Below are 115,343 nucleotides of genomic sequence, written 5' to 3' on the forward strand. Positions count from 1 at the left end.
GAGACAGGTCGTGGCTTACGGCGCTCAGGGGGTGTTCAAGCGCGTGCGTGAAGTGCAGCAGGCCATTGTCAAAGGCGACGCCAGCCTCAAGGGCAGCGAAGCAGAGAGCGTAACGGGCTTTGAGATCAGTGGGGTTTTCCAGGGCAACGGGCAGCCACTTGTGCACAAGGCGGATGGTGTCCCTGGCCAGATTGACGGCAAGAGGGTTTGAAACCGTTGTTGTGGCCGCCTCCACCACATGGTTGACGGCGTCGATGGAGACGTATCTGGTCTGTTCCATGGACAATCCGGTCATCAGGGCGGGATCGTCAATGGCAAAGCGGGGATAGATGCAGTCGTAGGCAATGGCAGGCTTGTAGTTGAGCCTGGTGACCGTGGCGACGGCAAAGCGGTTCACCTCGCTGCCAGTGCCGTGGGTCAGGTTGATGGCGATGATGGGCAGGGCCTTTTCGGGCGTGAAGCGGAAGCAATAGAGATCCTCGCCGCTTTTGCCAGGGTTGGCCAGCAGTATGGCCGCGCTCTTGCCACAGTCGATGGGACTGCCGCCGCCAATGCAGATAACGGCTCCAGCGTTGATGGCGCGTCCCATTTCCGCGGCTTCGTCCACGCTGTCTGTGCTGGGATTGGGGGTGACGCGATTGTACAGGGCAAGGGTGATGCCGTGTTTTTTGGCCGCAGCCTCCACCTTGTCCCAGGCTCCCGTAACCTTGTAGGAATGCCCGCCGCTGACGCAAAGAATGGACGCAATCCCTTCCTGCTTCATCTGGGCCAGAATGTCGTCAATCTTGTTGATGGCACCAACGCCAATATAGGCTGTCGTCTTGACGCGAATTTCCCGAACAACATCATAATCGCAACTTTCGTCCCACATGATGGCCTCCTGCTGGCCCAGGGGTATCCTGTGCCATGTTGTATGTTCTGAACGATTGTTATTTTTTTCACGTGACTTTTTTATATGCCCTATCGGAATAGTAGTAAAGCTCATTGGTCGTACAAACAATATTATTGGGCACGGGCATGCGAGGCCATGACAAAAGAAGCCGCTATTGGGGTATGCCGCAGCTCTGTTTGCCGTCATTAAAGGAAGGCTCTGTAACGAAAAGAGGGGACGTAACGCGAAAGTAAGACTCTGTACGCGAAGAGGCATGGGCATCGACAACTCTCCGCGTCCGGGCCTCTTTCAGTCGGGGGCAAGGGCAAGCTGTGCCATGTCACAGCAAATGGCTGCGGGCAAGGCTCGCGTCACTGTTTTGTCTGGGGAGGGGACCCTAGGTGAACCCCAAAAAATGCGGGGCACCGAAAGGGTGCGCGCAGGGGCATGCGCGCGAGCTAGGGGCATGGCTCTTTTGCAGCAGGAAGGATTACGGGACTGGAGCAGTTAACCCACTTGATTCGTTAACTGCTCCAGCTGTCTCCCCCCTGCGCTTGGGGTAAGCGGCACTAAATCCACTGAATTGTTTTACCGTTCAGCATTTTTTCATCTTCATCCAGCAGGGCGGCTATTTTTGCCAATTCATATTGCGCCATCTCCGGATCAGAAAGCATGGCAGGGCAGGCTGCCAATGAGAACGCAAAGGTGAATTCCTTGTAAGGCGTAAAGCAAAAGGATTTATATCGCCATGGGAAAAGGCGCGCGCGAATCATGTTGTATGTTAAATACAAAAAACTTTTGGGCGTGAAGACAGAATGATGCCCGTCTAGATCAGATCCATCAAGAACGCTCTGATATCTTGTGACAACGGCATTCCATTGGCGGTCATTGGAGAGCAGGTGTGCTACAGCCAGGTTGTCATCTTTCCAAAATTCAACGGGGTTGTTGCATCTTGCTGTATCCAGAATGTGATCCATGACTCTCCAGGGGGCGTAGGGCATCTTTGTGGTGTGGATATACCATGCTTCGGCGAATGATGTGGGCTGTCTGAAATGGTCAAAGCAGTAACGATGGTCGGGGAGCAAGGCCCAAAATATGCCGCCATCTGTCATGATCTTCTGAATATCAAGAAGAAACTCAATAAGTCTGGGCATGTGTTCTAAAACATGGCAGCTAACAACATAATCGAATTTGGGGACATCTTTTAGTGCTGCGGCGTAGCTCTCTTTGATGACAAAATCTATTGGTACAGCGTTTAATACTCGAGGTTCATTTTTATAAATCTCTAGTAGTTCGGCATCACTGCGCACATCTGCATAATATACGTCAGCTTCAGATTTCTTGAAGATGGGCGTATCCAAAGGGCCTATTTCCAGAATGCGTTTTTTGGTGTCAACACCTTTGATAAACTTGGAAATATCGCTGCGCATTTGCGTTGCCTCATGTTGGGTAATTGAAGGTTCTATCTAAAATTCTTGCAGGCGTGCCGCGAGCCTCGTTTCGCAAGCTTTTTTGCCATGACCTCGTTGACGACAGATGGTTCACGGAGAAGACGGTCTTTTATGGCTCTATATATAAACCAATGTGCAATGTGCTGTATGCAACAGTTTTATGCAGAGCTTCAGCCTATACTGCGCCGCATGCTCTCTCAATGTTTTTTATTGGCGCGTATAAAGAACACCATGCCCTGTATCTGTTAAAGAATGTTTTGGCGACAGAAAACACAGCCTAATCTATAGTCATTCGAGAAGCAACCTTGCATCACCAGAACACCTGCAATCGTTGGAGCATTTTCACATTGGAATGCAGGGGAGGCAGTGCGGTCAGGCCTCCGTCAGTGATGGGCTGATACAGCCTGAATCGTTATGGGGCCCTGCAATTCCGTGTTGTGCGCAGGCATGTAAGGGTGTTCCAGCTGCCGCGTCGTGCATCTGTTCGTAGGTGTCAGTTGCCTGCTCCCACGGGCGTTTTGCCTTGCCGGGCATATGCAAAAACGGTATGCACTCCCGTGAGCGCCCGCCGCCGCCCGTCGCCCTTGCGGCCCTGTTTTTTCACCGAACCAAAGGATCCCCTGTGCAGTTTTTCGAGCAGATCGCAAAAGAGTTGAGCATTGCCCCCGGTCAGGCCAAGGCCGTGGCGGAACTTCTGGACGAAGGGGCCACCATTCCCTTTATTGCCCGCTACCGCAAAGAGGCGCACGGCTCGCTGGACGAGGTGGCCGTCACTGCCGTGCGCGACAGGCTCACACAGTTGCGCGAACTGGAAGCGCGGCGGCAGGCCGTTCTTGCGTCACTCACCGAGCGGGAACTGCTTACCGACGAACTGCGCGCCAGCGTCATGGCCGCCGAAACCATGACGGCTCTGGAAGACGTGTACCTTCCCTACCGCCCCAAGCGGCGCACCCGCGCCACCATGGCCAGGGAAAAAGGCCTTGAGCCTCTGGCCCTGACCCTGCTGGAGCAGACCGCGAGCCTCTTGCCCGAAGAAGCCGCCACGCCCTTTGTGAATGTTGAAAAAGGCGTGGAATCCACCGAGGCTGCCCTGGCCGGAGCACGGGACATCATTGCTGAAATTGCCAGCGAGCACGCTGCGGCCCGCGCGGCCATGCGCGAGTATTTCGCCCGCAAGGCCGTGGCGGCGTCCAGCGTGGCCAAGGGCAAGGAAGAGGAGGGGGCCAAGTTCCGCGACTACTTTGACTGGCAGGAAAGCGCCGCCAAGGCCGCCGGGCACCGTCTGCTCGCCATGCTGCGCGGTGAGGCCGAAGGCTTTTTGACCCTGCGCTTTCTGCCGGAAGCCGAACCGACCCAGGCGCTTTTTCGGGGCATGTTTGTCAAAAATTCTTCGCCCGCAGGGCAGCAGGTATGCGAAGCCGTGGACGACGGCTACAAACGCCTGCTTGCGCCCTCGCTGGAAACGGAACTGCGCGCGACCCTGCGCAAAAAGGCCGAAAGCGAAGCCATTGCCGTGTTTGCGAAGAACCTGCGCCAGCTTTTGCTGGCCTCGCCGCTGGGGCAAAAGCGCGTTCTCGCCATTGACCCCGGCTTTCGCACGGGCTGCAAGATTGTGTGCCTGGATGCGCAGGGCGCGCTGCTGCACCACGACCTCATCCATATTTTGAGCGAGGGCCAGCGCAAGGACGCCGGGGAAAAGGTACGCAAGCTCGCTGCCGACTACGGCGCCGAGGCCATAGCCATTGGCAACGGCACGGCGGGGCGCGAGACGGAAGCTCTCGTGCGCTCCCTGCAGCTTTCGCTTCCGGTGCTTGTGGTCAGCGAGAGCGGGGCCAGCGTGTATTCGGCCTCCGAAACGGCGCGGCGTGAATTTCCCGACCTCGACCTCACGGTGCGCGGCGCTGTTTCCATCGGCCGCAGGCTCATGGATCCGCTGGCCGAACTGGTGAAGATCGACCCCAAGGCCATTGGCGTTGGCCAGTATCAGCACGATGTGGATCAGGCTGACCTGAAACAAAGCCTGGACGATGTGGTTGAAAGCTGCGTGAACGCGGTGGGAGTGGAGGTGAACACGGCCAGCATGGAGCTTCTGACGCACGTTTCCGGCCTTGGCCCGGCCCTGGCCAAGTCTGTGGTGACCTACCGCGAAGCCAACGGCCCCTTTGCCCTTCGCAAGGATCTGAAAAAAGTGCCGCGCCTTGGGCCAAAAGCCTTTGAGCAGGCAGCGGGCTTTTTGCGCATCCACGGCGGGGCGAACCCGCTGGACGCTTCAGCCGTTCACCCTGAATCCTATGGAATCGTCAAGGCCATGGCCGCTGATCTCGGCTGCTCCGTGCCAGATCTGCTTGCCAACGCCGAAATGCGGCGGCGCATCAGGCCCGAGGCCTATGTGACGGAAACCGTGGGGCTGCCCACGCTTCGCGACATCCTCGCCGAACTGGAAAAGCCGGGCCGAGACCCGCGCGAAGCCTTTGAGGCCTTTGCCTTTGCCGAGGGCGTGACGCGCATTGAAGACCTTGAGGCGGGCATGCGCCTGCCTGGCATCGTCACCAATGTGACCAACTTCGGCGCTTTTGTGGACATAGGCGTGCATCAGGACGGGCTGGTGCACATCAGCCAGCTGGCGGACAGCTTTGTCAGCGACCCGCACACGGTGGTGACCGTGCAGCAGCAGGTGAGCGTCACCGTGCTGGAGGTGGACGCGGCCCGCAAGCGCATATCCCTGTCCATGCGTAAAAATCCGGAGGCGGCACCCGTACGGGAACAGGCGCGCGACCATGCTCGAGATCAGGCACGCGACCAGGGCCGCAGGCCCGAAGCCGAAAGGCGGCAACCCGCGCGTGAAAACAGGCCGCAGCCCCGGACTGAAAATCGCCCCCGGACTGAGAATCGCCAGGAACGCCAGAAGCCGGAGCAGGGGCGCAGGCCGTTTCAGGACATGCTCGCCAAATTTGGCAAGCGGTAATGGGTAGGGCGAATAGTAAAGGGTGAATGCTTTGTGGGGGAGGGACCCTTTTGCAAAAGGGTCTCCTCCCCCACGCCCCCACCCCCTAAAACCTTTATCTGGGGCAGTGCGCTACTTGTGTTTTTTTCGGCAGCACGGCAAGCGGCCCTTTTCATGACGGAAGCACACACGCGATGTGCGCTTCCGTCATGAAAAGGGCCGCTTTTTTATTTTCACGGTGCATGCGCGTTCGGGGCATGCCTTTGCGATGCGCGGTTCCCAATGGTTGCAGGCGTCCGCTGCGGCGCGAGCCAGCGGGCCTGCCCGCGCGGCAAGGAAGCTAAGAAAACACTGATTAAAGAGCCTCATGGAAACGCGCAGTTGTTTCGTTTGGCAAGGCGCGAGCTTTTTTTGAAGCAGGAGTGGACTCTTCCGTCCTCGACTGTTTCAAAAAAAGTGAAGCAACGCCGCCAAACGTAATAGACCAGCGTTTCCCCAGACAGTGTGGTCATGAGATGAATTTTCAGTCATACCCGTCATATCATGGAGAACGAGCCTTTTATGCAGGGAGTGTACTCTGTTGGTACTCGACCGGAATAAAAGGCGAAGTTCGACGCAGAGATGCCTGTAAAGGCGCTCGTGACCACACTGTCTAGCCGAGTTCTTCCAACCTTTGCTCAACAGCTTCCCAGCGCAACAGCAGTTCCGTCTGTTCTTCTTCCAGCGCCGCGAGGCGCTCGGTTGTGCGGGTAAAGGCCGCCGGGTCCCTGCTGAAAAGCTCCGGGTCGGTCAGGGCCGTTTCAAGGCGCGCCTGCTCCTGTTCCAGCGCGTCCATGCGCTCCGGCAGGGCTTCCAGTTCCTTGGTCAGCAGGTCGAATTCCCGTTGTTCCTTGAAATTGCGTCGGCGGGGCCTGTCGGGCGGCTGTTGCTGCCCCGGTTGCTGGCCCGGCTGTTGGCCCGTTTGTTGGCCTGCCTGCTGGTATGTCTGCTGTCCTGTCCTGCCGTTTTTTTCATCGGATTTTCTGTCCTGCGCCGGGGTAGCGCGCTGGCGCAGCCAATCCGTATACGCGCCAACGTATTCGTGAGCCTTGCCGTCGCCTTCAAGGGCGATGACGCTGGTGACGAGATTGTCCAGAAAGCTGCGGTCATGGCTGACGATAAGCACCGTACCCGAATACTCCGACAGCAGTTCTTCAAGAAGTTCCAGCGTTTCCACATCCAGATCGTTGGTGGGTTCGTCCAGCACCAGCAGATTGGAGGGCCGGGTAAAAAGCTTTGCCAGCAGCAGGCGGTTGCGCTCGCCGCCGGAAAGCGCCTTGACCGGGAGGCGGAGGCGATCCGGGGTAAAGAGAAAGTCCTGCAGATATCCGGCCACATGGCGCGTGTTGCCGCCCACAGTGACCACGTCGTTGCCTTCCGCCACGCTGTCCATGACGCTTTCTTCCGGATCCAGACTTTCGCGCAGCTGGTCAAAGTAACTGATCTGCAAATTGGTGCCAAGGCGCACCGTGCCTTCCGTGGGGGCCAGTTCACCAAGCAGCACGCGCAGCAGGGTGGTTTTGCCTGTTCCGTTGTCGCCGATGAGGCCCACGCGGTCGCCGCGCTGGATGATGGTGGAAAATCCGCTGAACAGCGGCGGCCTGCCGGGGTAGGCAAAGGCGATGGTGTCCGCCTCGATGACAAGCTTGCCCGAACGTCCGGCCTCCTGCGCGGCCATACTCACGTTGCCCTGTTTGTCGCGCCGCTCGGCGCGTTCGACCCGCAGAGCCTCAAGGGCGCGCACCCGGCCCATGTTGCGCGTGCGGCGGGCCTTGATGCCCTGACGTATCCACGCCTCTTCCTGGGCGAGTTTTTTGTCAAAAAGCGCAAAGGCGCGTTCTTCGGCGGCCAGGCGCTCTTCACGGCGTTCGGGGTAGCGGTCGAAGCCGCAGGAATAGCTGTGCAGCTTGCCCCTGTCGATCTCCACCACCCGGGTGGCGAGCCGCCGGGAAAAAGCCCGGTCATGGCTGACGAAAATCAGGGTGCGGGCCTTGCGCAGCAGAAAGTTTTCCAGCCAGGTTATGGTGGCCAGATCAAGGTGGTTGGTGGGTTCGTCCAGAATAAGGTCTTCAGAGCACACAAGCGCCCGCGCCAGCGCCACACGCCGCTTTGTTCCGCCTGAGAGCGAGGCGAACTCGGCATCCGGGTCCAGCTCCAGATGGTTGATGACGGCCAGAACCTCGCCGTAGCGCTCCCAGTCTGAGCCAGAATGAAGGTTGGCGTCCTGCCCGGTATCGGCGCTGCCGTCAAAAGACGCGGGATTGGCCGCCTCCGCGCTGTCGGCCACGGCCGCGTCAGGCCCCGTCCCGGCATGGGCGGCGGCAAGGGCCTTGCCTTCGTCGCCAAGGGCTGCGGCCACCAGGGAAAACACGGAGCCTTGCCAGTCTTCGGGCACGTCCTGGGGCATTTGCCCGATCTGGGTTCCGGGGCGGATGATGATGCCCGAATCCGGCTGCATCTGCCCGCCAAGAAGCGCCAGCAGCGAGGATTTGCCCGCGCCGTTGCGTCCGATGAGGCAAAGCCTTTCGCCCGTTTCAACGGAAAAATCCGCCGCGTCCAGCAGCGGCTTGCCGCCGAGGTTCAGGGTCACGCCCTGCATGCTCAGAAATGCCAAGAGGTTCTCCAGCGCTGTGTGCTTTGTATTTGTATGCTCAGGGGGGGTCACGTACCGCCCTGTCCGGCTCGCGAGCGTATGAATACCCCAGCGGGCGCACCGACGCAACGGCCTCACAGTCGGCTGCCCGGAGCGCAACAGGTCACGCGGATGTCAGGCCCCAACCGCTTCGCAGGCGACCACCCGGGGCGCAATCGGCTGCCCGGAGCGCAGGCAACCACCCGGAGCGCAATCGGCTGCCCGGAGCGCAATCGGCTGCCCGGAGCGCAATCGGCTGCCCGGAGCGCAATCGGCGGGCGGTTGCCTGGCGGCGCGCATTCGAACGACGGGCGCTCGAATGCCGTGCGGTTGGGGCGGGTGTCAGGCGGCGGGGTGGCTTGCACAGGGGAATGCTGCCAGCAGAGCCGGTATGCGCCGCATGACCGTGATGGCGTAGCCATTTTCATATATGATATGTCATTATATTACTTGTGGTTCTCTTTTTTTGCTTGCAGCAGACTGTATGGTGTTCGTTACAAAAATGTAACGAAGGACGTGAAAAAAGGCTGCAAGAGGTTGCTTGAACTGTGGGCACTGCTGCTTTAACAGTAAAACTGCCATATCTTTAATGTGTAATTCTATATTTTTTTATCCTTATCCGATAATAGGGCTGCTGCAGGTGTGAAAACCCTGTGCTGATATGTGCAGCAATGTCTCATGAAAAAGCAGGCTAGCGCAGTTGCCGCAGCAGAGCGCCTGCCTGGGCTTGCCTGCGGCAGCATGCGCGAATCCCGACACAAGAAGTTGTATTTCCGTAGGGGAATATGGGGCGGATAGGACTGCATGGATGCCCGGGGGCAATGGCATCGGAGTTGTCATACTTGCCAGCCAGGCACACACCGTGAGGTGTGGCGCGGCCAAAGCATGCAGGTCGTGGGCAAGTAAAAATACATTATCAGAATTATAATTCTTGACACGTATATAGAAATGGCGTTAAATTCAACCTGCCAAGAATAAGAACTGTTGTTTACATTGTCTGAAGCATGCTTTGCTGTCAGCTCTCTTCGTTCGCGTTCTTGTAGCGGAAATTGCCCCTGAATTTCCCCACCTGTCTTAACGCATCATCGTCTTTGCCGCATGGTCGATGACTATGATGTCCAAAAAAAGCTTCGCGCAGTGCATTTTTTTGCACTGCGCGGCGGCTCTTTTGCGTGGAAGGATTCTCTTCCTCTTCTCTCTACTATATTGGTGCCTTTTTTGCATTGTTTGTACCGCGCCGTCTGGTTTACGGCGCGGGCCAGCCCTTTTTATTTTTTGTACGTATTTTACTAAACGCAGCCCTTCTGTACCAAGAAGCCTGCAGGAAAGGTGCACTCACATGGCAGACGTCAAGCTTTCACGCCCGGCCCAAGGACAGCACATTGTTGTGCCCAGTACTCCTGATGCCCGCATGATTCTGGATTTTTCAGCGGATCAGGTAAACATTGACCGGCCCGAAGGTTCCAACAGCTTATTCTTTCAGTTTGGCGACGGCGCATCAATAGAATTGCAGAATTTTTATACGGCATACAATAAAGAAGAAATGCCGGAGTTTCAGATCGACGGGCAGATAATCGCAGGCACGGACTTTTTTCAGGCATTCGGGCCTGATCTGCTCCCCGCTGCCGGCCCTGCGGCCAGTGCCGAGCGCGGCGCGCGCTACAGCGAGTATGCCAATATGAGCCTTGCTGAAGGCACGTGGCATCTCAACGAGCTTGATTACCGCCTGGGTTTTGACGGTCAGCAGTCAACCGACGAGTGGCAGAGTGGCTTTATTGACAACCTCGCCCCCACGCTCAGCACCGCCGGCGCGCCCATCACGCTCGGACTGACAGAAACCGGCTGGAACGGCGAAAGCCCCGCCAGCCCCGCTCCAAGCGTCACGGGCAGCTTTAGTGTGCAAGACCCCGATGGCGACAGCCTCACCGCGACCGTCAGCATTGGCGGCAAGACGGTGGTTGTCAACCTCACCGGCCCCACCACGGTGGAGAGCGACTACGGCTCTCTGGTCATCACGCCCAAGGGCGGCGGCTCCAACATCACTTTTGATTTCGCGTACACCCTCAAGGAGGAGCCGTACAGCAAGACAGACCAGCTTGCAGAAGGCGAGCAGGTCACTGACGGCATCGTCATATCTGTCAACGACGGCATGGGGCATACGGTCACTCAGCCCATCAACGTGGTCATCACGGGCAGCAATGACGCGCCGGATATCACGGGCGTGACCGACCTGACGCTGAAAGACCAGGGCGTGTTTGCTGGCGAATACGGGGCGGACGACCGCACGGAAAAGCTGCTGACCGATGAAAATAAATCCACCACGGATGGCGGCACGGACGCGGGGCAGCACCAGTTGACCGCCGACGGCAAAATTGTGGCCGTTGACCCCGACCACGGCGACAAGCTGACCTATGGCTTTGAAGCCATCACAATTGCTGGCGAGTCCTACAGCGCAGTTGATGCCACAAATTCTGCACCCGAATTTGCGTCTTATGACAAGGTTATTGTTACGCCTTACGGCACGCTGCACTTCAGCAGCACAACCGGCGACTACCGTTTTGTCCTCGACAGCACGGACAACAGCACCGTAGACAAGCTGGCCGAGGGCGAGTCTGTAAAAATTTCTTTTACGCCCACCGTGCAAGACGAACATGGCGGAAAGGACTACGCGACCAACGTGCTGCGCAGCGGTTCCGACGTGTCCGGTGATTCCGGTTCGGACAACACGGTTGACATCACCATCATCGGCAGCAATGAACGGCCGTATTTTGCAAAAATTCCTGTCACCTGGACGAACAACGACAACACTGTCACGGAAGATGGCTCTCTGAAAAACAGGACGGTTTCCGGCCAGGTTCACGGGGAGGATGTGGATACCAGCGACAACCTGGTTTACGGCTTTAAGCTGGTGGGCACGGGTGAGAACAGCGTGGACACTCGGGTAGAAGCGCTGTTTGTGCTGCCTGTGTACTCTGAGGGCAAGCTCCAGTACGGTGCTGACGGCCAACCAATATACACGTTCAGCACTGACGAGCCCACTAACGGTAATTATTATGGCAAAATTACCATGAACCCCGACACGGGCGCATTTACCTTTATTCTTGAGAAGAATGCCGCCTGCGTGCAGGCCCTGGACGATAACGATGGCAGAGGCCAGTCTGCAGACCTGAATGAAGGCCTGACCATCTCCGTCCCCGCCGTGGTGCAGGACAATCACGGCGCGTGGGATACGAAAGACATTAGCATCCGTATTGATGGCACCAATGACATGCCCAAGATTACGGTTCAAAATCGGACTGTTAAGGAATCTGGCGTGTATAGCCAAGAGGGAGACACCCCCACGGAAGCGGCTATCCTGAATGGCACCTACATACTCAAGAGCAAAGAGAACACCACGGCCACCAAAAAGGGCGGCACTGGAGCCAGCGGGCATCTTCTTGAGGTGGAGGGCAAGGTGTCGGTAACCGATGTGGACAAGGACGATAATACACATCTTGAATGGGGCATCACGGGCACTAATAGCGAAGGGGTCGAAACGGCACTAAAGGTCAGCGGCGCAAGCACAGTCCTGGGCAAGGGCAGCCAAACCGTCACCGTCTATGTGCTTGGCGACGGAACGATCATTTCAGAGGTGGATTTTCTGGCCAAGGGTGACAGCTACAACGACTACTACGGCTCGCTGAAAATCAACGACAAGGGCGAGTATACCTTTACGCTCAACGATGCGAAAAATAGCCCCGCGGACAGGCTTGGCGAAGGTGACAGCACAAAAATTACAATTCCCCTCTACGCCAACGACAGCGGCACGGGCGAGAATCATGCCGACGTAGTGAAAGATATTACCATCACCATCAAGGGCAGCAACGACGCGCCTACCATCACGAATACGCCCGCAGGCCTTGTTGTTACTGAGGCCGGCTTTGACGTTGCCGGCAAAGACCATTCGGGGCAGATCACTGCTCAGGACGTTGATACGGTCGACACGCCCACCTATGGCCTGGCCCTCGGTGGCGATCCCGACAAGGGTTTGAACGGCGCAACCTTGCACCGCACGCTTTTTGTGGTGGGCGTGTACGATAAGGATGATAAGCCTGTTCTTGATAATGGTCAGCTCAAGATTGAGCTTTCCGCCGATCCGGTCAACGGCAAAACCTACGGTACGCTGACCATGGACAGCGAAGGTAACTATGCGTTTACGCTGAATAATGATGTCGAAATCGTGCAGAAAATGACAGATGCCAGCCAGCTGTCTCTGAATTTCAACGTGGCTGTGGTGGACAACCACGGCGCTTACGCCTACACGACGGTCACGCTGACCATCAACGGTTCCAACGATGCGCCCTATGAGATCACAGGCGGCACGGGCACCGTCAAGGACGACGGCGTGTACAGCGGCGAAGCCATAGCGGGCAACAGCCTCAACGACAAAGAACTCACGCCGGTGGAGGCAACCAATGCCGACGACCCCGGCCTCGGTAACTTCAAGCAAAGCGTGAGCGGTTCTGTGAAAGCCGAGGACTACGAACACGACACGCTTACCTATAAACTGGAAGGAGCCACGCCTTTTCCTGAATCCAGTGTGCCTGGCGGCGTGCCTGACGGCTATAAGGCCACCAACAGCACGACCATCACGAACGAATACGGCACACTCTATCTCAGGGAAGACGGTTCGTATATCTTCGTGCTCGATATGGGCAGCCCCACGGTCGATGCCTTGGGTGAAAACGATTCTGCGCCCTTCACGTTCACGGTGATCGCCAATGACGGCCATAGCAGCACATCGTTCGCCAACGCCATCACCATTACGGTCAAGGGCACCAACGACGCGCCCGTGCTGGAAGAACCGAAGTGGATCTCGGCCAACGAAATAACGGAAGGCAGCGGGATAGGGAGCATTTCCGGCACGGTCAAAGCCACTGACGCGGATTCAGGCGATCAGGGCAAGCTCGAGTACTTCATAGTAGACGACGACGGTTCCACAATTGCGCAGCAGTTCTATGTGAAGCTTGACGGCAGCCTCACCACCGAGAAACCCGGTGACTATCTCGGCAAACTGAGCATAAACAACAGTGGAAACTATACCTTCACGCTGAACAACGATTCACCCACCGTCAAGGCTATGGGGGAAAAGGACAGCAAGGATATTACCTTTGATATTGCGGTGCGCGACCCTCAGGGAGCCTATGATGTCACAGACAGCGAGGTTTCTCTGACCATCAAGGGCGGCGACGACCCCACCGTTATCAGCAGGGACCTGCTGCATCAGGACCTGCGCCTCGTGGAGGCGGGCGTGAAGCCCCAGAGCACAGTGACCAACGACAAAGCCAGGCAGTACGAGGACGCCAGCGATGGTGTTTGCACTGCCACGGGCCGCCTGTATGCCACGGATGTGGATACCGCGGACCGAAAGGGGCTGGACTCTGCCACGGTTGACGCCAGGCTGCACTATGTCATTAAGGTCGAGGGGGTCGACACGCCGTATGACCTCAATACTCTCATGGCTGCCGCTGAAAAGGATGAAAAAACCTCCATCACCATTCAAACCAAGTACGGCGAACTGCTCATCACGCGCCATTACGATAGCGAGGGCAAGAGCAAGGGTTTCGACTACGAGTACTCGGTGCACAATGACAATCTCGATGTGCAGAAGATGAACCTCGGCGACGAGAAGAAGGACGGCTTCGAGCTGCAAATCAAGGACACGGCGCACGGGGACAAAATTATATCCGAGGCTCCTGTCAGCATCACCATTTCCGGCGCCAACGACAGGCCCACCATTGATTCCGGCAGCCTTAACGGCGGCAAGCTCGAAATTACGGAAAGCGATCTGGACAAGAGCCAGATCGTGGGCCAGGTCAAGATTGCCGATTGGGAGCAGGAGGTTGGCCACGGTGTTGACGGCAAGACTTATGACGCCGTGGGCGAGGGCTTTACCTTCTCGCTGGTCAAGCCCACTAGCACGCTTGCACAAGAGCGGATTGACGGCCTGAAAACGGACGGCACCACCCTCTCGAAAGACGGTCCTGCCGACGAAACGCTGTTTGACCTCAAGAGCGATTGCCCCGCCCTGCAAGGCACGTACGGCCGTCTGATCATTGACCAGGCCACCGGCGAATACAGGTACGAACTGACGGAAAACGTGAGCTCTCTTGCCGAGGGCAGCCATGTTGAGGACGTGTTTTATGTGCGCGTCAAGGACGCCAACGGCGCGTATTCCGAAATCAAGCCCATCACGATCACCATCAAGGGTGAAGACAACGCGGGCCATTTGACCGGCAACAGCCTGACCATCACGGAAGACGGCGTTACGGGCGTGGAATCCAAGGGCGTTCTGCACTGGCCAGATGATAGCAAGCTTGGAGCCAACAACGAACAGAAGTTTGAAGTCGCCGGCGGAAAAATCGAGGGCGGCGTCATCAAGGGCACTCTCGGCGTCGATGACCCCGATACCAACTTGGTCGCCGGAGCGAAAGGCACGGCCGACAGCTACGATACGTATGACTACGCCAAAAGCCTCACATACACCGTCCCCGGAACAGAGAACAAGATTACCGTCTTTGGAACAGAGAACAAGAACAGTAACGGCATCATCGAAAGCGTTGACTACAAGATCGGCGATTATGGCACCCTGCATGTGAATACTGATGGTTCCTATACCTATACCCCCAAATCCGATGGGGTGGCCTTCGACAAGCTGGCCGAGGGAGATCAGGTTAACATCAATCTTGTCGTAACCGCGCACCCCACCGTCGGCACCGATGGCACTCCCCATGGTGCGGACGTTGTTTCGTCCCTCAATATCACCCTCAAGGGCACCAACGACGCCCCGGTTGTTGTTGATCTGCCCAAGTCGGTGACGGACGGCGATGTTGCGGCAATTGCCACAGGCAGCATCTCTCACGATGCAGCTCTCCAGCAGTTTATCACTTTTGTTCTGCAGGGCGGGGCTAGACCGGCTTGGCTCGTCAGCAACATGAATGGTGAGAACTGGGCGTTGAACAATTATCAATATGGCAATTTCAACAATGCCCAGGGGACATATTGGGATAAGCTCGTCCAAAACGCTCTCAAGACGGCAGAAGGTCAGGCTGCCCTGAAGGACTACATGGCCGCCCACAATATGGGCACGGGCGATAACGTTATTACAGACACCGCCACGGCCTACACCCCGGCCACGGGCACCGTGGCCCCGTATGCCTCTGACGTGGACGACAAGCCCGGAGACCTGAAGTTCTTCTTCGTAAAAGACGGCAACGTGGTGCAGAGCTGCAAGGGTGACTACGGCACGCTGGTCCTTCAGCCCGGCGGAAGCTACACCTATGTGCTGGATTACGACGTCGCTCCCTCGGTTGCGGGCTACACAGACCGCTTTGAAATCTATGTGCGCGATTCGCACAACGCCGTGGCCGACAAAACCATACCTGTGGTCATAACGGCGCATTCTGGCGGAGGCACGGGTGGCGGCGATGGCGGCGGCGACGGCAGCGGCACGCCTCCAGAATTCAAGGTCACAATGCCACTTGAAGTGGCGGAAGACGGTAAGCTTACGGCCAGTGGCGACATCCTTGAAGGCTCCAGCTCCACCCTTCGCCTTACGGGCTATAATGGTGACTCCGTGGCCGATACCAGATCCATCATTACCCAATACGGCACCATCACCCTGCTGCCTGACGGAACCTACACCTATACCCTCAACAACGACAGCCCGGCGGTGCAGGGCTTGAAGGGTAGCGATATAATCACCGAAAAATTCACGGTGAAGATGGATAACCAAGAGAGCACCATTGAGGTTAAGATCACCGGCAGTAATGACGCTCCCTATGAAGTGGGTGCAGGAACAGGCGTCAGCGTCAAACAGGTAGACGACGGCAACGGCAATTGGGAATGGACCAGCGGCGTTGAAGGCAAGTTTACTGTAGCTGACCGGGACCATGACGAAACGAACGCCCTCAGGCCGCTTGACGCCAATGGTGCACAGATCATTACCGACACATTCACCGTTGCGGGTGAAAAGGGCGGTACCTTCACCGTCACTATGTGCAAGGACAACAGCGGTAAGCCCAACGGCGAATATACCTATACCTACAAGGCCCCTGCCACGGCCACCGACGGCAGTAACAACTACAGCGGCAAGGTAGAAGACACGGCGAAGCTGACTCTCGGCAACAATACCCTGGGGGAAGGCAACACGGTAGAGGTCGATCTGAAGGCCAGCCTTGACTATGCCAACGACGCGCCCACGTTCGTTGTGGATGATGCCACAGGCAAACCGATTCTGTCCGGCGATGCGCAGCATGTCGTCACCGAAGACGGCGCCAACATGACCAACATGGTGGCCAAGGGCCAGGTGACAGCTAAAGACCCGGACGTCAACGCTGACGGCTCGCCCAAGGACAAGCTTACCTTCGGCATTGTCGGTGACGATAGCGCCACCTTCGGCACTGAAAGCCCTGTCGCCACTGACAGCGGCACGACCACGGGCATGCAAGATTATATTACAAAGGATGGAGAAAAGCTCGGCACCCTTATTATGGACAAGAAGGGCAACTACGAGTTCCACCTCAACACCAGCAGCAAGGCCGTGCAGGAGCTTGGCGAAGGCGAATCAAGGTACGTTACCTTCAAGATTCAGGTGGCCGACGGGCAGGGCGGCAAAACCACGGCTGACCTCACGGTCACCATCAACGGCGCCAACGACGCTCCTGTCATCAGCCTGCACAAAAGTGAAGGCGCTGCCGCAGGCTCTGGTGAGCACTTTGAACTCACCAATACCACCGCAGGCTACAGCGTGGGTGGTGTTCTCCACTTCAGTGATGTGGACGCCAGTGACAAGGTCACGCTTTCGCTCGAAGCCAAGGGCAAGACAGGCACGGACACCCTGGATGTCTATGCGGTGAAGGGCGCCGACGGCAAGTGGGTGCAGTGCGCCTCAGACGAGTCCGGCGCGGTGAAGATGGGCACGATGGTGCTGGACAATACGGGCGGTACCAATACGGGCGAGGCCACCTATACGTTCAAGGGCGTCACGGACGGCCTTGGTCAACTGGCCAGAGGAGAGACGCTGGATATTACAGCCACCGTCAATGCTGCAGACGGACACGTTGGCGGTAATGATTCCTCCCACTTCACGGTATCCATCACGGGCACCAACAACATACCCGTTATCACGTCAAGTTCTGCAACGGCTAACATAAAGGATGACGGCGCAGGGAACCATATTGCCAGTGGGCAGCTCATTGCCACCGATGCCGACGGCGATGACCTGACCTACTCCATTGAGGGGGGAACCCCCGATGCTGGCGGCAAGACTACCGTGGAAGTGCCCGGCTACGGCACCCTGACCATTGACAGTACTGGAACGTACACCTTCGAGCTGAACGAGGCAGAAAAGCAGAAACTGACCGAACTGGGCGTGGGTGAAAAGCTCTCCATAGGCACGTACACCCTTGTGGTGAAAGACGAACACGGCGGCACGGCCAGGCAGAACCTTGATCTGCAACTTACCGGCGCTAACGACGCGCCTGTGGCGGCGGGAGCCGCCGGCATCGGCCTGGCCCTGACCTTGGACAGCCCCATCCCCGGCTCTGGCTGGGCCACTGACCTCAAGAATATGTCCGTCCTCGCCAGCGATGAGGACAAGAACGACCACCTCAGCTACTCTGTAAGCGGTGTTGACGGCATGGCTCACGACATTACGGACGGCGGCAGCGTGCATGGCCTGTTCGGCACGCTGAACTTCGACAAGGCTACGGGCGAGTTCCATTACCAGTTGAGCACGGATCACGCCGATCTGGTCAAACTGGCGGAGGCCCACGCCAACGACACGTTGGCAGACGGCACGCTGAAAGAAACCTTCGCCTACACGGCAAGTGACAACCACGGCGGCGTTTCGGACAGCAGCCACATTGATGTCAACTTCACCTTTCTCACCGGGTCCGGTAACGCAGGTGAGGCGCAGAATCAACTGATCTTCGGCGGCACTGGCAACGACACCCTGCACGGCGGAACCGGCAACGATATTCTCTCCGGCGGCGGCGGCGACGACCACCTGTACGGCGACGCTGGCGACGACTATCTCTTTGGCGGCGCTGGCAATGATTTTCTGGACGGCGGGGCTGGCGTTAATCACCTGTACGGCGGCGACGGCAACGATGTATTTGTCTTCCACCCCAACGACGTTATCGTTGGCGGTTCGATCGCCAGCGACGGGACTTTGGTGGACAACAACATCGACGTTCTGTTGGTCAGCAACAATGATCGCGGAGGCCTGTCTATTGACGACCTCTTTACGCAAACAAAAGGCATTGAAGTTGTTGTTACCGGTGCTGGTGTGGGCAGTCTGACGGATATGCATGAGCTCATAAATGCGGGCATCAAGATGGGTACGGATAACTCCATGTCTCTGGACGGCTCGCAGTGGGAGAAGACAGACGACCATACCTTCACCAATGCAACCCATGACCTTACCATAACCACCACCCATGTGACGGTGACCGACCCGACAGCCGAGCATAATGAATTCATTTTGAAGAATTCATAAAAGAAAGGATGTGCCGACTGGCGGCGCATCTTAAGCGCAAACAAAACCGCCCGCACTCTCGTATGAAAGTGCGGGCGGTTTATGTTGCATCAAAGGAGAGAGCAAAATTCGGGCGTAGCCGCTGTCTACAGCCCCAGATCCCGCAAAAGGTTGTCCACGGCCATATGGCCCATGCTTTCCGTGGCTCCGGCAGTGGAGGAGGAGCAGTGCGAGCCCATCACAAGGTTGTCCAGCGCATACCAGGCCGGGTCAGCCGGGGGTTCCTGCTCGAACACGTCCAGCCCCGCGCCGTAGATGCTGCCAGCCTGAAGGGCCGCCAGCAGGGCGGCTTCGTCAATAAGCCCGCCGCGAGCGGTATTGATGATGACCGCCGTTTTCTTCATGGTGGCGATGCGCCCGGCGCTGATGCAGTTGCGGGTTTCGTCCGTCAGCACCGTGTGCAGGGTGATAAAGTCCGCCTCGCGGCAGATGCGATCCACATCCGCGCGTTCAACGCCTTCGGCCTTGGCCCAGGCTTCGTCCCAGGATATGTCGTGGGCCAGAATTTTCATGCCAAAACCCTGGGCGCGTTTGACCACGCAGCGGCCAATGGCTCCGAGGCCGATGATGCCCAGGGTTTTGCCGTAAAGGTCGATGCTGGTGATCTTGCCCCAGTCTTTCTCGCGGCAGCGGCGGTCAATAAGCCCGGCCTTGCGCGCCACCATCAGCATGAGGGTCAGGGCGTAGTCGGCCACGGCGTTGCTGTTGGCCCCAACCGTGCGCGACACCGCGATGCCGCGCTGCTTGCAGGCTTCAAGGTCAATGTTGTCCAGCCCGACGCCGTATTTGGCGATGGCCTTGAGTTCCGGCGCGGCGGCCAGCACAGAGGCGTCCATAGGGTCAACGCCCAAGATGACGCCCTGGCACGAGGCCAGTTTTTCACGCATCTGGTCGGCGGAAAGGATGCCGCCCGTGTCGTTGCGCACGACCTCAAGCCCGGCCTGCGCCAGACGGTCGAACAGTTCGGGATTGGTTTTGCCAAAAGAGCGGGGAGTAACAAGAATTTTCACTGTGATACCTCTTGGGGGCGGAGTGGGCCGCGCAAATGGGCTGAACCCGTAAAAACATCAGGGCGGCTGGCGTACAGGCTTACCCCAAGAGCAAAAATTGTCAACGAGCCCCCGCGCCGCCAGAACAAATGCGGGCCACGGGCACGGGGCACAAAAATCCTCCCCGTGGCTCCGTGGCCCGCATGCTGGCGCGTCAGCGGCGATCAGACTTCAATATTGATCTTGCCGCCAATGCCCTGAGCCGCCAAACCGGCATCCTTGCTCATGCGCATCTGCATTTCCTGCCCCTTGTTGATGCTGCCGTTGATCACAGCGGCAGACATGCTGGCCTGAAAATCCAGAGCTTCACGACTGATGGCAACACTCATGCCCATCTGTACGTCATTCATGGCATGCTCCTTTGCGGCGGGAACAAGCCCTGCCGCAACAGTCTTATCGGCGGGCTGGCGAAAAAATTTAGCCCGCCGCCCGCCGCGCCGCCTGCCGGGCAGCACAACGCCACCCGCCGCGCCGCCCGCCGGGCCGTGCGGTACCGCCACCGGCCGCTGAGCAGTTGAACGCCGCGCCGCCCGCCGGGCAGCACAACGCCACCCACCGCGCAGTATGGCAACGGTGTTGCTTGAGCATGCCGTTCAGTATACAAGGAAAGAAAAACACAGGATACTGCTATGAGTGAAATGCGTGACCTCAAGGCTACGACCATGCCTCTGCTGGATAGCGTGGTTGAGCGCCTTTGCCACCCCTCCTCACTGGACGCGGTGTGGCATCGTCCGGCTCAGGGCGCGGCCATGCCTTCGCTGAAGGACCTTACCGAAATTATGGAACGCCTGCGGGCGGCCATTTTTCCGGGGTATTTCGGTTCCGCGAGGGTATGGCGCGAGTCCATGCGCTACCACCTTTCGGCCAATCTCGATACCATTTACCGCATGTTGTGCGAACAGATAGTGCGCGGGTTCTGCTTTGGCTGTGCGGGGGAGAATAATCCCTGTACGTCCTGCGAGTCGGATGGCGAAAAAGCCGCCGGAGCCTTTATGGATCGCCTGCCGGAGATTCGCCGCCTGCTGGCCAGTGACGCCAAGGCCGCCTATGAGGGCGACCCTGCCGCCACAAGCCCCGGCGAGACCATTTTTTGCTATCCGTCCATGCAGGCCATGCTGCACCACCGCATCGCCCACGAGTTGTATAACCTCAAGGTTCCGGTGATTCCGCGCATCATTTCAGAAATGTCGCACTCGGCAACGGGCATTGATCTGCACCCCGGCGCGAGCATTGGCGAGGAATTCTTCATCGACCACGGCACGGGCGTGGTCATTGGCGAAACCTGCATTATCGGGCGCAACTGCCGTCTGTATCAGGGCGTTACCCTGGGGGCTTTGTCCTTTCCCAAAAATGCGGACGGCACCCTGACCAAGGGCATACCGAGGCACCCCATACTCTGCGATAACGTCACAGTGTATGCCGGGGCCACCATTCTTGGACGCGTGACCATAGGCAAGGGCGCTGTCATTGGCGGCAATGTGTGGATCACCCAGGATGTGCCCGAAGGCGCGCGCATTCTGCAGGAACGGCCGCGTGCCTGATACGGATTTGCGGCGGCCTGCCCGCCGGTTTTTGCTGCGCCTTTTGCCGGTGCCCCTGCTGCTGGCCCTGCTGGCATCCCTGCTGCTTTGCGGCTGCGGACAGGGCGTGCGCGTGCAGCCCAAGGGGCAGGTGCAGACGAGCATAGGCGTGGGCCGTTAGGGAAATACTGATTTATTCGCGTTTGGCGTTGTTGCTTCGCCTTTTTTGAGCGGGGGCAGGACGGAAGAGTCCAGCCCCCACTCAAAAAGGCTCGCGCCTGGCCAAACACGAAAACTCAGCATTTCCAGGTATTGCTTGCAAGATTATAAGAGCCATTTAATCAGTTTTTTCCAAAATACTTCCACAACTCCCCGGCAGCTTAGGGCAGCCGGGGAGTCTTCGTTTTTTCAGGCAAGGCGCGATCTTTTTTCAAGCAGGAGCGGACTCTTCCGTCCTCGACTGTTTCAAAAAAGGTGAAGCAAGTCCGCCAAACGGAATGACTGCGCGTTTCCAAAAGTCTGTGGACATGACGGGCCGTCTGTGGCATGCTGCCGCCTTCATTACGCAGGCGGAAACATGCCTGCACATTCGTTTCATATCCATACAGTTTGTTGTATTCCTTTGCTCCTGCCCCGTCTCTTGTGCTTGCTGCCTGAATCGCAAAGGCAGCGCCACGCCATTGAAGACGGCGCATCCTGCGGGCGGCATTTGGTTTTTTGGGTTTTTTTCTGGGGCGGGCAGTAAAGCGTTTACGTGGTGAATGCTCTCATGTCCGAGCCCCGTCTGGCGTCGCACAGCAAGGAGGAAACGCCATGAGTGTGCTGGAAAAACTGTTCAATCCCGCCGCGCGAGGCAGTACGGTCAAAAGGGAAATGCTGGCCGGTCTCACCAGCTTCATGGCCATGTGCTACCTCATATTTGTGGTGCCCGGCATGCTGGCCGACGCGGGCATGCCCAAGGACTCCGCCGTGGCGTCCACCATCTGGGTGACCATTCTCGCGACCCTTGTCATGGGCGTTTGGGCCAAGTTTCCCGTGGGCGTCGCTCCGGGGCTGGGCATCACGGCCTTTTTCGCCTACTACGTTTGCGGCCCTGCGGGTTATTCCTGGCAGACGGGCCTCGGAGCCGTGTTCATATCGGGCATAGTTTTTCTGCTGCTCACCGTCACGCGCATCCGCCAGCTCATCATCAATGCCGTGCCTATGGATCTCAAGTTCGCCATCGTGGTGGGCATTGGGGCCTTCATTGCCTTTATCGGCATGAAAAGCTGCGGCATCATCGCGGCAGACCCGGCCACCTTCGTGACCCTGGGCAACCTTGGCAATCCCAAGACCCTGCTTTCCGTGATGGGCATTTTTCTTATCGGCGGCCTGATGTCGCTGCGCGTGCGCGGGGCCATGATCATCGGCATTCTGGCCATCACCGTGGCGGGCATCGTCCTTGGCGTGTCGCCCCTGCCGCAGGGGCAGATTTTTTCCGCCAGCCTGCCCATGCCCACCGAGACCTTCCTGCAGATGGATATCAAGGGCGCGCTGCACCACGGGCTTGTTTCCATCATCTTTACCCTGACCATGGTGGATCTTTTCGACAACATGGGCGTGCTTATCGGCCTCTCGCAGAAGGCGGGCTTCATTCGTGAAGATGGCCACATCGAGAACCTGGACAAAGCCCTTATCACCGACTCTATGGCTACCATGGCCAGCGCCGTCATGGGCGCGACCACCGCCACCAGCTACCTTGAAAGCGCGGCGGGCGTGGCCGAGGGTGGACGCACTGGCCTCACGGCCGTCACCATTGCCGCTCTGTTCTTTCTGGCGCTCTTTTTCTCCCCCCTGGTGGGCATGGTGCCCGCCTACGCCACAGCGCCCGTGCTCATCATCGTGGGCGCCATGATGATGCAGGAAGTGGGGCGCATCAGCTTCAAGGACTTTACCGTGGCCCTGCCCGCCTTTTTGACCATCATCAGCATGCCCCTGACCTTCAACATCGCCACGGGCTTCGGCTTCGGCTTTGTGAGCTGGGTGGGCATCAAGGCCCTGGCCGGGCGCTTCAAGGATCTCAACTTTGTCATGGTCTGCATCGCTGTGTGCTTTGTGATCAACTTTGCCCTGCGCCTGCCGTAGACAGTGTCGTCACGAGCGCCTTTTCAGGCATCTCTTCGTCGAACTTCGCCTTTTATTCCGGTCGAGTACCATCAGAGTACACTCCCTGCATAAAAAGCTGGTTCTCCTTGATATGACTGAAAATTCATCTCGTGACTACACTGTCTAGAGCATTTAACACTTGAAATGCTCGCGTACGGCAGGCAAAAGCCCGCCTGCTCGCATTTCGTGGCAAGGATTTTTCAGAAAAATCCTTGCAGAGCATTTAACTCATTTCATTCGTAAACTGCTCCAGGCTTGAGCGACCAGCGCATATATCAGGGAAACGCTGATGTATTCCGTTTGGCGGACTTGCTTCACTTATTTTGAAACAGTCGAGGACGGAAGAGTCCACTCCTGCTTGAAAAAAGATCGCGCCTTGCCAAAGGAAATACCAGCGCGTTTCCCGGAGGCTCTTTAATAGGTGCTTCCTTGGCGTCCAGCCCATATGTTCAAGACCCCGGATACTCCGGGGTCTTGTTTTTTGAGCGGGTGGGCGTAATGAATATATATTCCAGAGTAAGTTCAGTTTGACCCCGCCTTGCCTTTGGGCGCGCATAAGTGCATACTTTGCAGCCTGCATATAATTGGGCCTAAGAGCCAAAAAGAATAAGGAACAGCACCCTATGACCACGCTTTTGAGATCTGCGCCTCCCAAAAAGCCCCTGTGGCGCGAATATGGCGAAGCCCTTTTAGTGGCCTTGCTGCTTGCTCTCGTAATCCGTACATTTGTCGTGCAAGCATTTAAAATACCTTCAGAATCCATGCTACAAACCCTGCTTGTGGGCGATCATCTGCTGGCCAGCAAATTTTCCTATGGCGTCAAGGTGCCCTTTACCAATTACTACGTCTACAAGGGCAGTGATCCACAGCGTGGCGAGATCATCATTTTTGAATACCCCAACGACCCCAGCGTGGACTACATCAAGCGCATTGTGGGCGTTCCCGGCGATATTATCGAGGTGCGCAACAAGCAGCTGTATCGCAACGGCGAGGCCGTCAAGGAAAGCTATATCCGCTTTACCCAGCCCGACCGCATAGAGCCGGTGCGCGACAATTTCGGCCCGGTGACGGTGCCCGAAGGCAAGTATTTCGTCATGGGCGACAACCGCGACAATTCGCTGGATTCGCGCTTCTGGGGTTTTGTGGGCCGCAGCGCCATCCGCGCCAAGGCCTGGCGCATCTACTGGTCGTGGGGCGGGCTTGGCGACATGCGCTGGGACCGTATGGGCAAAAAGGTGGAATAGATTTTTCAAGGTGTAGCCCCGGCGTTCGCGCGAGCGGACGCCCACCGCTACGGCGGTTGAAGCCTTGCAAGGAGGCCCGGTGGTAGTCCGGCTGAACAGCGGCGGCGTGGAAGGCGTGGACGCCTATCCCGTGGAACTGGAAGTGGACTTCGTGCGCCAGGGCCTGCCGGGTTTCACCATGGTGGGCCTGGCCGAAACGGCCGTGCGCGAGGCCAAGGACAGGGTGTTCGCGGCTCTGAGGGCTGCCGATTTCAAGTTGCCGCCAGCGCGAATCACCGTCAATCTGGCTCCGGCCTGGCGCCGCAAGAGCGGGGCCAGCTATGACCTTCCTCTTGCCATTGGCCTGCTGGCCGCCTCTGGCGCCATTCCCGCCGAAAATCTGCAACAGTTTTTCATGGCCGGGGAGCTTTCCCTGAGCGGCGAACTGCGCCCGGTGAGCGGCGTTCTGCCGCTGGCCCTGCTGGCCCGCCAGCGCGGGGCTGCGGGCATTATCGTGCCGCCGGGCAATGGGGCAGAAGCCGCCGTTGTACGCGGCCTTTGCGTCTATACTCCCCGTAATATCGCGCAGTGCGCGGCCTTTCTGGCCGGAAGGGAGCCTCTTGAGCCCCTGTCGGAGCCGGAAATGGACGATCTGCCGCCCTTGGGCCACAGCCTTGATTTTGCCGAAGTCAAAGGGCAGGAGGCCGCCAAGCGCGCGCTGGAAATAGCTGCGGCTGGCGGGCACAACGTCTTGCTGCTCGGCCCTCCCGGCAGCGGCAAGACCATGCTTGCGCAGCGCCTGCCCACCATTCTGCCGCCCCTGGACTTCGAGGAGTCGCTCGAAGTCACCAAGATCTACAGCGTGGCCGGCAAGCTGACCGACCATCAGGGGCTGGTGCGCCAGAGGCCGTTTCGCGCGCCGCACCATACCATTTCGGACGTGGCCCTGGTGGGCGGGGGAACCTACCCGCGCCCCGGCGAGGTCAGCCTTGCCCACAGGGGCGTGCTTTTTCTTGATGAACTGCCGGAATTTCAGAAGAGCGCGCTGGAATCGCTGCGCCAGCCGCTGGAAGGCGGCGTTGTTCACATTGCCAGATCCGCGCACAGCGTGATTTTTCCCGCTGCCTGCATGCTGGTGGCGGCCATGAATCCCTGTCCCTGCGGGTATCACGGCGATCCCACGCATGAGTGCAGTTGCCGCCCCGACCAGCGTGCCCGCTATCAGGCGCGCGTGTCCGGCCCCATGCTGGATCGCATTGACGTGCATGTGGAAGTTCCCGCCGTGCCTTATGCGGATCTGCGTCAGGGCCGCGCCGGAGAAGGCTCGGCCGCCATGCGTGAAAGGGTGCTCGCGGCCCGCTCGGTGCAGCGGCAGCGCTATGGCGCTGACGGCCCGCACTGCAACGCTGAGCTTTCAGGCGCGTTGCTGGACGAGCATTGCGCGCTCGACGCCGCTGGTCATGATTTGATGGAAGCGGCCGTGAACCGCCTTGCCCTGTCGGCCCGCGCCTGCGCGCGGGTGCTGCGCATGGCCCGCACCATTGCGGATATGGAGGGACGGCAGCGCATAGACACCACCCATCTGGCCGAGGCTGTTTCCCTGCGGGTTCTGGACAGGGGCTAGCCTGCTCCTTGAATGTCACGCCAAACGGCCCTTTGCATCCTGGCAGAATGATTTCTGCTCTGCCGGATTGCAAAGGGCCGTTTTTCTGTTTTTACACAAAATTCGTAGTCGCGACAGCCGTCAGCACACTAACGAACAATAAAGATTTTAGGGGGTGGGGGCGTGGGGGGGCCCTTTTGCAAAAGGGTCTCTCCCCCACAAAATAGTTAAGGAAACGCTGATTTATTCCGTTTGGCGGACTTGCTTCACTTTTTTTGAAACAGTCGAGGACGGAAGAGTCCACTCCTGCTTCAAAAAAAGATCGCGCCTTGCCAAACAAAATAACTGCGCGTTTCCAGAAGGCTCTTTAATGCGTGCTTTCTTAAATATGACCAGGCCGTGCGCTAGCTTGCCCTGTCCGCCGCACGCCTTGCGGCCTGATCTGGCGCGCTCTTCTGTTTGACGCCAGCCTTGGCGGCTTCTTTCTTTTTGGGCGGGGTTTTGCTCTTGGCCGTCTGTTTGGGCTTGCTGGCCTGCGCTTTGCCCTTGCTGAGCTTTTTGACGGGCGCATCTTCGGCACTGGCGTAGGTGAGTCGGGCTTCACGGGCGGTTTTGCGCATGTCCGGCCTGTACTGATCGGCGGGCAGGCAATCAAGGGCCGCCACTACCGAGGCTGCACGATTGTCGCAAACCTGGAACCCGGCGTCCAGCAGGCGAAAGGCTTCCACACCGCGCGTGCGGGAATCCGGCGCGCCCATAATAACAGCCAGCAGGCGTTTGGAGCCGTGGCTGGCAGTGAAAATGAGGTTGTAGCCCGAAGCATTGACCCATCCGGTTTTAAGACCGTCCGCGCCGGGGTACTGGCCGAGCAGGGGGTTTTTGTTCCAGGTGACCCGGCCCTTGTGGTTTATGACGTGGGTATTGTGAAAGCGCAGGGCGTCGGGGTAGGTCTGCAGGTAGGCGCGGGCCAGTGTCAGCATATCGCGGGCTGTGGTGTACTGCCCGGCGGCGGGCAGCCCGTGGGGATTACGGAACTGGCTGTCGCGCATGCCGAGGGCCTGGGCCTTGGCGTTCATCATGTTGACGAATGCCGGGGTGGAGCCTCCCACAAATTCCGCCACGGCCGCGCTGGCGTCGTTGCCGGAGGACACGGCCATGCCCATGAGCAACTGCTCTAGGGTCACGTTGTCCTTTTCACTGAGGCCCATGCGCGAACCGCCCGTACGTGCGGCAGCCCGGCTGACGATGACGGGGCTGTCAAGACTGACCGTCCCCTGGCGGATCTGATCCATGGCCAGGAACATCGAGAGCACCTTTGTCAGCGAAGCCGGGGCAATGTGCTGATCGGCGTTCTGCTCAAAAAGTATGGCGTCGTGATCCAGGTCGTACAGAATGGCCGAGCAGGTTCCGAGGGAAACGTGCTGGGGGATGGCCGGGGCGCTGAGGGCCGTGCCGGGGCGCAGCAGCGCCATGCACAGGACAATGAAAAAAAGTGGCAGGCTGGACAAAAGCGCGCTGTACTTCAGGCGAGGGAAGAAGCGGGTCATGGGCAATCCTTGGGCTGTGGCGCAGGAAACGGACTTTCAAGTAAGCGGGCAGACGAAACCGGCCTTGCTCGCTGGCTAGAGCAATGTAACTTTTACATTGCTCTGACGGCTGCGTGAGCAGACGTTCGCTACGGAGGCGTAAGCGCAGCTTGTCTGCGCGGTTAAACGCCAAAGTGAGCGTGCCTTAACCTTTGAGAATGTACATTCTCAAAGGTTACTCTGCTCCAGTACGCAAAGAACGTGTCTGAAGCTTTGGGAATACCTCAGTCGTTGGGCACTGAAAAGCACTTTTTTGCAAGGGCGGGGAGAGCCAGGTAGTGGCCCAGCTTTTTTCCGTTTTTGCCCATTCGGTAGATACGGCTTTTCGCGGATGTATTCGAAGGGGCAGATTCTGGATTTTGTATAGATAATTACTAAACAGTGTCTTTCCTGCAGGTGTACTAAAGTTGGGCGTACATGGCAATAGGCCGGAGCGTATGGATAAATCCACATTTTGCGCAGGGCGGTTTTGCGTTGCCATGCCGTGGCGGCCAGCTTGGCGGCTGACCTGGCGGTAGTGGAGGCAAGGCGCGGATCGCGCTGGCGGGGGCGTGAGATGCCCGCGCAGTTGCTTTGCCGGACTTGTTTATGCTGTGGTTTTAGAGCCGGTTACGAATAAAAAGAGGTAGCTGATCCAGGTTGTTGCGCATCATAATGAGCTGCCATGCCCCTTGAAAACAGGGGTTGCCAAAGGCTGTGCAGCAAAAACACAAAGAGCGCGCCGATTGGGCGCGCTCTTCGCGTATGGGCCAAAAGAAAAAAATTTCGCGGCTCTAAAGTATGTAACCTTTTTCAAAGTTACGCAGTAAATTCAGTAAAGGTTTTAGGGGGTGGGGGCGTGGGGGAGGAGACCCTTTTGCAAAAGGGTCCCTCCCCCACAAAGCTTTTCTCCCCACAAAAGCATTTCAACGCAATGCGACCGAACGTTAGTCGCCGCCGTCCATGCGAAAGTCCACGCGGATTTTGAACAATTTGGTGGCGGGCAGGTTGAGAATGGGTATGCCCGTGCATTGGGTTATGCCATCCAGGGTGGCCTGCGCTTCTTCGCGTGAGGGGCTGATAAGCGTGAACCAGATGTTGTAGTCGTGTTCGCGCAGGTAGTTGTGGGTCACGCCGGGCTTGGCGTTGACGTCGGCCACAAAGGCTTCCATCTTGTCTTGCGGCACTTTGGCGGCGCACAGGGTGGACACGAAGCCGAGCTTGGCCGACTGAAAGTTGGCCCCGAGCCGCCGGATGATCTTGCTGGCCTTGAGGGCGCGTACCCTGTCGAAGGCCTCCTGCTCAGCGATGCCCAGGCGCTGGCCCAGTTCGGCGTAGGGCCGGGGGCACAGGGGAAAGTCCGTCTGGATGATGTCGAGCAGTTGTCTGTCCAGGCTGTCCATCTGTGCAGAATCCTTCAGGGCCGAATTCTTCAGGGCCGAATCTTTGTGCTTGGCCGAGGGTTCTGCGGTGTGGGCTTGGGTGGTCATGACTTTTCCTTTTTGCGCGTCTTGGCCGGAATATAGGTACACAGCGGTTCCTCGCCCATGTGGTCGCCGTCCATGCTGTGCGCCCGCGCGCGGCAGCCGCCGCAGACCTTGTGGAACTCGCATTCGCCGCATTTGCCCGTGTAACAGGACTGGTCGCGGAACTGCAAAAAGTACTTGCTCTCGCGCCATATCTGGGGAAAGGGCGTTTCGCGCACATTGCCGCAGTTGAGTTCAAGATAGCCGCAGGGCTGCACCTGGCCCACATGGCTGATGAAACAGAAGCCGATGCCGCCAAGACAGCCGCGTGTGACGGCGTCCATGCCGAAGTTGTCGGGCGTGACGCTGATGCCCTCTTCCTTGGCGCGCTGGCGCATGATGCGGTAGTAGTGCGGCGCGCAGGTGGCCTTGAGGTGCATCGTGGTGGTCTTGCGGAAGTCGTACAGCCAGTGCAGCACTTCTTCATATTCTTCGGCGGTGATGACCTGATCGGCAAGGCCGGCCGCACGGCCCATGGGCACCAGCAAAAAGATATGCCAGGCCGCCGCGCCGATGCGCTCGCACAGTTCGAATATCTTTTTGAAACTGGTAAGGTTGTTGCGCGTGACCGTGGTGTTGATCTGAAAAGGCACGCCTGCGGCCTTGAGGTACTCGATGCCGCGCATGGAGGCCTCGAACGCGCCGGGCACGCCACGGAACAGATCGTGACTGGCCGCGTCCGCGCCGTCAATGGAGATGGAGCAGCGGTTGACGCCTGCATCCTTGATCTTTTGCGCGGTCTCGGGGGTGATCAGGGTGCCATTGGGCGAAAAGGCGCAGGGCAGGCCCTTGCTGTGGGCATAGGCCACAAGCTCGTACACGTCGGGCCGCATCATGGGATCGCCGCCCGTAAAGATGATGATGGGATTGCCCACCTGCGGGAAGGTGTCGATAAGCGCCTTGGCTTCCACCGTGGAAAGCTCGCCGGGATAGGGTTCCGGGTGGGCTTCGGCACGGCAGTGCTGACAGGCGAGATTACAGGAGCGCGTGACTTCCCAGGCGATGAGGCGGCAGGCAGGGCTGCCGTCTTCAAGGGTGCGCAGGGGGGCGCTCATGCCCGCCTGACCGGGATGCCCGCCGGGATGCCCGCCGGGATGTCCCCCAGGATGTCCGCCGGGGTGTCCCGGATGTCCGCCGGGATGGGCTGGATGCCCGCCAGCGTGTTCGCCAGCCTGACCGGGGTGTCCGCTGATGGGGTTGCCCGCGCTGCCGGGCATGCCGCCGGGATGGCCCCCGGCGTGGTGCGAATGGTTGCTCATTATTTTTCAGCCTTACCGTGCCAGCTTTTGCGCCAGCAGGGTTTCGGTAAAGTAGGTGATGATGGTGTCTGCGCCCGCGCGCTTGAGGCCTGTGAGGGATTCAAGCATGACGGCGCGCTCGTCCACCCAGCCGTTGATGCCTGCGGCGCGTATCATCGAGTATTCGCCGCTGACCTGATAGGCGCAGAGCGGCACGTCCACATGGTCGCGCACAAGGCGTATGATGTCGGCGTAGGGCCCGGCGGGCTTGACGATGAGGGCGTCCGCGCCTTCATCAAGGTCGGCGTAGGCTTCACGCAGCGCTTCGCGGGCGTTGGCCGGGTCCATCTGGTAGGACTTGCGGTCCCCGCTTGAGGGCGCGCTTTCGGCGGCCTCGCGGAAAGGCCCGTAATAGGCGGAAGCGTATTTGACCGCATAGGACATGAGGGGCGTGCCCGTGAAACCAGCGTCGTCCAGCGCTTGGCGGATGGCGGCCACGCGGCCGTCCATCATGTCGGAGGGGGCCACCATGTCGGCTCCGGCGCGCACATGGCTCACCGCCGTCTGCGCCAGCAGGGGCAGGGTGGCGTCATTGCGCACCACGCCTTCGGGCGTCAGGATGCCGCAGTGCCCGTGGCTCATGTATTCGCACAGGCACACGTCGGTAATGACAAAAAGTTTGGGCCAGCGGCTTTTGAGCAGGCGCACGGCCTCCTGCACAATGCCGTCGTCGGCGTAGGCCCCGCAGGCTTTTGCGTCCTTGACGGCGGGAATGCCGAAAAGAATGACGGAATGCAGGCCCGTATCCACGGCCCGCTCCACCTGTTTTTCCAGCTCGCCGAGGCTCAACTGGAACTGGCCTGGCATGGAGCCTATCTCTTTGCGGAAGTCGCGGTCTTCGGTCTCAACCACAAAATAGGGCTGGATAAGGTCTTCCACAAGCAGGGGCGCGGTTTCGCGCACCAGGGTGCGGAGTTCGGGGGTGGAACGCAAACGGCGGCCGCGATGGAATGCTGTCATGACTGTTGTCCTTTGTGCTGGCCTTTGTTGTGCCAGCCTGTAGGGATTGCTGCGGCGCGGCTTTGACGGGGCGCGTCGTATTTTCAGTGGCGTATCGTGGTTTGCGCAGCGGGCTGGCGGATATTTCAGGCAAAAAGGGATCCTGTCGCAGTCCACCTTGCCATTGCCGCTACGCTGCCGCCGCACGCCACAACTTGTACGGCGTGGAGTTCACGCCTGAACAGTTCACGCCTGAAATGCTCGCAGGGATGTGTCCTTGCTGTCAAATAAACAGGCGGCGCGCCTGCACGGAGCGTAGGCGTCTACGTACCCGGGGCGCGCCGCCAAGTTCACTACGGTCAGCAAAATGCTTGGCGCAGGCTACTTGATGCCGATTTCTTCGTCAGTCAGGTAACAGGCCGGGTCCGGAGCCCAGATGTCGTCATAATAGGCTTCGGCGCGGGCGCGGAAGTTGCCGCCACAGATGTTCAGGAACTGGCACTTGGCGCAGCGCCCCGTGACGTGGGCCTTCTTGTCCTTGAGCTTGTGCAAGAGTTCGATGGAGGGGTCGTCCCATATCTGCGAGAAGGGACGCTCCAGCACGTTGCCGAGCACATGGTTGCGCCAGAACTGGTCGGCGTGGACCTTGCCGTCCCAGGAAATACAGCCTATGCCCCGGCCGGAGCTGTTGCCCTCGTTGTACTGAAGCAGTTCAAACACTTCTTCGGCGCGCTTGGGGTTCTCGCGCTTGAGGCGCATCCACACGTAGGGGCCGTCGGCATGGTTGTCCACGGTGAGGATTTCCTTGCCCTTGCCCGCGTCGAACAGGGCGCGGGTCTCGTCCATGATGAGATCCAGCACCTGGCGGGTTTCCGCATGATCCAGGTCTTCCTTGATCAGCTCCGAGCCACGGCCGGAGTAGACAAGGTGGTAAAAACAGGCGCGGGGGATTTCCATATCCTTGAGCAGGCGGAAGATGCCGGGGATTTCACTGGCATTGCGCTTGTTGATGGTCAGGCGCAGCCCCACCTTGAGGCCCTCGGCCTGACAGTTGGTGATGCCTTCCAGCGCCTTGCGAAAAGCGCCGGGCACGGCGCGGAATTTGTCGTGTATTTCTTCCATGCCGTCCAGGGAGATGCCCACGTACGAAAGGCCCACGGCCTTGAGTTCGCGTGCCTTTTCCTTGGTGATGAGAGTGCCGTTGGTGGAAATGACCGCGCGCATGCCACGTGAGGTGGCGTGGCTGGCCAGTTCAACGAGATCCTTGCGCACCAGGGGTTCGCCGCCGGAAAAAAGCATGACGGGCGCGCCGTAGGCGGCCAGATCATCGATCATGGTCTTGGCCTGATCGGTACTGATGTCGTCCGATCCGTCAACCTCGATGGCGTGGGCATAGCAGTGCACACACTTGAGGTTGCAACGCTGGGTCATGTTCCAGACCACCACGGGTTTTTTATCCTTGGAAAACTGCAGCAGGTGCGAAGGCAGCTTGCCGGATTCACGGCCATAACGCAGCGCGTCCGAAGGCTCCACCTGGTCGCAGTACAACTTGGAAATGCCAATCATCACACGATCCTTATTGTTCGATGCATTTTTTCAGTATGGCAAAGGCCTCGTCCAGACCTTCGGGCTGAGTGCCGCCCGCCTGGGCCAGATCCGGCCTGCCGCCGCCAGCGCCGCCGCAGGGTGCGGCCACAGGCTTGATAAGGGCGGGCGCCGTAAATCTGCCATGCAGATCCTTGGAGACATAAATAAGCATGCCCACCTTGCCTTCTTCCACCGTGGCGAGGCAGGCCACCGCATTTTCAGAAAGGCGCGAGCGTACGTCGTCCATAACTTCACGCAGGGCCTTGACGGGCACATTGTCCAGCCGGGCGGCCAACAGGCGCACGCCGTTGACATCCTGGGCTCGGGCAGCCAGCTCCGCGCCGGAAGTCGGAGCGGCCGAGGCTTTTTCCGAGGCTTTGCGCAGCTTTTTTACCTCGGCGTACAGGGCCTGCACGCGTTCGGCAAGCTGGCCGGGCCTGGCCTTGAGCAGGGCGGAAAGACCGTCCAGTTCAGCGCGCTGCTCCACGGCATGTCCGTATGCGTTCCAGCCTGTGACGGCCTCAATGCGGCGGGTACCGGCGGCAACGCCGCTTTCGCTCACAATGAGAAAGCCCCCGGCTTCACCCGTGCGGGACAGATGCGTCCCGCCGCACAGTTCTACGGACTCAGGGTCGCACGTTTCAGCGCCCGAAACTGTGAGCACGCGCACAATGTAGCCATATTTTTCATTAAAGAGCGCCATGGCCCCTGAGGCCACCGCGTCGTTCATGTTCATTTCTTTGGCGGAAACCTCAAGGTCGGCCATGATGGCGGCATTGACCTGACGTTCAACAGCGGCAAGTTCTTCTGGCGTCATGGCCGCGATGTGTGAAAAGTCAAAGCGCAGGCGGCTGCCGTCCACCAGGGAACCGGCCTGCTTGACGTGCGTGCCCAGCACCCGGCGCAGGGCCGCGTGCAGCAGATGGGTGCAAGTGTGATTGCGGGCAGTGGCCTTGCGTTCATCGGGGTCCACCGCCAGGCGCACTTCCTTGCCTTGCAGCAGTTCGCCCCTGGTGATCTCGACTTCATGCACCAGCAACTGGGGCGCGGGCTTGTGGGTGGTGATGACCCTGGCCTCGCCGGAGGTGGCGCTCATGAGGCCCGTGTCGCCTGCCTGACCGCCGCCCTCGCCGTAGAAAGGCGTGGCCTCGGTAACGGCGTAGCCGCTCTCGCCCTCGCCAAGCACGTCCACGGGCTGGCCGGAGGCATTGAGCAGCACGGTGACGGCGCTTTGGGCCGTCAGGCCGTCATAGCCCACAAAGCGGCTTTGCGCGCCGCCGTCAGCAAGGGCTTTAAAGGGATTGTCCCCATTGTCGCCCTGGCCGAGCAGCCCGCCCTTTTTCTGGTGTTCGCGGGCGCGCTGGCGCTGCTCCTGCATGTATTTTTCAAAGCCCTGGGCGTCGGCGCTGAAGCCGCGCTTTTCGGCCACGTCGGTCACGATGTCCAGGGGGAAGCCGTAGGTGTCGTACAGCTTGAAGCAGAAATCGCCGGGAATGAGCGTCACGCCCTGCGCCTTGAGGGAGGCCAGTTCTTCGTCAAGCAGATCCAGGCCTTTCTTGAGCGTCAGGGAGAAGCGCTGTTCTTCCTCGAACACGGCGCGGTCGATGAAGTCGGCGCTTTCCACCAGTTCGGGATAGGCGTCGCCCATAACCTCGGTGACCTTGCGGGCCACCTTGTGCATGAAGGGTTCGTTGACGCCCATGAGGGTGGCGAAGCGCAGGGCGCGGCGGATGAGGCGGCGCAGCACGTAGCCCCGGTTTTCATTGGAGGGCAGCACGCCGCCCGCAATGAGGAAGGCGGCTGAGCGGCTGTGGTCGGCAATGACGCGCAGGGCCGTGTCCACATCATTGGTGTCAGGGGCGCTGAAGCTGTACTTCACGCCCGCAAGGCCCGCCGCGAACTGGATAATGTCCTGGAACAGGTCGCAGTCAAAGTTGGAGCGTTTGCCCTGGGCAACGGCGGCCATGCGCTCAAGACCCATGCCCGTGTCGATGTTGGGATTGGCCAGAAGGGTGCGGGTGCCGTCGGCGCTCTGGTCGAACTGGGTGAACACGAGGTTCCAGATTTCAAGAAAGCGGTCGCAGTCGCACACGCCGATGCCGCAGTCCGGGCCGCAGGACATGTCTTCGCCCTGGTCCACGTAAATTTCGGAACAGGGGCCGCAGGGGCCGGTATCACCCATGGTCCAGAAGTTGTCCTTTTCGCCCATGCGCACGATGCGCTCGGCGGGCAACTGGGCGATTTCGGCCCAGAGATCCGCGGCCTCATCGTCTTCACGAAAGACAGTGACCCACAGTTTGTCCTTGGAGAGTTCCAGTTCCTTGGTCACGAAATCCCATGCCCAGGTGATGGCCTCGCGCTTGAAATAGTCGCCAAAGGAAAAGTTGCCGAGCATCTCGAAGAACGTGTGGTGGCGCGCGGTGCGGCCCACGTTTTCAAGGTCGTTATGCTTGCCCGAAACGCGCAGGCATTTCTGGCAGGTGGTTGCGCGTGAGTAGGAGCGCTTTTCTTCGCCAAGAAAGAGTTTTTTGAACTGCACCATGCCGGAGTTGGCAAAAAGCAGCGAAGGATCGTTGGGCGGAATAATGGGTCCGGAAGCGACGATTTCGTGCTGGTGACGGTGAAAAAACTCAAGATAGCGGCGGCGTATTTCTTTAGCGGTGAGCATAGGGGCTCCTGATGAAGGCTGCTCGGTGTGACCCCCGCCCTTGCAAGGCGGGGGCCGAACTGGTCATTGCCGTAAGTGATCACGGTCACGGGCGGGCAGGCCACAATTGTGCGGGCTGTCCTGCCGGACAGTGTTAAGGAAGCACTGTTTAAGAGCTTCCTGTAAACGCGCAGGTATTTCCTTTGGCAAGGCGCGCTCTTTTTTTGCAGCAGGAGTGGACTTTTTCGTCCTCGACTGTTTCAAAAAAAGTGAAGCAACACCGCCAAACGAAATACATCAGCGTTTGCTTAATCGTCAGCGGAGACGGGGTCCAGCCCCTCATCCTGATCTTCGGCTGTGGGTGTGAATTCCTTGGGGTGCAGGCCCAGAAATTCCACAACCTTGGCTTCTATCTGGTTGCGCAGGTCGATGTTTTCGTCCAGCAGGGCGCGCACTTTTTCACGGCCCTGGCCCAGCTTTTCGGAGCCAAAGGCAAACCATGACCCACTCTGGTCGATGATTTTGGCCTCAATGCCAAGATCGAGCAGTTCGCCGGAACGCGAGATGCCCTGGCCGTAAAGAATGTCGAAAATCGCGCTGCGGAAGGGCGGCGCAACCTTGTTTTTGACCACCTTGACCCTGGTGCGGGAGCCGAAGGATTCTTCCTTGTCCTTGAGGGTCTGTATGCGGCGGATGTCCAGGCGCACGGACGAGTAGAACTTCAGCGCGTTGCCGCCTGTGGTGGTCTCGGGGCTGCCGTAGCCCGTGACGCCGATCTTCATGCGTATCTGGTTGATGAAGATGACCGAGGTGCGGGACTTGTGGATGGTGCCCGTGAGGCGGCGCATGGCGTGCGACATGAGCCGGGCATGCCCGCCCACCTGGGTTTCGCCCATATCGCCTTCAAGTTCGGCCTGCGGGATGAGGGCCGCCACGGAGTCGACCACCACAAGGTCTACAGCGCCGGAGCGCACCAGCATGTCGGCAATGTCCAGGGCCTGTTCGCCGTAGTCTGGCTGCGAGATGAGCAGTTCGTCAGTATTGACGCCAAGGCGCTTGGCGTAAGCCACGTCCAGCGCGTGTTCGGCGTCAACAAAGGCGCAGGTGCCGCCCATGCGCTGGCACTCGGCAATGATATGCAGGGTAAGGGTGGTTTTGCCCGAAGATTCGGGGCCGAAAATTTCCGATATGCGGCCACGCGGTATGCCGCCCACGCCCAGGGCCAGGTCAAGGCCGATGGAACCTGTAGGGATAACAGGTATATTCACGTGAGCGTCGTCAGAAAGCTTCATGACAGCGCCCTTGCCGTATTTGCGTTCAATGGTGGCAAGGGCGGTGCCCAGGGCTTCCGCGCGCGCGTCTTCAGGGCTCAGGGCCGGTTTTTTGGCCATAGCTTTTATGCTCCGTGTAAAGATATCTTCAAGCGCATCATTATAGCAAAGGCCCGGTCGCAAGGCAAATGCCCTTGCGCCAGCGGCTCGGTAAGTCGTCACGCTGCGGCGGGACATAGAGCCTTTAGAGCATTTTGCTTTTGAAACACTCCATGTTTCAACGCATCATTCTGGCGAAAAGCGCGGTTTTCGCCAGAATCCACGCCACTTCGTGGCGGCTGCCGCCTTCGCGTCAGCAGAGCAATTTCAAAGCGAAATTGCTCTAACACGTGAAATGCTCATGTACGGCAGGCAAAAGCCTGCCTGCTCGCATTTCGTGGCAAGGATTTTAGAAAAATCCTTGCAGGCCAGTTAACGTATTTCGTCCGTAAACTGGCCTGGCGGGCGCGCCGTACGCGTGGAGAAATGTATCCGCAACCGTGGTGTACTTTGGTGGGTGCGTATTGTTAACTATAATTCTTGATAATGCGTCTGGCAAGAAATTTCCCCTGTCCGCCTCTTGCGCAGTGCGGCTTGTCTGGCATACAAGCGCGGTCATGAGCAATCAGCCAGACATCATCGTGCTTTTTTCCGGCGGCCTGGACAGCATCCTGGCAGCCAAGGTACTGGAACAGCAGGGACTTACCGTCCGCTGCATCCATTTTATCACGCCCTTTTTCGGCTCTGCCAAGGCCGTGCCCTACTGGCGCAAGGTCTATGGACTGGACATCGTGAGTCAGGACGTGGGCGAAGAATTTGCGCAAATGCTGCGCCAGCGGCCGGAACACGGCTTCGGCAAGGTCATGAACCCCTGCGTGGACTGCAAGATACTGCTCTTGCGCAAGGCGCGCCTGTATATGGAATCCGTCGGGGCCAAGGGGCTCGCCACGGGCGAGGTGCTGGGGCAGCGGCCCATGTCGCAGCGACGCGACACGCTGCACCTTATCATGCGTGATGCGGGCGTCAGCGGTATTTTGCTGCGGCCCCTCTGCGCCACGCATTTGCCGGTGACGCAGATGGAAGAAAGCGGCCTTGTGGATCGCACGCGCCTGCTGGGCATTTCTGGCCGGGGCCGCCGTGATCAGCTCGATCTGGCGGCGGAACTGGGCGTTACGGACATTCCCACCCCAGGCGGCGGCTGCCGCCTGACGGAAAAAGAAAACGCGCGCCGGTACTGGACTGTCCTCACCTTGCTGCCTGAGGCTGGCGACAGGGATTTTACCCTGGCCAATCTTGGCCGCCAGTTCTGGCATCACGACGGCGACAATCATTACTGGCTCTGCATAGGCCGCAACAGCGCGGACAACGACAAGCTGGCCGCAGCCATGCAGCCTGACGACATGCTGCTGCGCCTGCGTGACCTGGCCGGGCCCATGGCTCTGGCCCGCAGCGGCGCGGACTGGCCCCGTCACGTGCTTGAGAGCGCGGCGGCCCATGCGGCCTCCTATGCGCCCAAGGCCGTGGCAGCGGGCGGCCCTGTGGCTGTGCGTGCGCGGCAGGGGCAGGCCGAGGGCGACGCGGCCTTTGAGATGGACGTGACGCCGCAACGCCTTGGAGAAGCCTGGGGCGAAGCGCTCTGGGACGATGTGAAGGCTGTTATCAGGGCCGAAGCGAAGGATCGCCTTGCCGCGACACTGCATGGCAAACACAAGCCCGGCCCGGAAGATGCGGAATAAGCTGCCGCCATACTGCGAAAGGCGTCAATAAAGGTATTGGGTCTGCTTTACAAAGATAGGGCTTGAAGATATATGTATCCATTGCGTTAATAGTTTGTGTTTACGCCCCCAGCGGCGTCCGCCGGAGGATTACATGGATCATAAGGACTTGGAATATTTTCGCAAACTTCTTTCAGAGATGCTTGAAGAAGCCCAGCAAAAGGGCGACAGCACCATTGAAGAACTTACCGACAGCAATGAAGTTTTTGCTGACCCTGCCGACAGGGCCACAGCAGAGTCTGATCGCGCCTTTACCCTGCGCATCCGTGACCGGGAGCGCCGCCTTATACGCAAAATCCAGGCAGCGCTGACACGTATCGATGACGGAACGTATGGCATCTGCGAAGATTGCGGTGACGACATCAGTATTCCGCGGCTCAAGGCCCGTCCTGTGACGCGGCTGTGCATCAACTGCAAAGCCAAACAGGAAGAGGACGAACACCTGAGAGGCGACTGAGGCTCTGCCCGCAGCGGCCCGTGGTCGCCAGCGGCTCATGGTGCAGCCCGTTTTGTATCGGACGGTTCCCACCCGGCGTCACAGCCGGGGCCGTGGTTCTGCCGGGGTAGCCGGGGCCAGAGATCCTGCCGGGATTCCCGGATGACCTTTGGAACGACCGCCGGGGTTCTTCAAAAAAACCTGGCGGTGCGCGCGGCTGCACGTTTGGAAAAACCGGTTTTACATGTACGGTCACAGAAGCAGGGGCGATTTTTGCGCCTCCCTGATTCCGCCATGCCGTTTTCGCCCGGAGGGCCGCGTCTGTTATGAGGGCGCGGCCCGGGCTTATTATGGGGCACTGCGCTGTTCTTGACGCCCCGCTCTTGCACCGCGCCCCGGCGACGGGATGCGCGCAAATTGGTCTTCAGCACTGAAGGCATAAGCTTTCCCGCCCTCAGGCGGGTTTTTTCATACCTATGGACGCACACCTTTTCCGCCGCCTTTGTGAAGACCTGACGCCCCAGCTTGCCGGGGCGCGCATTGAAAAATTGCAGGAACCAGCCCCCGGGCTTCTGGTGCTCACCTGGTATGGCGGCGGCCGCAAGCGCCAGCTGTGCCTGCGGCACGCCCGCAAGGAACCCTTCTGCTTTTTGAGCGCCAGCCGCATCACGGCGGGCAAAGCGCCTTCGGCCCAGATCATGCGCCTGCGCAAATATGCGTCCGGCCGCCGCATCGCGTCCTGCGTGGTGAGGTTTTGCGATCGCCAGCTCTGGCTGCTGCTGGCCGGGGGCGACAGCGGGCTCATGGCGGATCAGGGCGGCAAAGGTTCTGATGCTGACGCGCCCCGGCTCGCCTGGCTTTTGCTGGACTTGCGGGAAGGGCCGTCCCTGCATTTTCTGACAGAGGGCGAAGCGCCGGAAGAGGAAGCCCCCGACTGGCCCGGCCCGGACACTCTGGCCCAGGCCCTGCAAGACTGGCGCGCGTGGCCCGTGCTCACTCCGGCCCTGCGGCGCACCCTGACCTGCCTGGAAGAGCCGGAGCAATGGGCCCTGATGGAAGATTTGCGGGCTGGCGGCGGCGACGTGTTCTGCTACGGCCCGGCATTGCCGGAAGCGGCAAAGATCTCGGTGGATGGCGCAGGCGGCCAGTTCACGGACGGGCAGTTTCCGGACGACCAGTTCACGGACGGGCAGTTTCCGGGCGGCCTGGCCCCTGCCGGGGATGCGGCGGCCCCCGCCAATTGCGCCAGTCCCACCAGTTCCGGCAGTTCCGACTCTTCCCTGGCTTTCACTTCCGCCACTACGGCGGCCCCGGCCGATTCCGGGCTTTTCCCCGGTCGCTCCCCCCGCTCCATCCGTTCCATTCGGGCCGTCAGCGCATGGCCCTTGCCGCCGCAGCAGTGCGCGGCCCTGCTCACAGAGGATGAGCGGGCGTCCGGCCTTGTGCTGCGTGAAGAGTGCAGCGCGGATGTGCTGGGCCTCACGGAAAAAGCCGGGCAGGACATGGTGCTGGCCCGGCTTGCCGGTGAACAGGCAAAGGAGGCGGCCCTGCCCCTGGACAGACGCGGGCGCAAGCTCACAAAGCTGTTGGACAAGTTGCGTGAAGAAGAGCGCCGCCTCACGGCCATGACCGAGGCGCAGGCCGATGCGCTGGCGCTTCAGGAAAACCTGTGGCAATGGCCTGCGGAATACCGGGCGCTCAGCGTTACGGTGGCTGCTGGCGCGCACGGCCCTGCCCGCGAGATACGCCTGGACCCACGGCGCAACGTGCGCGAGGAAATGGCGCGGCTCTTTCATACGGCCCGGCGCGGCTGGCGCGGTCTGGAGCATCTGGCGCAGCGCCGTGGAGCGCTGGAGCAGGAAATGACTGCCATAGCCCGCGCACGGCGCGACAGCCTGCTGGGCGCAGGCGGCGGCCAAGCAGGCTGTACCCAGACAGGCGGCGGCCAGACCCGCTCTGGCCAACCAATCTCTGGCCAAACAATCTCTGGCAAGCCGGGCAGCGGCCAGACACTCTCGGGTAAGACCGGCGGGGCCGGAACCCTCACTGGCGCTGCTGCGGGCATACCCACGGCTCTGCCGAAAAATGTCCAGCTTTTCATCAGTTCGGACGGCTTTGCCCTGCTGCGCGGGCGTGACGCCAAGGGCAACCTTGCGGCCCGCAAACTGGCGGCCCCCCACGATATCTGGCTGCATGCCGAAAACGGGCCGGGGTCGCACGTCATCATACGGCGCACCCACGGCGGGCAGGACGTGCCTGTCAGTACGCTGGACGAAGCCGGTTCCCTGGCGGCCAGCAAAAGCTGGCAAAAGGACGCGGCCCGCGCCCGCATCCAGTATGCCGAGGTGCGCCACGTCAAGCCCATGCGCAATGCCCCTGCGGGCACGGTGCGCATAGACAAGGTGCTGGCCTCGCGCGAGGTGCCCGTGGACGCCACCCTGGAGGAAAAACTGCTGCCGGAGTAAACTGGGCGGCAGCAGTGCGATCGCTGTTTCTTCTGGTCTGTTGGCATCCAGCAGACTGGCATCAGGCAGACTGGCATCAGGCAGGCTGGCAGCCGCGCGACCGTTGCGTCTTCCGGCCTGCTGCACCAGGCCTGTGGCATCCTGCCTACTGCCTGCAGGCAGTAGGCAGGCTTCGCCGTTCCACCCCGGCGGCCTGCGCTGTCGACTCTTGGTAAAGCGTTTGTCGTGAAACGCATGGCCCACTGCAATTCATGAAGATGCTGCCGACTTTGGCGGCGCAATACATAACCCGCAATCCGGCGCGCGCTTGATGACGCTTGAATAAATATTTTTGTGGGAATTTTCGTGGGCAAGGCGTGCGGCTTGCGGGCGACATTCCCTTGCCGTCAACTTGGCGTTTCCCCGCTTCTTTCAAGGCTGCCTGTCAGATCAAATCGAAATCATCCCTGTTTGTCTCATAGCAAATTCGCTCTAACATGCGCACGATGCTGCTCAATTGCGCGTGGCGGTCGCGTTATTTATTGGCACTTGATGAACTTACTTTTTTGTTTTAGCTAGTTAATAATGTAAATCGATAAAGAATACATTTTACTACGTGATTTTTTCGCTGAACGCCTGCCGGTATCACTTCTACTTCAATATAATCAACTATTTAAGGCGTTAGCTATGCTTCTGTGAGAATCCGCAGGGTTCATGTCATTCGCTGAACATAATATCAGCCTGGAGAATGGTTGCTTGGGCGTTTGTCATTATAGAGTTTTAAAAAAAAATGATAAAAAACGGGCTAGGGATAACGTTTTTGCACATCCTCAATCGGAGTGAACATCTGATGAAAAAATGCAGTATCCTTCTTCTTGCGGCAACTATGTTGGTTGCTTCGGCGTTTTCCGCAATGGCGGCTGAAAAACTTATTGTCTATACCTCAATGAAGGAATCCATCATTGGTGCTCTCAAGGAAGGATTCACAAAAAAACACCCTGACATAGCCATGGACTACCAGTCTGCGGGCGCTGGCAAACTTATGGCCAAGGTGGCCACAGAGCGTCAGTCTGGCAAGATTATGGCTGACGTTATCTGGACAAGCGAAGTACCGGACTTTTTCAACATGCGTGCTGAAGGGATTTTAGAAAAATACGAATCCCCTGAACTGAAATACATCATCAATCCCTTTTCCGACTACGACGGCACCTTTACTGCCGTCAGGCTTGGAACCCTTGGTATCGCCTACAATACCCGCTATGTGAAACAGGCCCCGACACAGTGGAGCGACGTTACCAAGCCCGAATACAAAAAAGCCTTTGGCATTGCCAATCCCGCCCTCTCCGGCACAGCCTACATGAGCATTCAGCTGCTCGTGGACAAGTTCGGTTGGGAGTATATTGAAAAAATCAGCAAAAATGGCGGCCGTATAGGCAAAGGTTCCGGACAGGTTGTGGACGATACCGCTTCGGGCGACCTTCTTGCCTGCATAGGCGTCGATTACATCGTCAATGATAAAATCAAAAAAGGCGCAAGCCTTGCCCTGGCGTACCCCCCTGAAATGCTGGTAATTCCCAGCCCCGTAGCCATCTTTAAGGGGACTCCCAACCTTGATGCCGCCAAGAAGTTTGTGGACTACCTTCTCTCCGAGGAAGGGCAGAAGATTTTGGCGGAGCAGGGCACATTGCCCGTTCGCAAGGGCATCACCCCGCCCAAGGAATATAACCTTCCCACCAGTGAAGAAGCCTTTGCGCGTGGAATCAAGATTGACTACCAGAAAGTGCTGACTGAAAAAGAAGCCAGCATCAAAAAATTTACTGATATAATGATGTCCAAATAGCGCCAACACCGCCAAATGCAGGCGTTGTATGCCGCGTCGGCGTTGCAGATGCAGCGTCGGCGCGGCCCGCGTCTGTTTTTTCTTCAAAAGTGATCGCGTTCAGCTTTTTTCAAAGCGTGGACACAAGCAGGGATCAGTATGGCAGAAATAGTTCTCAATAATATTGCCAAATCATATGGCGAGCATGCGGTCTTGCAAAACCTTTCGCTTACCGTGAAGGATGGGGAGTGTTTCACGCTCATTGGCCCTTCCGGGTGCGGCAAAACGGTGCTTCTGCGCATTATCGCCGGGTTTGAGTCGCTTGATCAGGGCAGCATGTCCATCGGCTCCGACGTTGTCGCCGATGCCGGCACTGGCGATTCTTTGCCGCCGGAGCAGCGCGGTCTTGGGGTTGTTTTTCAGGACTATGCCGTGTGGCCGCACATGACGGTACGCCAGAATGTCGGGTATCCTCTCAAGATTGCGAAGTGTAATCCCGCAGAAGCTGCCAGGCTGGTGCAAAAAAGCATTGATGACGTCAATCTTTCCGGCATGGAAGACCGCCTGCCTTCACAACTGTCCGGCGGTCAGCAGCAGCGGGTGGCTTTGGCGCGCGCCCTTGTAGCAGAACCGACCCTGCTGCTTCTGGATGAGCCGCTCAACAACCTCGATGCCAATCTGCGCGAAGAAATGCGTTTTGAAATCAAGCGGCTGCAAAAAAATCTTGGCGTTACCATCCTTTATGTGACGCACGATCAGGAGATTGCCCTCGCCATTTCAGACCGGATGGCTGTTATGGATGAACTCGGCGCCATACGGCAGATTGGAACGCCCACACAGCTTTTTTCCGAACCAGCCGACGAATTCGTGTTCTCATTTCTTGGCATGAGCAACTTTTTGCACGTTCAGGCAGAAAACGGAATGGCGCGCTTTGGCGAGTACAGTTTTCCGATGGCTTTGGGGGGCGGTCATTCCGGCAATGGCCGTATTGGCTTTCGCCCGTCTGACGTGGTGTTGCGCCGCAGTGGCGAGGGCATCAGGGCCGTCGTGCATCGCGCCAGTTTTCTTGGAGCCATCACAGACTATCAGCTTGAGGTGGATGGCCAGCACGTGCGCACGGCAGTGGACACACATGAAGCCCTGGCCAATGATCTGTTGCTCAAAGAGGGCGAGGAGTGCGTTTTTACCCTGCGGAATTTCCACTGGTTCAACTAGCGCATCCGCCTTTGCTTTTTCCGTATCCCAATGTAAAGGCGTCAGCCCTGCCTGGTTACAATTCCCGGTAGTTACGGTGTAAACTTTCCGGGCATGCTGCGCATCAAATCGGATAAAACTATGCAAGCAGTCAAACAAAAGCGCACATTCGGCGTGGCAGAAATCATTCTGCTTTTGTCTATTGCCATCCTCCTGATTGTGGTTGTGGTGCCGGTAGCACTCATTTTTTTCAACGCCTTTTTTGTTGATGGCCAGTTTAACCTGGCTGACCTGGTCAAAACGCTGGGCGAAGGGGAAACCTATCAGGCGCTGCTGAACTCGCTGTTCATTGCCAGCGGGGTGACCCTGTGCGCCACGGCAGTGGGCACATTTTTTGCCTGGCTCGTAACGCGAACGGACATCCCCTATAAAGGCTTTATGAAGGGCATGTTTCTTGTACCCTTTATGCTGCCCTCATTTATCGGCGCTCTTGCCTGGAAGATGCTGCTTTCGCCCCGGGCTGGCTACATCAACCGATTGTGGCGCGACGTCACCGGTGCAGAAGATGCCTTGTTCAATATCTTTTCTTTTGGCGGCATTATCTCCATTGAAACCATGTATCTTTTCCCCTTTGTCTTTATTCAGGTTTGTGGCGCGCTGGAGCGTATGGACCCCACGCTGGAAGAATCTGCACGGATTTCCGGTGCTGGCCTCTTTACCATTACCCGCAAAATAACGCTGCCCCTGGTGATGCCCAGCATCCTTTCCGGCGCGTTGCTGATCATGCTGTATTCCATGGCGCACTTTGGCACAGTGGCTGTTCTTGGAATTGAAGTGGGCATCTACAACATCCCGACGCTGATCTACGAACGCATTCATCAGAGCGCGGGCAGTTTTGATTCCATCCGCACAGGAACAGTGCTGGCATCGGTTCTTGTTGTCACGGCGGCGATCATTATCTGGTTGCAGAGAAAAATTCTTGGATCAGGAAAATACCAGATCATAGCGGGCAAAAGCTTTCGCCCTATGGAGCTTAAGTTGCGTGGTCTGCGCACGCCGCTGTTTATTTTTTGTCTGCTCTATATCGGGCTGACCATCGTGCTGCCCACCGTGACCATCTTTCTTGTTGGCGGGCTTAAGACCTACGGAATTCCCATTACATGGGAGAACCTGTCGCTGGAAAACTATAAATATGTGCTTTTTGAGTGGGATCAGACGCAGCAGGCCATTAAAAACAGCATTGGTCTTGGCCTTGGCGCGGCGACCATAACCATGTTTTCTGGCGTGATGATTTCGTATGTCATCGTCAAGATGAAGGTGCGCGGCAAGGGGATTCTGGAATTCCTCGGGATGCTGCCCTTTTCGGTGCCAGGCTCGGTTATTGCGCTTGGCGTTATCCTGGCCTGGAGCGGGCGCTTTGGCATCAACCTTTACAATACCATCTGGATTATCCTTATTGCCTACATCGCCAGGTATATGGCCTTCTCGCTCAAGGCAAACTCCGCTGCCCTGGAGCAGGTGCATGACTCTCTGGTAGAGGCGGCGCGGGCTTGTGGCGCATCCATGTGGCAGGCATTGCGTGATATTGTGCTGCCTCTGGTTCGCCCCGGCATGGTCGCTGCGTTCTTTCTTATCTTTTTGCCTGCCCTGCGCGAACTGACGGTTTCCGTCATGCTGTACGGCACAACCAGCAGAACCATCGGCGTGGCCATCTACACGCTCAACGAAGATGGCGAAACCGTCACTTCTGCGGCGCTGGCTGGCATCGCCCTGATTTTGATTGTGACCGGGCAAACGATTATCAACCACTTTGCCAAAACCAAGCAGGCCTGATCATGTCAGTAACTCTTACAAACGTAACCAAGTATTTTGGCAAGGTTAAAGCTGTTTCATCCCTCAATTTCAAGATTAGCGATGGCGAGTGCTTTTCCATGCTTGGGCCTTCGGGCTGCGGAAAAACAACCACACTGCGCATGGTTGCAGGCTTTGAAGACCTTGATGAAGGCGAGATCAGCGTCAACGACGTGCTTTTGTCCTCAAGCGGAAAAAAATATTACCTCCCGCCCGAAAAGCGTAATTTTGGGATGGTTTTTCAGGCGTTTGCCGTATGGCCGCATATGAGCGTGTTTGAAAACGTGGCTTTTCCCCTGCGCCTCAAAAAGATCAATGCGAGCGAGATTGCCAGGCGAACCACGCAGGCCCTGGAGCATACAAGTCTGCTTGACGTTGCCTCCAAAAGCCCTGCAGATCTTTCTGGCGGAGGCAAGCAGCGTGTTGCCCTGGCGCGGGCCTTGGCCATCAACCCTTCGGTGATGCTGCTGGACGAGCCACTCTCAAGCCTTGACCCCCATCTGCGCGAAGAAATGCGTTTTGAAATCAAGGAGTTGCAGAAAATCTATGGCTTTTCCATCATGTATGTGACGCATGACCAATCCGAAGCCATGGCCCTTTCAGACCGCATCCTGATTATGAAAAACGGCGTGGTGCAGCAGATAGCCTCGCCGCTTGAAGTGTATACGAAACCGGCAAACCGTTTTGTGTTCAGCTTTATTGGTCTTTCAAATTTCACCAACATGAATGTGACTGAAAACGCCATGACGCTGGACGGCGTTTCTGTTCCCTTTGTGGAAGGACGCGCGCCTTCGGGCGAAATCATCAGTGCAGGAGTCGGCACAGTAGCCAGCCGCCCCAATGAAATAGACTTTGTCGACCATGGCGGGATTCCGGGAACAGTGATGCGGCGCACCTTTCTGGGTGAAGTTACCGACTATCAGATTCTGGTTGGCGATCAGGAGGTGCGCGTGCAGAAGGGGCGTTATGTCAGCGGGCCGCAAGAGGGCGAGACCTGCCATCTGCGCTTTCTTAACCCGCTGTGGTTTCCGGTGGAAAAATAGCCTGAATTGCCCGTCACAATGTGAAAAATGCGGGCAAAAGACCCGCCTGGCGACAAAGCCAGTCTGGCGAAAGTCCAACCACAATGGAGACCACTGCCAGACAACTTCTGAACGAACCCAGAGTCCGTGAGATTACCAAAGGCCGCGTTATGCGGCCTTTATTTTTTCAGGACAACATAGGCGAGGGTGCCGAAGGCAAGCCCCCAGAAGGGCGCGCCCAGGCCGAGAAACTCCATGCCGGACGCCGTCGCCAGAAAGGCGATGACGCCTGCGTCCATATTGTCGCTGTCCTTGAAAACGCCGTAAAGTCCCGTGGCAAAAGCGCTCATGAGGGCAAGGCCAGCCAGAACGGCAATAAACACGCTGGGCAGCGCCGCGAAAAGCGACGTCAGCGCCGTGCCGGACAAACCCACAAGTATGTAGAGGCCGCCGCAGACCATGCCCGCAATGTAGCGGCGTGCGGGGTCTTCATGCGACTCTTTCCCCGTGCAGATGGCGGCGGTAAGGGATGAAAGGTTGATGGCGTGGGAGCCAAAGGGGGCCAGCAGCAGGGACGTAATGCCCGTCACTGTCATGATGCCGTTGGACACCACCGGGTAGCCCGAGGCATGCAGCACGGCCATACCAGAGATATACTGGCCTGTCAGCGTCACCAGTGCCAGCGGCAGCCCGATACTGACGATGACGGCGGTTGACCATTCCGGCGCGGTGAACACCGGCCTTGCCAGGGCAAAGTGCACCGTGTCCACGTGCAGCATCCCCGTCAGGGCCGCAATGACCGTGCCGCACACCAGAACCGCGGCAATGGCGTACCGGGGGCATATCCTGCGGAACAGCATGAAACAGAACAGCATGGACAGGCCAAGCAGCGGCGAAGCCGCGACCGACGTAAAGACCTTTGCCCCGAAGCTGAACAGGATTCCGGCAAACATGCCCGAACTGACGGCAATGGGTATGCGCCGCATGATGACGTCCAGGGAGCCCGTAAGTCCGATGACGGTGATGATGACCGCGCTGGCGATGTACGCGCCCACGGCCTGCGCAAAGGGAACGCCCGGCAGCATGGTGATGAGCAGGGCCGCGCCCGGAGTCGACCACGCCGTGATGATGGGCATGCGCATCCTCCAGCTGAGCAGCAGGCCTGTAAGACCGCTGCCGATGGACACGGCCCATATCCACGATGTGGTCAGTTCGTCAGAAAGTCCCGCCAGTCGGGCTGCCTGAAAAATAAGCACGGCCGAACCCGCGTAGGACACGATAACCGCCAGCATGCCTGCCACGGCGGCAGTGGTGGAAAAGTCCCTGTGCAATCGTCTCATCTCTGGTTCTCCCGGCGCGGGCTGATGCCTGCATGGTGAGCGCATTTGGGGTGCGTTGATTTGGTCTGTAGATATGCGCTTGTGGCGGCGCTGTCCAGAAAACTTGATGGCAGATATTTTTTAGGGATGCTTTGTGTGAAGATGTTTGTGGGAGAGGATGCTTTGTGGAGGGAATGTTTGTGGGGGAGGGACCCTTTTGAAAAAGGGTCTCCTCCCCCACGCCCCCACCCCCTAAAACTTTTATTATGTTATCAGTATGGTAGCGTTAAAAAGAGGTAAATGCGCTGCGCGTCGTTGCCTTCTGCGCGGTATCGGGGAGTGAACCGCTCCATGTCGAACAAATGCGGCGCGGCCCGCCCCTGGCGGCGAATCCCACCCCTGGCGGCGCATCCCACCCTTGGCGGCGCAACCCACCCCTGCGGCGCATGCGGCAAAAAAAGGCCGCCCTTTTCAGGGCGGCCTTCAATATATGGCGACCGGAGCGCTTCAGGTGTCTGCTCCGGCGTGCGGGACGCTGCGGATGTCGGGGATTATTTTCCCAGCACTTCCACAGTGGCCATGGCGATTTGCAGTTCTTCGTTGGTGGGAATGATGAGCACGGGCACGGTGCTGTCCGGCGTGGAGATGGTGCGCGCGCCGGGTTTGCGGGTGCCGTTTTCCTTGGCGTCGATCTTGATGCCCATGTGTTCGAGGCCGGCGCACACTTCGGCGCGCACGATGTCGTCATTTTCGCCGATGCCGGCGGTGAAGACCAGGGCGTCGACGTTGCCGTCGAGCAGGAAGTAGTAGGAACCAAGGATCTTCTTGATGCTGCGCGTCAGCATATGAAGGGCCAGGGCGGCGCGCTCATTGCCTTTTTCCACTTCGGCGTGCACGTCGCGCATGTCGGTGAAGCCGCACAGGCCCAGCAGGCCGGACTTCTTGTTCATGAGCGTGTCCATCTGCTCTGAGGTAAGGCCTTTCTTTTCCATCACAAAAGGCACGATGGCGGGGTCAATGCTGCCGCAGCGCGTGCCCATGATGAGGCCTTCCAGAGGGGTAAGACCCATGCTGGTGTCGAAGCACTTGCCGTTTTTCACGCAGCTCATGGACGAACCGTTGCCAAGGTGCATGGTGATGGAGCGCAGTTCGTTGAGGGGCTTGCCAAGATACTTGGCAGTCGCGCCAGCGATGTACTTGTGCGACGTGCCGTGGAAGCCGTAACGGCGGATGCGCAGGTCTTCATACAGCTCGTAGGGCAGAGCGTACATGAAGGCTTCCTTGGGCATGCCCATGCCGAATTCGGTGTCGAACACGCCCACATTGGGCACGCCGGGAAAGAGCTTTTCAGCAACTTCGATGCCCATGAGGTTGGCGGGGTTGTGCAGGGGGCCAAGCACCGAGCATTCGCGCACGATTTCTTTCACGCGTTCGTCCACAAGCACGGGGTCGCTGACGGCTTCGCCGCCGTGCAGCACACGGTGGCCGATACCGGCGATTTCGCTCTTGTCCTTGATAACGCCTTTTTCAGCGTCGGTAAGGAGGGAGATGACCAGTTCCATAGCCTGCACGTGGGTGGGAAAATGCGCCGTGCGGACGATCTTTTCTTCCTTGTCCGTGTCAGGGGCGATCTTGTGGGTCAGGCGGCCTTCATCCTGTCCGATGCGTTCGGCAAGGCCGGAGCAGAGGACGGCGTGGGTATCCATTTCCAGCAGTTGGTACTTGCAGGACGAGGAGCCCGCATTGATGACCAGAATTTTCATGTGTCTTCCTTTTCTTGTTGGCAGCGCCAGGGGGCGGACGGCCCGCCCCCCTGGCAGTAACACGGTTGGCGGCTACTGGCCCGTCGCCTTTTTTTCGGCGGAGGCCTGAACAGCCGTTATGGCCACAGTATTTACAATGTCGGGCACGGTGCAACCGCGCGACAGGTCATTCACAGGCTTGTTGAGGCCCTGAAGCACGGGGCCGATGGCCACCGCGCCAGCCGCGCGCTGCACGGCCTTGTAGGTATTGTTGCCCGTGTTGAGATCCGGGAAGATGAAAACGGTCGCCTTGCCGGCCACCTTGCTGTCGGGCATCTTGGTCTTGGCCACGCTGGGGTCGATGGCGGCGTCGTACTGCAGGGGGCCTTCCAGGGCGAGATCGGGGGCCATTTCCTTGGCTATGCGGGTGGCTTCCACCACTATGTCCACATCCGCGCCCTTGCCGGACGTGCCGGTGGAGTACGAAAGCATGGCCACGCGGGGCTCAATGCCAAAAACTGCGGCCGTGTGGGCCGAGGCAATGGCGATTTCGGCCAGCTGTTGCGCCGTGGGATTGGGGTTGACGGCGCAGTCGCCAAAGACCAGCACGCGGTCCTTGAGGCACATGAGAAAAACCGAGGACACAACGGAGAAGTTGGGCTTGGTCTTCACAAACTCGAAGGCCGGGCGGATGGTGTGGGCAGTGGTGTTGACCGCGCCGGAAACCATGCCGTCGGCATCGTCGAGCTTGACCATCATGGTGGCGTAATAGGTGGCGTCCGCCATGGTGTCGCGGGCCTGTTCGGGCGTGATGCCCTTTTTCTTGCGCAGTTCGTAGTAGGTATTGACGTATTCTTCAAATTTTTCGGATTTGACGGGATCGACAAGGGTGGCCTTGTCGATGTCCAGACCCAGAATCTTGGCCTTGGCGCGTATTTCGTCCACATCGCCCAGCAGGGTGATGTGGGCCACGTCGCGGCGCAGCAGGATGTCGGTGGCCTGGAGGATGCGTTCTTCAGTGCCCTCGGCCAGGACGATGCGCATCCTGTTGGCCTTGGCGCGTTCGATAAGCTCGAACTCGAACATCATCGGGGTAATGCGCGCGCTGCGTTTGCTCACGATGCGGCTGGCGATTTCCTTGCCATTGACGTGCTGCTCAAAAAGACCCAGCACGGTGTTGATCTTGCGCACATTGCCGGGTTCGATGGGAGCGATGAGTTCCTGCAGGGCCAGCATGGTATTGTAGGTGTGGCCCTTGGTCAGCAGAATGGGCAGGGGAGAGGCCGTCCAGCCTTCAATAAATTTGCAGACTTCCTCGGCCGGGCGGATGCCGCCGGTGAGCAGCACGCCCGCGATGTCCGGCGTGGAGGAGGTGAGGCGCGAGGCAATGGCGGCAAGCAGCACGTCGGCGCGGTCGCCGGGGGTGACGATAAGCTGATCCTTGGCGATGTACGGCAGCACGTTGTTCACGTGCATGGCCGCGATGAGGTAGTCGTCCACCAGGGCGTCCAGGCGGTTTTCGCCAAACAGCACTTCAGCGTCCAGGCCTTTTCTCACATCGCCCATGGTGGGCTGACCGATGGTGGGCTCATTGGGCACGGCGTAGATAAGGGCCTTGCGCTCGTCAGTGCTGAAATGGGTGCGCAGTTCGTCAAGCTCGGTCTGGGTGAGGTTGCGGCGATTGATGATGGTGGCCACCACATCCAGCGAAAAAGGCGCAAGACTGTCTATGGTGATCTGGAGAGACTCGCGGATGTCTTCTGCCGTGGCTTTTTGTCCGCTGGTCACCAGAATGACGGGCGTGCCCAGGTTGGCGGCTATTTCGGCATTGAGGTCGAACTCGAAAACCGGGTCCTTGGCCAGAAAGTCCGTACCTACGCAAAGAACAAAATCAAAGGTTTCCAGCAGTTTTTTATACTTCTGAATGATGTTCTCGATGAGCAGGTTGCGCGAACCCTGGTTGATGATCTGGCGCGCTTCACGCTGGGTGTAGGCGAAGGTGTCGGCGTAATCCATCTTGATCTTGAAGTACTCAAGCATCAGATGGATGTCCGGGTCACGGTCGTCCCACACCGGTTCATTGATGATGGGGCGGAAGAACGCCACGTTGCGCATGCTGCGGCTGAGTAGCTGCATGGCTCCCAGAGCAATGGCGCTCTTGCCCGTCATGGGCCCGGTGGCTGTGATATAGAGTCCGTTATACATATGCTTCCCCTGATTGTGCCGGGCAGGCTGGCAGGATGACGCGAAAAAGGGCGCAGGCCATAACCTGCGCCCCGGCCTATTGTTCTATGGTATGACCGCGCCCGCCGCCATACGTCCATAGCGGAGCCTGGTGGCGGGCGCGGTAGTCATTCGTCAGATACCTACTTGCTTTCGCTGGCGATTTCGCTGGCGTCAGGGTAGGGCAGATCAGCCAGCTGCTTCAGCATGGCGTAGCGTTCGGCGTAGGCAGCAGCCAGATCCGCGCGCAGCGTCTTTGAAGCTTCCGGATCGGTCTTTTCCAGAGAGGCAAAGCGGGTTTCGCCGCCCAGGAATTCCTGGATGTCCGCGCTGGGGGCCTTGCAGTCGAGCTGGAAGGGATTTTTCTTTTCCTTGGCCAGTTCGGGGTTGTAGCGGTACAGGGGCCAGTAGCCGGTCTGCACGGCCATCTTGGCTTCTTCCTGGCTCTTGCCCATGCCCTTGCGCAGGCCCTGGTTGATGCAGGGAGCGTAAGCGATGATGAGCGAGGGGCCCTTGTAGGCTTCTGCTTCGCGGAAGGCCTTGAGGGTCTGCTGCTTGTCCGCGCCCATGGAGATGGAAGCCACGTACACATAGCCGTAGGTCATGGCCATGCGGCCAAGGTCCTTTTTGCCGGTGCGCTTGCCAGCGGCGGCAAACTGCGCCACAGCGCCAAGCGGGGTGGCCTTGGAGGACTGACCGCCGGTGTTGGAGTACACTTCGGTATCCATCAGCAGGACGTTGATGTCGTCGCCGGTGGCCAGCACGTGGTCCAGGCCGCCGTAACCGATGTCATAGCCCCAGCCGTCGCCGCCGAAGACCCACACGCTCTTCTTGGTGAAGAGGTCGTCCATGTGCCAGATTTCGTGGGCAAGGTGGCTTTCAAAGGAATCAAGGTTGGCAATGACCATGTCGCCGTACTTGCGGGAGCCTTCGGCGTCGTCCTTGTTGGCCAGCCAGCCTTCCATGGCTTCTTTAAGCTCGGGGCTGATGCCTTCTTCCTTCAGGGCCTCTTCAATCTTCATGGCCAGCAGGTTGCGGCGCTGTTCGTAGGCAAGGCCCATGCCGCAGCCGTATTCGGCGGCGTCTTCAAACAGGGAGTTGCCCCAGGCCGGGCCAAAGCCTTCCTTGTTGGTGCAGTAAGGCGTGGTGGGCGAAGAAGCGCCCCAGATGGAGGAGCAACCCGTGGCGTTGGCAACGATCATGCGTTCGCCGAAGAGCTGGGTGAGCACCTTGACATAGGGGGTTTCGCCGCAGCCGGCGCACGCGCCTGAGAACTCGTGCAGGGGCTGCTGCAGCTGCGAACCCTTGACGGTGTCGCGAGCCAGCAGTTTGTCCTTGAGGGTCACGTGGGCTTCGACAAACTCGAGGTTGGCCTTCTGGTCGTCCATCTGGGTTTCCAGCGGCTTCATGACCAGGGCCTTGTTCTTGGCGGGGCACACGTCGGCGCAGGAGCCGCAGCCCAGGCAGTCTTCAGGGTAGACCTGAATGCGGAACTGCATACCCTTGAGTTCCTTGCCCATGGCGTCCTTGGTCACAAGGCTGGCCGGAGCGCCTTCCAGTTCTTCAGGCGTGGCAAGCACGGGGCGGATGGCCGCGTGGGGGCACACAAAGGAGCACTGGCAGCACTGGATGCAGTTTTCGACCTGCCATTCGGGAATGGCAATGGCCACGCCGCGCTTTTCGCAGGCGGCGGTGCCGAGGGGCATGAAACCGGCCGGGTCCATGGCAGACACGGGCAGCTTGTCGCCCTGCTGGGCAAGGATGGGACGCACCACACCGCTGATGTAGTCATCATCGTGGCAGTGGCACACGCTGGCGCCTTCAGTGGTGTTGGCCCAGCTGGCGGGGTACTTGATTTCTTCCAGGGCGTCCATGCCCTTGTCCACGGCGGCGATGTTCATGTTGACGATCTTGTCGCCCTTGCTGCCGTAGGTTTTCTTGATGGATTCCTTAAGCAGGGCCACGGCCTTTTCAAAGTCGAGCACATTGGCCAGCTTGAAGAAGGCGGTCTGCATGATCATGTTGATGCGGCCGCCAAGGCCCACTTCCTGGGCCACCTTCACGGCGTCCACGTTGTAGAACTTGAGCTTCTTGCGGGCGATGGTGCGCTTCATCTCGGCGGGCAGGTGCTTTTCGAGGTCAGCCAGCGACCAGTTGGAGTTCAGCACAAAGGTGCCGCCTTCCTTGATGCCTTCAAGAATGTCGTACTGGGTCACATAGGCCGCCTTGTGACAGGCAACGTAGTCGGCCTTGGTGATGAGGTAGGACGACGTGATGGGGGCAGAACCGAAGCGCAGGTGCGACACGGTGAAGCCGCCGGACTTCTTGGAGTCATAGGCAAAGTAGGCCTGGGCGTAGAGGTCGGTGTTGTCGCCGATGATCTTGATGGCCTGCTTGTTGGCGCCCACGGTGCCGTCGGCACCGAGGCCGAAGAACTTGCACTGCACGGTACCGGCGGGCACGGTGTCAATTTCCTCGTCCACGTCAAGGGAGAGGTTGGTGACGTCGTCGGTGATGCCCACGGTGAAGTGGTTTTTGGGCTGCAGGGCCAGCATGTTGTCATACACGGCCTTGGCCATGCCGGGGGTAAAGTCCTTGGAACCCAGGCCGTAGCGGCCGCCCACGATGGTGGGGGCTTCGCCCTTTTCGAGGAAGGCGGTGCAGATGTCCTGGTACAGGGGGTCGCCCAGAGCGCCGCTTTCCTTGGTGCGGTCAAGCACGGTGATGCAGGCGGTGGTGGCGGGCAGGGCGCGCAGCAGGTGCTCGGTGGAGAAGGGACGGAACAGGCGCACCTTCACAAGACCAACGCGCTGGCCCTGGTTGTTCAGGTAGTTGACTGTTTCTTCCGCCACTTCACAGGACGAACCCATGGAGACGATGATGCGGTCGGCTTCGGGGTGGCCCACGTAGTCGAACAGACGGTATTTGCGGCCCGTGATGGATTCAACCTTCTTCATGTTTTCAATGACGATGCCGGGCACGGCGTCGTAGAAGAGGTTGGCGGCTTCACGGTTCTGGAAATAAATGTCGGGGTTCTGGGCGGTGCCGCGGATGTGGGGATGCTCGGGGTTCATGGCGGTGGAGCGGAATTCGGCCACCTTGTCCCAGTTCACCAGGCCACGGATGTCTTCGTAGTCGATGGTTTCGATCTTCTGCACTTCGTGGGAGGTGCGGAAGCCGTCAAAGAAGTGGCAGAAGGGCAGGCTCGCGTCGATGGCCGACAAATGGGCCACCAGGGCCAGGTCCATACATTCCTGCACGGAAGCGGAGGCAAGGAAGCAGAAGCCCGTCTGACGGGCGGCCATGACGTCCTGATGGTCGCCAAAGATGGACAGGGCGTGGGAGGCCAGGGCACGGGCCGACACGTGAAAAACGCCGGGGAGCAGTTCGCCGGCGAGTTTGTACATGTTGGGGATCATGAGCAGCAGGCCCTGAGAAGCCGTGTAGGTCGAGGTCAGCGCGCCAGCGGAAAGCATGCCGTGCACAGCGCCGGCGGCCCCTGCTTCGGACTGCATTTCGCGGACGATCACTTTCTGGCCAAACAGGTTCTTCATGCCCTTGGCGGCCATCTGGTCCATGACTTCGCCCATGACGGACGAGGGCGTGATGGGGTAGATCGCCGCCGTTTCCGACAGAGCGTAGGCAATATGCGTTGTCGCGTTATTGCCATCCATGGTTTTCATATGAGCCATCTGTTCCTCCTTGGCGCCCTGGGGCGCGCAATATTTTTTCCAATTTCTGCGTGGCCAGTGCGGCCTGGGGTAAAGCCCGCACTGCAAAGCCTGTGCGGGGTGCGTTTACTTTGGGAACATTAGGGGTTTTTTGAGAGTACACTTGTGTTCAAATTTATCGCATCAAATCATGGGCGTCCATAAAAGATTATGGAGGTCAAGAAAGCGGCGAAAAAGTCACAGTTGTCGTTGCAATGTGTCCATACCACAGAGTTGGTTGTTTGAACAGTTAAATAGGGTGTCGGGGAAATTTTTTTTTAGGTTCCCCGGAGGGATTTTTTGTCTGATATTCCCGGTATATCCAGTAATGCTGCCAGCCGGGGCCTTTTTTTTGATGAAAAAAAACAAAAAACTCCGCCGCCGTCGTTCGCACGTCCGGCAGGGTGGAGGCCCGACGAAGCACGTCCGTCCGGTTTGTCTTTAAATCGTAACATAAAAGTTTGCCCTTTGCAGCCCCCCTGCTCTCATCATTTTGCGCCTACTGCCGATAGAAGGGATAATGCCCAAGAACAATAAGGTTATTCTGCTATCCGGGCTTTGCCCGCGTGCACAGCTGAGTGGCAGCGCGCCGCGCAAAGCGCGCAATTAGCGGAGATCCGGGAGGTTGAGCGCTTGACAAGCAAAAGCCCTCCCATTAGGTATCATTTTGCAAAGTACAATACGTAACTGATGCGTTTTGTGGCAGGGCCGGTGGCAAGTTCACTGCGATAAGCTCAAGCTTGCCATATGACTGTTTTTGTCCGGATTTTCCAGCGACAGCATAGTGCTGTCCAGATTTTTGGCAATGCCCGTGAAGTTGAGTTGATTGCCCATGATTATACATAGCTACTATATAGAGAGGCACCATGTTCTGGAAAAACCTTTCAATAGGAAAGAAATTGTGTTTTGGCTTTGGCATCAGCCTGTTGGGCATAATCTGCTTCGCCGTGGTTGCATGGAACGCCTCCAATGAAGTCATGACCATGGCCGACAGCGCGCTGCAAAAGCAGGGCAATGCCCTGGTTTTTGCCATGCGTGAGGCCGATCATCTGCACTGGAAGGAGCGGGTCGGCAATTTTGTGGCCATGCCGCCTGCGGACGGCAAGCTCAATGTGCAGAAAGACGGCCACAAATGCCTTTTCGGCCAGTGGTTTTATAGTGGCGGGCGGGAAGAGGTGGAGGCCATTTTGCCGAGCACGTCCACCTATTTCAAACAGATGGAAGCCGCCCACCTGGAGCTGCACAAGAGCGCTGCGGATATTGAGCGTTTGGTGCAGGAAGGCGACCTTGAAAGGGCCCGGCAGCTTTTCAACTCCATTACACTGGGCAAATCGGCGGCGGTTGTGGAGACGCTCGCGCAGTTGCGCACCATGATGCTGCACGCCGCCGATGCAGACAAGGAAAGCTACAAGCAGATCATGGCTCGCGAAAGATACGTGGTTGCTGTTCTGCTGCTGGGCGTGCTGCTATGTATGGTGATTTCCGGCGTGGCCATTACGCGCTCCATCCGTAATCCTTTACGCGGGCTTGTGGACAAGTCCGCCGAGGTGGTGGCGGGCAATATGGATGTGGACCTGCGCCTGCGGCGCAGGGATGAAATCGGCGCACTGTCGAGCGCGCTGGGCTCCCTGCTGGACAGCCTGAAGCTCAAGCTGACCGAAAACCAGAAAAAGTCTGAAGAGGCTCAGGCCAGCGCCGAACATGCCCAGAGATCCCTTAAGGATGCGGAGGAAAAAGAGGCCCGCATTGCCGCGCTGCTGGAAAATATGAACGCCATCGCCGCGCAGGCCGACACCATTGCCGGGGATCTGGCCGAGCATTCCATCATTCTGGCCGAGCGGGTGGAGACCGTCTATAAGGGTAGCGAAGACCAGCACAACCTCATGCGCGGCAGCCTTGACAATCTTGAGCAGCTTGCCGCAGCGGCCACAGAAATTGCCGTCAATGCGGAGCATTCGGCCCACGGCGCGCGCAGTTCAAAGGAATATGCCGGAAGCGGCGTGGATGTGGTGACCCGTTGCGCCCAGGCCATCAGCCGGGTCAACGACCTCGCGTCCAAGCAGAACGGGCAGATAGCCGAGCTGGGTGAGATGGCCCAGGGCATTACCGGCATCATGAGCGTTATTACCGACATTGCCGACCAGACAAACCTGCTGGCGCTTAACGCCGCCATTGAGGCGGCCCGGGCGGGCGAGGCCGGGCGCGGCTTTTCGGTGGTTGCCGATGAAGTGCGGAAGCTGGCGGAAAAAACGGTTGCCGCCACGCAGGCCGTGGGAGCCAAGATCACCGGCATTCAGGAATCCATCCATGCCAGCGTGGCCTTTATGGGGCAGACCAGCGAGGCCGTGCACGAATCCAACGACCTTGCGCAGCAGTCGGGTGAGGCGCTTACGCAGATTCTGGATCTGGCCGCATCCAATGTGGAGAGCGCCGCAGGCATGGCCGTGGCCGCGCAGCAGCAGAACGACACTGTGGCGCATGTGACGCAGGGCATGAAGAACGTGCAGGACATTGCCGAATCCAGCCGCACCTCCATGGGCGAAGCCGACCACCAGGTGCGGGCCGTGGCCAAGATGGCCACCGAACTGCGGGAACTTATCGACAGGTTGAAAAACCGAGATTAGGGAAACGCTGATGTATTCCGTTTGGCGGCGATGCCGGGCTTTTTTTGAAACAGTCGAGGACGGAAGAGTCCACTCCTGTTTCAAAAAAAGATCGCGCCTTGCCAAACAAAATACCTGCGCGTTTCCAGAAGGTTCTCAGTGCTTCCTTAGAGCAATTCCACTAGCGATGCTGTCGCCATCCGTAAGGCTTCTTCGTCGCCTGACGGTTGCCGCCTGAAATTGTCCGGCGGCAGCGTGAGCAGATGGCCGCCAAAAAAGACATAAGCGCAGCTTCATCCTTTAGCCCTTGGGAGCAATGGATGAAGCTGCGCTTGTTTGCGTTGCCGGGCGCGGTTACGCGCCTTGCCGTTTTGCGTTGCCGGGCGTTGATGTGACTCCGGAAGACGCGGCCCCCTGGCCCCTAGTGTACAGCGATAAAAGTTTTAGGGGGTGGGGGCGTGGGGGAGGGACCCTTTTGCAAAAGGGTCCCTCCCCCACAAAGTATTTCAATTTGTCATTTCATTGGTAAACGGCTTTATTGTTGCGTCCTTGCGGCTCCAGCGGACGCGGCCCGGCCATCTGCCCGACCATCTGCCCGACCATCTGCCTGGCCAGCGGCCTTGTTGGTGGCGTGAATGGCGGTTCCGATTTCGCGGGCCAGGGTTTCCGTAAACAGGGTGGGCGCTCCGGCATCCATGCGTATCTGCCCAGGCAGCAGCACGGCTATGCGCATCTGGCTGTTGGAAAGGGCGTTGCGGCTGGATATGTTCTTGAGTTTGGCCTTGCTTTCCCTCTGTGCGCTGGGAACGCGCCGCTGCACCAGCAGTACGTCGGCCATTACCGTTGTGGCGCCCGCGCCCTTGAGTACGGAGGGAGTGTCGTAGCCTGCCGCAACCGTCTGGCGCAGGTGGGTGGGTTCCGTATTTCCGGCGGACAGCACCGTGATCTGCACGATGTTTCCGGCTTCGCTGGGATTGCCCACAATGGTGAACCCGCTGCGTTGCAGCCAGGATTCGGCCTGGGCGCGCAGCCCGAAAACGCGGTTGGTGTTGTCGCGCACGTTTACGTAAACAGTGTCCGCAATCGTATCATCGTCCGGTGCTTCCTGCAGATTGCCCGAACGCAGCACTTCCAGCTTGTCCGGGTCAGCGGCCTGACGCACACAAGCTGCAAGCGGCACAAGGCTCACGCAAAGCAGCAGTGCAATAAAACGCAGTTTTTTTAGCATCATAAGAAAACCTCGATCCTTGCCGCCACAAATGCGGCTGGTATTGAAGGCGAAAGCGGCGGGCTTTCGCCATGCATGTCCCCAAACATGCATTTTTTGGGCCTGTGAACGCGTCCGCAACAACATTTCTTTGTGGCAAGGCCGGCTTCCGCCGGGCAGGTCTGCTGCAAATCCGTGAAATGCGGTATGTTTTATGGCGAAAATCCTGCGCCCGAGAACAAGGAGCTTTCGCTGCGTTAATGGTTGGGTAATTTTCGGAATATCCGTAGTTCCGTCATGCGGCTTTTCAGGGCTGCAACGCACGGGTTTTACCGTATGGCATCCGTGATTTCTTCTGGCGTTATTCGTCCGGCAGGGGGGTGGCCGGGCTCGGCGTGCGCAAAATAGGGTCGCGCCTGTGGCGGCATCCCGACAGGCTGGCCTGTCAGGTTATTAGCGCAGTTTGCCAATGAAATGAGTTAACCGCTCTACAGGGATTTTCTTGAAAATCCTTGCCACGAAATGCGGGCAGGCAGGCTTTTGTCTGCTGTAGCGAGCATTTCACGTGTTAAGGAAGCACTGATTAAAAAGCCTCCTGGAAACGCGCAGGTATCTCGTTTGGCGTCGTTGTTTTGTCAGGGCTTTACTGCCTTGACGATTTCATTGCTCAGCTTGTCTTCCAGGGCAGGGAGGATGGCGTCGCGCCCCATATTTTCACCCTCGGCGCTTACAGTCACCGTATGCATGGTGTCTGGCTGCTTGCCCTTTTTGCCCACGCCCACCTGGGCGCGCATGCCCCACAGATTGCTTGTGCCGCCGTCAAGCATGCTGACGCCAAGGCCCAGCAGCAGGCCGCCGCCCACGCCCCAGGCCGCACCGCGCCCTCCGCCAGCGGAGCCGCCCACAAGAGCGCCAAGCATGGCGCCTGTGCCTGCGTGCCCCAGGGTTCGCCCCGGACTGGCGGGTGTGCTGCGCGAGCCCAGCGGGGTCACGTCTTCCACCACCACGCGCAGGGTCAGGTCTGCCTCCTTGGCCGTCTCGGCGGGCACAAGCTCGCGCTCGCTCTGAAGGTAGGCCGTGAGCATGGATTGAAGGTCGGCATTGAAACTGCCGCTGCCGCCGCTCACGTCCACAAAGACGCTTTGCCCCGGTTTTGCCTTGATTGTGGGCAGTGGATCGGGGCTGGCCTGGGCCTGGCTGGCGCGCGGGTCATCAGGCGAGCCGGGCGGAAAACCCGAGTCTTCGGTACTGCCGCTGTTCTGGTGGGAGGAACAGCCCGCCGCCATGAACAGCATGGTAAGACACAGTGCCGCCATAAGGCGGTAGAGTATTGGACGTATATGCATATAGCCCTCATTTTGACTGAAATCTTCTACAAGATTACCGCAAGTTGCACACGCCTGTCCAGTTGGCGTACGCTTCGTCATATGAATGACAGGGATGTGGCATCTCCCCAATAAGTAAACGTTTTTACTGCTGTGCGGCGGCGCTGGCCACGCTTTGCGTCTCGCACGCAGCCGGGCCGCAGCCGGGGCGCGGGCACAGGACTGCCAGCATTGTGACGACGATGCGCACTTGACGCCTGTGGGTTTTATCGTATCTTGCCGTTACATAAAAGGCGCGTCAGCCAGTACCGGCGCAGCCGGAAAGCAGTCGAGGACAGCATGGGCAAACAGTTGATAATAGTGGAATCTCCGGCCAAAGTTAAGACCATCAAAAAGTTTCTTGGGCCGTCATACATGGTGCAGGCCAGTGTGGGCCATGTACGCGATTTGCCCGCCAAGGCCCTCGGAGTAAATGAAGAGGACAACTTCGCGCCCCAGTATGAAGTCATAGACAATAAAAAAAATGTGGTCAGCGAACTGCGCGCCGCCGCCGCCAAGGCCGATACCGTTTACCTTGCCCCTGACCCCGACCGCGAGGGCGAGGCCATTGCGTGGCATGTGGCGGAGCTTATCCGCGACAAGGCCAAGGACATCAAGCGCATCCAGTTCAACGAAATTACCGCCAAGGCTGTCAAAGAAGCGTTAGCGCACCCGCGCGACCTCAATGAAGACCTTTTTGACGCCCAGCAGGCCAGGCGCATTCTGGACAGGCTGGTGGGCTACAAGATTTCTCCCCTGCTGTGGAAGACCATCAAGCGGGGCATATCCGCCGGGCGGGTGCAGTCCGTGGCGCTGCGCCTCATTGCCGAACGCGAGGAAGAGCGCGAGGTGTTCAAGCCGGAGGAATACTGGCTGTTCAAGGTGCTGCTTTCGGCTGACACGCCGCCGCCCTTCAAGGCCGACCTCGCCAAGATCAACGGCAAAAAAGCGGTCATCGCCAATGCCGAAGAAGCGCAGGCGCTGGAAGACGCCCTCAAGGGCCAGCCCTTTGTGGTGGAAAGCGTGGAGCAGAAGGAGCGCGAGCGCGCGCCGCAGCCGCCCTTCATCACCTCGACCTTGCAGCAGGCGGCCAACCAGAGGCTTTCCTACACGGCCAAGCGCACCATGAACATTGCCCAGCGCCTCTATGAAGGCGTGGAGCTTGGCGACCGTGGCCTGACGGCCCTCATTACCTATATGCGTACGGACTCGACGCGCATCGCCGACGAAGCGCGCGACGCGGCCAAGGATTTTATCGCCACGCATTTCGGCAAGGACTATCTGCCCAAGCGCGCCCGCGTGTACAAGGCCAAGGGCAGCGCCCAGGACGCCCATGAAGCCGTCCGCCCCGTGGACGTGACCATCACTCCCGACGAGGTGAAGCAGCATCTGCCGCCGGATCAGTACAATCTGTACCGGCTCATCTGGTCGCGTTTTGTGGCTTCGCAGATGGCCGGGGCGCGTTTTCACGACACCACCGTCACCATTGCCTGTGCCCACAGCCAGTGGCGCGCCAAGGGCGAGCGTATGCTTTTTCCCGGTTTTCTTGCGGCCCTGCCGCGCGCCGGAGAAGACGCCGACGCCGAACTGCCGCCTCTTGAGGCCGGACAGACGCTCAAGCTGGACAAGCTGGACAAGGAGCAGAAGTTCACCCAGCCCCCGCCGCGCTACAGCGAAGCAAGCCTTGTGCGCGAGCTGGAAGAGCGGGGCATCGGGCGGCCCTCCACCTACGCGGCCATCATTTCCACCCTTCAGGACAGAGAGTACGTCAGCCTGGTGGAGAGGCACTTTGTGCCCACGGATCTTGGCCGGGTGGTCTGCAGTCAGCTGACCGAACACTTTGGCAGGCTCATGGATGTGGGCTTTACCGCCCAGATGGAAGAGGGACTCGACAAGGTGGCAGAAGGCAAGGCCCACTGGGTGGATCTTTTGCGCGCCTTTTCCGATGATTTCAATCCCACGCTGGCGGCGGCCGCCAAAAACATGCAGAGCGTCAAGGGCGGCATCCCCGCTGATCTGCCCTGTCCGGAATGCGGCAAGCCGCTGATGATCAAGTTCGGCAAGGCAGGGGCCTTTCTTGCCTGTTCCGGCTATCCCGACTGCAGCTACACCAGCAATTTTTCGCGCAACGAGGATGGCCGGGTCGAGGCCGTGGCCGCCGAAAAGCCGCAGTATGAAAAAGTGGGGCAGTGCCCCCAGTGCGGGCGCGATCTTGTCATCAAAAAATCCCGTACAGGCAGCAGCTTTATCGCCTGCACCGGCTACCCCGAATGCAAGTATGCGGCCCCGCTGTCCACGGGCGTGCCCTGCCCGCGCTGCCAGAAAGGCCAGCTGGTGGAAAAGAGCACCAAGCGCGGAAAGCTGTTTTACTCGTGCGATCAGTATCCCCAGTGTGATTTCGCCTTGTGGGACAGGCCCGTGCCAGGCCCCTGCCCGCGCTGTAACTCGCCATACCTTGTTGAAAAAAAGAGCCGGGCCGGCACAAAGATCATGTGCCCGGTCAAGGGGTGCGGCTACGTCAAGGAGGACGGAGATGAGCAAAGCTGATGCATCAGATTCGATGAGAGCTTCCGCGTCCCTTGCGCCTTCAGCGACCTCCGCCCCTTCAGGCGGTATGGCCGCGCCCTGGCCGGAAACCCTGGAGGCCCGCGTGGCCCAGTTGCTCGCCGACGGGGAAAGGGTGACGCTTTTGACGGTCATCAGCCGCACAGGCTCGGCCCCGCGTGACGCGGGCACCCGTGCGCTGTACACGCTAAACGGCCCGGAAGGCACCGTGGGCGGCGGCCTGCTGGAGGCACGCGCCTTTGAGGCAGCGGCCCAGAGCCTGTTTATGGGCACGTCCAGTCAGGTCTCCTGCGACATGAGCGGCTTCACCCCTGACAGCGACATGATTTGCGGCGGCGGCATGGACGTGCTGTGCGAAGTGCTGACGCCGGACAAGGCCCCCCTGTTTGCGCTTGCCGCCCAGGCCCTGCGCTCCGGGGTAGGGGGCGTGTGGGTTGTGGACGTGAACCGCGAGCCGCCCCTGCGCCGTCTGTACCTCGACAGCCTGCCCGAAAAATCTGACCCTGCCGCGGGTTCGGCCCTGCCGCCGGACGCCAGTCTGGACATAACCCCGGTGCGCGCCCTGCTGGCGCAGCGCAAGGGCAGGCCCGGCCTGGTCATCAAGGACGCGTGCCGCATCTACGTTGAACCGCTGGCAGCGCCGCCGGTGCTGCTCCTCTGCGGCGGTGGGCATGTGTCCCTTGAGGTGGCGCGTCTGGCCCATGTCTGCGGCTTTATTGTGGACGTGGTGGACGACAGGCCGGAGTTTTCCAATCCGCAACGGTTTCCCATGGCGCGGCGTTGCCATGTGCTGCCGGACTATGAAAATCTGGTGGAAGCCTGCGGCATCGGGCGGCACCATTATGTGGCCGTCATCACGCGCGGGCACGGTTTTGACCGCGAAACCCTGGCCCAGGCCCTGACCAGCCATGCCCAGTATATAGGCATGATAGGCAGCAAAACCAAACGCGACCAGATTTATGCCATTCTGCGCGGCCAGGGCGTGCCCGATGCTGAACTTGCCGCTGTGTGCTGCCCCATAGGGCTGACCATTGAAGCTGAAACCCCGCAGCAGATAGCCGTGTCCATTGTGGCCGAACTGCTGGCCGTGCAGGCCGGTACGCTGAAGCGCCTGCGCTTTGAAGAGTAGGGCAGGCCGGTACGCTGAAACACTTCGGTCAGTAGGCTGAAACGCCTGCGCTTTGAAGCTCGGGCGCGGGCGGCGTGTTGAAACATTTTGGCCGGGACATTGAAACATTTGTGGTTCTAGAGCAGTTTACGAATGAAATGAGTTAAATGCTCTGCAAGGATTTTTCTGAAAATCCTTGCCACGAAATGCGAGTAGGCGGGCTTTTGCCTGCCGTACGCGAGCATTTCAAGTGTTAAATGCTCTAAGCAGAGGCGTGCGTGGTGTCGCCGTCCTGCTGGTTTTTTGTCACTGCCAGGGCTTGTTGTTGTCGCGCGGCGGGCTGCCCGCACGTCCTCCGCACGCGCGCTGGCGCTTTCTTGACTTTTGCGGCGGCTCGCGACACTGTGGCCGGGCGGCGCATGGTGCATGAGTGCATCAATCCGCCATGTTCATAGTCCATTGAGAGCAACAAATTGTGCATTGCCTGCGGCGCGCACCATGGCCAAAGCGTCAACAGCGGCGGCCATGCAGGTGCTTTTTCAGGATTCCCGGAACAGCGATCAAACACAACCCTCCGCAGCCATAGCCCTTGGGGCGGCAAAAGGCAGAGGGTATGGCCGCATGATTTGGCTGTCATGCTTTATCCCCCCCTTGCCCGCCATGCCTTGCCGCTGTCGGGCTCGCCCGGTTCAATGATCCCTCCGGTACGCCATCGCTTGAAACGCATGGCCGATGTTCGGCATTGCGGCATGTAAAAGCAATGTTTGCCGTTGCGGCTGCAGCCGCCTGAAAAAAATCCGCCCGCACCCGCACGCACCCGGTCACATCCGGCCATATCTGGCCACATCTGGCGGCGCGGACGACCAGAAAAAAGAAAATGCATCACGAACGTGGCATGGTACAAAATGGTTCTGAAAGCCATGACTTCGCGAAGGGTGTTGCTCAAACATGCCACTAAATGCTATGCGTTTCTAAATAGAAGGCCGAGGATGGCCGACGTGGCGCAAAAAGCGACCGTCCGGCACAGGGTGCAGCGGGCAAAAGAGCATGAAATTTTTGTCAATAAAAACAGTATGTTATATAAAATTAATACGGTCTCGTAACATACTGAAATTGCAAGGTTTTTTGTATTCATTGTGCCACTGTCATATACGGTTGTCTTGATTGCTTTTTACGGTGAACTGTGTTTTTTACAACGATGTTTCTGCCCGAGTTCCTCACGGCGGGCGGTTTTTTTGGTGTGCGGCAGCACGCGTTCCTTACGGAGTAGTTCATGACCACCAGACCGCTATTTTCTCTTCCTGTCATACTCAGCCTTTGTCTTGCACTGGTTGCCTGCAATGGCGACAAGGACGGCCAGCACGGCGCCATGCGTCTGCCTGTCGCCGTTTTTGACGTTGTGGCCAAGGATGAACCCTGGCCGGCAGAGTATCAGGCCCAGGCCTCCGGCTCGCGCGCTGTCGAAGTGCGCGCCCGCGTGGAAGCCATCATCGAAAAACGCCTGTATGAAGAAGGCGACTATGTGCAGCAGGGGCAGCTGCTTTTCCAGCTGGAGCGCGACCGCTACGAAGCGCTCATGCAGCAGGCCCAGGCCCAGTTCACCAACGCCGAGCGCGAATGGCGGCGGGTACGCCCGCTGTATGAAAAAAACGCGGTGTCGCAGAAAGAGCGTGACAATGCCCTGGCCGCCTATGACAGCGCCAAGGCTTCTTTGCGCCAGGCCAAGATCAACCTGGACTACTGCCAGGTGACGGCCCCTGTCTCCGGCTACAGCAGCAAGGAAAACTTCACGCCCGGCAACCTGGTGGGCAACAATTCGCTGCTCACCTACGTGAACCAGACTGACCCCATGTACATCGACTTTTCCATTGCCGCCCCCGAGCATATGCTCCGCCAGGGCATGGCTGCCCAGGGCCGTCTTGTGACGCCTGCCGACGGCCGGTACAAGGCGCGCCTGCGCCTGCTGGACGGCAGCATGTACAAGGGGATGGGCGAGGTGACCTTTATCGACAGCCAGGTGCAGCCCACAACCGGCGTCATCAAGGCGCGCGCCGTCTTTGACAATGCCGACCGCAGCATCATGCCCGGACAGTACGTGCGTCTGTATATGGACGGCGATATCCTCAAGGATGCCGTACTCGTCCCGCAAAAGTGCGTGCTGCTTACCCAGAAGGGTTCGCTGGTCATGGGCGTGGACAAGGACGACAAGGTGTATCCCATTCCTGTGGTCGTCGGCGTGTCCGTCGGCAACAGGTATCTTGTGCTTGAAGGGCTCAAGGGCGGCGAACGCATTATCAGCGAAGGCATGATCAAGGCCCGCCCCGGCTCTCAAGTGAGCATAATGCCTTCAGGGGGCCAGCAGCCTCAGGAAGGCGCGGCCAAGAAGTAGGTTAAATATGGCTGTTTCCACAAAGCCGAATTTCTTTTTACGCAGACCCATTCTCTCTGCGGTCATATCCATTGTCATTACCCTGGTGGGCGCACTGGCCATGCGGGCACTGCCTATCGCGCAGTACCCCGACCTTGTGCCCCCCACGGTCAACGTCAGCGTGACGTACCCCGGCGCATCGGCTGAAACCATTGCCTCCACCGTGCTGGCCCCTCTGGAAGTGAACATCAACGGCGTGGAAAACATGCTGTACATGACTTCCATGGCGGCCTCCGGTTCGGGCTCTGGCAGCATCAACGTGTACTTCGCGCTGGGTTCCAACTCGGATATGGCCCTTGTCAACGTCAACAACAAGGTCAACCTGGCGCAGACCATATTGCCAGAAGCGGTGCGCCGTCAGGGCGTCAGCGTGCTCAAGCGTTCACCGGCCATGTTGCTGGTGTTCTCGTATTTTTCGCCCGATGGCCGCTACGATCAGGTCTACATCAACAACTGGGCCCAGATCAACGTGGTGGACGCGCTCAAGCGCGTTGCAGGCGTTGGCGACGTCGTCATTTTCGGCAGCATGGACTATGCCATGCGCATCTGGCTGCAGCCGGACAAGCTGGCCAAGTATGGCGTGTCGGTCAATGAAGTGTCTGCGGCCATTCAGGAGCAGAACTCACAGTACGCCCCAGGGCGTCTTGGCGAAATGCCCTCGCCCGATACCACGGAGCTTACCTGGCAGATCGATGCCCAGGGCCGTCTGGTCACGCCGGAAGAATTCGGCGAGATCATCGTGCGCCGTGGCCCGGACAGCGCCATGCTGCGCCTCAAGGACGTGGCCCGCGTAGAGCTGGGCGGCAAGGACTACAGCGTTACCTCCCGCTATAACGGCATGGTGGCGCGCATGGGGGCGGTCTATCTGCTGCCCGGCGCCAACGCCATCGCCACAGGCGACCGCGTGCTGGACAAGCTGGCCGAAATCGGCAAGACCATGCCCGACGGCCTTGACTACACCATCCTTGTGAACACCAACGACTTCGTGCTCGAATCCATCCACGAAGTGCTCTCCACCCTGGTGGAGGCCATGATTCTGGTGTTCATCGTTGTGTATGTCTTTCTGCAGAGCTGGCGCGCCACCATCATTCCCTGCGTGGCCGTTCCCGTGTCCATTATCGGCACGTTCGCGGGCCTTTATGCTTTCGGCTATACCATCAATACGCTGACGCTCTTCGCCATGGTGCTTTCCATCGGCATCGTGGTGGACGACGCCATCGTGGTGCTGGAAAACGTGGAACGCATCATGACCTCGGAGCATCTGCCGCCCAAGGAGGCCACGGCCAAGGCCATGAACGAGGTCACGGCCCCCATTGTGGCCATTGTGCTCGTGCTCTGCGCCGTGTTTATTCCCGTGTCCTTCATGGGTGGTCTTGCGGGGCAGATGTACAAGCAGTTCGCCATCACCATCTCGGTATCGGTGGTGCTGTCGGGCGTGGTGGCGCTGACGCTCACCCCGGCCCTCTGCGCCTTGCTGCTCAAGCCGCACAGCCACGATTACAAACCCGCCAGGGGCTTTGTATGGTTCAACAAGTTCTTTGACGGCGTGACCAACGGCTATGTGCACATAGTCGACTTCCTCAAGGCCTCGAGCATGCGCGCGCTGCCCTTGTTCGCGCTCATGATTCTTCTGTGCGTGTGGTTGCTCAGGGTTGTTCCCGGCGGCCTCGTGCCCAACGAAGACCAGGGCTATATCCTTGGCATGGCCATTCTGGACGACGGCGCTTCGCAGCACCGCACCACGGCGGTCAACAAGGTTCTCACCGACTTCATGCTGAAAAATCCTGCCGTGCAGAGCCTGGGCACCCTGTCGGGCCTGGACATCACGTCCATCTCCGTCAAGAGCAACTACGGCACCTTCTTTGCCCTGCTCAAACCGTGGGGCGAGCGTAAAAAAGCCGACATGTCTTCCGACGCCGTGCTGAAAACCGTCGGTGCGGTCACCGTCATGCAGCCCGAAGCATTTATCATGGGCTTTGCGCCCCCGCCCATCAGCGGCATGAGCACCACGGGCGGCTTTGAAGGTTACATACAGATGCGCGGCACAGGCACCCTGCTTGACCTGGAAAACCAGACCAACCAGCTGGTGCAGGAAGTCATGGCTGTTGGCCCCGACGGCAAACGCAAGTATCCGGCCATCGGCATGCTGCGCAACCTGTTCTCCACCGGATCGCCCCAGTTGTACGCCAACCTGGATCGCGAACGCTGCAAGGACATGGGCATCAACATCGCCGACGTATTCACGGCCATGGGCGGCACCTTTGGTGGCGCGTATGTGAACGACTTCAACTATATGGGCCGTACCTTCCAGGTGCGCCTGCAGTCCGAGGCGGACTACCGCCTGCTGCCCGAAGATTTGAGCAACGTGTATGTGCCCAACAGCAAGGGCGAGATGATCCCCCTGACTGCGGTCATGACCCTTGAACGGCGCACCGCCCCCCAGGTGGTGGAACGCTATAACGTCTTCCCGGCGGCCCACGTCATGGGCTCGCCAGCTCCGGGCTTTTCTTCGGGGCAGGCCCTCAGCCAGATGGAAGCAGCGGCCAAGGCCATATTGCCCACCGAATACAGCCTCGGCTGGGTGGGTTCGGCGCTTCAGGAAAAAATGGCCAGCACAGACACCACAACCATCTTCATTCTGGCCCTGGTCATGGTCTTTTTGATCCTGGCCGCACAGTATGAATCGTGGTCGTTGCCCCTTTCGGTGCTCACGGCCGTGCCCTTTGGCGTGTTCGGCGCACTGCTGGCCACCTGGGGACGCGGCCTTTCCAACGACGTGTACTTCCAGGTAGCCCTGGTCACTCTGGTGGGTCTGGCAGCCAAAAACGCCATCCTGATCGTGGAATTCGCGGTTGAGGCATGGCGTGGCGGCCGCAGCCTTGATTCGGCGGCATCCTTTGCCTCCCGTCTGCGGTTCAGGCCCATTGTCATGACCTCGCTGGCCTTTATTCTGGGCTGCGTGCCCCTGGCCATCAGCACCGGCGCTGGCGCCAACAGCCGTCACGCCCTGGGCACGGCGGTCATCGGCGGCATGCTGGCGGCCACGTGCCTCGCCACGCTCTTTGTGCCGTACTTCTTCAAGATAATTATGCAGCTCTCCCTGAAACTCCAGGGCAAGAAGGATCCGAACGCCGGTAAGGACGGTTCCGGCAACGAACAGGAGGATCTATGAGTTCCATCAGTACTGCCGGACGCATGAACCCGGCCGGGGCCATTGTCGCCCTGCTGGCCGTGCTCGCGCTTTCGGCCTGCTCATTTGCGCCGCGCTATGAGCGCCCCGAAATGAACATGCCGAGCCAGTGGCAAAAAGTTGATGCCGGGGCAGCGCCCCTGAATACCGACTGGTGGACACGTTTCAATGACCCCGTGCTTACCTCCATGGTGGACGAGGCTCTGAAAAATAACCAGGACCTGGCCGAATCTCTCGCAAAGATTGATTCCGCCGCGTCACAGGTTGGCATAGCCACCGCCGATCTGCTGCCCGCTGTGAGCGGTTCGGCCGGATCCGTGGCCGCAGGCGCTTCTGAAAAGACGCCCAATACCACGCCGTTCAACAGGAGCGGTCTTAACCGCACCACGGCCACCAATCAGGCTGCGCTCAACGCCTCCTGGGAGCTGGACCTCTGGGGCAAATACCGCAACAACTACACCATGCTCAGTGACGTGCTCATGAGCACGGTCATCGGTCACGAGGCCCTGCGCCTTTCGGTGGCAGGGCAGACCGCCCAGGGCTATTTTGCCCTGCTGGCGCTGGACATGCAGCTTGATACGGCCCGCCGTACCCTCAAGACCCGCGAGGATGCGTTCAGCATCTACACGAGCCGCTACAAGCAGGGCGACATCACCGAGCTTGACTGGCAGCGTGCCAGGGCCGAGGTGGAAACCGCCCGCGCCCAGGTGCACACCAGCACCGTGGCTGTAGACAAGGCCGAAGCCGGTCTGGCCGTTCTGCTGGGCCGCTCGCCCCGCGACATTATGGAACGCGGCATGCCGCGCGGTCAGGCCATTGGCATGCTGCCTTCACCGCCCGTGGTGCCCGAAGGGCTGCCGTCCGACCTGCTGCAACGCAGGCCTGACGTGCGCGCCTCCGAGTTCACCATGATGGCTTACAATGCCAATATCGGCGTGGCCCGCGCCCAGTTCTTCCCCTCCATCTCGCTGACGGGCATGCTGGGCACGGTCAGTTCGGCCGTGGGCAGCCTGTTCACCGGCCCCGCCGGAGCGTGGAGCTATGGCGTCACCGGTTCGATGCCCCTGCTGGACTTTGGCCGCACATGGTACAATGTCAAGGATGCCGAGGCGCGTAAAAATGCCTCCATCGCAGTCTACCGCAAGACCGTGCAGACGGCGTTCCAGGACATGCGCACAGCCCTGACGACCCAGCGCGAAGCTGACTCCATTGTGCGCAGCATGCAGATTCAGGTGGAAAGCCTGCGGCGCGCCACCACCATCGCGCGTCTGCAATACGATAACGGCTACACAGACTATCTGACCGTGCTGGATGCCGAACGGCAGCTTTTCGCCGCCGAACTGCAACTGGCCGCGGCTCTGCGTGACCGCCTTAACAGCGTGGTCAGCGTGTGCATGGCCCTTGGCGGCGGCTGGAACGACCCCGGCGCAAGCCCCAGCTTCCCCGTGGTCAGCACCGAAAAACTGCTTGATCAGGAAACCAGCACAGGCGCGCTGGGCAAGGCTCCGGTTTCCGGCAAGGCCGCACCCCAACCTGTCAAGGCCCAGCCTGCAACACAGGATCAGTCCAAGGGCGGCGTAAGCCTTTAGAGCATTTTCGCATTGAGAATATCTATTCTCAATGCTTCCAAGACGCCCGCTCCGGCGTTTAACCGCGCAGATAAACTGCGCTTACGCCTCCGCGGCGGGCGTCTGCTCTCGCATCCGCCACAGCAATTTCAAAGAGAAATTGCTCTAAAACGCTCTAACCGCGCTTGCTTCAAGAACATCAGGCCCTCTGACTGTCGTCAGGGGGCCTTTTTTATGTGGGCAGGATCAGGGCAGTGGTATGGCGCAATGGCATAGTGCAGTGGCATAGTGCAATTTTTTTGTGGGGGAGGGACCCTTTTTATACCAGATTACCATTGAAATGTTTTACACTTCAAAGGTGCCATTCTGCCAAAAATGCGATTTGCGCCAAGCATCAGCAGGCTGATCGCTCTATTAACCAATTGCTGTCTTTATCCGTAGCTTCCTTCGTCGCAACGGCTAAAGCTCGGCAGAATCCACGCCACGTTGTGGCGCGCCGCACTCTCGTGCGGCGTTAGAGCATTTATCCTTTAAAAAAGGGTAAATGCTCTAAAAAAGGGTCTCCTCCCCCACGCCCCCCCTAAAACCTTTACCGTGTCGTGTTATGAAAGAAGTTTCAGGGGGCAATGGCTCCAAGCTCCAGCGCGTGCGAAAATTTGGGATCCGAAATATGGATGCGACACGGCGGCCATACATTTGCCCTTTTGTGCAGGGACGGCGGTTCCTGGCAAGAACTTTACAACCTTGAGTGACTATCGTAAGAGCAATTATGGACAAGACAGTGTACTCCGCTCTTCTTCTCTTTTTCGTGCTGGTGGCGGCCCCGGTGCCGTCCTCTCGCGCTGCCGACGCCACAGTGCAGGCGCAAAACGCCCAGGCGGCGGACAAGCTGAAAAAGGAAAAGCCAGCCGCAGGGAAAATGCAGAAAGCTCCCGCGGCCTCTTCCGCCAGGCAGTTGCCTGTGAAAAAACAGAAAAATTCTCTGCATGCCCGGGATTGGACCTTCAGTGAGGGCAGCAGCCGAGACGCATGGCAGATCCAGGGCATGCCCACCAACAACCTGCAGGGACGCGCCGTTGGCAGCCCTGTGCCGAAAGATATTACCCCCGGCCAGGTGGTGAACACCTCCAAGGGCATCGACAGCGCCCTGAGTCAGGCGGAAAAGAGCAAAAAAAAGGGCGCTCTTGCCCTGAGCGTGGACGACGAGAGTTCACCCTGGCGAGAATCGGCCACAAGTGACAAGACGCCCGACGAGAACCTGAGTATGGAAAGCCGCCACGTGGTGCGCGCCTACGCCGACACCGAAGTGAGCGAGGACATGAACATCGGCCTGGGGCCGGAGCTCATACTCAGAAACGAGCATCGGGAACGTCCCTCCAACAACAAGCAGCCCGATTCCGTATTGGGCATGGGCATGCAGTTCAAGCTGGATTTTTAGCCCGCCCTTGAAGCTGACGCATCAGAACAGGCTGCGCTTGCCCTCTGGCTCCCCCTGTGCTCCTCCTGGGCTCCCCCTGGGCTTCCTTTGTCTCCCGCCGTGTGTCTGCCGTGTGCCATCTCTCGCGTGCGCCCCGTCGTGTGTCTGCCGTGAGCCATCATCCCCTGTATTCCCCCCCGTGATCCCTCCTGATACCCCGTGATACCCCGTGATACCCCGTGATCCCCTGGCCTTGGCACTCCCGTGATCCCCGGCCCTGGCCTCGCGTGATCCCTGGCGTGCTCCAAGGCAAAAAATGCTTCAGCCCTGCGTCGGTATTCTGGCGCAATCCCGTCCAAACCCCAGCCACAGCTGGCCCCGCATGCTGCCCTCTGCGCCAGCCGCCCCGGCAACCCGCTGCAATGTCATGTCTTTGATGCCTTGGCATTGTCCTTGCTTTTCCCCGGTGTGGCGGCAGAGCCGACGTCGTGTGCAGTTACGGAATAAACCGGTTTTGATGACTGCACGAGCGGGCCTGGGCATTGAAGTCGCAAGTGCGGCTTCCTTACGGCCTAGAGCAATTTCACTCTGAAATTGCTCTGCTGACGCGAAGGCGGCAGCCGCCACGAAGGGCGTGGATTCTGGCGAGCTTTAGCCGTTGCGACGAAGGAAGCTACGGATTTAGACAGCAATTGGTTAATAGAGCGAGCAGCCTGCTGATGGCTGGCGCAAACCACGTTGTTCGCCAGAATGATGCTTTGGAACAAGGAGTGTTTCAAAAACGAAATGCTCTAAAATAACTGGCCGACATTTCTGACCGTAAGCCGGTGGTCGGTGCAGACAACATAGCTGTTTACTGAAGCTGTTAAGCGACGATGCGGGCGTGTCGCAACTTTGAGAATGCAGGTTCTCAAAGGCGGACGCCCCGGGAGGAATAGTATATGGCGCTTTCAAATTTTCTTATCCGTCCGCCCACCGAGGCGCAGCATGGCCAGCAGGCCGGACAGCGTCGTTCTGCGTCCGCTGCCGCCACGGGTGGGCCAAGTTTTGCCGCTGTCATGCAGGGGCAGGCACGTCAGGCAGAAGACAGCGCACAGTCGCAGCAGGCTGTGCAAAGCCAGAGCGTACAAGCCACTGCCGGTGCTGGCATGCCCGTTAACCTTGCAGGCGGCCCAATAGGCGGCCAAATGGGCGGCCAGGCGGCGGGACGAAACGGTATGGTGCTGGCCGGGCGCACCCCCAGCGACCTCATGCGCTCCCAGGTTTTCAACAAGGCCCAGACGGATATGCGCCAGACGCAGGCAATTGAGGGTCTTATGCAAAGTGTGGGCGGCGGCGGTTCCACCCTGGATCTGGCCCGCAGCATGGGCACGGCCCGCCACCTGCGCTCCATGACAAGCGCTCTGGGCGACAAGATGAGCGGTTTTACCGTCTCGGACTTTGTGCATTCCCGTCCGCAGGGGCAGGGCAAGGCGCGTCAGGCGCGCCATAAAACCAGTGCAGAAGACCTTGAAATGGGCAAGCTTTCCGCCCAGTTCGAGTCTGGCCGCGACGGTATTGCCGCCGTGGGCTATGACCGCAACGGCGGAACCTCCTACGGCAAGTATCAGGTGTCATCACGCGCGGGCAGTCTCGGTGATTTTCTGGATTTTCTGGACAGCGAAGCGCCGGAGCTTTCCAAAAGGCTGCGTTCGGCCGGGCCCGGCAATACGGGCAGCCGCAAGGGAGCCATGCCCGATGTCTGGCGCGCCATTGCCAATGAGCAGCCGGAGCGTTTTGAGGAGCTTCAGGAGGCCTTTGTGCGCGAAAGCCACTACAAGCCCGCTGTGGAGGCCATAGCCCAGCGCACCTCGCTTGATGCGGACAAGCTCTCCACCGCCATGCGCGAAGTGATCTGGAGCACGGCGGTGCAGCATGGGCCCACGGGAGCGGCCCGCATTTTCGCCAGGGCGGACGACATGAGCGGCAGCCCCAATGATCCCGGCTATGAGCGCAAGCTCATCAGCAACGTATACAAGGTACGCGCCGGTCAGTTCGGCTCTTCAACCAGCGAAGTGCAGGCCGCCGTGCAGAACCGTTTTCGTCAGGAGCGCACCCTGGCGCTCAATCTTCTGGATGACGGACACAACTCCAATCTGGCCTGATCGCCCCCCTGTACTGTATGACTACCGCCACACCACACGCTTCAGACATGCCGTTCCCCCCCGTTTCGCCCCGTGGCGACACGGGGGAGGGCATGGGCGTTATCATCATTAATCTGACACGCTTTGGCGATCTGTTGCAAAGTCAGGCCCTTGTCAACGATCTGCACAAGGCTGGCCTGCGCGTGGGCCTGGTCTGCCTTGAAAACTTTGTTTCGGCTGTGCCGCTTCTGCGCCACGTGGATGCGGCCTGGCCCCTGCCCGGGGCCAGTCTGCTGGCTGACGTCAGCGGCAACTGGCGAAACGCGGCCTTGAACATGCTGGCCTTTGTGCGCCGCATTCATCAGGAGATGCCCGGCGCGCGCGTCGTCAACCTCACAGCCACGCTGCCCGCCCGCCTGCTGGCCCGTATGCTGGCCTCGCAGCCTGACGGCATAGCGGGCTTTGGTATGGATCCGGAGGGCTTCGGCTTCAGCGGCGGCATCTGGACGTCCTTTCTGGCCGGCACAGTACTGCGCCGCCTCAATACGCCTTTCAATCTTGTGGATACCTTCCGCATGGTCGGAGCGCACTCCCTGTCCGCACAGGAAAAGGAGCGCATGCATGCAGTTGGCACCCACGGGGATTCTGACGGCACGCAGGAAAATCTGCGCGGCCCGCAGGAGAATCTGGACGGCACGTGCGAAGATTTGAGCGGCGTGCGGGAGAATTTGAGAGGCCCGCACGATACGGCAGGTTCCGGGCTGCATCCGCCCTCTGAAGAAAATATGCGCTTTGCCCGCGCCCTGCTTGACGAAGAGGCTGCCAGTCTGGGGATTTCCGGCCGGTGCAAAGGCTTTGTCGCCATGCAGCTTGGGGCCAGCGAGGCGCGGCGGCAGTGGCCTGCGGCGTATTTCGCCGCTGTTGGCGACCGCATATGGCGCGAGACAGGCCTTTGCCCGGTACTGCTAGGCAGTCCGGCAGAAGCGCCGCTGGCTGCTGCCTATGCGCAGGCGGCGCAAGAGCCGCATTTAAGCGCGGTGGGGCGCACCAATATTCCGCAACTGGCGGGGCTGCTCTGTCAGTGCCGCGTATTGATCACCAATGATACCGGAACCATGCACCTTGCGGCAGGCTTGGGCATCCCCTGCCTGGCGATTTTTCTGGCCACAGCGCAACCCTGGGACACAGGCCCCTACCTGCCCGGCTGCTGTTGCCTTGAACCGGCCATGCCCTGCCACCCCTGCCCCTATGGCCGCGCCTGCCCCCATGCGAATGCCTGCCGCGAGCGTGTTGGAGCCAGGAGCGTCGGCGATCTTGTCCTGGGCTGGCTTGAGTCGGGAAGCTGGATCTCTGCGGCGCACAAGGCCAGCAGCATCTTTGGCGAAGCTCGCGTATGGCTGACGGAAAAAGACAGTCAGGGTTTTGCCAGCTTGCGTTGCCTTTCAGGCCATGAGGGTGAAGATCGCAGCCTGTGGCTGAACAGCCAGCGTGTTTTCTGGCGTCAGATCCTTGACTCCCTGGCTGAAAACACGGCGGAACCCGGCGCGCCCCCTGTGGAAGAAGCGGGCAGCGCGCCTGCGGGGGCACTGGCCCATGCCCCGGTGCGCCCCATGACGGAACAGCACGCAACCATCCCGTTCAGCCCGGCCTTTGCCTCGAGCGTGCGGGACTGTCTGACGCAGACAATACAATTATTATGCTTACTTGAAGAACAGGGCGGCCTGGTGGGCAAAAGCGCCATGGCAGGGCAACTGTTTTTGCGCAACTGTGAACGGTTGCAAAACCTGCTGGATGCAAGCGTGTCTTTGTCCGCCCTGGGAGGCTTCTGGCGCGAAATGCGGCAGCAGCGCGGCGGTGACATGAGGGATCTTGTCCATCTGATCCGGCAGTTGAAAAACTGTGTAACAGATTTGAATGAAATAATATAATTTAAGTGGCATACGGATTGCATTTAATTTGCAACTGCCTATGGACGGCAAATTATACCCTGCGGGGTGTGGGAGGAACAACCATGATTATTGTTGACGGCAATAAAAGCTCCAAAAACATATCTACTTTTGAAAACCTTGAGCAGGTGCTGACCGACATCATGCAGGACGACTGCCTGGAAGGTCGCGTCATTACCGATGTGCTTGTAAATCAGGAAGCCTTTTCGGAGATCTATCCGCATCAGGCTGAAGATATCACCTGCGATTCCATTTCTTCCGTAGAGGTGCGTTCCGTGCCCAGCAGCGAACTGGCTGTGGATATAGCGGGTGAAATGGAGAAGGTCAGCAAGATGATGGGCCACGGGGCGCGTCATGTTTCGCGCCTGTTCCGCGAAGCGTCGGATACGGACGCCCTGGAACTTTTTCAGGATTTGCTGGACGTCACCCGTGATTTCATGAATATGCTCGGCGATCTGCGTCAGCGTTATACCGACGAAGACACTTTGGGCTTTGCCGAAAAGACGGAAAAACTTTCCAGCCTGCTTTCTGAAATGGGCGAAGCCCTTGAAAATGAAGACTGGATCCTGCTGGCCGACCTGCTGGAATATGAATTCTTGCCCGTCTGCAACGAATGGGGCCAGGTCAGCGAACATCTGCGTGATCAGATAGTCAGGCGAGTTGCCCAGTAGGGCGGTAAGGAGCGTTTATGGCTCAAGGAATTTGCTTGCTGGATCAGGCCCTTGACCTGGCCATGCAGGAGATGACCGCACTTGAGGACGGGGCCTATGACAAGGCCGTAGCCCTGGCCGAAAAACGCAACGAGATCACCAGCATGGCCTGGCATATGCTGGATGGAGACAACGTTGAAGAGTGCCGGGGACACCTCCTTGAACTCAATCGTGTGCAGGAACATCTGACCAGCCTTGCCATTCGGGCACGGGATACCCTGCGCCAGGAACTGCAGCGCTCACGCCTTGAGCGGCAGCGCATGCACGGCTACCAGCAGGCCATAGGGCAGGCCCTGCAATAGAGCACACATATGCGCGGCGCATATGAACAGGGCACGCATCGGCAAAGTCGATGCGTGCCCTGTTCATATGGCGTGGCGCGAGGCCTTTTGCTCAGATGGCGGCCAGCCCTTCGGCCACAAGCAAAAACTGTTCGGCCGGCAGCTGAAAAAGCTTCCAGTTCCTCCGCAGGGTTTCCTCCGGCCAGTTCCACCAGGCCAGGCGTTCCAGCCTCTCGGCCACGCCAGGGTCAGCAAACCGTGGCCGCAGCACTGCGCCGGGATTGCCCACCACAATATGCCAGGCGGGAACATCCTTGGTCACGATGCTGCCCGCGCCGACAATGGCCCCGTTGCCCACGCTTACCCCCGGCAGCAGCACTGCCCCGTGCCCTATCCACACGTCATGGCCGATGCGCACGGTGTACTGCCTGCGCCAGGCAAAAATATCTTCATCAACGTCCGTCTCGTTGGCAGCGGCAAGGCCGTATCTGCCGGGGCGGTAGGTAAAGTGGTGCAGGGTGGGCCGCCACCAGGGATGATTGCTTGGGTTAATGCGCACGTGCGAGGCGATGGACACGAATTTGCCCACATTGGCGTACATGAGGTCGGCGTCGTTGCACACATAGGAATAGTCGCCCATGGTCACGCCGTGCATCAGGCAACGCGGCCCCACGTCCGTCCAGCGGCCCAGGGTCGTCTCGGTAAGGATGGCGCCCTGCGCCACGCGCGGCGTGGCGCAGGATGCCGTCATGGCCACAGAAGAAGAAAAAGCGTCATTCATGCTCATTGCTCTATGCCCGTGCTGCTCAGGGGAAAGGATTCCAGAACCCTGAACCGTCCGGTACAGGGTTTTCCCGGTTCATGATTCTCGTCCACAGGCTGGCGGCACAGGCTCAGGCTCGCCACGTTCTGTGGCTGAGCTATGGAGTCGGCAAGGTAGGCGGCCACCACTTTGCCAAGGGCGGGCGAGGCTGTTGACGGCCCGGTGAGGCTGATATGAAAGTCATATTCTTCAAATACATACGGGTAGCCCCAGGTGCGCAGAAAGGCCAGTTGTCGGTTGGTCAGCCCTTTGGCCCGACGCAGTGTTTCTGCTTCGGGCGCTGGCCTGCGCAGTGGCGCGAACACGCGTGTGGCTTCACCGGCCATATGGCGCAAGGCTGCCATTGCTCTGCGGCCTGACACATTCGCCGAGCCTGGCGCATCCGCCTCACCTGACGTACCCGCCTTGTCCGAAGCGTCAGGCGCACTCGTCACCCCTGGCGCATCCGGCACATTCGTCGCATTCGGCACCCCTGGCACATCCGGCATAAGCGCCAGAAAACCCCGGTGCTCCACCACGCGCAATGGGGTGAGCACCGCCGCCATGCGTTGGCAGAAAAGACGCAGGGTGTCGGCCAGTGCGTCCTCGCTGCTGTGCAGCGGAAAAAAAGGAGCAACGACCGTGGCGTGCAGGCCATAGCGCGTGGGTTCCGCCACAAGGGACTCCCACGAAAGGTCGTGTGGCAGGTCGTGCGGCAGATCTCGCGGCAGGGGCAGGCAGGGGGTGGGCACGCTCTGCCCGGTGCGTGCGTCGTAGCCCAGCAGGGCGGAACCGGCGGCGTAGAGGGGGCTGTGCTGCTCAGGGACGTAATAAACGGCGTAACGGTATTGCATATTATACAAAGCGCTTGCGGATGAATTGGGAAATCATGTCAAAAAGTATCACTACCGCAATAATGACAAGCATGACGGCCGACGTCTGGGGAAAGTAGAAACCGCGGATCATCTCCCACAGCACCACGCCAATGCCGCCAGCCCCTACCATGCCCACTACCGTGGCCGAACGAATGTTGGATTCCAGCCGGTAGAGCGAGAAGGATATCCACAGGGGCAGCACCTGGGGGATGACGCCGTACAGGATTTCCTCAATGGCCAGCGCGCCGGTGGCGCGCATGCCCTCCACAGGCTGTGGGTCAATGGCTTCTACGGCTTCGGAAAAAAGTTTGGCAAGAATGCCCGTGGTGTGCACAAAAAGCGCCATCACGCCCGCAAAGGGGCCAAGGCCCACGGCAACCACAAAAAGCATGGCAAAGACCATCTCGTTAATGGCGCGGCAGGCGTCCATAATGCGCCGCACGGGCTGATAAACCCACCAGGGCACGAGATTGTCCGAACTGAGGATGCCAAAGGGCACGGCAAAGACCACGGCCAGGGCGGTGCCCCAAAGAGCCACCTGGATGGTGACCACCATCTCCTTGAGATAAAGCCGCCAGTCGGAAAAATCGGGGGGGAAAAACTCGCTCGCGAACGAACCCATGTTGCGGGCGTCGCTGAACAGGGCCGAGGGATTCATTTCTGCCCCTCCCCACGACCAGGCCAGCAGGGCAAGGCAAATGCCCCAGCCCAACAGTGAAAACCAGGATCGGTTAACCGACAGGTGTTGTTCGGATGCCGTCATGAAATATCCTTTTAGAGCATTTAACATTTGAAATGCCCGCTTACGGCAGGCTAAGCCTGGCTCCCCGCATTTCGCAGCAAGGATTTTTCTGGAAATCCCTGCCGCACAGTTAACTCATTTCATTCGTAAACTGCTCAGTCTGCAGGCGCTGCGCCCGGCCGCAACATGAGGGTGCCCGCTGCGGCCGGGGCGCGTTGCCGTGGGGTGCTGCCGCGCTGCGCTTTCATGCAGCGGTAGAGCATGTATACTTTTTCAAAGTTACAATGCTCTGGCGCAGACCAGCGCTATGAACCTTTTTTTAGGGCTTCGGCGCGGGCGTTCAGCTTGGCAAGGGCTTCGTCCACTTCCGCCAGTTTGGCCTTCTTTTCATCGGCGCTCAGTTTGGTGTCGCCTTCAATTTTGACGCGCGTCTTGAACATCTCCACCTGGCGGATGGGGATGGAGTGGTCATTGGTGGCTGCCTTGAACGGGCCCCAGTCCAGGCCGGCCAGGATTTTCAGGTCTTCGTCCTTGTGGGGGCCGGTGACGCCAAAGTTGAAGATGAACTTGGAGATTTTTTCCTTGGTTTCCTCGGGCAGGTCTTTACGCCACACCAGCGGATCGCCGGGGATCAGGGGCGAAGTCCAGATCACCTTGATAAGGTCGGCCTTGTCCGGGTGGGTAGTGCGCAGGCGCGCAAGACATTCGCTGTTGCTGGTGGCCAGGTCTACCTGCTTGTTGGCCACGGCCAGGGCGTTGGTTTCGTGGTTGGCGTTGAGCGTGCGCTTGAAGGCGTCCTTGGGGTCAACGCCGTTTTTGGCAAAGACGTAGTAGCCCGGAATCACAAAGCCCGAGGTGGAGTTGGGGTCGCCATTGCTGAAGGTGATGTTCTTGGCGTTCTTGAGGATATCGTCCACAGAATTGTAAGGGGAATCCCTGTTTACGATAAGGTGCGAGTAGTAGCCGCCGAGGCCCGCCAGATCCATAGTCTGGGCGAAGATCTGGCCGTCGGCCCTGTCAACGGCCTCAATGGCCGCCTTGTTGCCATACCAGGCCATCTGCACCTTGCCGTACTGCATGCCGGTAACAATGCCCGCGTAGTCCGGGGCAAAAAAAGCCCGGATTTTAAGCCCGGTTTCCTCTTCCATACGTTTCAGGAAGGGATCCCAGAGCGAGCGCAGATTCTGGGAAGATTCGGTGCTGATGATGCCGAAGTTCAGCACTTCCGGCTCAGCGGCCCTGGCCGACAACGCGGGCAGGCCTGCAGCGGCCAAAGCCAGGGCAAGGGTAAGCAGTCGCAACAGTTTCATTCCATAATCTCCTTGATTACACGTTGGTTATGCCGCATCGCAGGCCTGATGCAGGGAGGGGCGCGGCGCAAGGGCCGGTTCCTCATCCCCGCCGGTGGCGTGGGCGAACAGTTCTTCACTGGACGCGCCGTAAATTTCTTGTAAAAAGCCGGGGGTCAGCCTGTCCGAAGGCCCGTCGTACACGATGCAGCCGTTCTTGAGAGCCACGGTGCGCGGGCAGTACCGTATGGCAAAATCCACCTGGTGCAGGGTCACCACCACGGTGATGCCGTCCTCACGGTTGATTTCGGTCAGCAGTTCCATAACCTTGCGGGATGATTCCGGGTCAAGAGAGGCTATGGGCTCGTCGGCCAGCAGAACCCTGGCCTTTTGCACCATGGCGCGGGCAATGGCCGCGCGCTGCTGCTGCCCGCCCGAAAGGGTGGACGCGCGCTGAAAGGCCTTTTCCACAATGCCTACGCGGTTCAGGGCCTTGAGGGCATCCGAGCGCACCTGACGCGGGAACAGGCCCAACAGGGAGCGCCACAGGGGTATCCTGCCCAGCGCGCCCAGCATGACGTTGGTGTGTACCGGCAGTCGATCTACCAGGTTAAACTTTTGAAATATCATGCCAATGTTCGTGCGCAGATGGCGCACATGGTGGGCCAGACGTCCCTCGTGCTGCATGACGCTGCCGAGCACATGCACGCTGCCGCCGTTTTTGTCCGCCTCGGTGAGGCCCGCGACATGGCGCAGAAGGGTGGACTTGCCGGAGCCGGAAGCGCCGATTAGGGCCACCATCTCCCCTTTGCCAACCGACAGGGAAACATTGTCCAGAGCGCGGCTTCTGCCAAACGTTCTGGTGAGGTTTTCTATACTGATCATGGGAGGCTCCTTACGTTGCATAATGACGGGCATTGTCGATAATCTCCGTAAAAGCCCGGCAGGCCGTTTCAAGATCGCCGGAATTGTCTATCCGCACATGGTGGGGCATACGCGGCAGAGACTGGGCGGCCCGCGTAAGGCGTTCTTCAAGCTCCGCCCCCTGTTCGCGGCCGCGCAGCTCAAGCCTGCTGCGCAAAACTTCGCGCTGCGCGGCTATTTCCACCACAAGCATGGGGCTTATGCGGCGGGCGGCTTCCTGGGCGTATTCCCGCGATCCGTTGACCACGGCCACATGCCCCTGTTCCAGCAGGGCCAGCACCTGCCGGTGCACACCGTAGCGCAGACCGTGGCTTTGCCAGGCCAGAATAAAGTCGCCGCGTTGCGCGCAGAGAGAAAATTCCTCTTCGCTCAGCGCTATGTGGTCCTCCCCGCCCGCTTCCACGGGGCGGGTGATGTGGCGGCGCACAAAATGCACGTCGTCCTGCCCTTCGCCGCGTGTCAGGCAGCGCCGTGCAAAGGTCAGCAGGCTGTCCTTGCCGACGCCGGAAGGCCCCACCACATAGACCAGCAGGCCGGGATACTGTGCCATCAGAATACCTTTTTGCCTCGTACGTAGACTTCGCGCGCTACCGGCAGATCATCGTGCAGGGCCACGCGCACAAGGTCGGCCCTGAGGCCGGGGCGCAGTTCGCCCCTGTCTGTCAGGGCCACGGCCTGAGCCGGACGGCGCGTGACCATGCTCACGGCGTCGGGCAGGGAAAGCCCGGCCTCGCGGTGCAGGACAAAAGCGCCGTGCAGCAGACTCATGGGTACATAGTCGGAAGAAAGACCGCTCAGCAGCCCTTCGCGGGCCACGCCCAGAGCGCTGATATTGCCGGAATGGGATTTGCCGCGCACCACGTTGGGCGAACCCATAAGCACGGTCATGCCGTTGTCGCGCGCGTGCCGCGCGGCTTCCATTGTGGTGGGAAATTCGCTGATAACAATGCCGTGCCCCAGCGCCAGGTTCACGTCGTCCACCGTGGTGTCGTCATGGCTGGCCATGGGCACGCCGTGCGCCGTACAGAATTCTGTGACCATGCCGGTGTGCAGGGGGGTATAAACCCGCTGGCGCTCCTGCAGTTCGGCCACATTGCTGGCGAACTCCTCTTCCGTCCAGGAGCGCGTGGTGCTGTAATAGGTGCGGTAGGCATCGGTATTGCGCCACTGCCGCTGACCGGGCGTATGGTCCATCAGCGAGATGAGCCCCAGCCCCGGCGTGGCGGACAGCGGCTCAAACATGCTCCACATGTTGGGGTCGTTAAGCTCGCAGCGCAGGTGCAGACGGTGCTCGGCCCGCACGTCCGTTTTGTCGGGGTCGCCCGCCGTGCAGGCCACAAAGGCGTCCACAGCCATGCGCAGCATGGGGTAACGGCCCTTGTCCTGTGTTTCGCCTATGCACACCGAATCGTACACCGTGGTGACTCCTGCCGCCGCCATCTGCGCGTCATGGGCCAGAAAGGCCGCACGGGCCGACGGCCAGATGACCTTTGGCCGGGGCATGAGGTGTTTTTCAAGATTGTCCGTATGCAGTTCCACCAGACCGGGCAAAAGGTAGTCGCCCTCCCAGTCTTCCACGGCAATGTCGCCGTTTACGGGCGGCGCGCCAGCGTCCATGGCGTGGATGCGTCCGTCGCGTACACAGAGGTGCCCTTCAACAACGGCGTCGGCCGTGACCATGCGGGCATTGGCGATGCAATATTCACGAGGCATGATTATTTCCTGGTTGCAGATGAAAAACGGTGTTGGCTACGGCCTCGCGCACTTCGTCGTCATGAAAGATGCCGATGACGGCGCTGCCGCGCGCTCTGGCCTCGGCGATCAGGGTGACGACGGTGTGCTTGTTGGCCGCATCCAGAGAGGCGGTGGGTTCGTCCAGCAGCAGCACAGGGCTGTGCCGGATAAAGCCGCGCGCGATGTTGACGCGCTGCTGCTCGCCGCCTGAAAACGTGGCCGGGGCAAGGTTCCAGAGGCGTTGCGGAATATTCAGGCGATCCAGCAGGGCGGCGGCTTTTTCCAGCGCTGTGCTGCGGTCCTCACCATGGGCAGTGCACTGACCGGCCACAATATCCAGGGTGCTCACACGGGGGATGACCCGCAGAAACTGGCTCACATAGCCCATGGTTTCGCGGCGCACTTCCAGCACGGCGCGGGGCGTGGCCGTGGCCATATCCACAATTCCCTTGTGGTGGCGCACAAGAATGCTGCCCTCGCAGGGCTTGTAATTGGCGTACAGGCAGCGCAGCAGGGTTGACTTGCCCGCTCCTGACGGCCCGTGCAGCACAAGGCAACGGCCGGAGTGCGCCTCAAGATTCAGGTTGCTGAAGGCCTCTATGCGCACCCCGCCCTGGGCGTGCAGGGTGAAGGTTTTTGCCAGGTTGCGCACGGTGAGCATGACCTGGCCCTCTGCGGAGTCCGGTCTGATGGCCACAATGGGCGCGGCGGGCGCGGCGGGCGCGGCGGGTGCGATGGATGATGTCTGATGCATGGCTGGCTATCCTTGCAAAATGGAAGAAACAAGCAGTTGGGTGTAGGGATGGTGGGGGTCGTCGAGCACCTGGTCGGCAAGCCCTTCTTCCACCACGCCGCCGTTGCGCATGACCAGCAGCCTGTCGGCCAGCAGTCGCGCCACGGCAAGGTCGTGGGTCACCAGCACCACGGCCAGACCCAGGTCACGCACGAGATGGCGCAGCAGGTCCAGCAGCCTGGCCTGAACGGAAACGTCCAGGCCGCCTGTGGGTTCGTCCATAAAAACCAGCCGGGGCGATGACACCAGGTTGCGGGCTATCTGCAGGCGTTGCTGCATGCCGCCGGAATAGGCCGTGGGCCGGTCATCCAGCCGCTCTACAGGAATTTCCACCCGGTGCAGCCAGTCGTGGCCGGTCTGGCGTATGTCATCGTAGCGCCGCGCGCCGCAGGCCATCAGGCGCTCGCCTATGTTGCCGCCCGCGCTGACGCGCATGCGCAGGCCGTCACGCGGGTTCTGGTGTACAAAGCCCCATTCGGTGCGCAGCAGCCTGCGGCGCTCGCCTTCCGACATGGAGGCCATATCGCGGTCACGCCCCAGGGCGTCGCGGTATACGACAGCGCCGGAAGTCAGGGGCAGCCTGCCGGAAATAAGGCTCAACAGGGTGCTTTTGCCGGAACCGGACTCGCCCACAATGGCCACCACCTCGCCGGGCCAGAGATCAAAAGAGACGTCGGCGCAGCCTTTGCGCCCGCCGTAGTAGTGGGTGGCGTTGAGCACCCGCAGCAGCGGGGCCTGATCGTTGCATTGAAGGCAGCTCATGATTTTGCCCTTTCTGTCCTGCCGGGGGCCGCCACGGGCATGCCGTCGCCCTCATGGCCAGCGGCCCGGCGGGACGCGCAGTATTCGGTATCGGAACAGACAAAAAGCCGCGAACCGTCATCATCCACAATCACTTCGTCAAGGTAGCTTGTGGTGCTGCCGCACAGGGCGCAGGGGCGGTCCCACTGCTGCACGGTGAAGGGATGGTCTTCAAAATCCAGGCTTTTGACTTCGGTATAGGGCGGCACGGCGTAGACGCGCTTTTCGCGCCCGGCTCCGAAAAGTTGCAGGGCGGGACATCCGCGCATCTTGGGATTGTCGAATTTGGGGATGGGCGAGGGGCTCATGACATAGCGCCCGGCCACCAGCACGGGATAGTCGTAGCTGGAGGCTATTTCACCGTGCCGGGCAATGTCTTCATACAGCTTCACATACATGATGCCGTATTCCTCAAGGGCATGCAGGGCGCGGGTCTCTGTTTCGCTCGGTTCAAGCCAGCGCAGCGGTTCGGGGATGGGCACCTGATAGACCAGTATCTGGCCTTCATGCAGGGGCTGCTCCGGTATGCGGTGGCGGGTCTGGATGATGGTGGCCCGCGCTGTTTCCGTGGTGGTGGCAATGCCCGCAACCTTGCGGAAAAACGCCCGTATGGACACGGCGTTGGTGGTGTCGTCCGAACCCTGGTCAATAACCTTGAGCACGTCGTCCGGCCCCATGACGGAAGCCGAAACCTGTATGCCGCCCGTGCCCCAGCCATAGGGCATGGGCATTTCACGACTGCCGAAGGGCACCTGGTGGCCGGGCACGGCCACGGCCTTGAGCATGGCCCGTCGGAGCGAGCGTTTGGTCTGTTCGTCCAGATAGGCAAAATTGTACGCCAGAGCGCCAAAGTCCTTGCCCTGTTCCGCTTCATGCGCTTCATGCGCGCAAGGGATTGCGGCGCTCTGCGGGCGGGCGGCGTCGGCTTTTTCAACGCCCGGTGCGGCAGTGTGACGGGTTTGTGCGGTCATTGCCGTTCCCCTTCGCCAGCGCTGTTGGCGGCGGCATCAGTGTCTTCCATGGCCCGGCGCATGCCGCGCACCAGGGCCAGCTCGGCCTGAAAATCCACATAATGCGGTAGCTTTAGGTGCTGCACAAAACCCGAGGCTTCCACATTGTCGCTGTGACTGAGCACAAATTCCTCATCCTGGGCCGGGCCTTTGATGGGCTCGTCGTAGTCCGCCGACTGCAAGGCTCTGTCCACCAGGGCCATGCTCAGGGCCTTGCGCTCGTTTTCGCCGAAGCTCAGACCGTAGCCCCGCGTAAAACAGGGCTTCACGCCGTTGCCGCCATGAAATTTGTTGACGGTTTCGCATTCCGTGAGGGGCAGACGCGCTACCACCACGGCAAAGCCCAGTTCCTCGGGTACAAAGCTTACTTCTACCGAACCCATGCGTATTTCGCCCGCAAAGGGATGGGTGGAGCCGTAGCCGCGCTGGGTGGAATAGGCCAGGGCCAGCATCAGGCCCTCGTCGCCGCGCGCCAGATTTTGCAGCCGCGCGTCACGCCCTGCGGGCAGGGTAAGCGCGCCGCGTGTGATGTCGGTGGGGGCGGCAGAGGGCGCGTTGGCGTCTTCTTCTGCCGGAGTGGGCAAAAGACCTTCTTTTTCAAGAAAATCCATGACCTTTGCATAGCTGCGGGGAGATTCTGGCTGCGGGCTTTCCGGCAGGGTCTGTGCCGGTGCGGCAGTGGCCTGCAAGCTTTCCTGCGTGGCCTGTTCCGCGAGTGAGCCGCAAAAATCCCTGGCAGCGCGGGTCAGCAATGAAGCATCCAGCAGGCGGTGGGTATAATCAAAGGTATGCCCCAGCACCTGCCCGCCGGGGATGTCTTTATACGTGGCGGAGATGCGCCGCCGTATCCGCATGGCAGCGGTGTTGACGGGCAGGGAAGAGCCAAAGCGGCTCAGCGTGGTGCGGAAGGCCCGTAGCAGAAAAACGGCTTCAACGAGATCGCCCCTGGCCTGCTTGACCGCCAGAGCGGCAAGTTCCGGCGCGTACAGCGCACCTTCGGCCATGACCCTGTCTACGGACAGGGAAAGCTGCTCCATAATCTGATCCACACCCAGCTCCGGCACGGCGGTGTCGCCCCGGCGCGCCCGGGCCAGCAATTTGTGGGCGGCATTGATGGCTTTTTCGCCACCTTTTACAGCAACATACATGCTCAGGCCTCCGGCGCTTGCGGCATCGCGCTTATGCTGGTTGTGCGGGGCAAGCCCGCCATGAAGGCTCCGTTGCCGGACAGGTTGTCGTCCAGCAGCAGCACGTCAACGCCCTGAGGGTAGGCCTGATGGTTGGCGTGCCACTGCTCCGCAAAGGTCTGGGGCAGTCCTTTGCACGCCAGAGGCCGCACGCCAGTGCCGCCCGTATCCGGCCCGCCGATGCCTGGCCCGGCAGCGCTGAAGTCCGCTGGGCCTGTCAGACGCACGGCCAGCACCAGGGTGGCGCTCTGCTCCGGGCAGGGGGCCGAACCTTGGGCAAAGGCGGCGAGAGGGGGCATGATCAGGGGGGAGGCAATAAAGGCAAAGGCGGCGAGGGCGGGGTCTTCCGTAAGGGGTGCGCCGCAGTGAAAACGCAGATAGGTGTGCAGCGCCTCGGTGCGCAGTTCAGGCTGCAGCCACAGCGGGGTTTCGCCGTCGCACAGGGTCAGGGCCAGCGCGGCCATGCCGGAGCCGAAAGCGTTGCCCGGAACCGGCATGGGCGGCAGCGCCGGAAGGGGCACGGGGCGGGCGGGGCGGCTCATGGCGTCCAGCACGGCACGATAGTAGCATTGGCAGTCCAGTACGGGGTTTGCAAATCCATGCGCCAGGACGGTCATGCGTCTTCTCCCCGCGCCAGCGTAAAAAAGTCCACCCGCGTGGGGGCCGTTGCGCGTTCTTCTTCAGCAGCCTCATGCGCTTCACGCGCGCGCAGATGGTCAAAAAGTTCCAGGCTGAGGCGCGTGGCGTAGCCCGGCAGCTGCATGAGCGCATCGCACAGCGCTGCCAGTTCGGCGTGGCGCGGCCTGTTGCCGCATATCCAGGCATAGCCCTGCACGGGGCTGTCCGGCAGGGCGTAGCGCCCTGCGCTGGCGGAAGGCGCTGCCCCGTCCTGCTGTCCAGGAGCGGGGGACAGGGTGACGGCACAGCGCGTGATGAGCATTTCGCCCAGATTGAACCGCGCGCCGCCGGTTTTGCCTTCCACCATCAGCAAGCCTGCCTCTGGTCTGCGCAAAAACGTGTAGCTCACCGCCTGTGCCAGGGGATGCAGCAACTCCTGCAGGGTGTCCTCCGGCGCAAGGGCCAGCAGGCGCATCCATTGCGGCCGCGTCAGCGCAACCGCGTTTTTGGAAAGGGTCATGTTCTTCCACCTGTATTTCTTGCTGCGCGCAAAAATTCGCGCTGGACAAGGGTATAGAGGCGGTGTGTGAACACTTGTTGACGGCATGGAGGTAATTATGTGTCACTCATGTGCTCAAGGGTGAGCATCATCGACCAAAAGGGGATAATCCCCTTTAACTACAGCACATATTGGTGATTCCCATATTCCAGACAGCTCACAGTGTTGTATGGGCGTATTTTTGCCGCATCAGGCCGCGTTTTAACGTTCTTCATGGCAGCAGCGTTTGGAAGTTATCCCGCCCGGGAGGGTATGGGGAAATCAAGGCAACAGAGAATGTTTCAATTTTCAGATGACACAAATGGGGGAAGCACGGCGTCATTTTCTGACAGGGAAAAGACAGGGGAGAGGGGAAAAAAATGGGAATGGCGGAGGGAAGGGGGCAAACGAAAAAAGGACTCGGGTACACTGTGACGCCAAGATTGCACAGATTGAGGCGGAATATGTTCGCATTGTTTCGGGGTATGAAGAGGACATTTTAGGGTGGCAGCCGCCGAAGCCTGAACGGTCCTGAAGAGGTGAATAGCATGGACAAACGTGAATTTGTGGCCTCTTTTAGTGTAAAAGTTGACACTCGCCGCATTGCCTTTGAAGTGTCGCCTGCCCCTCTTTATGACGGCCCGGAAGGGTTTTACAGGGTTCGTGCTGCGCGGCTCTGGATTGATACCCCGGACAAGAAGCCGCGTTTTTTCGATAAGGCGGGATTGGCCCGGCTGGTGGAAGATATGGCGTTTGGCGGGCTGCCTGACCCGCCGAAAGCGCCGTCAATTCCTTATCCTTCCCGCGTATCCGTGCGTTTTTGGCGCAATGGAATGCCGTACTACATTGGAAGTTGGACTAACACAGCCCCTATTCTGGATTACACCGGGGAATGGGTTGTCAATGTTTCCATAGATGGGAAGCGAGTCTTTGTATCAGTTAGAAGCGTTGTAGTACATGGAGGAAAGAGCCGTGGATAAAGAAAGAATGCGTCTTGGGCTGTATAGAAAAATTGAAATTGCCCGTAAGCAGCTTCCGGCAATGGATGAAGAAGCTTTTCGGCAACGGCTGGAAAGCAGCTTTGGCGTTCGCAGCCGCACGGAGCTTTCAATTCACCAGCTATCGCAACTGGTACATGAGTTTGCCATACAGGATGGCGTGCAATACACGGCTCCGGCGAAATCACGAAACAAGACCGTGCGCCCGCACTCGCGCCCAGACTGGATTGAAATTACCGACAATATGGAGTTTGCCGAAGAAAAACGCCAGATTTTAGCGATTTGGCGCAAACTTGGTTACTCCATGAGCAGTCTTGATACGCGAGTTAAACGGGCGTTCGGCGTGCCGGTGTTTGTGTGGCTCAAGAACCGGGGCCATATATCGTCATTACTGACTGATTTACAGCGCCGCGAAAAGGCATTTGAGCGCAAGCAGGCCAAGGAAGGTCAAGCCGGTGAGCTTTCCTGACCTTCGGGCGCTGGTGCTGGACCGTTACAAGTCCATTCATGCTTTTTGTACCGCACACCCGGCATTAAAACGGTCTACGGTCTATGCCGTTCTGGCCGGGCGCTATCCGGGCAACAGTGAAAAACAGGCGGCCACAATACGAGCCGTAATTTTGGGGCGAAAAGACGAACCAGCGGGGCAGGCGGCCCCCGGTGCGTCGCGGGTGGAGGTTGTGGACGCCTTGCAGAGTATCCGCTGCAACCATTGCCGCCGCTTGGACCGTCGAAACTGTTTTGAGTGCCGGGCGCAAACAGAAAGGGAAGCGCGGGAATTATATACAACGCTCTTTCCGGGGAGATAAAAGGCATGGCAAGAACATTAATTCAGGATGTAGTCACGCTTATAAAAGAGGGGTGGCGGCCCTATAACGCAGAGCCGGACCATTCCGTGTAGCAGCGTCTTGGTTGTACATTTGTTTTGCGTGGTCGTAACCGTTTGGAAGGCGCAGGAACTATATTGCGTCGACCGTCTGTCTTTCGCCCGCGTTGCCGAACTGACCGGCGTAACCGCGACTACACTTAAAAACGGGTCTGAAAAGTACGGATGGCGGGCAAACGAGAAGAAATCGCCCAAGCGGAAAGCGATATCCGGGTCAACACCATAACTGCCCGCAAAACGGCCTTGGAAATGCTTTTAAAGGCCGGGGACGGCAAAGAGGCGTCACAAATGGCGTTTGCCGTGGCTTCTTTGGAAAGCCTGGCGCTCAAACAAGCGGAACTTTCCGCCGCTGGGAAAATTCCCAGCGCAGCCGCCCCGGCCCGGCCCCAAATTGCCACGCGGGCGGATGCCGTGGCCGTTCTACGAGACGCTGTAGAACAAAAGTTGGGGCTTGCCCTGTCTGACCCGGCCAAAATCACCACGGCAACGGTGCAGGACGTGAAGCGTTGCCTTGACCTTGTGGCGGAGCTTGAAGCCAGCCTGCCTAAAGATGCGGAGCCGGAAGAAGCCAAACGGCGCGGTTTATCCAGCGACACGGCTCAAAGCATTTACAAGGCGCTGGGCATTACGGAGGGCGTGGAATGAACAGCGTCGCAAACGTGTTGATTCCCTACCAGCGCCGCTGGGTAGGCGACAAAAACCGGGTCAAGGTCTGGGAGAAGTCGCGCCGTATGGGGGCATCCTACGCGGAAGCGCTGGCGTCCGTTCTGGAAGCGGCCCAAAGTGCGGACGCGGGCGGGCAGGATACGTTTTACCTGTCCTATAACAAGGAAATGACCCAGACGTTCATCCGGGATTGTGCGTACTGGGCAAAAATTTTCAATGTGGTGGCTGGCGAGGCGGAGGAACTGGTTCTGAAGGATGAAGACCGGGATATTACGGTCTACCGTATACGCTTTGCGTCAGGGTTCAGCATTTGGGGGTTGCCGCCGGAACCCCGTTCGCTCCGCTCCAAACAGGGCCGGGTCATCATTGACGAAGCCGCGTTTGTTGACGACTTGCCGGAACTCATGAAAGCGGCCTTTGCCCTGCTCATGTGGGGCGGTAGCGTGTCCATCCTGTCCACACACAACGGCGAAGACAATCCTTTCAATGAACTGGTCAAGGAAATTCGGTCCGGGGTCAAACGGTATAGCTTACACCGTACCACGTTGGACGATGCCATAGGCGACGGCCTGTATAAAACCATCTGCAAAAGGGCAACTCCGCCCAGGCAGTGGAGTAAAGAAGCTGAAGAAGAATGGCGGGCCGGAATTATTGCGGACTTTGCGGACGGTGCGGATGAAGAGCTTTTTTGCATTCCGAACCGTTCCAGTGGTGCGTATCTAACCACTGCCATGGTTGAATCGTGCATGTCGGAATCCGTCCCGCTGATAACTTGGGAATCTCCCGCAAAAGATTTTGTAGACTGGCCGAAGGAAGTTGCGGCGACTTACACACGGGGGTGGCTGTAAGATAATCTGTTCCCGCTGCTGGAAGCGTTACCGCAGGATTGTGACCATTATGCCGGTGAAGACTTCGGGCGAACCGGCGACCTTTCAGTTTTTGTTCCTGCAACGGAAACAAAGGATTTGCGTCTTGTACCGCCATTCATCCTTGAACTGCGAAATTGCCCGTACCGCACACAAGAGCAGATTCTTTTTGCCATCCTTGATGCGCTGCCCCATTTTTCCGGCATCTCTCTTGATGCACGCGGCAACGGCTCCGCGCTGGCGGAAGCGGCCCGGCAGGAATACTGTCCAGAGCTTGTACGGGAAATTATGATTACCGAGGCTTGGTACAGGGATACAATGCCCAAGATGAAAGCCCGTTTTGAAGATAAAACCTTGCTGTTGTCAAAGCGGGCGGAAATATTGTCGGATTTTCGTTTGCTGCGCGTTATCAAGGGCGTTGCCCGCGTGCCGGAGCAGCGCACAACAGACAAAGACGGCAAAAAAAGACATGGCGACGCTGCCGTGGCTGTCGCCATGCTTGTTGATGCACGGGAACAGTTAGGCAACGTGGAAAAGTGGGAGTGTGAAAGTATCTCCATAAGCAAAGGTGTAAACTTTACAGGTTGGTAACTGTTTTATTTATTCTTAACCTTTATTGTTAAGGTCTCTTAATATTATTTTTACCCTAGCAATAGTTAAAAGCTGTGAAAAAAGAATTATATTCCAGCTATCACGTATCGCAAGACTTGAGAAAAGGAAAATTAAAAAATCAAAAAACCACCCACTAAGAATATCAAATCCTTTCAGAATCCATAATATTAATGCGATAAAAAGGATGAGGATTACATTCTGCACAATAAAGGCATATGATTCAACTTTACCGGGGTAATGAGTAGATAATTCAGCTATTTCGCTGCTGCATAATAAAGATGTTATGTTTCCGCACCAAGCTACAGTTATTGCTATGAGAACTCCAAGAAATGGGATTGATAAACTTAATGATGTTTTTGCATCTATATCTACTGTACTTGCAAAAATAATTGCAATGGAAATATGCAGTATTATCCAGCCGTCAAGATAGGCTGCAAGTCCAGGACTTTGCCCATTGAGCCCTTTAAAGAGCCATTCCCAGTAAGATGGGATTGATATATTATTCTTTTTTGTTTGATTCATGGATTTGTTTGAACTTATCCGTTATTACTTTTAAGAAGTCTTTGCTGTATTCCTTAAAGTCTACTGTAAACATTGTTTGCGGTAGGGACAAGGTTGCCTTAGCGGCATTTTCCCGTTTGTCCAGCCTTATAGTTCTTTCTTTGCTTTCTGCTGCGTCCTGAACTTTTGCGGAAGCTCCAGCTCCATACGCTCCAATATCATGAGAAAGATCAACCAAGCGATTTGGTTCAAGCCCCTCGTCTTTATTTTCTATTGTTATTTGGCCCCCAGAAGCCTGTGTGTCTTCCATGAGTTCGTTAAATGGGGTATAAATAGTATCTTTAAAATTTGCTGGATTTGGAAGAAGCATTACAATTGTAAACTTACTAATCTTATATGAATTTTTGAGTATTTTTATGAATTCATTTGTTTCATAGACTTGACGAGACTTACATATTGAATTTGAAAAAAGCATTTTTTCTTCAGGTGATAGGGATTTGTATCCATCAGTATTCTTTATATTTTCAATCGCAGATGCAAGTCTGTTAGCTAGTGTTTTTGGGCTGCTTAAACCGGACTTATTTTCAATAGCAAGGAGTTGCAAATTTTTGTCGTAAATGCAGTGTGAAAAGTCTGCAATTTCTGTCTCAGCTTCAACAAAGTCTTTTTTTTCGCTATCGAATTTTGCACCAGTCTTAAGGGACTGAACGCCAGCCTTAAAATAAAATCCTGATGAGCTTATTTGTTCAATCTTGGATGTTAAAAAAACTTTATATGCACCAGATGGAAGCTGTGGAGAAGTTGCAAGAAGTTTAATAAGCAAATCTTGTCTTGAAACTTCTATTTCGCCTAAGCTTCCCTTTCCCGCTTGCGGCTCTAATACAAGACGAAACAAAAACAAATCCATAGTTCTTTGATTTTCGCTCATGCCAAGTGACCCTTCGATTAAATGTTGTATAGGATTTTTATGTTAAGATTTTCTTTCTAATTGTAAAATATTATTCATTTCTTTTTCAGAGAAAACTTCATTAGAGATAAATTCTTTGTGCGTAATGCCTTTTGCAGGGCTTTTAAAAAAATGCGTCATGCTAATATCAAACATATTAGAACAAAGTTGCAATGACGGATAGATAGCCGCACCTTTCATAGAATTTGAATCAACACTTTCCATTAAATAAAAAAATGAAGACCAAAATGGGAGTGTTTGGGTAAAACGAACATCATTTTTAGGGGCTGTTAGTGAATACATTCCCCCATTCTTTTCAAATAGGGCTTCAGCAAAATTCTGCTGCCCAACGCTACAACCAGAGACAAATAGACGCCGGTGTTCAAGTTTTCTTTCAAATATAGACGCAAATTCTTCAAATTTTACCTCATCGAAAGATGTATGAATAGAGCTCGCGTCTCCATGACAAGATAAAAACAGATACCTGTAGCCTTTTTCCCGGAATATAGAAGAAATTTTTTCAAGCTCACATTTCGAGCGAATATAAAAATATATAGGATTTTTCCCTAATATTTTTAGATAATTGTATAAAAACTTCCCTTCAAATCGTTCCGCTTTTTCATCTGCTAAGGTCAAAGATTCGATAATGAAAAATTGTGGAATAGTTTTTTGTGACGGGGGAGTAGTTGAAGTCATATTGTCTCCTTTTTTAATAAAACAGTGATATCTTCGCAAATCTCAACTTCCACGGTAATGTTGCGTGAGCATTCCTCCGGCAAACATGTTAGGCAGTTACGCGTAGCATAATCCTTGTTGCTCGGCAGATTGTCAGATGCTTATTTAACCAGAGATAATATTCTTTATAATATAATTTATTCTTTATCGATGCTCAACCTATACCTTCGATAACCTTTGCGCCCTTTCCGGGCATAGCCTCCGTTCTTGCGACATTATGGCAGGAACGGAGGCTTTTTGCGTCCAGCCGTTGCCCGCAGGGCATACGGACGGCGACAGCCTGCCAATAAAAATGGAGCAATTGCTATGGCAAGCGGAATTTATCGTGCGGACGGCACATTTCAGCCGTTTCAGGCTACCGGGCTGACGACGGAACTTGCAACCCGACAAAATGCCGGTTTGACGCCGGGCGAACTGGAAGGCTGGCTGAACGTCCTGCCTGACCCTGACCCGGTTTTGCGGAAGCGCGGGGACGAAGCGTCGGTGCTGGCTGAACTTTCCGCAGACGACCAAGTGACCACGGCCATGTTGAGCCGGAAAAACCGGGAGCTGAACTGCCCCCACTTCGGTTTCCGGGCCGGAGCGCCGGACGGCGAAACAGCCAGCCCGGAAGCTGAAAATCTGCATCGACGCTTTACCCAAGACCTTGAGCGGTCAAACCTCCGCAATATCATAAGCAGCATAATTGATGCCCCTTTTTTCGGCTTCACGCCGTTGGAACTTATCTGGCGGCGCGGGGACAACTGGTGGCATCTGGTGGACGTGGCGGCACGACCAGCGCACTGGTTTGGCTTCGACAATAAAAATAACCCCGTGTTTATTGGCGTGTACGGCGGCTTGTGTGCAGAACCGCAACTATTGCCTGCAGGCAAGTTCGTCATTGTCCAGCATCACGCCACCTATGACAATCCTTACGGTTTGCGGTTGTTGACCCATCGCGCCGCCGAGGGAGTAGGGAGGGCACCATGACAGAGTCGGAGCGTTTGGCAGAGGTCGCAGCGCTCCACGCGGAGCGAAAAAGCAAGGCAGAAGAGCTTGCAGCGATAGATCGACAAATCGAACTTGTGCTATTCCCTGAATTGGCAGGAAGGCGCAAGCAAAAAGTCCGATCCGGCAAGGATTGGGAAAGAATAATGGAGTCAGGCAATGAGTGTGTCCCAACGAGCAGACGGGCGCTGGCTGGTTAAGTATAAGCGCGGGGGCAAGTGGGCACAAAAAACCTTTCGGGATGAAACCGTTGCTATCGCTTTTGATGCCGAGCAGTCAGAAGCGTTACAAGATAGCCGTCTTTCTCTGATAGAACGGTCTGCGTCGTTTTTCCATTCGCATCCCGATTATCATGTAGAAACACGTAAAAAGATTTTACATTTCATCAACGGCTATACAAACGCATCCGGCCTATGGGTTGATGGCATAGGTCAGTTTCTTCGAGACAAGTACGCGGAAGAATTAACGCGGACGGATCTGGAACTGATGCGAAACGTAATGCGCAAGCGCGGCAGCGGCAATGCCACTATCAATAAAATGCAGGCGTATATCAGGGCCATCCTGGCATGGGGGGGTGACCAGCAGCTTATCAGATTAAACCCATGGCGTGACTACAAGCGGCTGCCGACAAAGAAAACTGAAAACACTACCTCGCTGGCAGATTTTCAGAACATCTTACAGTTTTGTCCCGATTGGCTGCGGTGGGCGCTGGCAACGGCCTACGCACTGGCCATGCGTCCTGGGCACGTAGAGTTGTTTTCGCTCACCTGGGCGGCGTTTAACTGGCGACATGGATATGTGCAGTATGCACAAGGCAAGAGCGGCAGGATAAAGAGGGTGGTGCCCCCGCCTGCGTATTGGCAAGAAGCATTGCGCAGGTTTGAAGAAGACACCGCAGACGGCGTGCCGTGGGTTTGCCATCGCCTTGGTCGGAAGGTCAACAACTATCGCTCAGCATGGGAGAGGGCAAAGAAAAAGGCTGGCTATGCGGGCCGCTGCATCCGTCCATATGACATCCGGCATGCGGCTGCGTCAGAAATGCTTGCGGCGGGAGCTGACCTCGCAGCGGTTGCGGCACAAATGGGCCACGCCAGCATCCAGACAACCGCAACAACCTATGCCCACGTCACGCCAGGGGGCCAAAAACGTGCAGCAACGCTGATGCCGGATTTGGTGCAGTTTGGTGCAGAAAAAAGCCCTCACGATGATTCGTAAGGGCTTGATTTCTATGGTGCCGAGGGACAGAATTGAACTGCCGACACGGGGATTTTCAGTCCCCTGCTCTACCAACTGAGCTACCTCGGCCCTTGCGCCAGTGAAATAAATTCCACAGCGGCTGGAGAAGTCTTCTACCCACTTGGCCTGGCTTTGGCAAGTCTTTTTTGCAAAATTTATCCAATCCCTTGAAAATCGTGCGCCTTCCGGCCATACTGCCGGAGTTGCAGTACGGAGCAGGGCACCAAAAATGGCTTTGCCCCGCCTGGCTTTTGGAGTAATACCCCTGACGCGCGAGCCTGCATGCAGCGGGGCCGCGTCAGGAGGCTCGCCACTTGGGCAGTTTCCCTTTGAAAAAGGGTACATGCTCTAACGCTGTACAAAAGTGCAGCGCGCCACAACGTGACGTGGATCCAGCCGCGCTTTAGCCGTTGCGACGAAGGAAGCTACGGACAAAGACAGCAGATGGTTAATGAACGGAAAGCCTGCTGATGACTGTCGCTGTCCGTAAGCGGCAAAGACCCGCTAAGGGCTCCGCCAATCGTATTTTCGGCAGAATGAGACTCTTGAAATGTGAAGCATTTCAAAGGCACTCTTCCCGAGAACCTGGGGACATGCCCCACGGTGTTTATGGTCACACCATCCATCCCGGATGCCCTCGCAACAAGGATTTTTTTAGTGAAACCGGGCAATCCTTTTCCTCAAATCAAACATGATTTCAAACAGATGGGTGTTTCAGGCCTGGCAAGAACCATCGTGCAGGCTCTTCTTATCGGGGGAGTGACTGGCGTGGTTATCGGCCTGTTCCGCCACCTGAACCATGTGATCACACATTGGATTGTGCGCACCGTGAACGCGCACGGCCTGAGTGACGGCCTTGTCGGCTGCGCGGTGTTTTTCGGCCTGCTGCTCCTGGCTGTGCTTTCTGTGCTGCTGTTGCGCGTGGAGCCGCTGATCAGCGGGAGCGGCATCCCCCAGGTTGAGCTTATGGTCAGGGGCAAATTGCGCATGAACTGGTTTCGTGTGCTGCTCTGCAAGTTTGCTGGCGCTCTGACGGCCCTGACAGGGGGGCTTTCTGTGGGGCGGGAAGGCCCGTGCATCATGATGGGTGCTTCCCTCGGCGTGGGGGTGGGGCGGTTGTGGCACGACCCCAAGGCCGCGCATGAACCCCGGTTTCTTGTGGGTGGCAGTGCAGCTGGCCTTGGGGCTGCTTTTGGTGCACCCCTGGCGGGCATGTGTTTTGCCTTTGAGGAAATGAAGACGCCCCTTCGGACGCCGATGATCATTACCTGCGCCATTACGGCCTTTACGGCAATGCTCGTCATGCAGACCATATACGGCTTTGGCCTGGTTCTTCCCTTTGGCGCGCGCCTCATGCTGTCCTGGGAGGACTGGTGGCTGGTTCCGGTGGTGGGCGTGGCCATGGGAGCCCTTGGCGCTCTCTATAATACCCTGCTTATCCGTCTGACCCTCTGGGCCGACACTACAAAAATGCTGCCGCTGCATCTGCGCGTGGTCATTCCCTTCATGTGCGCCGGACTGTTCTTGTATTTTTATCCCACGGTGCTGGCAGGCTTTGGCATTACAGCCCTGCAACTTGCCGACATGGCCCTGCCGCTGACGGCACTTTTGCTGCTGCTGGCCGTGAAGATGGTCTTTTCCTGCGCGAGTTTCGCCTCCGGGGTGGCCGGGGGCCTGCTCATGCCCATTCTGGCCATGGGGGCCATGGCCGGGGCCTGCCTTACGTCGGCCCTGCTGCTTTTTGACGTGGTCACGCCAGAAAAGAGCGTCATCATACTTCTTATGTGCATGGCCGGACTGTTCGGCTCCTCGGTGCGCGCTCCCCTGACAGGGGCGTTCCTGATGCTCGAGATGACGGGCGCGTATTCCAACATGGCGTTCATCATCATCACGGCCTATATTGCCGCTGTCGTGGCCGACAAAATAGGGTGCGAACCCGTGTACGACAGCCTGCGCCGCCGCTGCATTGTGGAAGGAAAAATCAAGAGGCCCAGGCTCAAGCCGCGGCGTCCGCAAAGGGCTGTGGGCGGCGCTCTTGGCGGCGCGGTGTGAAACTCGCACAGCAGACGGTTTTTTGATGTGCGCAAAAGTATATATAACACATTGTTATAATTTATCTTAATAAATAGTGCTTGCACTTTGCGATTGGAGTGGCTATTTTGGCCCTTCAATGTAAAACAGGCCATGTGGAGTAGGTATGACCCGTAAAGACCGCACAGAAGGCATATACAGCCGCCGCGAAGTTCTTGATGAGAGCGAACGCCGCCAGTACTGCCTTATCCAGCTCAAGGACTTGCTTTCCTATGCGTACCGGTATTCGGAAGACGTAAAAAAGCGTTTTGACCGTGCGCAGTTTAATGTGGAGAAATTCAAGACCCTTGCTGACATCAAGCATATTCCCATTCTCAAGAAGAAGGAGCTTATCTTTCTTCAGTCCATGGGGCCGCGTCTGGGCGGACTGCTGACCAAGGACATTGGCGAACTCAAACGCATTTTTCTTTCCCCCGGCCCCATCTTTGACCCCGAAGACCGTGGCGAAGATTACTGGGGCTACACCGAAGCCTTCTATTCCGTGGGCTTTCGCCCCGGCGATGCGGTGCAGAACACGTTCAACTATCAGTTGACGCCTGCGGGCCTCATGTTTGAGGAACCCCTGCGCAACCTTGGTTGTGCGGTTATTCCCGCTGGCCCCACGGACGCCGCGACCCAGCTGGACATCATGCAGAAGCTGCGTGTGTCGGGCTATGTGGGCACGCCGAGCTTCCTCATGCACCTGGCGCAAAAGGCTGAAGAAAAGGGCCTCAACCTGCGCAAGGATCTTTTTCTGGAAGTGGCCTTTGTCACTGGCGAGCGGCTTTCGGAAAAAATGCGTTCGCAGATGGAAAAGAAGTACGACCTGGTCATGCGCCAGGGCTACGGCACGGCGGATGTGGGCTGCATCGGATACGAATGCTTCCACAGAACCGGCCTGCACATCGCCAACCGCTGCTATGTGGAAATCTGCCATCCTGACACGGGCATTCCGTTGAAGGACGGCGAAGTGGGCGAAATCGTGGTGACGGCCTTTAACAAGACCTATCCGCTTATCCGTCTGGCCACGGGCGACCTTTCGTTCATTGACCGCAGCCCCTGCGCCTGCGGCCGCACAAGCCCGCGCCTTGGCAGCATCGTGGGCCGCGTGGACACCACCGCCCGCATCATGGGCATGTTCGTGTACCCGCATCAGGTCGAGCAGGTCATGAGCCGCTTTGAAGAAATCAAGCGTTGGCAGATTGAAGTGACCAACCCCGGCGGCATCGACGAAATGACCCTCTTTGTGGAAACCAGCGGCTTCAAGCGCGAAGAAGAGCTGCTGCACCAGTTCCGCGAAAAGATCAAGCTGCGTCCCGAACTGCGCGTGCTGGCTCCCGGCAGCCTGCCCCCGCAGATCCGTCCCATCGAAGACAAGCGCCATTGGGATTAAACCCCCGCGCCAACAGATATCAGAGGCCAGCTCCGCAAGGGGCTGGCCTCTGTTTTCGTGCCCCGCGCTTCAGCGGAGGGGCACGAAATTCTGCCGCTTGCAGGCGGCATCCGCTTGACAAATAGATAGCACACTACTATTTAGCATTGCACCTAAGTGAGGTTGCACCATGAGTACATCACCCAGAGACACAGTGGGCGTACTGCTGAGCCGTACCGGCAGGGTATGGCGCACACGCCTCGACGAAAGACTGGAGCCCCTGGGCCTGACGCAGGCCCGCTGGCTCGTGTTGATGCATCTTTCGCGCATGGGCGGTGAAGCCCCGCAAAAAGAGCTGGCGCAGTCGGTTGGCGTTGAAAGCCCCACCATGGTTCGCGTGGTGGACGGCCTTGAGCGTTTGGGCCTTGTGGAGCGCGTGGGGCAAAAAGACGACCGCCGGGCCAAGACGGTGCGGCTGACGCACAAGGCTCAGGGCGTCAACGAAGAAATCCAGCGCATAGGCTCCGGCCTGCGCGCCGAAGCTCTGGCGGGCCTCTCCGACGAGGAACTGGCCGAGTTTTTACGGATACTTGAAATCATACTTAACAACCTTAGAGCAGATTAACTTTGAAATGCTTCACATTTCAAAGTTTTCATTCAGCCGAAAAATGCGATTTGCGACAGCCATCAGCAGGCTGCACGTTCTATTAACCAATTGCTGTCTTTGTCCGTAGCTTCCTTCGTCGCAACGGCCAAAGCTCGGCTGAATCCACGCCACGTTGTGGCGCGCTGTACTTTCGTACAGCGTTAGAGCAGCTACACTTTTTCAAAGTTGAAATGCTCTAGCGCCGCTGCCGTCCGGTGACGTCAGGCCGTGGCCTTGCAAGGAGCTGTCAGCATATGCCCATTTCCCTTTCGCCTCAGGCAGCGCGCCTGCTGTCCGCCCCGGTACGCTCCAGAAAACGTCTCATCATGCTTTGCGGGCTGATTCTGGCCGCTGCCGTCACTGCATTTCTTGTGCACCGGCAACGCTATATTTCAGAAAATGACGCACGGGTCATGGCCGACATGATCACCATCAGCAGTCGTGTGGACGGCTGGGTGGCCCAAAGGGACGTCACCGACGGCGACGTCGTGACCGAGGGCAGTCAGCTTGTTGTCATAGACCAGCGTGAGGCCCTCATGCAGGTGCAAGAGCTCAAGGCCAGCGACGAGGCCCTGCGGCTGGAATCCGAGCAGGTGAAGACCCGGCTGGAAACAAGCCGTGACGCCACTGAAAGCGCTGTGGCCGCGGCCCAGGCGCGCCGCGACAATGCGGAGGCGGCCCTGCGTTCCAGCCAGGCCGCTCTTGACCTGGCCCGTAAGGACCACACGCGCAGCGAAAATCTTATTGCTGAAAACGCCATCGCCCGCCGGGTGTGGGACCAGAGCCGCACGGTTTTGCAACAGGCAGAGGGAAAGCACCGCCAGGCTCTTGCCGAGCTTGCCGAGGCCAAGGCCAATCTTGATCAGGCCCTTGCCCACCGCAACGACCCGCATGAGCTTGAAGCCCGGCTGGAGCAGCTTGCGCAGCAAAGGGCCGAAGTGCAGGCAAGGATCAGGCAGAAAGAGGTGGCACTGGGCGACCGTGTGGTGCGCAGCCCCATCAACGGCGTGGTGGACCAGAAATTTGTGGAGCCTGGGGAGTATGTCATTCCCGGTCAGCGCCTGGTGATGGTGCACAATCCCAAGGCCGTGTGGGTGGAGGTTCTGCTCAAGGAGACCAAGCTGGGCGGCCTCAAACCCGGCCAGCCCGTGAGCATCAGCGTGGATGCCTACCCCGGCCGCCCTTTCAGCGGCAGCGTGGAGCGCATCGGCACAGCGGCCACCAGCCAGTTTGCCCTTATCCCCAGCCCCAACCCTTCGGGAAACTTTACCAAGATCAACCAGAGGGTGCCTGTGCGCATCAAGGTGGACCAGCCGGACGACAATCCTTTGCGCCCCGGCATGATGGTGGAGGTGGACATTGACCTCGCCGGAATTTGACGCCCTTTCCCAGCGTTATGGCGCTGCGTACAAATGGTGGGCCACGGCGGCGGTGATGACGGGCTGCATAGCCACGGTGCTGTCTTCCACCATCGTCAACGTGGCCATGCCCGACATCATGGGCGAATTCGGCATGGGGCAGGATCAGGTGCAGTGGCTGTCCACGGCCTTTCTGGCCGCCATGACGGCGTCCATGCTGACCACGGACTGGATGCTGCGCGCATTTGGCCTGCGCCATGCCTATCTTGGCGCAATGGCGGCCTTTCTGGCGGCGTCGCTGGTGGGGGCCGCAAGCCCCGGCGTGGAAATTCTCGTCCTGTCCCGCACCATTCAGGGGGCCGCCGCCGGGCTGGTGCAGCCGCTGGCCATGGTCATGGTTTTTTCCGTCTTTGGTGCGGAAAACAGGGGCATGGCCATGGGCATCTTCGGCCTGGGCGTGGTGCTGGCTCCTGCGCTTGGCCCCACGGTGGGCGGTTTGCTCATCGACAATTATTCCTGGCGGTATGTCTTTTTGCTGGGGCCGCCGTTCTGCCTTTTGAGCATGGCCCTGGCCGCGACTTTTCTGCCGGGCCGCGACACGACTGTGGAGCGCGGTGCGTTTGACCTTTGCGGCTTTATTTTGCTGTGCGTGGGCATAGGCGCGCTGCTCGCGGGCATTTCCAGCGGGCAGCGGGAAGGCTGGGACTCGGACTACGTGCTGGGGGCTTTTTTTTCAAGCATCTGCGCCTGGGTGGGCTTCGTCATCCGCGAGCGCACCTGCCCAAAGCCCCTGCTGCAGCTTGGCGTCTACGCCAACCTCCGCTTTCTCGCCGCGTCGGTGGTGGCCTTTATTCTGGGCATGGGGCTCTTTGGCTCCACCTACCTCATCCCGCTTTTTGTGCAGACCGTTCAGGGCTACAGCCCCACGGAATCCGGCCTGCTGCTCATGCCGGGCGGGCTTGTGCTCGGCGTGGTCATGCCCCTGGCGGGACGCTTTGCCGACCGTCTGCCAGCGTACGCCCTTATCATGACTGGCCTCGCCATCTTCGGCTGGTCCAGCCTGTGCATGTCCGAAGCCGGAACCTCCACCTATTTCTGGGATTTTGTGGGCTGGATCGGGCTGGGCCGCGTCGGGCTTGGCCTGATCATGCCCTCGCTGAACAGCGGGGCGCTGCGGCTGCTCGACGCCAAACATATGGCGCAGGGGGCCGGGGCCATCAATTTCAGCCGTCAGCTGGGCGGCGCGCTGGGCGTGAGCATGCTTTCCGTATATCTGGAACGCCAGACGGAAATCTATGCCCAGGCCTTCAGCGCGCTGCAAAACGGCACCCATGCGGCATCGGATGCCCTCAACCTGATTTCATCCCTGTTTCTCAGGGGTGGGCAACTGGACAGCGTGGCGCAAGCCTTGCGACCGCCGCAGGCGTACAGTTTTCTGGCGGATATGCTGGCCGCGCAGGCAAGGGCCATGGGCTTCAGGGAGAGTTTTTTGCTGGTGGGTCTGGCCTTTTTTGCGGCAGTGGTTCCGGCCTGGTTCATGCGCTCTGCCAGGCATGGCTAAGGCGGCGGCCAGACGGCGGCGGGTTTGCTGCGGCGGCGGTCAGACGGGATCGGACTTACTCTGGCGACGGTCAGCCGCGTGCCATTTTTTTGTGCGAAGGTCGAAAGGTCGAAAGGGGCGGAAAAGCGGAAGGGCTGGAACGGTCGGAAGGGCTGGAACGGTCGGAAGGGCTGGAACGGTCGGAAGGCCGGAAGGTCGGAAAGAGCTTGTGCTGCCGTCAGACTTTTGCCCCTGCCGGACTTTGCGGTCGCGGGCTTTCGCGGCCGCCGGGCAGGGTTCAGCGCGGGGGCCTTATTCGCCTTCCTGAGCCAGAATCAGTTCCACTTCATCAACGCTCAGGCCGGAGTTGCGGGCGATCTGGCGGCTTGTAAGCCCCTTGTTTTTGCCATTGAGGATAAGCTCGCGCAAAAACTGCGGGGAGCGGCTGATGCCCTCTGCCTGTTCCAGCAGGCGGCGCAGGTCACGGGCGCGTTCCTCAAGCTTTTCGTCCAGGTTTTGCAGTTCGGCCTGCCGCTGGGCAAAGGTGGCCACGATTTCCCGTTCCAGTCTGGCGTTCATCTCGATACGGGCCAACAGGGCTTCCTGATTGCCCTGCAGGGCGTTGAGCATGGCCTCGGAACGGCGCAGGCGCAGATAGAAGAAAAGCACCCCGCCAAGGACCATGAGTTCAAGTACGGAAAAGGCGGCAATAAGAGCGAAGATCAGGGTGTTGTTCATACTTTGAGATTCAGAAGTTTGCCCACCAGAGGGGAATCCGGCACGCGTGGAGCCTCGTCCTTGTCCGGTACAAGGGGCGGCGGCCGTTTGCGGCGGCGGCTGCCGAACTGGGGCGTGGGCGTGCCGCCATCGGCATCTGGCGAAAGTTTGGTTTTGTCGCCTGCTTCACTCTTGGCAATCTGCTGCTGCTCATGCCGGGCCATTTCTGCGGCCAAAACCCGCGACATGGCGGCCGAGGCCTGCGGTCCCACCGCAGCGGCATTCACCATCGAAGTGGCCATGCCTGTCTGGGCATACAGCACGGCCATGGTAGCGTCAACGCTCATGGCTGGCTCCGTGGTCTGAGGTGCGGCGTGTGCCCCACCCGTGCTCACTGGCGGGGCAGGGCGCTATTCGTTCAAATAGCTTTCAAAAAGCACGTCATCAATGCGGCCCTGTGCAAGATAGTCGTTGAGGATGCCGGTCAGATCCTTCTTGATGGTGACAGCATTGGACGGGTTAAGCAAGTAGTCGTTGCTCTTGCTGCTGAGGTAGAAATACAGGGCGTCGCGCAGGGCGATCATCTTGTGATCCAGCTCCGCGCCAACGCCTGAACTCTTGCTGATGGTGGAAAATTTGCAGACCAGAAAGCGCGTGGTGCCGTTGACGTCTCTTGGCACGACAAAGGGGGCCAGTTCTTTTACATAGTCCCTTGGCGCGGCGGGCGTCTGGCTTGAGGGCACGACAATGACTTCGGGCTTGATTTCAGCGGGGGGAACAGGCGGCGTACGCAGAAAAAACCACCAGGCGGCCGCAGCCAGAATGAGCAGCAAAACCGCAGCGCCAGCGATGATGAAGAGCTTTATGTTTTTTTTGGCGGCAGGAGGCGGCAATTGTTCGGCAGGGAGGTTTTTTGTCTCTGCCACAGCCGGAGTATCGGCTCCCTCTTCTTTCAGAAAAGGGGCATCGTCAAGATCCAGGTCAACCTTGCGCACGGCCGGATCCGACCCCTGCGAAACCTGCATCTCATCCCTGGCGGGAGCTTCTTTGACGTCAGTCTTGTTTGCCACGCGGTACTCCTGGCAGCCGCTTTGGGGGCCGCCGCAGGCAGAAACTCCCTCGTGCGATATCAGCCAAAGATTTTGTCTATCTTCTGCTTCATGGTGTCAGCGGTGAAGGGCTTGACGATATAGTTCGACACCTTGGCCTGCACGGCTTCAATGATGTTTTCCTGCTGGGCTTCTGCAGTGACCATGAGAAAGGGGATGTGGGCGAACTGCTCACTGGCGCGAACCTTGCGCAGCAGGTCGATGCCCGTCATGTTGGGCATGTTCCAGTCAGAAACGATGAAATCTATTTTTTCGCGGTTCAGCACTTCCCAGGCAGTGGTGCCGTCGTCAGCTTCCACTACGTTTTGAAACCCGATCTGGCGCAGGATGTTACGTACAATGCGACGCATGGTGGAAAAGTCATCAACCACAAGAACACGCATGTTAGGATTGTAAGGCATGAATAAAACTCCTTAACGCCTTCGGGCGCCGTCTGGGAGGGCAGGCCATGCCGCGCGTCCTCCGTAAGCATTATGATATGTCAGCGCCCTCACCATAAAGGCTGATGAACTCTTTGCGCAGACGGCTCAATGCCTGCGAGTGCAATTGTGAAACGCGACCTTCTGTGATGCCCATGACTTCAGCAGTTTCACGCATATTAAGCTCATCAGTATAGTAGAGCGACAGTACCAGCTTTTCCCTTGGCGTCAAGCGCTCTATAAGCGGAGCAACCCGCTCCACAAGCTCACGAAAGGCCGTGTTGCGGTAGGGTTCGCCGCCGGGTTCCTGTCCATCACCTGCAAGCGTATCCTGAATGGAGTCCAATGACAGCCAAAGCTGGTTTTGCAGGGCTTCAAGCCCCTGACGCACATCCCGCAACGCAAGCCCGGTAATATCTTGCAGTTCCTGTTCAGTGGCCTGCCGGCCGTGCTCGTGTTCGACCTTGCGCATGGCTTCGTCCAGCACGCGCACCCGCTGCCGCAGTGAGCGCGGGAACCAGTCCAGCCTGCGTAGCTCGTCCAGCATGGCGCCACGGATGCGGCTTTCGGCGTAGGTTTCAAACCGTATGCCGAGCTGTGGGCGAAACTTGCCCAGGGCTTCCATAAGGCCCAACGTGCCGGAACTGATGAGTTCTCCAAGTTCTACGCTGCGGGGCAGCTTGGCCTTAAGGCGCAGAGCCAGAAAGCGTATCTTGGGCGCATAGTGGCGCACCACAGATTCCTGCTCGGCCGGAGAAAATTTTTCCCAGGCTGTGGCCCCGGTTTCTAGCGCTTCCCAGGGGCAGGGCATGTGCGCTTGGGCTGTGCTGGCTTTCATGATGTTGTCCTTCCGGGATTTTCCGGTATTGCCTCTTCTAGAGCATTTTACACTTGAAATGCTCGCGTACGGCAGGCAAAAGCCCGCCTACTCGCATTTCGTGGCAAGGATTTTCAGAAAAATCCTTGCAGAGCATTTAACTCATTTCATTCGTAAACTGCTCTACCCCGTGACACGTAGTGTGTCTGTTTACGCCGCTGTCCGCGCCCGCCAGGCTGGACAGGACGTGTTGATCCACGTCAGGGTTGATGGGGGGGCAGGCCGTCCGGCCCGCCAGCCTGCAGTCAGGGGCGGAATCCCGATCCGTTGCCTGTGGCAGCGCGGCGGCTGCGAGGGCAGGCCCTGGCCGGGAGGCGCAGTTCATTTGCTATCCGTTTGTGTCATTCTTCTGCGCTACACTTCTGCGCGATACTTCTGCGCTACACTTCTGCGCGATACTTCTGCGCTCTGCTTCTGCACGACACTTCTGCACGATACTTTTGCGCCATCCACAAGCACGGGTTTCTTTGCGCGGTCATGTGCCAGGGCGGCGTCTTCAGCTTTTGAGCAGGCAGTATCTCAAAGGCGCCATGCTCTAGCGGAACAGCAGCTTTTTCCAGAAGAACTTGATGTTGCCGTCAAGATTTTCCGGTACTTCCCATTGCGTGATGTTGTGCGCCAGATCCATGACAGCGCGTGCCGCCGGGCCTTGCGGTTCACTCACGCAGAAAGGCAGCTGCTGCACCACGGCCTTGCGCACGCCCGTATCACGCGGAATCACGCCCACAAGCTCCAGCGAAACGCCGCTCAAAAAGTGATCGCAGGCCTGATGCAGACGCACGAACATTTCCTTGGCGGTTTTCTGATCAGGGGCCATGTTCACGCACACCCTGAAGCGCTCCACGCCGTGATTGGTCTTGAGCACCTTGATAAGGGCGTAGGCGTCTGTCAGCGATGTGGGTTCCGGGGTGAGCACCACCAGGCGTTCCTGGGCGGCCATGTTGAAATACAGCACATTGTCGCTGATGCCTGCGCCGGTATCCACTATGAGATAATCAAGATCATCCTCAAGTTCGTCCACGGCGTCCAGCAGTTCCAGTTTCTGCCCGGTGGAAAGGGTGAGCATTTCGCTCATGCCGGAAGAAGCGGGCAAAATGGAGAAGCCGTAGGGTGTGGGAAAGAGAATGTCCCCCACGCTGGCCCCTTCATGAAACAGATGGAAAATGTTTTTCTGCGGGGTCAGGCCAAGAACAACGTCAACATTGGCAAGGCCCAGGTCGGCATCAATGAGCACCACTTGTTTGCCCAGTTGCGCAAGGCATATGGCCAGATTGACCGAAATATTGGTCTTGCCCACGCCGCCCTTGCCGGAAGTGACGGAAAATACCAGAGGAAAAGTGCCGCTCATCAGTGTGCTCCGCATCGTTATGGCCGGGCTAGGCCGCCTGGCCGGGAAGTTGCCTTTTAAAAATCAGTCGCCAGACCAGCGGTTCGGTGGCTGGAGAAAGGCTTTCTTTGAGTTCTGCGCCGTATGAGAGTGCCGATACGGGCAAACCTGCGGCCCACGCAACGTTGACTATACTACCAAAGCTCACAGCTTCGTCCAGCTTTGTCCATACCAGCGACCCCGGCCCGTCGCTCTTGTAGCGTTTCAAAAAAGCCTGGGTCTGCATGGCGTCGCAGTATGGAGAAAGTGTCAAATGGGTGGCGGCCGCAACATCGGCCAGGCCCATTTCTTCCCGCCACTGGGCGAGAGTGGTGGACCGATCAAGCCCCGGCACATCCACAAAAACCAGATCCGCTTCGGCGGTGGCGCGCAGGGCGGCTTCCATTCCGGCCTTGTCGGGTGCTTCGAGATAGCTGAAATTGGAAAGTTCGGCCCAGTGGCGCAGGATGAGCCGTCCGCTGCCGCGCAGGCAATCCGCGTTGATAAAGGCAATGCGCGCTTCTGGGCGGGCCTTGCGCCAATGCAGGGCAAAGCGCAGGGCCGAGGTGGTTTTGCCAAAGCCAAAGGGCCCTGCCATAAGGTGCAGGCGTTGATCCCAGCCTGCCGGGCCCCAGCCTTTGACAGGAACCATGCCGCACAGGCATTCCAGAACGGAGGCTCCGGGCTGGGATATGAGGCGCTGATAGAGATCCACGGCCACAGCGTCAGAAATGCCTTCGCGCTGCAAATACTCGAGGGCGATACGCTGACGGGGCGTAAGACGCTCAAGCTGAATGGCGGGCTTCATGAGAGCAAAAATCTGGTTTTTGATCTGCTGCCATTCCTTGTGCCATTCCCCCCATGCACCGGGAACTACGCCAGCAGGCGCGGTATTGTCTGCCTGGGGGCGCTCCATGCCTGCCGTGATCTCGTGACAGACAGCACCGTTTTTGCGGTAGGTGCGGTTGCCCAGGATTACGGCGTCGGGCCCCATTTCAGCCTTGATTCTTGCCAGAATCTCCTGCGATGTGGCGCCAGTGAACGTCTTTACCTGCATGGCCATTCCTTTGACTGACGGCGGTTGGGCCGCCCGTTATTGCCTTTTTACGCCGTTTGTTTGACGGCTCTCTGGATAAATGCAAATTAGGGGCCAACCTGACTGCCGCCTTGTGCCGTTTTTTCGGCTGCTTGCAGCAAGAATTTCATGGTTGCGCCCTATGGCTAGGCAAAGCACGTGTTTTGGGATATAGTTTAGCTGCCTCAAGGGCAAGTCAGGGTATTCCTGTCCCTGTGTGGCCATCGCACAGGCCTTCCAAATCGAGCCGGCTCCCGGCCCTGTCTCTGCGCCAGTCCATATGTCTGACACTCTCCCAGAGCCATTAGGCGGCCGCGCCTTTCCTATTCCATTTCTTCCTCCCGGGGAAATCTCATGTCTTTTGCCGAATTGGTAAACCAAAATGAATGCTGGAAGAATGTTTCCAGCGAGGAACCTCGACTGTACCCCAAGGGCAGTACCTTCCCAGACGACTATATGTATGTTCTTGTCAGCGGCAGGCTGCGCCTGACGGCGCTCTCCGCCAATGGCGGAGAAAAGATCATATGGTATCTTGGCGAGGGGTGCTGCTTTAATGAAAAAATTCTGTTTTTCAGTGGGCACGACAATGTGCCATTGTCGTTGAATACTGCCGACTTTCAGTACGAAGCTGTGGAAAACTGCTATGTGCAGCGGTTTTCCATGGATGAGTTGCAGCGTATTGGCAAGGCGCGACCCGACCTTTTGCTCAATCTTTGCCAGAGCTACAGCGTCAAGGTGGCGCTTCTGGCGCAGCAGGTGGTTTCATTGAGCGTTGAGTCGCACCTTACGCGAGTGTGCAAATTTCTGGCAGAGCGGATCATACCCGGCTCCAATCCCTTGCGAGCCAAACGTGATATGCCGCTTTTTGAAATGGCGGATTTGCTCGGCATGCACCGCATCACGCTGTACAAGGCCATGCGCGAGGCCCAGTCTCGCGGGCTGCTGAGTTTTGATAAAAACAGCGATGAGATAGTGATTCTTCAGCCGAAAACGTTTTTTTATGAAGCGCACGGCCACGTGCCGAACGTCAAATACTGACAAAAGATCCGAAAATACCGACAAAAGATCCGACCGTGTCCTTCTGCCGAAAAGCGCATTTTTCGGCAAAAGGACACATGTACCTATAAGGCATTTCATTGTGCAACATGCGCTGCTCCGGCGCGTACCTGCACAAGTGCATAGCGGTGCTGTCTTCGCGGCAGCCGTTACCCGCAGGGCTTGCGCCTCTGCGGCGGGCGTCTGCTCACGCAGCCGCCAGAGAAATTTCAAAGTGAAATTGCCCAAAAAAAGCTGAAAGCCTTGCAGGCTCTCAGCTTTTTGTTTGTCATAGTGCAAAGCGGTATTTATTCGGCCGCTACGCTGCCCACTGCCTGCAGGCGGATGTCCGGCGGAATTTCAGCCTGTGAAATCACGGCCACCGAGGGCAGAAAGCGGGTGACCAGCTGGGCCAGGTGCGGGCGTATGATGGGATTGACCAGCAGCACGGGCTGACCGTCGGTACTGACGGCATTTTCCACAGAGGCGCTGATGTTCTGCACAAGCCGCTGGGCCGCCGCCGGATTGAGCGAAAGAAAGGTCGCGCCCGTATCGGCCTGGCGCACGCCTTCCTGCACCATGCGCTCGGCATTGGGGGCCAGGGTGAGCACCGGCAGGGTGCCCTGGCTGTCCAGATAGGGCCGCACGATGGAGCGGGCCAGCTTTTCGCGTACATATTCAGCCAGTATTTCGGGGTTTTTGATGCCCGCGCCAAAGTCGCCCAGGGTTTCCACAATGGTGAGCATGTCGCGTATGCCCACATTTTCGCGCACCAGAAGTTGCAGCACCTTTTGCACCGTGCCAAGGGGCAGCACGTTGGGCACAAGGTCTTCCACGGCCTTGGGCGAATGCTTGGCCACGGTGTCCAGCAGGCCCTGCACGGCCTGACGGTCGAGAAAATCGGACAGATGGCGCTTGAACACTTCCGTCAGATGGGTGGCGATGACCGTGGCCGGGTCCACCACAGTGTAGCCGGCCAGCATGGCTTCTTCGCGCTGGCTGTCCGGTATCCAGAGGGCGGGCAGGTTAAAGGCCGGTTCGCGGGTTTCTATGCCGCTGATCTTGGTGGTCACGTTGCCGGGGTCCATGGCCAGAAAGTGGTCAACAAGGATTTCCGCCGAAGCCACCTGATTGCCCTTGATGAGCAGGGAATACTGGCCAGGCTTGAGTTGCAGGTTGTCACGCAGGTGCAGCGAGGGGATGACCACGCCCATGTCCAGGGCGAACTGTCGACGGATGGAGCGTATGCGCGCCAGCAGGTTGCCGCTCTGCTCCTCGTCCACCAGAGGAATGAGGCCGTAGCCCACTTCAAGCTCCAGCGTGTCCAGCGGCAGGAGGGCCTGCACTTCTTCGGGGGTGTCGGCTGTGCCGGAACCGGCCGCAGCCTTCTTTTCTTTCTTTTCTCTGGCCTGGTCGTCGGCTTCGTTTTTGTCCGTGAGGCGGGCCACCGTGAAAATAAGCGCGGAGATGACCAGAAAGGGCAGGGTGGGCAGGCCGGGAACAAGGGCAAAAAGCAGCAGCACGGCCGAGACCATCCTGAGCGCCCGGCTGTTGAAGGTGAGCTGCGCCAGAAATTCTTCGCCCATCTTGGCTTCGGAAGCGGCGCGCGACACCAGCAGGCCCGTGCCCGTGGACACGATGATGGAGGGAATGGTGGAAACCAGTCCGTCACCGATGGTCAGCAGGGAATAGGTGGTGAGGGCGGTGTTCCAGTCCATATCCTTCTGCACCATGCCAATGATGATGCCGCCGACGATATTGACCAGGGTAATGAACATGCCTGCGTTCACGTCCCCTGAAACGAATTTGCACGCACCGTCCATGGCGCCGTAAAAGTCGGCTTCCTTGCGCAGGCCGTTACGGCGGGCCGTGGCCTGTTCTTCGTCTATGAGTCCGGCGTTGAGGTCGGCCTCGATGGCCATCTGTTTGCCGGGCATGGCGTCCAGGGTAAAGCGCGCGGCCACTTCGGCGATGCGCGTGGTACCTGCCGTGATGACCACCTTGTTGAGAATGAACAGGATCATGAATATGACCGCGCCCACAACGTAGCTGCCGCCCACGACGAACTCGCCGAACGCGCGGATGACCGAGCCTGCCGCGTCCACGCCCATGTCGCCGTTGAGCAGGATAAGACGGGTGGCGGCCACGTTGAGCGACAGCCGCAGCAATGTCGTCACCAGCAGCAGGGAAGGAAAGATGGTGAACTCCAGCGGGGAGGTCATGAACATGGTGGTGATGAGCACCAGCAGGGCTATGGAGATGCTCACGCAGAGCATGATGTCCAGAAAGAAGGTGGGCAGGGGCACCAGCATGACAAAAAGGATGATGACCACGCCAGCGGCCAGCATGATTTCGCCATGCTTGGAAAACCTGCTGTAATCCATCTTCGGTAAGCTTGCAGCAGCCATTTTTCTGACACCTCGCTTCTGCGCCGCAACACTTTGCGCGCGCCGGAAAAACTATGAATTATGCACTCTTGGCCTGAGCTTCCAGATGGCGGCCAATACGGTGGCCACAGCTTTGTACAGCTCTTCGGGGATCATGTCGCCCACCTCGGCTGATTTATACAAAGCCCGTGCCAGAGGCACATTCTCGCGGATGGGCACCTTGTTTTCGCGGGCGACCTGCTTGATTTTTTCAGCCAGGTGATCCGCGCCCATGGCCACAACCACCGGGGCCGGGGCCTCTGCGGTGTTGTAGCGCAGGGCCACGGCTATATGCGTGGGGTTGGTGATGACAACGTCGGCCTTGGGCACGTCCTGCAACATGCGTCTGCTCATGGCCTCCATCATCTTTTTGCGCTGCTGGCTCTTGACCTTGGGGTCGCCGTCCGCCTGCTTCTGTTCGTCCTTTACCTCGTCCTTGGTCATCTTCATGTTTTCTTTGTAGGCGTAGCGCGACTGCCACACGTCAAAAGCGGCAATGATAAGGATGGGGATAAGGGCATAGCTGGCCAGCTTGAAGGCCATCTTCAGCATGTATATGGCCACGCCTTCGGTGGTGGAATAATACATGGGAAGGAAGTTTTCGTATTCCTTGT

Annotated in this window: 81 protein-coding genes and 1 tRNA gene (1 of these 82 running past the window's edge); 38 read left to right on the plus strand and 44 right to left on the minus strand. The window is 58.6% G+C overall.

All coding sequences use genetic code 11. The features are described from left to right. Positions 1 to 871: iron-containing alcohol dehydrogenase (locus tag RBR41_RS06995; RefSeq protein ID WP_320351869.1), on the minus strand; the 871-nt coding region annotated here is incomplete at its 3' end. Positions 872 to 1,440: 569 nt separating this feature from the next. Then, positions 1,441 to 2,301: a class I SAM-dependent methyltransferase gene (locus tag RBR41_RS07000; protein WP_320351870.1), complete on the minus strand. Its 861-nt coding sequence runs from the start codon at positions 2,299 to 2,301 to the stop codon at positions 1,441 to 1,443. A 643-nt stretch (positions 2,302 to 2,944) separates the two neighbouring features. On the opposite strand from RBR41_RS07000, the gene RBR41_RS07005 reads away from it, so the two are divergent. Next, positions 2,945 to 5,287 carry a Tex family protein gene (locus RBR41_RS07005; RefSeq protein WP_320351871.1) on the plus strand — a complete coding sequence of 781 codons (2,343 nt, stop codon included), beginning with the start codon at positions 2,945 to 2,947 and terminating at the stop codon, positions 5,285 to 5,287. Positions 5,288 to 5,918: 631 nt separating this feature from the next. Here the strand turns inward: RBR41_RS07005 and RBR41_RS07010 are convergent. After that, positions 5,919 to 7,919, minus strand: coding sequence for an ATP-binding cassette domain-containing protein (locus RBR41_RS07010; RefSeq protein ID WP_320351872.1), 2,001 nt, complete (start codon positions 7,917 to 7,919; stop codon positions 5,919 to 5,921). Between the two features lie 1,357 nt (positions 7,920 to 9,276). Between RBR41_RS07010 and RBR41_RS07015 the strand changes: the two genes are divergently transcribed. After that, positions 9,277 to 18,477, plus strand: a complete 9,201-nt coding sequence (locus tag RBR41_RS07015) for a VCBS domain-containing protein (protein ID WP_320351873.1) — start codon at positions 9,277 to 9,279, stop codon at positions 18,475 to 18,477. A 125-nt stretch (positions 18,478 to 18,602) separates the two neighbouring features. Here RBR41_RS07015 and RBR41_RS07020 read toward each other — a convergent pair whose 3' ends face one another. Then, positions 18,603 to 19,526, minus strand: a complete 924-nt coding sequence (locus tag RBR41_RS07020) for a phosphoglycerate dehydrogenase (protein WP_320351874.1) — start codon at positions 19,524 to 19,526, stop codon at positions 18,603 to 18,605. Between the two features lie 203 nt (positions 19,527 to 19,729). Next, the gene (locus tag RBR41_RS07025) at positions 19,730 to 19,915 is read right to left on the minus strand and encodes a hypothetical protein (protein WP_320351875.1); all 186 of its coding nucleotides are present in this window, start codon (positions 19,913 to 19,915) and stop codon (positions 19,730 to 19,732) included. A 279-nt stretch (positions 19,916 to 20,194) separates the two neighbouring features. Between RBR41_RS07025 and epsC the strand changes: the two genes are divergently transcribed. The 5 genes from epsC (at position 20,195) to RBR41_RS07050 (ending at position 26,077) form a co-directional block, all read left to right on the plus strand. Beyond that, positions 20,195 to 21,106, plus strand: a complete 912-nt coding sequence (epsC, locus tag RBR41_RS07030; protein WP_320351876.1) for a serine O-acetyltransferase EpsC — start codon at positions 20,195 to 20,197, stop codon at positions 21,104 to 21,106. After that, a complete protein-coding gene (locus tag RBR41_RS07035) occupies positions 21,099 to 21,266 on the plus strand; it encodes a hypothetical protein (RefSeq protein ID WP_320351877.1) in 168 nt (55 codons plus the stop codon). Before epsC ends, RBR41_RS07035 begins: the two co-directional genes overlap by 8 nt. A 632-nt stretch (positions 21,267 to 21,898) precedes the next feature. Then, entirely contained in the window at positions 21,899 to 23,209 is a 1,311-nt protein-coding gene (locus RBR41_RS07040; RefSeq protein WP_320351878.1) for an NCS2 family permease, read from the plus strand. Between the two features lie 644 nt (positions 23,210 to 23,853). Next, the gene (gene lepB, locus RBR41_RS07045) at positions 23,854 to 24,474 is read left to right on the plus strand and encodes a signal peptidase I (RefSeq protein ID WP_320351879.1); all 621 of its coding nucleotides are present in this window, start codon (positions 23,854 to 23,856) and stop codon (positions 24,472 to 24,474) included. Between the two features lie 79 nt (positions 24,475 to 24,553). Further along, the gene (locus RBR41_RS07050) at positions 24,554 to 26,077 is read left to right on the plus strand and encodes a YifB family Mg chelatase-like AAA ATPase (protein WP_320351880.1); all 1,524 of its coding nucleotides are present in this window, start codon (positions 24,554 to 24,556) and stop codon (positions 26,075 to 26,077) included. A gap of 383 nt (positions 26,078 to 26,460) precedes the next feature. Here the strand turns inward: RBR41_RS07050 and RBR41_RS07055 are convergent, their stop codons facing one another. The 7 genes from RBR41_RS07055 to recA all read right to left on the minus strand — a co-directional run bounded on the left by RBR41_RS07055 (position 26,461) and on the right by recA (position 37,009). Then, positions 26,461 to 27,603, minus strand: a complete 1,143-nt coding sequence (locus RBR41_RS07055) for a D-alanyl-D-alanine carboxypeptidase family protein (RefSeq protein WP_320351881.1) — start codon at positions 27,601 to 27,603, stop codon at positions 26,461 to 26,463. 965 nt (positions 27,604 to 28,568) lie between these two features. Continuing rightward, complete coding sequence (locus RBR41_RS07060; protein ID WP_320351986.1) at positions 28,569 to 29,024, minus strand: AsnC family transcriptional regulator; 456 nt, start codon at positions 29,022 to 29,024, stop codon at positions 28,569 to 28,571. Between the two features lie 83 nt (positions 29,025 to 29,107). Further along, on the minus strand, positions 29,108 to 30,406 hold the full coding sequence (gene ahbD, locus RBR41_RS07065) for a heme b synthase (protein WP_413785138.1): 1,299 nt from the start codon (positions 30,404 to 30,406) through the stop codon (positions 29,108 to 29,110). A gap of 12 nt (positions 30,407 to 30,418) precedes the next feature. Continuing rightward, entirely contained in the window at positions 30,419 to 31,405 is a 987-nt protein-coding gene (gene hemB, locus RBR41_RS07070) for a porphobilinogen synthase (RefSeq protein WP_320351882.1), read from the minus strand. 360 nt (positions 31,406 to 31,765) lie between these two features. Further along, positions 31,766 to 32,950 carry a 12,18-didecarboxysiroheme deacetylase gene (gene ahbC / locus RBR41_RS07075; RefSeq protein WP_320351883.1) on the minus strand — a complete coding sequence of 395 codons (1,185 nt, stop codon included), beginning with the start codon at positions 32,948 to 32,950 and terminating at the stop codon, positions 31,766 to 31,768. 10 nt (positions 32,951 to 32,960) lie between these two features. Next, positions 32,961 to 35,639 (minus strand): alanine--tRNA ligase, encoded by a 2,679-nt coding sequence (gene alaS / locus RBR41_RS07080; protein WP_320351884.1) that lies wholly within the window; start codon positions 35,637 to 35,639, stop codon positions 32,961 to 32,963. 287 nt (positions 35,640 to 35,926) lie between these two features. Beyond that, entirely contained in the window at positions 35,927 to 37,009 is a 1,083-nt protein-coding gene (recA, locus tag RBR41_RS07085; protein ID WP_320351885.1) for a recombinase RecA, read from the minus strand. Between the two features lie 536 nt (positions 37,010 to 37,545). On the opposite strand from recA, the gene RBR41_RS07090 reads away from it, so the two are divergent. The 7 genes from RBR41_RS07090 (at position 37,546) to RBR41_RS07120 (ending at position 47,490) form a co-directional block, all read left to right on the plus strand. Further along, the gene (locus RBR41_RS07090) at positions 37,546 to 38,664 is read left to right on the plus strand and encodes a tRNA(5-methylaminomethyl-2-thiouridylate) methyltransferase (protein ID WP_320351886.1); all 1,119 of its coding nucleotides are present in this window, start codon (positions 37,546 to 37,548) and stop codon (positions 38,662 to 38,664) included. Positions 38,665 to 38,797: 133 nt separating this feature from the next. After that, positions 38,798 to 39,160, plus strand: coding sequence for an RNA polymerase-binding protein DksA (gene dksA / locus RBR41_RS07095; protein ID WP_179980589.1), 363 nt, complete (start codon positions 38,798 to 38,800; stop codon positions 39,158 to 39,160). A gap of 455 nt (positions 39,161 to 39,615) precedes the next feature. Next, positions 39,616 to 41,604: an NFACT RNA binding domain-containing protein gene (locus RBR41_RS07100; protein ID WP_320351887.1), complete on the plus strand. Its 1,989-nt coding sequence runs from the start codon at positions 39,616 to 39,618 to the stop codon at positions 41,602 to 41,604. A gap of 829 nt (positions 41,605 to 42,433) precedes the next feature. After that, positions 42,434 to 43,423 carry an ABC transporter substrate-binding protein gene (locus tag RBR41_RS07105; RefSeq protein ID WP_320351888.1) on the plus strand — a complete coding sequence of 330 codons (990 nt, stop codon included), beginning with the start codon at positions 42,434 to 42,436 and terminating at the stop codon, positions 43,421 to 43,423. Positions 43,424 to 43,561: 138 nt separating this feature from the next. Continuing rightward, a complete protein-coding gene (locus RBR41_RS07110; protein WP_320351889.1) occupies positions 43,562 to 44,617 on the plus strand; it encodes an ABC transporter ATP-binding protein in 1,056 nt (351 codons plus the stop codon). Between the two features lie 120 nt (positions 44,618 to 44,737). Further along, positions 44,738 to 46,429 carry an iron ABC transporter permease gene (locus RBR41_RS07115; protein ID WP_320351890.1) on the plus strand — a complete coding sequence of 564 codons (1,692 nt, stop codon included), beginning with the start codon at positions 44,738 to 44,740 and terminating at the stop codon, positions 46,427 to 46,429. A gap of 2 nt (positions 46,430 to 46,431) precedes the next feature. Next, a complete protein-coding gene (locus RBR41_RS07120; protein ID WP_320351891.1) occupies positions 46,432 to 47,490 on the plus strand; it encodes an ABC transporter ATP-binding protein in 1,059 nt (352 codons plus the stop codon). A gap of 158 nt (positions 47,491 to 47,648) precedes the next feature. Here RBR41_RS07120 and RBR41_RS07125 read toward each other — a convergent pair whose 3' ends face one another. The 4 genes from RBR41_RS07125 to nifJ form a co-directional block, all read right to left on the minus strand. Beyond that, positions 47,649 to 48,809, minus strand: coding sequence for a benzoate/H(+) symporter BenE family transporter (locus RBR41_RS07125; protein ID WP_320351892.1), 1,161 nt, complete (start codon positions 48,807 to 48,809; stop codon positions 47,649 to 47,651). Between the two features lie 530 nt (positions 48,810 to 49,339). Next, positions 49,340 to 50,551 carry an acetate kinase gene (locus RBR41_RS07130; protein WP_320351893.1) on the minus strand — a complete coding sequence of 404 codons (1,212 nt, stop codon included), beginning with the start codon at positions 50,549 to 50,551 and terminating at the stop codon, positions 49,340 to 49,342. Positions 50,552 to 50,623: 72 nt separating this feature from the next. Further along, a complete protein-coding gene (gene pta / locus RBR41_RS07135) occupies positions 50,624 to 52,735 on the minus strand; it encodes a phosphate acetyltransferase (protein ID WP_320351894.1) in 2,112 nt (703 codons plus the stop codon). 161 nt (positions 52,736 to 52,896) lie between these two features. After that, complete coding sequence (gene nifJ, locus RBR41_RS07140; RefSeq protein WP_320351895.1) at positions 52,897 to 56,445, minus strand: pyruvate:ferredoxin (flavodoxin) oxidoreductase; 3,549 nt, start codon at positions 56,443 to 56,445, stop codon at positions 52,897 to 52,899. A gap of 884 nt (positions 56,446 to 57,329) precedes the next feature. Between nifJ and RBR41_RS07145 the strand changes: the two genes are divergently transcribed. Next, positions 57,330 to 59,087 (plus strand): methyl-accepting chemotaxis protein, encoded by a 1,758-nt coding sequence (locus tag RBR41_RS07145; protein WP_320351896.1) that lies wholly within the window; start codon positions 57,330 to 57,332, stop codon positions 59,085 to 59,087. A 514-nt stretch (positions 59,088 to 59,601) separates the two neighbouring features. On the opposite strand, the gene traT is transcribed toward RBR41_RS07145, so the two are convergent. Both traT and RBR41_RS07155 read right to left on the minus strand, forming a co-directional pair. Further along, positions 59,602 to 60,297 carry a complement resistance protein TraT gene (gene traT / locus RBR41_RS07150; RefSeq protein WP_320351897.1) on the minus strand — a complete coding sequence of 232 codons (696 nt, stop codon included), beginning with the start codon at positions 60,295 to 60,297 and terminating at the stop codon, positions 59,602 to 59,604. A 611-nt stretch (positions 60,298 to 60,908) separates the two neighbouring features. Continuing rightward, the gene (locus RBR41_RS07155) at positions 60,909 to 61,619 is read right to left on the minus strand and encodes a hypothetical protein (RefSeq protein ID WP_320351898.1); all 711 of its coding nucleotides are present in this window, start codon (positions 61,617 to 61,619) and stop codon (positions 60,909 to 60,911) included. Positions 61,620 to 61,937: 318 nt separating this feature from the next. Here RBR41_RS07155 and topA point away from each other — a divergent pair, with 318 nt between their 5' ends. The 10 genes from topA (at position 61,938) to RBR41_RS07205 (ending at position 78,994) form a co-directional block, all read left to right on the plus strand. Further along, on the plus strand, positions 61,938 to 64,184 hold the full coding sequence (gene topA, locus RBR41_RS07160; protein ID WP_320351899.1) for a type I DNA topoisomerase: 2,247 nt from the start codon (positions 61,938 to 61,940) through the stop codon (positions 64,182 to 64,184). Then, positions 64,171 to 65,331, plus strand: a complete 1,161-nt coding sequence (locus RBR41_RS07165) for an XdhC family protein (protein ID WP_320351900.1) — start codon at positions 64,171 to 64,173, stop codon at positions 65,329 to 65,331. Before topA ends, RBR41_RS07165 begins: the two co-directional genes overlap by 14 nt. A gap of 1,252 nt (positions 65,332 to 66,583) precedes the next feature. Then, the gene (locus tag RBR41_RS07170) at positions 66,584 to 67,699 is read left to right on the plus strand and encodes an efflux RND transporter periplasmic adaptor subunit (RefSeq protein WP_320351901.1); all 1,116 of its coding nucleotides are present in this window, start codon (positions 66,584 to 66,586) and stop codon (positions 67,697 to 67,699) included. Positions 67,700 to 67,706: 7 nt separating this feature from the next. Further along, on the plus strand, positions 67,707 to 70,910 hold the full coding sequence (locus RBR41_RS07175; protein ID WP_320351902.1) for a multidrug efflux RND transporter permease subunit: 3,204 nt from the start codon (positions 67,707 to 67,709) through the stop codon (positions 70,908 to 70,910). Beyond that, positions 70,907 to 72,517 (plus strand): efflux transporter outer membrane subunit, encoded by a 1,611-nt coding sequence (locus RBR41_RS07180; RefSeq protein WP_320351903.1) that lies wholly within the window; start codon positions 70,907 to 70,909, stop codon positions 72,515 to 72,517. Before RBR41_RS07175 ends, RBR41_RS07180 begins: the two co-directional genes overlap by 4 nt. Positions 72,518 to 73,265: 748 nt before the next feature. Continuing rightward, entirely contained in the window at positions 73,266 to 73,934 is a 669-nt protein-coding gene (locus RBR41_RS07185) for a hypothetical protein (RefSeq protein WP_320351904.1), read from the plus strand. Between the two features lie 920 nt (positions 73,935 to 74,854). Further along, positions 74,855 to 76,057: a hypothetical protein gene (locus tag RBR41_RS07190; RefSeq protein WP_320351905.1), complete on the plus strand. Its 1,203-nt coding sequence runs from the start codon at positions 74,855 to 74,857 to the stop codon at positions 76,055 to 76,057. 47 nt (positions 76,058 to 76,104) lie between these two features. After that, positions 76,105 to 77,964, plus strand: a complete 1,860-nt coding sequence (locus RBR41_RS07195; protein WP_320351906.1) for a glycosyltransferase family 9 protein — start codon at positions 76,105 to 76,107, stop codon at positions 77,962 to 77,964. A gap of 83 nt (positions 77,965 to 78,047) precedes the next feature. Further along, the gene (locus RBR41_RS07200) at positions 78,048 to 78,653 is read left to right on the plus strand and encodes a hypothetical protein (RefSeq protein WP_320351907.1); all 606 of its coding nucleotides are present in this window, start codon (positions 78,048 to 78,050) and stop codon (positions 78,651 to 78,653) included. A gap of 17 nt (positions 78,654 to 78,670) precedes the next feature. Beyond that, positions 78,671 to 78,994 (plus strand): hypothetical protein, encoded by a 324-nt coding sequence (locus RBR41_RS07205; protein WP_320351908.1) that lies wholly within the window; start codon positions 78,671 to 78,673, stop codon positions 78,992 to 78,994. 91 nt (positions 78,995 to 79,085) lie between these two features. Here the strand turns inward: RBR41_RS07205 and RBR41_RS07210 are convergent, their stop codons facing one another. The 13 genes from RBR41_RS07210 to phnG all read right to left on the minus strand — a co-directional run bounded on the left by RBR41_RS07210 (position 79,086) and on the right by phnG (position 90,268). Beyond that, a complete protein-coding gene (locus RBR41_RS07210) occupies positions 79,086 to 79,754 on the minus strand; it encodes a DapH/DapD/GlmU-related protein (RefSeq protein WP_320351909.1) in 669 nt (222 codons plus the stop codon). Between the two features lie 2 nt (positions 79,755 to 79,756). Continuing rightward, entirely contained in the window at positions 79,757 to 80,629 is an 873-nt protein-coding gene (locus RBR41_RS07215; RefSeq protein ID WP_320351910.1) for a DUF1045 domain-containing protein, read from the minus strand. A gap of 1 nt (position 80,630) precedes the next feature. Beyond that, positions 80,631 to 81,413: a phosphonate ABC transporter, permease protein PhnE gene (gene phnE, locus RBR41_RS07220; protein ID WP_320351911.1), complete on the minus strand. Its 783-nt coding sequence runs from the start codon at positions 81,411 to 81,413 to the stop codon at positions 80,631 to 80,633. A gap of 284 nt (positions 81,414 to 81,697) precedes the next feature. Further along, positions 81,698 to 82,702 (minus strand): phosphonate ABC transporter substrate-binding protein, encoded by a 1,005-nt coding sequence (gene phnD, locus RBR41_RS07225; protein WP_320351912.1) that lies wholly within the window; start codon positions 82,700 to 82,702, stop codon positions 81,698 to 81,700. Positions 82,703 to 82,729: 27 nt separating this feature from the next. Beyond that, positions 82,730 to 83,566 (minus strand): phosphonate ABC transporter ATP-binding protein, encoded by an 837-nt coding sequence (phnC, locus tag RBR41_RS07230; protein ID WP_320351913.1) that lies wholly within the window; start codon positions 83,564 to 83,566, stop codon positions 82,730 to 82,732. Between the two features lie 10 nt (positions 83,567 to 83,576). Next, the gene (gene phnN / locus RBR41_RS07235; RefSeq protein WP_320351914.1) at positions 83,577 to 84,155 is read right to left on the minus strand and encodes a phosphonate metabolism protein/1,5-bisphosphokinase (PRPP-forming) PhnN; all 579 of its coding nucleotides are present in this window, start codon (positions 84,153 to 84,155) and stop codon (positions 83,577 to 83,579) included. Continuing rightward, entirely contained in the window at positions 84,155 to 85,318 is a 1,164-nt protein-coding gene (locus tag RBR41_RS07240; RefSeq protein ID WP_320351915.1) for an alpha-D-ribose 1-methylphosphonate 5-triphosphate diphosphatase, read from the minus strand. The genes phnN and RBR41_RS07240 overlap by 1 nt, the downstream gene beginning before the upstream one ends. Further along, the gene (phnL, locus tag RBR41_RS07245; protein WP_320351988.1) at positions 85,308 to 86,000 is read right to left on the minus strand and encodes a phosphonate C-P lyase system protein PhnL; all 693 of its coding nucleotides are present in this window, start codon (positions 85,998 to 86,000) and stop codon (positions 85,308 to 85,310) included. Before phnL ends, RBR41_RS07240 begins: the two co-directional genes overlap by 11 nt. Before the next feature lie 99 nt (positions 86,001 to 86,099). Further along, positions 86,100 to 86,894, minus strand: a complete 795-nt coding sequence (gene phnK / locus RBR41_RS07250) for a phosphonate C-P lyase system protein PhnK (RefSeq protein ID WP_320351916.1) — start codon at positions 86,892 to 86,894, stop codon at positions 86,100 to 86,102. Beyond that, on the minus strand, positions 86,891 to 87,904 hold the full coding sequence (locus RBR41_RS07255) for an alpha-D-ribose 1-methylphosphonate 5-phosphate C-P-lyase PhnJ (protein WP_320351917.1): 1,014 nt from the start codon (positions 87,902 to 87,904) through the stop codon (positions 86,891 to 86,893). The genes phnK and RBR41_RS07255 overlap by 4 nt, the downstream gene beginning before the upstream one ends. Then, complete coding sequence (locus tag RBR41_RS07260; RefSeq protein WP_320351918.1) at positions 87,901 to 89,091, minus strand: carbon-phosphorus lyase complex subunit PhnI; 1,191 nt, start codon at positions 89,089 to 89,091, stop codon at positions 87,901 to 87,903. The genes RBR41_RS07255 and RBR41_RS07260 overlap by 4 nt, the downstream gene beginning before the upstream one ends. Before the next feature lie 2 nt (positions 89,092 to 89,093). Then, on the minus strand, positions 89,094 to 89,747 hold the full coding sequence (gene phnH, locus RBR41_RS07265) for a phosphonate C-P lyase system protein PhnH (RefSeq protein WP_320351919.1): 654 nt from the start codon (positions 89,745 to 89,747) through the stop codon (positions 89,094 to 89,096). Continuing rightward, positions 89,744 to 90,268: a phosphonate C-P lyase system protein PhnG gene (phnG, locus tag RBR41_RS07270; RefSeq protein ID WP_320351920.1), complete on the minus strand. Its 525-nt coding sequence runs from the start codon at positions 90,266 to 90,268 to the stop codon at positions 89,744 to 89,746. The genes phnH and phnG overlap by 4 nt, the downstream gene beginning before the upstream one ends. Before the next feature lie 566 nt (positions 90,269 to 90,834). On the opposite strand from phnG, the gene RBR41_RS07275 reads away from it, so the two are divergent. From RBR41_RS07275 to RBR41_RS07295, 5 genes are all read left to right on the plus strand, one after another. Further along, the gene (locus tag RBR41_RS07275) at positions 90,835 to 91,266 is read left to right on the plus strand and encodes a hypothetical protein (protein WP_320351921.1); all 432 of its coding nucleotides are present in this window, start codon (positions 90,835 to 90,837) and stop codon (positions 91,264 to 91,266) included. Continuing rightward, the gene (locus RBR41_RS07280; protein WP_320351922.1) at positions 91,259 to 91,753 is read left to right on the plus strand and encodes a phage protein GemA/Gp16 family protein; all 495 of its coding nucleotides are present in this window, start codon (positions 91,259 to 91,261) and stop codon (positions 91,751 to 91,753) included. The genes RBR41_RS07275 and RBR41_RS07280 overlap by 8 nt, the downstream gene beginning before the upstream one ends. A gap of 582 nt (positions 91,754 to 92,335) precedes the next feature. Further along, a complete protein-coding gene (locus tag RBR41_RS07285) occupies positions 92,336 to 92,815 on the plus strand; it encodes a hypothetical protein (protein WP_320351923.1) in 480 nt (159 codons plus the stop codon). Further along, entirely contained in the window at positions 92,812 to 93,684 is an 873-nt protein-coding gene (locus RBR41_RS07290) for a hypothetical protein (RefSeq protein WP_320351924.1), read from the plus strand. The genes RBR41_RS07285 and RBR41_RS07290 overlap by 4 nt, the downstream gene beginning before the upstream one ends. Before the next feature lie 345 nt (positions 93,685 to 94,029). Continuing rightward, positions 94,030 to 94,293: a hypothetical protein gene (locus RBR41_RS07295; RefSeq protein ID WP_320351925.1), complete on the plus strand. Its 264-nt coding sequence runs from the start codon at positions 94,030 to 94,032 to the stop codon at positions 94,291 to 94,293. Between the two features lie 15 nt (positions 94,294 to 94,308). On the opposite strand, the gene RBR41_RS07300 is transcribed toward RBR41_RS07295, so the two are convergent. From RBR41_RS07300 to RBR41_RS07310, 3 genes are read right to left on the minus strand one after another with little or no spacing between them, the layout of a single operon-like run. After that, positions 94,309 to 94,836, minus strand: coding sequence for a hypothetical protein (locus RBR41_RS07300; RefSeq protein ID WP_320351926.1), 528 nt, complete (start codon positions 94,834 to 94,836; stop codon positions 94,309 to 94,311). Beyond that, positions 94,814 to 95,743, minus strand: coding sequence for a hypothetical protein (locus tag RBR41_RS07305; protein WP_320351927.1), 930 nt, complete (start codon positions 95,741 to 95,743; stop codon positions 94,814 to 94,816). Before RBR41_RS07305 ends, RBR41_RS07300 begins: the two co-directional genes overlap by 23 nt. A gap of 42 nt (positions 95,744 to 95,785) precedes the next feature. Further along, a complete protein-coding gene (locus RBR41_RS07310; RefSeq protein WP_320351928.1) occupies positions 95,786 to 96,457 on the minus strand; it encodes a hypothetical protein in 672 nt (223 codons plus the stop codon). A 345-nt stretch (positions 96,458 to 96,802) separates the two neighbouring features. Here RBR41_RS07310 and RBR41_RS07315 point away from each other — a divergent pair, with 345 nt between their 5' ends. Continuing rightward, positions 96,803 to 97,465, plus strand: a complete 663-nt coding sequence (locus tag RBR41_RS07315) for a DUF935 family protein (RefSeq protein ID WP_320351929.1) — start codon at positions 96,803 to 96,805, stop codon at positions 97,463 to 97,465. 177 nt (positions 97,466 to 97,642) lie between these two features. Continuing rightward, positions 97,643 to 98,698: a site-specific integrase gene (locus RBR41_RS07320; RefSeq protein ID WP_320351930.1), complete on the plus strand. Its 1,056-nt coding sequence runs from the start codon at positions 97,643 to 97,645 to the stop codon at positions 98,696 to 98,698. 14 nt (positions 98,699 to 98,712) lie between these two features. On the opposite strand, the gene RBR41_RS07325 is transcribed toward RBR41_RS07320, so the two are convergent. Continuing rightward, a tRNA-Phe gene (locus tag RBR41_RS07325) sits at positions 98,713 to 98,788 on the minus strand. A gap of 636 nt (positions 98,789 to 99,424) precedes the next feature. Between RBR41_RS07325 and RBR41_RS07330 the strand changes: the two genes are divergently transcribed. The 5 genes from RBR41_RS07330 (at position 99,425) to RBR41_RS07350 (ending at position 105,726) form a co-directional block, all read left to right on the plus strand. Further along, positions 99,425 to 100,771 (plus strand): chloride channel protein, encoded by a 1,347-nt coding sequence (locus tag RBR41_RS07330; RefSeq protein WP_320351931.1) that lies wholly within the window; start codon positions 99,425 to 99,427, stop codon positions 100,769 to 100,771. A gap of 145 nt (positions 100,772 to 100,916) precedes the next feature. After that, complete coding sequence (locus tag RBR41_RS07335) at positions 100,917 to 102,182, plus strand: phenylacetate--CoA ligase family protein (protein ID WP_179980625.1); 1,266 nt, start codon at positions 100,917 to 100,919, stop codon at positions 102,180 to 102,182. A gap of 169 nt (positions 102,183 to 102,351) precedes the next feature. After that, positions 102,352 to 102,786 carry a MarR family transcriptional regulator gene (locus tag RBR41_RS07340; protein ID WP_320351932.1) on the plus strand — a complete coding sequence of 145 codons (435 nt, stop codon included), beginning with the start codon at positions 102,352 to 102,354 and terminating at the stop codon, positions 102,784 to 102,786. 275 nt (positions 102,787 to 103,061) lie between these two features. Then, positions 103,062 to 104,186, plus strand: a complete 1,125-nt coding sequence (locus tag RBR41_RS07345) for an HlyD family secretion protein (protein WP_320351933.1) — start codon at positions 103,062 to 103,064, stop codon at positions 104,184 to 104,186. Then, positions 104,167 to 105,726 (plus strand): DHA2 family efflux MFS transporter permease subunit, encoded by a 1,560-nt coding sequence (locus RBR41_RS07350; RefSeq protein ID WP_320351934.1) that lies wholly within the window; start codon positions 104,167 to 104,169, stop codon positions 105,724 to 105,726. Before RBR41_RS07345 ends, RBR41_RS07350 begins: the two co-directional genes overlap by 20 nt. Positions 105,727 to 106,017: 291 nt before the next feature. Here the strand turns inward: RBR41_RS07350 and RBR41_RS07355 are convergent, their stop codons facing one another. From RBR41_RS07355 to RBR41_RS07385, 7 genes are all read right to left on the minus strand, one after another. Further along, on the minus strand, positions 106,018 to 106,443 hold the full coding sequence (locus RBR41_RS07355; protein ID WP_320351935.1) for a hypothetical protein: 426 nt from the start codon (positions 106,441 to 106,443) through the stop codon (positions 106,018 to 106,020). Next, positions 106,440 to 106,769 (minus strand): hypothetical protein, encoded by a 330-nt coding sequence (locus RBR41_RS07360; protein ID WP_320351936.1) that lies wholly within the window; start codon positions 106,767 to 106,769, stop codon positions 106,440 to 106,442. The genes RBR41_RS07355 and RBR41_RS07360 overlap by 4 nt, the downstream gene beginning before the upstream one ends. Before the next feature lie 63 nt (positions 106,770 to 106,832). Continuing rightward, complete coding sequence (fliL, locus tag RBR41_RS07365; protein ID WP_320351937.1) at positions 106,833 to 107,492, minus strand: flagellar basal body-associated FliL family protein; 660 nt, start codon at positions 107,490 to 107,492, stop codon at positions 106,833 to 106,835. Between the two features lie 59 nt (positions 107,493 to 107,551). After that, positions 107,552 to 107,932, minus strand: a complete 381-nt coding sequence (locus RBR41_RS07370) for a chemotaxis response regulator CheY (protein ID WP_291301747.1) — start codon at positions 107,930 to 107,932, stop codon at positions 107,552 to 107,554. A gap of 70 nt (positions 107,933 to 108,002) precedes the next feature. Beyond that, positions 108,003 to 108,788, minus strand: coding sequence for a FliA/WhiG family RNA polymerase sigma factor (locus RBR41_RS07375; protein WP_320351938.1), 786 nt, complete (start codon positions 108,786 to 108,788; stop codon positions 108,003 to 108,005). A 574-nt stretch (positions 108,789 to 109,362) separates the two neighbouring features. Continuing rightward, positions 109,363 to 110,175 (minus strand): MinD/ParA family protein, encoded by an 813-nt coding sequence (locus tag RBR41_RS07380; RefSeq protein WP_320351939.1) that lies wholly within the window; start codon positions 110,173 to 110,175, stop codon positions 109,363 to 109,365. A 28-nt stretch (positions 110,176 to 110,203) separates the two neighbouring features. Beyond that, on the minus strand, positions 110,204 to 111,250 hold the full coding sequence (locus RBR41_RS07385; protein ID WP_320351940.1) for a flagellar biosynthesis protein FlhF: 1,047 nt from the start codon (positions 111,248 to 111,250) through the stop codon (positions 110,204 to 110,206). Between the two features lie 372 nt (positions 111,251 to 111,622). Here RBR41_RS07385 and RBR41_RS07390 point away from each other — a divergent pair, with 372 nt between their 5' ends. Beyond that, the gene (locus RBR41_RS07390; protein ID WP_320351941.1) at positions 111,623 to 112,306 is read left to right on the plus strand and encodes a Crp/Fnr family transcriptional regulator; all 684 of its coding nucleotides are present in this window, start codon (positions 111,623 to 111,625) and stop codon (positions 112,304 to 112,306) included. Positions 112,307 to 112,611: 305 nt separating this feature from the next. Here the strand turns inward: RBR41_RS07390 and flhA are convergent, their stop codons facing one another. Beyond that, the gene (gene flhA / locus RBR41_RS07395; protein ID WP_320351942.1) at positions 112,612 to 114,711 is read right to left on the minus strand and encodes a flagellar biosynthesis protein FlhA; all 2,100 of its coding nucleotides are present in this window, start codon (positions 114,709 to 114,711) and stop codon (positions 112,612 to 112,614) included. Between the two features lie 51 nt (positions 114,712 to 114,762). Further along, positions 114,763 to 115,343, minus strand: the 3' portion of a protein-coding gene (flhB, locus tag RBR41_RS07400; protein WP_320351943.1) for a flagellar biosynthesis protein FlhB. 499 nt of this gene lie beyond the right edge of the window; 581 of the gene's 1,080 nt are visible here — the last part of the coding sequence; its start codon lies off the right edge, out of view; it ends in the stop codon at positions 114,763 to 114,765.

This window comes from Desulfovibrio sp., assembly GCF_034006445.1.
Lineage (GTDB): Bacteria > Desulfobacterota > Desulfovibrionia > Desulfovibrionales > Desulfovibrionaceae > Desulfovibrio.

Coding starts and splice junctions, on each gene's coding strand:
- RBR41_RS07015 (WP_320351873.1), top strand. CDS start 9,277: ATGGCAGACGTCAAGCTTTCACGCCCGGCCCAAGGACAGCACATTGTT.
- RBR41_RS07170 (WP_320351901.1), top strand. CDS start 66,584: ATGACCACCAGACCGCTATTTTCTCTTCCTGTCATACTCAGCCTTTGT.
- flhA (WP_320351942.1), bottom strand. CDS start 114,711: ATGGCTGCTGCAAGCTTACCGAAGATGGATTACAGCAGGTTTTCCAAG.
- RBR41_RS07105 (WP_320351888.1), top strand. CDS start 42,434: ATGAAAAAATGCAGTATCCTTCTTCTTGCGGCAACTATGTTGGTTGCT.
- RBR41_RS07125 (WP_320351892.1), bottom strand. CDS start 48,809: ATGAGACGATTGCACAGGGACTTTTCCACCACTGCCGCCGTGGCAGGC.
- phnC (WP_320351913.1), bottom strand. CDS start 83,566: ATGATCAGTATAGAAAACCTCACCAGAACGTTTGGCAGAAGCCGCGCT.
- RBR41_RS07040 (WP_320351878.1), top strand. CDS start 21,899: ATGAGTGTGCTGGAAAAACTGTTCAATCCCGCCGCGCGAGGCAGTACG.
- topA (WP_320351899.1), top strand. CDS start 61,938: ATGGGCAAACAGTTGATAATAGTGGAATCTCCGGCCAAAGTTAAGACC.
- RBR41_RS07285 (WP_320351923.1), top strand. CDS start 92,336: ATGGCGGGCAAACGAGAAGAAATCGCCCAAGCGGAAAGCGATATCCGG.
- RBR41_RS07200 (WP_320351907.1), top strand. CDS start 78,048: ATGATTATTGTTGACGGCAATAAAAGCTCCAAAAACATATCTACTTTT.
- RBR41_RS07295 (WP_320351925.1), top strand. CDS start 94,030: ATGAAAGCCCGTTTTGAAGATAAAACCTTGCTGTTGTCAAAGCGGGCG.
- RBR41_RS07320 (WP_320351930.1), top strand. CDS start 97,643: ATGAGTGTGTCCCAACGAGCAGACGGGCGCTGGCTGGTTAAGTATAAG.
- RBR41_RS07375 (WP_320351938.1), bottom strand. CDS start 108,788: ATGAAAGCCAGCACAGCCCAAGCGCACATGCCCTGCCCCTGGGAAGCG.
- RBR41_RS07195 (WP_320351906.1), top strand. CDS start 76,105: ATGCCGTTCCCCCCCGTTTCGCCCCGTGGCGACACGGGGGAGGGCATG.
- lepB (WP_320351879.1), top strand. CDS start 23,854: ATGACCACGCTTTTGAGATCTGCGCCTCCCAAAAAGCCCCTGTGGCGC.
- RBR41_RS07000 (WP_320351870.1), bottom strand. CDS start 2,301: ATGCGCAGCGATATTTCCAAGTTTATCAAAGGTGTTGACACCAAAAAA.
- RBR41_RS07115 (WP_320351890.1), top strand. CDS start 44,738: ATGCAAGCAGTCAAACAAAAGCGCACATTCGGCGTGGCAGAAATCATT.
- RBR41_RS07185 (WP_320351904.1), top strand. CDS start 73,266: ATGGACAAGACAGTGTACTCCGCTCTTCTTCTCTTTTTCGTGCTGGTG.
- ahbD (WP_413785138.1), bottom strand. CDS start 30,406: ATGAGCAACCATTCGCACCACGCCGGGGGCCATCCCGGCGGCATGCCC.
- RBR41_RS07060 (WP_320351986.1), bottom strand. CDS start 29,024: ATGGACAGCCTGGACAGACAACTGCTCGACATCATCCAGACGGACTTT.
- pta (WP_320351894.1), bottom strand. CDS start 52,735: ATGTATAACGGACTCTATATCACAGCCACCGGGCCCATGACGGGCAAG.
- RBR41_RS07025 (WP_320351875.1), bottom strand. CDS start 19,915: ATGAATGACGTACAGATGGGCATGAGTGTTGCCATCAGTCGTGAAGCT.
- RBR41_RS07130 (WP_320351893.1), bottom strand. CDS start 50,551: ATGAAAATTCTGGTCATCAATGCGGGCTCCTCGTCCTGCAAGTACCAA.
- RBR41_RS07210 (WP_320351909.1), bottom strand. CDS start 79,754: ATGAATGACGCTTTTTCTTCTTCTGTGGCCATGACGGCATCCTGCGCC.
- RBR41_RS07275 (WP_320351921.1), top strand. CDS start 90,835: ATGGACAAACGTGAATTTGTGGCCTCTTTTAGTGTAAAAGTTGACACT.
- RBR41_RS07370 (WP_291301747.1), bottom strand. CDS start 107,932: ATGCCTTACAATCCTAACATGCGTGTTCTTGTGGTTGATGACTTTTCC.
- RBR41_RS07110 (WP_320351889.1), top strand. CDS start 43,562: ATGGCAGAAATAGTTCTCAATAATATTGCCAAATCATATGGCGAGCAT.
- nifJ (WP_320351895.1), bottom strand. CDS start 56,445: ATGGCTCATATGAAAACCATGGATGGCAATAACGCGACAACGCATATT.
- traT (WP_320351897.1), bottom strand. CDS start 60,297: ATGATGCTAAAAAAACTGCGTTTTATTGCACTGCTGCTTTGCGTGAGC.
- phnE (WP_320351911.1), bottom strand. CDS start 81,413: ATGACGGCATCCGAACAACACCTGTCGGTTAACCGATCCTGGTTTTCA.
- RBR41_RS07215 (WP_320351910.1), bottom strand. CDS start 80,629: ATGCAATACCGTTACGCCGTTTATTACGTCCCTGAGCAGCACAGCCCC.
- RBR41_RS07175 (WP_320351902.1), top strand. CDS start 67,707: ATGGCTGTTTCCACAAAGCCGAATTTCTTTTTACGCAGACCCATTCTC.
- RBR41_RS07260 (WP_320351918.1), bottom strand. CDS start 89,091: ATGTATGTTGCTGTAAAAGGTGGCGAAAAAGCCATCAATGCCGCCCAC.
- phnL (WP_320351988.1), bottom strand. CDS start 86,000: ATGCTCACCGTGCGCAACCTGGCAAAAACCTTCACCCTGCACGCCCAG.
- RBR41_RS07090 (WP_320351886.1), top strand. CDS start 37,546: ATGAGCAATCAGCCAGACATCATCGTGCTTTTTTCCGGCGGCCTGGAC.
- RBR41_RS07290 (WP_320351924.1), top strand. CDS start 92,812: ATGAACAGCGTCGCAAACGTGTTGATTCCCTACCAGCGCCGCTGGGTA.
- RBR41_RS07305 (WP_320351927.1), bottom strand. CDS start 95,743: ATGAGCGAAAATCAAAGAACTATGGATTTGTTTTTGTTTCGTCTTGTA.
- epsC (WP_320351876.1), top strand. CDS start 20,195: ATGAGTGAAATGCGTGACCTCAAGGCTACGACCATGCCTCTGCTGGAT.
- dksA (WP_179980589.1), top strand. CDS start 38,798: ATGGATCATAAGGACTTGGAATATTTTCGCAAACTTCTTTCAGAGATG.
- RBR41_RS07240 (WP_320351915.1), bottom strand. CDS start 85,318: ATGCCTCGTGAATATTGCATCGCCAATGCCCGCATGGTCACGGCCGAC.
- RBR41_RS07190 (WP_320351905.1), top strand. CDS start 74,855: ATGGCGCTTTCAAATTTTCTTATCCGTCCGCCCACCGAGGCGCAGCAT.
- RBR41_RS07330 (WP_320351931.1), top strand. CDS start 99,425: ATGGGTGTTTCAGGCCTGGCAAGAACCATCGTGCAGGCTCTTCTTATC.
- hemB (WP_320351882.1), bottom strand. CDS start 31,405: ATGACAGCATTCCATCGCGGCCGCCGTTTGCGTTCCACCCCCGAACTC.
- RBR41_RS07255 (WP_320351917.1), bottom strand. CDS start 87,904: ATGACCGCACAAACCCGTCACACTGCCGCACCGGGCGTTGAAAAAGCC.
- RBR41_RS07165 (WP_320351900.1), top strand. CDS start 64,171: ATGAGCAAAGCTGATGCATCAGATTCGATGAGAGCTTCCGCGTCCCTT.
- phnD (WP_320351912.1), bottom strand. CDS start 82,702: ATGAAACTGTTGCGACTGCTTACCCTTGCCCTGGCTTTGGCCGCTGCA.
- alaS (WP_320351884.1), bottom strand. CDS start 35,639: ATGCTCACCGCTAAAGAAATACGCCGCCGCTATCTTGAGTTTTTTCAC.
- phnH (WP_320351919.1), bottom strand. CDS start 89,747: ATGACCGTCCTGGCGCATGGATTTGCAAACCCCGTACTGGACTGCCAA.
- RBR41_RS07345 (WP_320351933.1), top strand. CDS start 103,062: ATGCCCATTTCCCTTTCGCCTCAGGCAGCGCGCCTGCTGTCCGCCCCG.
- recA (WP_320351885.1), bottom strand. CDS start 37,009: ATGGCCAAAAAACCGGCCCTGAGCCCTGAAGACGCGCGCGCGGAAGCC.
- phnG (WP_320351920.1), bottom strand. CDS start 90,268: ATGACCCTTTCCAAAAACGCGGTTGCGCTGACGCGGCCGCAATGGATG.
- RBR41_RS07155 (WP_320351898.1), bottom strand. CDS start 61,619: ATGCATATACGTCCAATACTCTACCGCCTTATGGCGGCACTGTGTCTT.
- RBR41_RS07205 (WP_320351908.1), top strand. CDS start 78,671: ATGGCTCAAGGAATTTGCTTGCTGGATCAGGCCCTTGACCTGGCCATG.
- RBR41_RS07180 (WP_320351903.1), top strand. CDS start 70,907: ATGAGTTCCATCAGTACTGCCGGACGCATGAACCCGGCCGGGGCCATT.
- phnK (WP_320351916.1), bottom strand. CDS start 86,894: ATGAGCTGCCTTCAATGCAACGATCAGGCCCCGCTGCTGCGGGTGCTC.
- RBR41_RS07100 (WP_320351887.1), top strand. CDS start 39,616: ATGGACGCACACCTTTTCCGCCGCCTTTGTGAAGACCTGACGCCCCAG.
- RBR41_RS07355 (WP_320351935.1), bottom strand. CDS start 106,443: ATGAACAACACCCTGATCTTCGCTCTTATTGCCGCCTTTTCCGTACTT.
- RBR41_RS07390 (WP_320351941.1), top strand. CDS start 111,623: ATGTCTTTTGCCGAATTGGTAAACCAAAATGAATGCTGGAAGAATGTT.
- ahbC (WP_320351883.1), bottom strand. CDS start 32,950: ATGATTGGCATTTCCAAGTTGTACTGCGACCAGGTGGAGCCTTCGGAC.
- RBR41_RS07360 (WP_320351936.1), bottom strand. CDS start 106,769: ATGAGCGTTGACGCTACCATGGCCGTGCTGTATGCCCAGACAGGCATG.
- RBR41_RS07380 (WP_320351939.1), bottom strand. CDS start 110,175: ATGAGCGGCACTTTTCCTCTGGTATTTTCCGTCACTTCCGGCAAGGGC.
- RBR41_RS07145 (WP_320351896.1), top strand. CDS start 57,330: ATGTTCTGGAAAAACCTTTCAATAGGAAAGAAATTGTGTTTTGGCTTT.
- RBR41_RS07300 (WP_320351926.1), bottom strand. CDS start 94,836: ATGAATCAAACAAAAAAGAATAATATATCAATCCCATCTTACTGGGAA.
- RBR41_RS07055 (WP_320351881.1), bottom strand. CDS start 27,603: ATGACCCGCTTCTTCCCTCGCCTGAAGTACAGCGCGCTTTTGTCCAGC.
- RBR41_RS07340 (WP_320351932.1), top strand. CDS start 102,352: ATGAGTACATCACCCAGAGACACAGTGGGCGTACTGCTGAGCCGTACC.
- RBR41_RS07120 (WP_320351891.1), top strand. CDS start 46,432: ATGTCAGTAACTCTTACAAACGTAACCAAGTATTTTGGCAAGGTTAAA.
- phnN (WP_320351914.1), bottom strand. CDS start 84,155: ATGGCACAGTATCCCGGCCTGCTGGTCTATGTGGTGGGGCCTTCCGGC.
- RBR41_RS07335 (WP_179980625.1), top strand. CDS start 100,917: ATGACCCGTAAAGACCGCACAGAAGGCATATACAGCCGCCGCGAAGTT.
- RBR41_RS07385 (WP_320351940.1), bottom strand. CDS start 111,250: ATGCAGGTAAAGACGTTCACTGGCGCCACATCGCAGGAGATTCTGGCA.
- RBR41_RS07315 (WP_320351929.1), top strand. CDS start 96,803: ATGGCAAGCGGAATTTATCGTGCGGACGGCACATTTCAGCCGTTTCAG.
- RBR41_RS07310 (WP_320351928.1), bottom strand. CDS start 96,457: ATGACTTCAACTACTCCCCCGTCACAAAAAACTATTCCACAATTTTTC.